Below are 115,343 nucleotides of genomic sequence, written 5' to 3'. Positions count from 1 at the left end.
TAAGCCATGCCGACAAAATGATCAGAACCATTTTTGAATTATGAGCAGCTTTATAGAAAATAAAAACCGTTAGCATTGTTGTTAACACGAAAACGATGCTAACGTATAATGGTAGATTTTCCATAGCCTTTACACCAAACTAATACAACCAATCTACTGAATATCAGTAAATAATAATTTAAAAAATACAAAAAAACTGTATTTCTTCTACAACTGCATCATTCCCATCAATTCGTTCGGAAAAACACCTAAGAATAATGTAAGCAGAGCCATCACGATGATAATCACCAAAAACAATAGATTTCCTTTATCAAGTACAATTTCGGTTTTTGCTTTGCGCAGATATAGATGCTGTGGAATTTTAAAATAGTAGAACAAGGAAACTACCGTATTAATAACCGCCGCAACCAGCATAATGAGCAACATGATATTTCCACCTAATACATATGACTCGGCGGTGGCGGAAAAAATAAAGAATTTACTTAAGAATCCTGCTGTTGGCGGAATACCTACCAGACTCACCAAAAACACAACCATACAGGCTGAAGCTACGGGATATTTCATACCCATACCTTTGTAATCATCAATTTCTTCTGAGTGGAACGTATTAGAAAAATAGCCAATCACCAGGAATACGCCCAAATTAGCAATTGCATAGGCAAATAGGTAGAACAGAATAGATGCTTGTCCGGTAAGTGAATAAGCCGCAATACCCATCAATAAAAAACCCGACTGGCCAATGGCTGAATAAGCCATCAATCGTTTAATATTGGTTTGCCAAAGAGCCGCAAAATTCCCCAAAGTCATGGTGATGATTGCAAGCACGGCAATACCATTTTCTAAAGAGAGAACAGAAAACTCTGTTGAAAGTGAGGCTATAAAGCGCAATAGCAAAGCAAAACCAGCGGCTTTTGGAGCTACCGAAAGAAAAGCGGTAACAGGAGTCGGAGCTCCTTCATACACATCAGGAACCCATGCGTGCATAGGGAACATGGACACTTTAAAAGCCAAACCTGCCAGTGTCATTAAAACAGCAACAGTTGCGCTTAATATTCCAGCCGATGCTAAGCCCACAAAAAATGTGTCATTAAACACATCCAGTGTTCCTGTGAAACCATATAGCAAAGACATTCCATATAACATCACCGCAGAAGCTACAGCTCCAAATAAGGCATACTTCATCCCCGATTCTTCCGATCGCTGGCTACCTGTAAGAAATGCAGCCATGATGTATGAACACACTGAAACAAACTCCACTGAAAGATAAATCATTAACAAATTACCTGACATGGCCATAAAATGCATCCCTAAGTTGATGGCAATGAGTAAAGCATAATATTCACCCCATCCCTTTTCGTTGTTCCGTAACTGAAAGTCTCGAAACGAAAACAATACGATAATTACCGAACTGAAATTAAACAGGAGTTTGAACCAAGCAGATAAGCGGTCGAGTTTAATCATACCTGAGAATAGGTCTTTGGGAGATTCGCTGATTAATACGAATTGATCTAAGACAAAAACCAACGTAAATGCCAAAACAATTAATGCAAGAATTGGTGCTATGTTTTTATATCTTTTTCCCCAGAAAACATCTGCAATAATCATTAATACAAACCCGGCAGCAAGGATAAATTCAGGGAGTATATACCATAAACTGTTCAGCGAATTAGCAACACTTGCTCTTATCAAATCAAAAAACTGCTCCATTGCTAAAACAATAAGTTGGTAAGAGTTTGTAATTGACTGCTACCGGTTTTCAAGGTATGACTCACCACATCTGTAAGCGTTGCATTGCTTAAATTGAAAAACAAAGAAGGAAGAATACCCAATAACAGTGCAAATGCCGCCATGGGAACCAATGCCAGAATTTCGCGAGCGTTAAGATCGGTAAGTTGTTTTACCCAATCAGCTCCTCCCCTAAAATGCTTTGCACCGAAGAACATGCGCTGGAGCGTCCAAAGAAAATAGCAGGCGCCGAGCAATACACCAACAGCTCCAACAACAGCCATCCAGTGCGGAAGCAATTGATTTGAAGAAGCCGAACTAAACGCTCCAATCAACGAAAAAGCTTCTGCTATAAATGCGGAGAAACCAGGAAGACCCAGTGAGGCAAAAAAGGCAATGAAAACAAATACCGAAAAAACAGGCATTTGCAGTAAAAGCCCTCTGAAGTTTGCAATTTCTCTATCATGAACGCGGATGTAAATTACACCGACCAAGAAAAATAGCATGCTTGATAACACGCCATGGCTAATCATTTGGAACATGGCACCGCTTGCACCTTCTACCGTGGTAGATGCAATTCCGAGCAATACAAAGCCCATGTGAGAAACCGAAGAATAAGCAATTAAGCGTTTAAGATCGGATGCTGCCAATGCATTCATGGCACCGTATATAATCGACACCACCCCGATTAATCCCAGCCACCAGCTGAAATATATTGCTCCTTCGGGAAAAATACCAAGGCAAACACGAAAGATACCATAGCCTCCTACTTTCAACAAAACACCTGCAAGAATAATTGAAATGGGTGTTGGTGCTTCTACGTGTGCATCAGGCAACCAGGTGTGCAATGGTACTATCGGCACCTTAATAGCAAAAGCAATGAACAGCACGCCAAAGGCCAATAAACGAGCAGGAATACCGAATAACAGGGCCGTACCTGATGAAATATCGAAGATGGAACCTTTTACATAATTTGCGGTATCCATCATGTATAACATATTAAAACTATGTGCACCGGTTAGAGGATCTTTTACTGAAAAATAAAGACCAATGATAACCAGCAACATGAACACAGAGCCAAATAAGGTATATAAGAAAAACTTGATGGCCGCATATTCTCGGCGAGCACCGCCCCAAATTCCGATTAGGAAATAAAGAGGAAGCAACATCAATTCGTAGAAAATATAAAACAAGAAAAAGTCGAGAGCACAGAAAACGCCCATTATCGCCGTATTCAACAAAAGGAATAATACATAATAACCTTTTTCATTGGTCTTGATTTCCCATGAAGCGAGTGAAGCAATGAGCATTACAAAGGCCGAAAGCATTAATAAGCCTATGCTAATACCATCGATTCCCAGAAAATAATCAATCTGGAGTTTCCCTAAAGAACCTAATTGCAAGCCTATCCATGAATGTTTTTCGATGAACTGAAAACCGGCTTCTTTGGTAGAAGCCGAAAGCGAACGATCAAAATTTTGATACAAAATAAAACTTATGCCCAATTGCATCGCCGACACAAACAGGTTAATGTATTTAAACCATGACGTTTGTGATTTCGGGAGCACCGCGATCACCATTAAAAAGAATATCGGTAGAAAGATCAGTACAGTTAATATCATTAATGCAATATGTAAGTTAAAACGAAAATCAAAATCAATCCTAAAACGCCTAAGGCCATATACTGTTGTAAACGCCCTGTTTGCGTACGACGAAACAGGCTACCCAACCAAGTGGAAAAACTCCCCGTAAAATTCACGAATCCATCCACAATTCTTTTATCAATCCAAGCAACAAAAGCGGCAAAACTAATGGTAAGGTTGCCCCACAGGTTTACAAAGCCGTCCACAATTCGTTTATCAAACCATCCAGTAAGTTTTGACAACAAAACCGTTGGCTCCACGATGATACGATCGTATATGGCGTCGAAATACCACGCTCTTTGAGAAAACTGAAACAGCAAATTATCTTCTGACAGAAAACGAAGCTTTTGGTCAGCATAGGCTTTTTTTGCTGAGAATATAGCGGCAATGGAAAGAAGCAACGTTATCGCTGGAACTGCTGATTCCACAAATCCCGAAATCACAGTTTCTTTATTAAAATTAGACAAAGGAGCCTGCAGCCCTTCCAAAATCCAGCCATGAGCTGCATGTATAGGATTGAACGAATAGAAAATAAAAATTGTAAAAGCCGCCAAAAGCATCATCGGCACTTTCATAAAGTTATTCGATTCATGAACGATCAAGTTATGTGCAGGATGGATTTTCTGCAAACGAAAATCTCCCCAGAAAACTTTAAAAATTAACCTGAAAATATAGAAAGGTGTAAATACAGCTGCTAAACTTAAGGCGAGCGCAATTAAAAATGTCACTCCTGATCCTTCAGTTTGAGTTCTCATCCAGGCTGACATTAAAATCATGTCTTTAGATAAAAAACCTGAAAAGAAAACAATTCCAGAAAGCGCGCATGCGGCCAATAGCAAAACGATATAAGTTACCGGCATCTTTTTTCGCAATCCTCCCATAATACGCAAATCCTGATGATCAAAATCCAAGTGATGCTCATGCTTTAGGTGATGTAACTGATGTATAACCGAACCTGCTCCCAGGAATAATAAACACTTGAAAAAAGCATGAGTTACCAGATGAAACAAAGCCGCCGACCAAGCGCCCAAGCCGATTGCCGTGATCATAAAACCAAGTTGAGATATGGTAGAATAAGCCAAAACCCTTTTTATATCATTTTGAGTAATTGCTATGCTTGCCGCCATAAAAGCAGTAAAAGCGCCAACAACCGAAATTATGCTTAAAGCTTCTGAATCAAATAGTGGAAAAACTCTCGCCACTAAATAAACTCCCGCAGCAACCATGGTAGCTGCATGAATCAGCGAGGAAACCGATGTTGGCCCTTCCATCGCATCGGGAAGCCAGGTATGCAAAGGAAACTGAGCTGATTTAGCAGCTGCACCTGCAAAAATGCACAAGCCTGCAATGGTTAAATAAGTTTTGTTTAGGGCATGTATACTGCCGGCACTATTGATAACCATCCAGTGATCACCTAAAACTTTTGATTGTTGTACCAACCCTTGAATATTGCCAGAACCAAATAAGGTTGTTAAATCCAAGGTTCCGAATTGGGTAAGTAATATTAAAATGCCAATAAAGAAAGCGATATCTCCAATACGATTTACAATAAATGCCTTTTTACTAGCACGAGCAGCTGAATCGCGATTGTACCAAAAACCAATTAATAGGTAGGATGAGAACCCCACCAGTTCCCAGAAAATATAGATCAGCAATAATGAATCGGCCAATACCAGCCCAAGCATTGAGAAAAGGAACAAACTTAAATGAGCGAAGTAACGCGGATAGTTAGTTTCGCCTTTCATGTATTCCATTGAGTAAACCATTACAAGCGAAGTAATAAAAGTGACCAATATGATCATCAAAGCCGAAAGATTATCTAAACGCAATCCGATGGCCAGTTTGATTATGCCTGTGTTAAGCCATGGCAGTTGAAAGTACTGTGGAGCTTGCTGCCAAATTTGTGAAAAACAAAATGCAGAAAAAAGAAATGCAATAAAAGTGAAAGAAACAGCGACCCAATCGCCTTGTCGCTTAAGTCTTCTACCGAATAACCCGATAATCAAGAATGCTAAGAGAGGCAGCAATAAAGCAATTATTGCTGCTAACAATGGAGTACTAATATGTTGTGTTTCGATCAAATCTTAAATTGGTTATATGTTATTGGTTAATGGTAATTATAACTGATGAAATGCCTTAACCCTAAATCCTCCTACCTCTAACCGGCCTTTACCCTTTCATTTCATCAATTGCACTTGGATCAATTGTTTTAAAATGTTTATAAACATTTAAGATAATCGCCAGTGCAACAGCAACACCTGCAGCTGCCAGTACAATACCGAAAATAGCAAACATTTGTCCGCCGTTCTTTATCTTATCAAATGCACCAAAAGATACGAAGTTTAAAATAGCGGCGTTGATCATTAATTCAATACCGATCAAAACCATCACAGCATTGCGTCTTGTCAATACGGCAAACAAACCGCAACAAAACAGAGCGGTACTGATATATAAAAAATGTTCTAATGGAATGCCGTTTAACATATATTTATGCAATTAAATCTACCCAATTTTCTTTTTCCTTGCTAAGTAAGCCGCACCAATCAGTACGGCGAGCAAATAAACCGATGCTGCTTCAAAAGGAAGCAAGTAATTAGTCATAGTTTGTACTCCAATTATTTGTGGAGAATTTTCAAACCCTGTGTAATACTGCTGACTTGAGACAGCATCTTTTAACCACTTCAAGTTGGCAACGTTTGCCATTGTGATCATCCGGATCAAGCCTATAAAAACAGTTGCCGAGAGTAAAAAAGCGCCTGTTTTGTTAAGGCTAAAAAATCTGGTTTCATTTTTCTCATCAACCAAAAAATTTAAAAGTTGACGATTCGATAACATGATCCCAAAAAGCATTAATACTACAATTCCTCCTACATATACCATGATTTGAGTAATTGCAACAAAGTCGGCAAATGCGAATACGTAAATTCCTGCCAGGCAAAATAAAGTAGCAAAAAACACGAATACGGCTCGCGCCAAATTTTTACATACCACAACATACATTGCAGATAGTACAGTAATAACGGCTAGTATATAAAAGGCTGTTTTTAGCAATTTTCAGTAATTTTATTATTCTTTCTTTAAAAGGGCAGCCTTGGCCGCCAATTTTTCAGCGTTAAATTTTTCTAAGGCTATACGTTTTTCTTCGGCTTCTATCTCATTCATCACTGAAAACTTCAGATTCATTTCATTTAAATCGATTACACTACGATCATACTCATTTGTCATGGTGATACATTCTGTTGGACAAACGGTAGTACACAAACCGCAATACATACACTTAGCATGGTCAATAAAGAACTTAGCCGCGTGCAAACGTTTAGTTGTTCCATCGGAAGTTTTGCCTATATCTTCTACGGCCTTAATTGATTCTATCTCAATGCAGTCAACGGGGCAAATCTTAGCGCAAAGGTCGCAAACAATACAATCGTCAATTTCAACTTCTAATTGGTACCGACCAACTTCAGGCACCGGAATTTCCTGATGTGGATATTGAATAGTTACGATACCTTCTTGCTGTGCAAAATAATTACTCTTATTCACCCCAACAGGCTTACGCAGGTTACGCGCGGCAAAAAGATGCTTCAGCGTAAGCCTCATTCCGTTTAAAATACCTGAGACAGATTTAACTATATTTTGATTTTTTTTTGACAAACCGATTTCAAATTATGATTTATGATCATGAATAACTCCTAATGCATAATTCAATATTTATATTATTGTTTTAATCACATTACCAAAAGTCGCCAAATACCTGAAATAAATAAACAGGCGAAAGCTAGTGGCGTCAATACTTTCCAACAAAAGCCCATCAACTGATCAACCCGAAAACGGGGTAAAGTCCAGCGAATCCACATTTGAATTAAAACCAGAAAAAGCGATTTACTTATTATCCAGAAAACACCCCAAAAGGTACCGGTTGTCCATATAGCCAACTGTAAGGATCCGATGTTAGGAAGAAGGGTATTCCATCCTCCCAAAAACAATACAACAGCAACCATTGAAACGAGCAACATCATTCCATATTCAGCTAAAAACACCAAGGCAAAGCGAATTCCGGTATATTCAATATGAAAACCTGCAATAAGTTCTGATTCGGCTTCAGGTACATCAAAAGGCGCACGATTACTTTCGGCCAATGCGGCAATAAAATAAACTGCAAAAGCGATTAATAAATGTGGTGCCTGAAAAATATTCCAAGCCAGAAAACCGCCAATATGGGTAATATCCCAAATACCAAAAAATTTGATCGTTTCATTAGATAAAATCCCCTGATTAACGGAAATTTCATTCATATTCAAACTTTGGCTAAGCATTACTGCAGAAATGATGGCTATACCTGCAGGAATCTCATACGAAACAATCTGAGCTACCGAACGTGTAGCTCCATACAGTGCATATTTGTTATTAGAGCCCCAGCCTACCATTAAAAATCCTACCACTTCGATTGAAATAATAGCCAGAATATAGAAAACACCCATATTACTTGATGTTCCAATCAAACTTGGAGCAATAGGTATAGCGGCAAAACCCATGTAAACCGAAACGAAAATGATAACAGGAGCAATAAGAAACAACCGTCGATCGGCTGCCGATGGAACGATATTTTCCTTTTGAATCATTTTAAGAATATCGGCAAGCGTTTGGAGCCAACCAAATTTACCAGTCTCCATAGGACCCAATCGGTCTTGAATAAAGGCAGATACCTTACGTTCAGCATAAACGGCAGCAAGCGTGTATAAAACAACAAATAAAAGGATGCTTAAGGCAATTAACATTAGGTATAAAGTTCAAGCTTAGCACAAAGAAAGCAAATAAATTGCTTGGATTTGAATGAAACTGAAAAAACCCTATCATATTGATAGTGTATAGTGAATTAGGGAGCGTTTATAAACAAAAAGGGTGCGTCTGGAAAATTTCCAAACGCACCCTTTTAAAATTTTATCTTAATTATTGGATAGCTAATTTCTTTTTAACCAAAGGTAATATATTATCGCCATCAGGTGATACAATGATTACACCTTTGCTACTGTCGAATACGTAACCAATTTTGTTCTCAGCTGCTACCGCTTTAATAGCATCTTCTGCTTTTTTCAAAATTGGAGCGTACAACTCTTCTTGTTTCTTTTGAATATCTTGTTGAGCTTTTTGTTGAAACTCACCGATACGTTTTTCCAAATCCTGAATCTCTTTCACTTTTGCTTCCTTGATAGGATCAGTCATCGTTTTTTCTTTCGCCTGAAAATCAGCTATTTTAGTTTGATATTCAGTAGTCATTGTTTTCATTTGACCGTCAAGAGTATTAGCAAACTCCTGAATTTTCTTATCCGCATCTTTAATATCAGGCATTGAGCTCACCAATTCCCCTACGTTAATATGCCCAAATTTCACCTGAGCCTCAGCTTTCGCTCCCGCAAACAATAACACTAATGCAACTACTAATACTTTGATTGATCTTTTCATTTTATAATTTTTCGGTTTTTCAAATATATATTTTTTCAATTTCTATTTTGCAAAATTTCCTGGCTTTAATCCAAGCTTATTCAGAACATCATTACTTTTATCGTAACGAGGATTCGAATATAGCATTCCATTTGTTTTGTCAAAAATAATTGCATAAAGTCCATCTTCGGCAACTGTTTCAATTGCTTTATAGATTTTGTCCTGAACAGGTTTAATTAACGATTTCTGTTTTTGAAACAATTCTCCTTCAGGTCCAAATTTTTGTTTTTGAAGCTCTTTAGCCTCTTTTTCCTTTTTTACGATTTCCTCTTCCCGTTTTTTACGCATCACATCGGTCAGCAATACTTGCTCAGCCTGATAAGCTTTGTATAAAGCATCTACTTCATTAAACTTTTGATCGATCTCTTTTTGCCATTGCTCAGATATGGCATTAATTTGTTTTTGGGCCGCTGCATATTCAGGCATATGTTTTAAAATATACTCTGAATCAACGTAACCAATCTTTTGAGCAAATGAAGCAACCGATCCTAATGCTATAATAATAAAGGTTAAAAAGATTTTCTTCATAAAAAAAATTAAAAACCACTACCCAATTGTTGAGCTATTGAAAAATGGAATTGTCCGCGGTTTGCATCAGGATTACCAGGAATTGCATCGAAACCATACCCATAATCAAGCCCTAACATACCAAAAATCGGAAGGAAAATACGAACACCTACCCCTGCTGAACGTTTTAGATTAAAGGGAGAGAAGGTTCGGAAGTTTTCCCAAGTGTTACCGCCCTCAAGAAATGTAAGTGCAAAAATAGTTGCTTGTTGAGCCGTAGAAATCGGATAACGTAACTCCATGGTATATTTACTATAAATCGGACTTCCTGCCTGACTATTGGCTCCTTCAGGAACAATTGATCCGTTTGAATACCCCCTTAGGCCCACTACCTCGACTCCTTGAATGTAATCATAACCCGCAAGTCCGTCACCGCCTACTCTCCAACGATCAAACTGTGTAACCCCAAGTGCTTTGTTATAGGTTCCTAAGAAACCATAATGTGTTTGAAAGTTAAATACAAATTTGCTGCTTGATGAAAGTTTTGCAAACCATGATGCATCAAATTTCCAACGATGAAACTCTGTAAATTTATACTTTGTTTGATTTGAAACAGTAGGGTCATTATAATTAATTGAGCTAAACAAAGAATATGGTGGAGTTAACTGTACACTCAATTTTATATGCGATCCCGTAGTTGGATAAATTGGCACATCAATAGAGTTACGCGACAATGCTTCAGTTATACTAAACGTATAAGAGGTACCTGTAGGAAACTGGAAGCCGGGATAATTAACAAAGTTATAACGATCAAAATTAAGGTTAGTGTTTAATTGAAAATAATCATCAGGCCACTTTAAGCGCTGCCCCAATCCCAGATTAAAACCTGTCAGCTTCAATTGATAATAACTAGGATTATTTGATGCTAAACCATTATTCTGATTGGTATGATTAAACCCAACTGAAAAGTAACGTGGTTTATCACCGCCTAACCAAGGCTCAGAGAAAGAAAAATTATAGGCTTGATAATATTTACCGTTGGTTTGAGCACGTAATTGCAATTTTTGGCCATCTCCCGAAGGCAAAATACCACCCCAATCGTTTGTAAATAATTTTCTTAACGAGAAGTTATTGAATGTTAATCCTAAAGTTCCGATGATACGGCCACCGCCAAAACCACCCGAAAGTTCCAATTGATCCGAAGGTTTTTCTGTCACATTAAATGCCAGATCCACCGTACCATCTTGGGCATTCGGTTTTACATCAGGACTGGTTTTTTGTTCATCAAAATACCCTAATTGATTTAACTCACGAATAGTACGAATCAATAAAGACTTATTGAACTTATCACCTGGTTTGGTACGAATTTCACGAAGAACTACCTTGTCGTTCGTACGATCATTACCATTAACCGATACTTTATTAATGGTAGCCTGTTCTCCTTCAAAAATCTGCATTTCTACATCAATCGTATCATTGTATACTTTGGTTTGAACTGGACTAACGTTAAAGAATAAATATCCGTTATTTAAATAAAGTGAAGAGATATCATCTTCTGAAGGACTGTTATGCAAGCGTTTGTCCATTTTCTCCTCATCAAAAATATCGCCTTTTTTGATTTGCAATAAATGATTCAAATAATCCGGACGGTAAATGGCATTTCCAGCCCAAGAAATATTGCCGAAATAATATTTCTTTCCTTCATTGATTTTTAAATCAACATTAACAGAAGCGTCATCAACACGGTATACGCTATCGCTTACAATAACAGCATCTCTATACCCGCGCTCATGATATTTTTTAATGATGTTCTTTTTATCCTCTTCGTACTTACTGTAAAGGAACTTTTTTGAACCAAAGATTTTGTAAAACTTACGTTCTTTAGTATCCTTCATTGATTTCTTTAATTTATCTTCAGAAAGCGCGTCATCTCCGGTAATATTAATCGCATTAACTTTTGTTTTGCTTTTTTTATCAACAGTAACGATTAAGGCAGTACGACTAGATGCGCTATCAGGACGTTGTTTGGTGCTTACTTCTGTATTATAATAGCCTTTCTCAACAAAGAATTTCTTAACGATATATTCGGTTGATTGAATAAGGTTATCATTTACGACTTTGCCGACAAGATCCTTCAGTTTCTTTTCGTTAAGATCATCTACTTCCGATTTTTTTAAACCACGAAATACGACTGAAGATAAACGAGGACGCTCTTCGAGGTATAGGTCGAGAAAAACAGTATCAGCTTTGATGCTTTTGATGTTAATCTGTACATCATTAAATAAACCTTGAGCCCAAAGATCCTTTACCGAATTAGCTATTTTATCACTAGGAACTTTAATCTGTTCACCAACCTTCAATTTCGAAATGGTAATAAGTACATCTTTATCCAATGATTTAGTTCCACTAACTGTAATCCCGCCAATGATATATTCTTTGGGACTGTTTGGATCAGACTGAGATCTTGCTGGTGTCGGTTTGTACTGGATCTGGGCTTGTGCCAGATTAAAAAACGATATTGTAAAGAAAGCAACTGCTAAAATCTTCTTCATTAAGAGTATTGACAAAATTTATTTTAAATAACTTGTTCACTGGTCATGCCAAAACGGCGTTCGCGTTGTTGATAATCAACAATGGCTTTGTAAAGGTGTTCATCATTGAAATCGGGCCAGAAAACATCCGTGAAATACAATTCTGAATAGGCTATTTGCCAGAGCAGAAAATTGCTAATACGATGTTCTCCACTGGTTCGGATCAACAATTCCGGATCTGGCATGCCAGCCGTACAAAGCAATGAGTTTATGGTTTGCTCATTAATGTCTTCTGGTTTAAGTTCATTATTTTTAACCTTTTCAGCCAAGAGTTGAGCCATGTTTACTAACTCCCAACGGGAGCTATAACTAAGCGCCAGGTTCAGTGTTAAACGTTTATTATGCTTGGTTTTGTCTACGGCTTCAATTAATTCTTTATAACATCTTGAAGGCAAGGATTTTAAATCTCCAAATGCATTCAATTTAATGTCATTTTGCATTAATGTTTTAGTTTCCTTATTGATGGTAGTCACCAATATTTCCATCAGAGCTGTAACTTCAAATGAAGGACGTTTCCAGTTTTCGGTAGAAAATGCATATAATGTAAGGTATTCGACACCTATTTTAGCTGCGGCTTCTAGCGTATTACGTACGGCTTTAACTCCATTTTGATGACCAAATACGCGTAATTTCCCTTTCTCCTTAGCCCATCTTCCATTACCATCCATAATGACAGCAATGTGTTTCGGTACCCTTTCGGTATCTATCTTTTCCCTAAAACTCATTGTCTTAATCCCTTACTAAAATTTCGGACATCGCGAAGATACAAAACTAATTGAAATGCCAACAACGCCAAACATGTACATGTCTTTTTTGTTAAGATCACCACGCTGAGTGCCTGGTTTATTAGCAGGATATCCTGCTTCTAATGAACGATCTGCATAAAATTGGGTCGTAGAATTAGGACTCATACTTAAATTTGCATAATACGAACTTACGTCATCTATATAATCGGTAAATGTGTAACGATAGCCCAATTCACTAAAAATATTAAATTGTCCTTTTAGATTAGCCTTAAAACCAATTCCAAGCGGAACTGCGAATTGAGTTAAGCTATATTTATCCGAATTGTTTGCTAATCCTTGTCCTTCAGTTCCTAATGGTTGCAAACGAACACCATCCTCTGCTTTGGGATCAAAATTAAATACCGATAATCCGGTAAAAAGGTAAGGTGTGAACTTTTGACCATCTTCAAAAGGATTAAATTTAAAAAAGTTAAATTCATATTGAGCAGAAACCTCGTTAATGGAGGATGAAAACTGCAGATTACGTTGAATTTGATCCGAAACACCCGATTTTGCATCCTCTCCTCTTACTTTGCCATGAGTTAGGGAAAGTTTAAGAGAGTTACGAAGATTAAAATTATTGCGAAAAACGAGTCCAAAAGCAGGGTCGGTGAATTTAAAATAGTTAAACTGATTGATATCTCCTTTATATCCCGACACACCGCCCAAAATACCTATTTCATATTTTTGAGCATTAACTTTATAAGCTGTTAGTAATAAAGCTGTAATGAAGACAAAATATAGCTGTTTGCGCATCTACGATATTAATGAGATTAATTACGAGAATCAAGTCCCCACATTAACTTGTTTCTTAACGTTGTTAAATAACTTTCATTGTAGAGACGTATAAGATTTATATGAAAACTCTCCTTCCGAGCAGTCAAAATTGTATTTGAATCCACTTTTTCAGTTCTAGAATCAAGGGAAATAAGAAATTGTTTGGATCTTCCTTCAATCTTAAAACTCAACGCATTACTATCAGAAACTACTATCGGTCGTACACTTAAATTATGTGGACAAATTGGAGTAATTACAAAATTACCTGATTTTGGAAATACAATAGGGCCACCACAGCTTAATGAATAGGCTGTCGAGCCTGTCGGTGTAGCGATGATCAACCCATCAGCCCAGTATGAATTCAAAAATTCACCATTGATATACGTGTGGATAATGATCATAGGTGAACCATCCTTTTTATGAATGGTAATTTCGTTTAGTCCGTAATTTACTTCGCCAAATATATTTGTTTCTGATTCCAACCTAATTAACGAGCGGCTATCAAGGGTATATTCTCCACGAACCAAACTGTCAATAGCAGTTTTAATTTCAGTTTTATTAATACTTGCTAAAAAACCCAAGCGGCCTAAATTTATGCCCAATACGGGCATTCCCGAATCCCGAACTAATGTTACCGTATCTAATAAAGTACCATCCCCGCCCAAACTTAACATGCAGCTAACCTGTCCGGTAAGATCACTGTGTGTGGCAAAAGCTTCGGTACCGCCGGTATTAATTCCTTTAGCTTCAAGAAACTCTTTAAATTCTTTGTAAATAACCATATCAACCGAATGGCTAACTAAGCTATCGAATACTTCTTGAATAAAGGGCAATGAATTATTACTGAACTGGCGTCCGTAAAGGGCAATCTTCATATCAGATGTTTAAATAATGCATGAATGAATCGAAGCGGTCCATTGTATCATCGGCTCGAGGGTTTTGAAAGAAAGTAGCTTTAATGCTGTAATTAAAGCGTTGAAATGAAGCAAGTATAGGCGTTAAATCGGTTTTATTAATTTTAAGTGTTACTTCGATACGGGTTGAATCTGAAAATGTACTTATGTAGGAACTTAAAATCGAGGCATCATTAGATTCAACAATTCGGGCTATCTCGGCTAAAGAAAAATCTCTCATTGTTGATTCTAATACGATAATTCCACCAGGATTATCAACAGCGATTAATTTTGCGAAATTCTCAATCAAGGTAGTAGCTGTAATCACTCCGGTATAGCGATTTCGATTATCAACAACCGGAACAATTGTTAAAGATTGTTCGTTGATTAATCGAATTACATCATATACATGTTGATTTTCATTAATAGATTGAAAGCTAAGCGACAGTTCGGTATTACCAATTGGCTCTTCCAGATCAACAAGTTCTACAATATCATTATCACATACCAAACCCAAAAATTCTGTTTCGTTGACAACTGGCAAGTGACTTACATGAAATTCGGACATGCGCTCAAGTGCTTTCTGAGCTGTGTCAGAAGTTTTGAGTGGTGGAAGAAAATCACTAACCAATTCCGAGGCTAACATGCTTATAATGTTTGAGGTAAAAAACTGACTTACACCCAGATAACTAGTAAAATACGAAATAAATTTTGTTCTTTATAATCCGAGTTAAGTTATCTAAATCAAATCTGTTTATTATACACCCTCTTTAGAAAATTCTCAACGTGGCTATTAAATTCCTCTGGCTGCTCCATCATTGGGGCATGTCCACATTTTTCAATCCATTTAAGCTCCGAATCCGGTAATAAACGATGAAACTCTTTTGCAACCTCGGGAGGAGTAACTCTATCATCAGTACCCCAAATTAGAGAAACAGGAACTGTGATTTTATGCAACTCCTTTTCCATGTTATGGCGCATAGCAGATTTTGCCATTGCAAGAATTTTAATAACATGATTTCGGTTATTAACAGCAGCAAACACTTCGTCGACTAGTTCTTTTGTTGCTGTTTTAGGGTCATAAAAAGTGTATTCCACTTTCTCCTTAATGTATTCATAACTCTCGCGGCGAGGAAATGAAGCCCCCATTGCATTTTCATACAAACCGGAACTCCCGGTAAGTACCATCGATTGAATATGTTCCGGATGCAACAATACGTACACCAAGGCGATGTGTCCACCTAAAGAATTACCCAAAACGGTAAATTTGTCAATGCCCTTATGCTCAACAAACTTATTTACAAATTTGGCCAACGTTTTAACACCGGTGGTGAGCAGCGGCATATCATAGATAGGTAACATCGGAATAATTACCTTGAAATCTTTAGAAAAACGGCTGATAACAGTATCCCAGTTGCTTAATGCTCCCATAAGACCATGTAGCAAAAGCAACACTTCTCCTTCACCTTCTTCTATGTATTTAAACCCGTTTTCTTCGCGTATTTTAAAGTTCATATATTCCAATATTCCACCAAATATATAGTTTAAATTATAATCAGGGCGTTAAAACCAAAAAAAACAACGGCATAGTTTAATTTAATCCAAATAAATGAGCGGTTACGCCAACAATCGTTTTACTACCTCAGAAATTATTTTACCTTCTGCTTTTCCTCCTAATTTTTTAGTAACCAAGCCCATAACTTTCCCCATATCCTTCATCCCTGTTGCTCCAGTTTCGCTAATTATCTGTTTGATTTCTGATTCAACTTCATCCAAACTCATCTGCTTTGGCAAGTAGGCTTCAATCACTGCCAACTCTTCCATTTCAATTTGAGCCAAATCCGCTCGATTTTGACTATTATAAATATCAGCTGATTCCTTGCGCTGTTTGATTTGTTTCTGCAAAACCTTGATTTCAACGTCTTCTGATAAGGTTTCAGAAGCTCCTTTTTCAGTTTTTGCTAATAATAAAGCGGATTTAATGGCCCTTAATCCGCGTAAGCCGGCCTCGTCTTTAGCAAGCATGGCTTTTTTAATATCGTTATCGATTGTTACTAGAAGTGACATATTTTTAGTTGAATGATTATAATTATTTAAATGATAGAATTATTGAATAAATAGAATGGAGACTTATAATAGTTTAAAATTATAAAAAATTTAAGCCTTAATCCTGCAACTTTAGCCCCTCTTATTCCAATAAACTGTATTCGCCTGAGCTGTAGGCATTATCGTTAACTCATTAATATTTACATGAGATGGTAAAGCTGCACAGTAGTAGATTGTGTCGGCAATATCGTTGGCACTTAACGCTTCAAAACCTTTATACACGTTTTTAGCTTTTTCCTCATCACCTTTAAAGCGTACAATGGAAAACTCTGTTTCTACTGCACCCGGATGAATGGCCGTTACTCTAATATTATAAGGCAATAAATCAATCCGCATGGCTTTATTTAAAGCATCAACAGCATGTTTTGATGCGCAATACACATTGCCATTGGCATAGGTTTCTTTCCCCGCAATAGATCCCAGGTTTATGATATGTCCTTGCTTACGCTCTACCATTAACGGACTAACCAATCGGCTTATATACAGCAAACCTTTTACATTCGTATCTATCATTGTGTTCCAATCATCAATACTACCTTTATCAATTGGATCGAGTCCCAACGATAAACCGGCATTATTGATTAGAATATCAATGTTCTTCCATTCTCCCTCTAAACTACCAATTGCGATTTTAACTTCATCGTAATTACGTATATCAAAAACTAAGGGTAAAACCTTAATTCCGTAATTAGTTGTAAGTTGAGCTGAAAGCTTTTGCAGGCGATCTGCTCTCCGGCCGGTAATAATCAGGTTGCAATTGTTTTGAGCAAAAATAGTTGCACAAGCCTCTCCTATTCCAGAGGTTGCACCCGTTATCATAACTAGTTTTGACATTTTTAAATGTTCATTGTTCATGGTTGATCGACCATGGTGAGTTAGAGACAGTTTATATGAATCAATTAAAACGAATGAAGAAAATTAGCCCATTTTAAATCGGCGCAATCGATTCAACAATCGGTATAATCACAAAATCTTATTCGAAATACATTGTAAAATGCAATGCTTCAGCAAACAATCCCGTCAAAGGTTGTGAAAAAACGTTATTATCTTGTTTTAAAACATTCGCCATGCTTCTCGACAATTTCAATTCAGGTGAAAACTTGAAATATTCAAAGTAAATATCTGCTCCTAGACCAGCTTCTACTGCAAAAAAATTATTGTCAATTTTCACCAACTTACGATCATCTCCGGGTTCAAACAAAGCATCATCTCCTTTTTTCTTCTTAGAACGGATATCTGTACAAAACTTAATACCACCTATTACATATAAACGAACATCTTGCTGACGAGCTGATTTCAATTTCAATAATAAAGGTAATTCCAACAAAGTTGACTCCACTTCTTTACCAACCACTCTATTTAGATCAGCCGATTTTTTGTTATACTGAAATTCCATTTGTCTGGAGATAAACGAAAAACGCGGTGTAAAGCGAAAATCAAGAGTATTCGTTAATTTCAGATTCGTCAATAAACCTAAACTAAAACCTGTTGAACCAATTGGTTTTACGGCATAAAGGGTATCACTTGTATATGGATTCGAATCTGGCAATCGAAAATTACTTTGTTTGGTAATAATAAACCCTGAACGATCAATGCCTAACAAAAATCCAAAATTTACTCGATTTTGGTCGATATCACCTCCTGTATTTAAGAACTGAGCTTTAGAGACTAAGCTCATAAACAGAAATGGTAGTAATAGTAAAAGTTTTTTCATACTATTTTTCAGATAGCTATTTTGCTTTTATGGCTTTAATACCATAAATCTAACATACGCAATTATTAAGCCTATGCGGGTTTGATGCCTGTATAGATTGAACTTATTCCTAACGTAAGTTTTTTAATCTTAGTTTCTTTAAAACCTGATCGCTTCATAATATCAGTAAACTTTTCTCCGTCCGGAAATGCATGTACTGATTCAGGTAAATAGGTATAAGCACTGTTATCTTTTGAAAAAACACGACCGAAAAACGGTAATAAATTAAAAAAATACAAGTTATAAAGTTGCTTAAAAGGGAATATAGTTGGTTTAGAAAACTCCAAAACAACGGCCTTACCTCCTGGTTTAAGTACACGTTGAATATTTTGAAGGCCTTTCTCCAAATTTTCAAAGTTACGTACACCAAAACTCACAATCACCGCATCAAACGTATGATCAGCAAAAGGCAAGTTTTCCGAATCACCCACTTGTACAGAAAACACATTTTCCAACGCTCGCTCCTTGATTTTTTTATCAGCCAGATTTAGCATTCCTTCTGAAATGTCAATACCGATTACTTGTTTCGGCTTTAATGTTTCAATCGCTTCAAAAGCAAGATCGCCCGTACCGGTTGCCACGTCCAATATGTGTTTAGGCTGATCCTTTTTCAATTCTGAGATGGCCTTTTTTCTCCACCAAATATCAATACCTAATGAAAGAAAATGGTTCAGGAAATCGTATTTGCCTGCAATTTTATTAAACATCTCGGCCACTTGCTCTTTCTTAGTCGAGTCGAGTTCTTTGTATGGTTTTACTGTTTCTGACATGTTGGGCCAAAGATAAGTTTCATTGTCCATAGTTCATAGAATTTAGTCCATGGTCGATAGTTAACGATTAACCGTTAACTGATAACCATTAACTAACAACCAACCTTAATTTGTACTTTTGCCTCATGATCATAAAATCAGCAGAATTTTTATGCAGTAACACCCAAGTAAGCAAACTGCCTACTCCTGTGTTACCTGAATATGCATTTATCGGACGTTCAAATGTGGGCAAATCGTCCCTCATCAATATGTTAGTTGATAAAAAAGGACTTGCAAAAACATCGCAAACTCCCGGCAAAACACAATTAATTAATCATTTTAAAGTCAATGACAAATGGTTTATTGTTGACTTACCCGGTTACGGTTTCGCTCGCGTGTCAAAATCATCGAAAGAAAAATGGGAGAAGTTCATCCGGGCATATCTTACCAAACGGGAAAACTTACAATGCGTTATGGTCTTAATCGATTCCCGTTTAACTCCTCAAAAAGTCGATTTAGATTTCATCAACTGGTTAGGAGATCAAGGACTTCCGTTTGTGTTGATATTTACCAAAGCTGACAAACAATCAAAAGGAAAAACGGCTCAAAACGTTGAATTGTTTAAAAATGAAATGTTAAAGCAGTGGGAAGAAGTACCACAACTATTTATTACCTCTTCTGAAGATGGCTCAGGCCGAGATGAAGTCCTTCAGTTTGTTGATGAAATAAATAGCGGTTTTGAAATCCCCGACTTCAATCAGGATTTCTATAAATAAGAATTGAAATTAAACGCATGAAAAATTACCTGTCACTTATTAAATTCAGTCATACCATTTTTGCAATGCCTTTTGCCATAATTGGTTTTTTTCTGGCTCAATCAACTAGTGGAGCATCTTTTGATCTTAAAAAATTCATTTTGATGTTAGCCTGTATGGTGTTTGCCAGAAGTGCCGCCATGGCATTTAACCGTTATTTAGATAGAGATATTGATGCTAAAAATCCACGTACAAAAATGCGCGAAATTCCTGCAGGCATCGTTTCGGCAAAATCAGCTTTAACCTTTACTATTCTTAATTCGGTATTTTTTATTGCTGCCACCTGGTTTATTAATCCTATCTGCTTTTTTCTTTCTCCATTAGCTTTACTAGTGGTATTGGGGTATAGTTATACAAAACGATTTACTGCTTTGTGCCACCTGGTTTTGGGTTTAGGCTTATCGCTCGCTCCAATTGGCGCCTACTTAGTGGTAACAGGAGAATTTGCTTTATTACCTGTATTGTTTTCATTAGCTGTTTTGACTTGGGTAAGCGGTTTTGACATTATCTATGCCTTGCAAGATGAAGATTTTGATCGTTCCGAACATTTACATTCTATACCTCAATGGTTAGGTAAAAAAAATGCATTGAGCTTCTCTTCTTTTCTTCATTTATTTTCTGCCGCTTTTATTATTGGGGCAGGTATCCATGGGAGCTTTAGCTGGTTTTATTGGTTAGGCGCAACGGGCTATTGTGCCATGCTTGTCTATCAGCATTCATTGGTAAAGCCAAATGATTTAAGTAAAGTTAATATCGCTTTTATGACTGCAAACGGAATTGCCAGCGTAGTTTTTGCCGCATTTTTTCTCGCTGATACATTTTTCAGGATTTAGGATATACTTGTCATTCCGAGAACCGAGGAATCCCGAGGTCAAGAAACTCTTCTTAAACGGATGGTTCGTTACTCAGCATGAAATGGCTTTTTAGGACTAAAACCTTTAACCTTAAACCTATTTTAAAACCTTAACGATAAAACATGACAACAAATAAACGCTCTTTTCTTCCAGAACACTTTGAGATAAAATTTGAAACCATTGAGCCTTTTTACAAAGAGTTGCTCGATCGTGAAATTGATTCAGTAGAAACATTGATTCATTGGATGCGTGACCGCAGTGAGTTGGAAGCGGCTTTGGAAGAAGATTTTGCATGGCGCTACATTAAAATGACCTGCGATACTACAGATGAAAAACTACTCGCTGATTTCCAATATTTTGCAACTGAAATTGAGCCTAAAATTGCTCCTCATACCAACGAACTCAATAAAAAATTCATTGCATCTCCTTTTGTTGAGCAACTCGACCAGCAAAAGTATTTCATTTACATCCGCAGTTTAAAAAAACAATTAGAACTGTTCCGTGAGAAAAACATTCAGTTGTTAAGTGACTTACAAGTAGAACAACAAAAATTTGCTGCCATTTCGGGAGCGATGAGTGTGGAAATCAATGGCAAAGAATACACACTGGAACAAGCGGCTAACTTTTTAAAAGATACCGATCGTACGGTGCGTAAAGAAGCTTATGATAAAATTACTGCTCGTCGCGCTCAAGACAAAGACAAACTGGATGACTTATATACTTCACTCATTAAACTTCGTCATCAGGTAGCTAAAAACGCCGATTTTGAAAATTACCGTGATTATGCTTTCGCTGCGTTAGGACGTTTTGATTATACCAAGGAAGATTGTTTTGCTTTCCATGAAGCCATTGAAAAAGTGGTTGTACCAATTCTAGCTGAACAAGCTGAAGTGCGTCGCGAAACCTTAAAGCTGGATAAATTAAAACCGTGGGATACCGATGTGGATGTGACAGGAAAACCTGCTTTAAAGCCTTTCAACAACGGACAAGAATTACTCGATAAATCAATTTTATGTTTTGAGAAATTACATCCTTACATGGGTTCATGCTTGAAAACCATGAAAGAAAAACACTTGGTTGATTTAGAAAGCAGAAAAGGAAAAGCTCCAGGCGGATACAACTATCCATTGGCTGAAACCGGAATGCCTTTCATTTTCATGAATTCAGCTAATTCTTTTCGTGATTTAACAACTATGGTTCATGAAGGCGGACATGCGGTGCATACCTTCATTTCTTCAGACCTAGAACTAAACGATTTCAAACACCTCACTTCCGAAGTAGCTGAACTGGCTTCTATGTCGATGGAATTGATTTCGATGGATCATTGGGATGAATTCTTTACGAATGATGAAGACCTATTACGCGCTAAACGTGATCAATTAAAGGATGTATTGAAAACGCTTCCTTGGGTAGCGATTATCGATTGTTTCCAACACTGGGTTTATACGCATCCTGAACATACAACAGCAGAACGTACACAAGCCTGGACAGGTATCTACAAACGTTTCGGAGCAGGCTTTGTTGAATGGACCGATTACGAAAGTGTAATGCAGAGTATTTGGCAAAAACAATTGCATTTGTTTGAAGTACCATTCTATTACATCGAATACGCGATTGCTCAATTAGGAGCCATTGCAGTTTGGAAAAACTTTAAACAACACCCTGAAAAAGCAGTGGAAGATTACCTTGCCGCGCTTAAACTCGGTTACACTAAAACGATTGGTGATATTTACAAAACAGCAGGAATTGAGTTTAATTTCTCAAAAAAATACATCAGTGATTTGATGGATTTTGTGAAAGCTGAACTCAAAAAGCTGAATTAATACGTTTAGTTACATACAAGTTAAATTATTACAGAAGCCTCGATTTTTTCGAGGCTTTTTGTTTACACTCCTTTCAAAGGGTAACCTGCTTAGCTCGAAAGGCTAAACTGCTTAGGTCAAGAGGGTAACCTGCTTAGCTCGAAGGCTAACCTGATTAGGTCAAGTGGCTAACCTGCTTAGGTCAAATGGATAACCTGCTTACGTCGAATGAATAACCTGCTTAGGTCAAATGGGTAACCTGCTTAGGTCAAGAGAGTAACCTGCTTAGCTCGAAAGGCTAACCTGCTTAGGTCAAGAGGGTAACCTGCTTAGGTCAAATGGGTAACCTGCTTACGTCGAATGAAATAATCTGCTTAGGTCAAAATAGTATTCTCGAGGCATTTTGAAATAAATTCATTACTTCATAATTAATTCATAATCTTTTTATAAATTTCTATGATTATCAGGATTATAATTACATACCTAAACAATTGAATATGAAAACAAATTGCATTCTTTTAGCCTTAGGGTTAGCTTTAGTATCGTGCAACACGAACAAAAAACCAAAAGAAGAAGCCTCTGATACCATTCAACAAAAATCTGCTGAGCACGCTGAAATGCCCGCTGCGGTTGACACTACCATCATAAAAGCAGGCCAAGAAGTATACTTTGTCAATTTAAAGGATGGTGAAACTGTTAAAAACCCGGTAAAAGTAGAAATGGGAGTAAAGGGAATGACCGTTGAACCGTTAGGTGCCAAGAATCCCGACAAAGGCCACCATCATATTATTATTGATGGCTCATTTATCCCGGCAGGACAAGTCGTTCCGGCTGATTCAACCCATATACATTTTGGAAAGGGCCAAACAGAGACCGAATTGACACTAACTCCGGGTAAACATTCTCTAACCCTCCAATTTGCCGATGGAATGCATACTTCTTATGGGGTTAGAATGAGTAAAACCATTACTGTTGATGTTTCTTCGGAAATGGTTAAAAAATAATCAGACAGATGGGATAACTTGATTAGATCAAAAGGGGTAACCCGAACGCAGCGAATAACGGTGGCACGACTTGAAGTCGTGCCACTATTGGAATTGGAAGGATAACCCTCTTTAAGTCTAAAGTTTATATAGCCTTGGCATTTTTCACATATTCATCAAGTGTTATGTCTTTATTGTATAGATCCATGGCCACTTGCACACCAACATAACGAAAATGCCATGGTTCGTAGTTATAACCGGTTATGCTTTCCTTACCTTTTTGATACCGAAGGATAAATCCGTAATGATGGGCATTTGTCTTGAGCCATTCCCCTTCCGGTGTATTGGCAAAGTTTTCATCAAGACGGTACCCATTACTTTTTGAAGAGATGTCAAGTGCTAATCCTGTTTGGTGCTCACTCATACCAGGAACAGCAATTAACTTAGCTGCTTCTGCATGCCCTTTTGTTTGCACTCCATGATTAAAAACCTCTTTCTGCCGTTTATATGATCGGTATGCAGAAACTGCAGCCAGAGTGATCTTATCTAGTTTTGCAGCTTGAAACATCTTTACCAATGCATCAGCAGCCGGTTTTCTCAAATAGGCTTTTTCAATATCCTGTTTTCCAAAAGAAAAAGTAACATTTGGAATGATCAGATCATTAGGTATATAATTTTCAGGTAAGCTATAAAGTTTATTAACAACCACGATTTCATTTGAAGGATTTTGCACTTCCTGTTTACCATCTACTGTTTTGATTACGTTAAAGTACTCGCTAGGAAGAAGGATTTGGCTAGTGTCTGATGACTTGGAATTGCTTTTCCTGTTTTCATTACCAGATGGTAGACTATTTAAGATTTCCCCTTCACTACTTGATGCTAGAAGATCTGATGTATTGTCATTGTTGCTTTTTTCATCTTGTTGAACACCGAGTTCTTTATTAAAATTCATTAGTGTTGTTCCAAAAGACTTTGTTTCATTAGAACAACCTACAAGCACACTCCCGATAATAGCTAGTAAAATTTTATTTTTCATTCTTATCTTGTTTTAAAAATTGCAGTAAAACAGATGCTTATGCATCTCCAATCATATCATTTTAAAAGTTATCGTCTCTCCACCACTGAATTAAAGAGCATAGAAAAACATGGTTCAAAGAGATTTATCAAGTTTATCCTGCAAAAAGAACAGCACACCGTAGTTATCATCACTCCTATTATCATTCCGACATATATCCGTATAAAATGCTGCAACATATCCAATCGCGCACAAGCCGCAATATTGCCGGAACTAAAAGCCAGGTAAAACGCTTATGCTTTGAGGTCAAAACCCAAAAAGTGACAATGACAAAAACAGCCGATGTATGTCCTGAAGGAAAACTTTCTGTACGAAGCATCTCCACTCCTTCCACTAAACGCAATTGACGGTATCCTTCAAAATAGGCCACTGGCCGTGGTTCTCCATAAAACACAATGTTCAAAAATTTGGGTTACCAGCATTACCGACAAAAAACTAAGGTCGCTAAAATACCTTTTCGAGGAGCCTTAAACAAGAGTAATAAAGTTAAACCTACGTTAAACGTAATAGAGCCAAATGCATTAAAGGCAACAAAAAATCATCGAAGAAAGTATTGAAACAACTGTTTATAAGCAATTTAACTTTGTGCTTTGAATGAATTAAAAGTATTACAGAAATTAGAATAGCCAACAGGAAAAGAGATAGATAAAGGCAATGTTTTCTTTAAATAGTTTTCTCATTCATCAAATTACAATAGTTAAAATTAATATACATTTATTGCAGATAAAGGTATCCTTGAAAATTCACACGAAACTTATTTAATTCGGAATTGTGTTTCTAATCAGAATCATGTAGGTTAGGGGTCAAAAAATGAAGGTATATAACCAATCAACTTATGTTTAATAATCTTTTCCGAAAGAAATCAGTTCAAAACATTTTAGCAGAAGCGGCCAAGGGAGAAAGCGACGGGCATGGTGGCGACGCATCGTTAACCCGTACACTTACGGTTCGTGATTTAACCGCTTTTGGCATTGCAGCGATTATTGGTGCAGGAATTTTCAGCACCATCGGCAAAGCAGCATCCGATGGAGGTCCAGGGGTAATATTCCTGTTCATCTTTACTGCGATTGCCTGTAGTTTTGCGGCTTTTGCCTATGCTGAATTCGCATCCTTAGTTCCTGTTTCAGGAAGTGCTTATACCTACTCCTATGTGGCATTTGGCGAACTTACGGCCTGGATTATAGGCTGGGCATTGATTATGGAATATGCTATTGGTAATATAACTGTAGCCATTTCATGGTCTGATTATTTTACCGGTTTACTATCGAGCATTAACATTCCTTCTCTCGGAATTACCGGCATACACGTACCCGATTGGATGTGTACCGATTATCTGACGATTTCAAAAGGTTACAAAGATGCAGTTGCATTGATGAATAGTGGCAAATCGTTTACAAACCTTGATCCGGCCTTACAAATGGCTTATAAAGCTTGGAATGATGCTCCACAATTACTAGGACTGCACCTCATTGCTGATATTCCAGCCTTGGTTATCATCATCCTCATTACATGGTTAGTTTATCGCGGCATGAAAGAATCGCGGAACGCCAGCAATGCCATGGTGGTAATTAAGCTAGCTATCATCTTGCTGGTTATATCTGTTGGCATTTTTTATGTTGATACCAATAAATGGAATCCTTTTGCTCCTAATGGTGTTTCAGGAATTTTAAAAGGAGTTTCAGCTGTGTTCTTTGCTTACATTGGATTTGATGCCATATCTACTACGGCAGAAGAATGTAAAGATCCTCAACGCGACCTTCCAAGAGGCATGATGTGGGCCATTATTATCTGTACGATACTCTATGTAGTCATAGCATTGGTTTTAACCGGCATGGTAAGCTATAAAGAATTGGCAGTAGGCGATCCGTTGGCCTTTGTTTTCCAAAAGCTGAATCTTAAATGGCTTTCAGGAATCATTGGAATTAGTGCTATTGTTGCTATGGCGAGTGTTTTGTTGGTATTTCAAATGGGCCAGCCCCGTATTTGGATGAGCATGAGTCGAGATGGATTGTTACCTAAGCAATTCTCAAAAATCCACCCTAAGTTTAAAACGCCAAGCTTTGCCACTATTATTACAGGTTTTGTTGTAGCAATTCCATCATTGTTCATGAACCTTACCATCGTAACCGATTTATGTAGCATTGGTACTCTTTTTGCATTTACCTTGGTTTGTGCGGGCGTACTTCGACTTTCAATACTTCCCAACGCACCAAAAGGAAAATTCAAAACACCGTATATAAATTCAAAATACATCATTCCATTTTTGGCCGTATTCTTTATTGTTACATCATTCGTTTACAATAAAGAAAACACGATGAGTTTTCTTAAAAATGAGCCCAAAATGTATGATGCTACCACATTTGTTACTTCATTGAATCAATCGGAATTAATTACCGTTAAACAGCTGGCTGCCGAACACAAAAATCGCGGGGAAGACATGGAACATTATCTTACCAACCTGGACAGTAGTGAATACAAAGCATTTATTGACGCAGCTCAAATTGACCCTACTAAAAAGTACGAAAGCGGTTGGAGTTTATTCAAGCATAAAATCCCATTATGGATTTTCTTCCTTATTTCGTTAGTAACACTCTACTATTGTATAAAATATAGCCTTTCATTAATACCTGTACTGGGCTTTTTAAGTTGCTTATACATGATGAGTGAACTGGGCGTTAGCAACTGGATTGGCTTTACTATTTGGCTATTGATAGGATTGATGATCTATTTCTCCTACGGATACGCAAACAGTAAATTGGCTAAAAAGGTATCAGAGGATTTAGGATAAATAATTAAGAATTTTAAATATTATCCAACAAAAAAGAGCAATCATTAGATGTTTGCTCTTTTTTTGTTGGATTCGACTAACATGAAATCATTCTATACAGCCCTTATGTCTCATAAAGTTAGGTTCCTAATTTTAATAGCTATTGTTACACTTCTGGGCTATTTACTCTTTCAATATTATCAACCTTTATGTGAGCCCTGCTTGCTTAATACTTATTGTCCTCCTTGTCGTTCTAAAGAACAACATGCAGTAAAGTACATTACATGGACAATAGATGTTCTGATTTCATTTAGATATTTTCATTTAATGATACCTAAGTGGATAAAAGCAGGTCAGTGAAACGCTCGCCGAATATTTAAAACTTAATATAATGCACAAAGCCACTCGAAAGTGGCTTTTGACATGTAGAAGGATAATATTAAAGTTATTAATTAACCCTTGATATTTCTACGTTTTCAGTATTCTCCAGTACCAATGGCACTTTTTCCACGGCAATTGAGCTGAGATCAAGACCAAAACCTTTTTCTTCTGAAAGGCTTAATTTCTTCAGTATAAAGTAATAATACATGGTTATGCGTTCGCTGAAAGGTAATGCTCTTGGATTCGACAATATCTTTTCAAGCATTACAAAACGGAAATCACCAACCAGGTTATGTTTTTTAAGTGACTCGTATCTGCTGGTAATGGTTACCTCTTTATTTCGAACCAATTCCTCCACTACTTTACGGAAAAGCACACTAATGCGCTGTTCTTCTCTGAATCCTAATCGGAAATCAATACGGTAAAGAACTCCCGGCACCATTTCCATCACTTTATAATCGCGTTTATAAGGCTCATCAAGTACATCAACATGAACCAACCAATACACATCGGCACGTTTAGGCTGTTTTTGTAAAATGGAATACACAATTTTAGACTCTATTTCAGAATCGAAATTTGCACTGGTCAGGTATACCAATTGAGATGAATACTTAGGCACAGTGCTATCTTTACTCAAATCTTCAATGATCTCGTAATAATCTTCTACCTCAACAAATTTCACGTAGCGATTTTTAATCTTACGCGCTCTATACCAAGCCCACATTACAGAGAAAATAATCATACCCAACATGAGTGTGAAATAACCGCCATGCATGAATTTAGATAGGTTACCCAATAAGAAAGCTGACTCAACGGCAATATACAATCCAATGAAAATACCAACGATAGCATATGAAAACTTGCGCGTTACCAGAAATACAGCCATAAGTACAGTTGTCATTAACATGGCAATTGTAATTGACAAGCCGTAAGCAGCTTCCATTGCACCGGATTCTTCGAAATGCAGTACAACAAAACAACAGCCTGCCCACATTAACCAGTTAATACTAGGAACATATAATTGCCCTTTAGTTTCAGTCGGGTAAGAAATGCGAACCTTTGGCCAAAGATTCATACGAACGGCTTCACTGATTAGTGTATAAGAACCACTTATCAACGCCTGACTGGCTACCACAGCAGCTGCAGTGGCCAAGGCTATTCCAAATAGTTGGAACTGCGCAGGCATCATTCCATAAAATGGGTTTAAATCCGTAACATTTCCTGAATGCACAGTTAATAACCAAGCTCCTTGTCCTAGATAATTCAGAATAAGACAAGTTTTAACAAAAGCCCAACTCACCCGGATATTATGCTTACCGCAATGACCTAAATCAGAATAAAGCGCCTCAGCACCAGTGGTACATAAGAATACTGCACCAAGTATCAGAAAACCATGAGGATTATTAAACAGAATGTTATAAGCATAATATGGATTTAAGGCTTTCAAAACCATAGGATATTGGAGCACTTGCCAAATACCCAAAACACCCAACATGCTAAACCATAATAACATAATTGGCCCGAATGATTTACCCACGATACTGGTACCAAATTGCTGAATAAAGAACAGCAAGGAAAGTATTACCAGTACAATTGGAATTACAGGAATTTCGGGATTTATCAACCGTAATCCTTCAATGGCCGAAGTTACGGTAATAGGGGGCGTAATGATACCATCTGCCAAAAGGGCACACCCTCCTATCATAGCCGGAACAACCAGCCATTTTGACTTCTTTCGCACTAATGAAAAAAGTGAAAAGATCCCACCCTCACCTTTATTATCAGCTTCGAGCGTAATAATAACATACTTAAGAGTAGTTTGTAACGTTAATGTCCAAAAAACACAAGAAATACCACCTAATACAAGGTATTCTGAAATTTTCTGACCGGAAATAATTGCTTTAAAAACATAAAGAGGTGATGTTCCAATGTCACCGTAAATAATGCCAAGACTGATTAATAATCCGGCAGCGCTTACCCTAGTTAATTTGTGGCTTTGAGTACTCAATGTAGTATAAAATATTGCGCAAAAATAGCTTATAACTGCAATAAGTAAAATTATTTATACTTATTAATTTAAATAAGTAATAGAAATTTATTCATTTGAATAGTATGTAATCAACCATGTAATTTTATCGTTTCTCAAATGCATAATAATTGCTGGCTAAAAAGCATCCCCAAAAAATTGGTTAAATATTTGCATTAGAAATTTAGAAACACCCATTAAACTTTTTATGTTTTTTAGAGTTTAATTAGTAAATTTATAGCAACAGGGTGTTGAGTTAATTTTTTATTGTACTATATTTGTAGCAACTGAGATGATGAAATTATACGCCAGAAAAATTACACTTTCACTCCTTTGTGCAACTCTTACTTTAGCTGCTATGGCTGACGGAATTGGTGCATCGGGGTTTCACTTTGCTACGTTCCAAAAAGGTCTTACCGATACACTAAGTACATTTAGCAAAAATGTGCTTTCTGATAGAAAACCTAAAACAGGTCTTAAAACCACTCCTTTAACCTTTTCTATTTCGAAATTCTTATACAATACAAAAACGGTTACTCCTCCAACTTCAGGCAACAGCAGGTCTATAATGTTTGCCGATAATGATGATCAAAGATCAGTTTTTGATGTAAAAGTTTTTCAAGGTCCGATCAATGATGGCTTAACTATTAGCTATAATTTGAAGAAAGAAAATACCGTTACAATTAAATTGATGGATTTATTGGGTAATGAAGTCCTCACGTTAATGCCTCAACAACATATTGGAGCTGGACTTAAAGAAACCACTTACAACTTGAGCAATTCTCTTTCAAAAGGTTACTATTTTATTAGAGTTATTGTGGGAGGTGAATCAATAACTAAGCGAATTTCAATTCTATAATATTCCTTTTAGTTTCTTCCCAATTTAAAACCGAGCTTTCTTCAAGTTTTATCTTATCACTATTTTCTTTTATTATTCTTATTCTCTTTCATGAAGATCATCGCCTTAGGCAGAAATTATGCGGCACACGCAAAAGAACTTAATAATGCAGTTCCTACGTCCCCTGTTATTTTCATGAAGCCTGATACGGCTATCTTGAAAAACAATCAAACCTTTTATCACCCCGATTTCTCAAACGACATTCATCATGAAATTGAAATCGTACTTAAAATAAGTAAAGAAGGTAAGCATATAGACCCAAAATTTGCAGGAAACTATTTTGAGGACATTGGCTTAGGAATTGATTTTACCGCTCGTGATCTTCAACAAAAACTGAAAGACAAAAGCTTGCCTTGGGAATTAGCCAAGGGTTTTGATAATTCAGCACCAATAAGTGAGTTTTTGCCTAAAAGTCAGTTTTCCGATCTTTCAAACATAAATTTCAACTTAAAAATTAACGGCAATAACGTTCAAACGGGTAATACATCAAATATGATCTTTCCTTTTGAAGAAATCATCAGTTATATTTCAAAGTTTATCACCCTAAAAAAAGGTGATTTAATTTTCACAGGTACACCTGCAGGAGTAGGAAAAATAAACATTGGCGATCGTTTGGAAGGCTATATTGAGGATAAAAAATTACTCGATTTTGAAATTAAATAATTTAGGCAATGAGAATAGTGAGGATTGGAATAGTGGCTATTTTGGCTATTGCTACCACATTAGCATTTGTAGCTACCCATGCAGAAAAAAAACTAATTCAAACTACAGAAAGAATCTTTCCTAGGGATTTCAGATTACCAATGGATATTCCAGTAGCGATATCTGGAACCTTTGGCGAGCTACGTCCTAATCATTTCCACACCGGACTCGACTTTAAAACCAATCAGAGGGAAGGTTATCCCGTTCATGCCGTAGCTGATGGCTATGTTTCTCGTTTACGAGTACAAATCGGAGGTTTTGGCAACGCTATTTATATCAATCATCCAAACGGCTATACTACTGTTTATGCCCACTTACAACGTTACAGCCCTCGCATAGCACACTTCGTAAAAACTGCTCAATATAGTCGTGAATCATTTGAGGTAGATTTTAATCCATTACCAATAGAAATTCCTGTCAAAAAAGGTGAAATAATTGGTTATTCAGGAAATTCAGGAAGTTCACAAGGCGCTCATTTACATTTTGAAACCAGAGATTCAAAAACAGAAGAAGCCTTTAACCCACAACTATTCGGATTTCCAATTGCAGACACCAAAGCCCCTTTCATAAAAGGCTTATATGTTTACCCGATGAATGATAGTAGTTCGGTAAATGGTTCAAATATTCGCACATCATTTGCTTTAGCTCCAATAGGCTCTGGAAAGTACAGTGTGAGTAAAGCTGTAAAAGTGAATGTGAATGGAGATATAGCCTTTGGTATTGCCGCCGATGACATGCTGAATGGCGCTGGAAATAGAAATGGCATTTATTCAATTGAGCTAAAAAAAGATGGACAAACGGTTATTAAAACAGTATTTGAATCGCTCAATTTTAACCTTCAGCGTGATGTAAATTCGTACATTGATTTTAATGCTTATCAAACTGGAAGAACCTACATTCAAAAAAGCTTCATTGATCCTGGAAACCGATTAGAAATTTACAAAACCAATGTCAATAGAGGCATTATAACTTTTGAGGACAATGCGCCTCATCAAATGGAATACATAGTTAAAGATGCAGCCGGCAACACCTCTACCTTAACTTTTACAGTAAATTCAACTCCTACCAAAAAAGTATATTCTCATTATGTGAATCCATCGGCAATACCATTTTATTGGAATAAGGTCAATCGCTTCAGTAATCAATCAATAATTGCAACTTTTCCGACTGGTTGCTTCTACAACAATTTCAATTTCGAATATTCATCATCCCGAAAAGTGTTCGGAGCATATTCCGACATTCATACATTACATAATAAATATACTCCGATAGCAGAACCTTTTATACTTCAAATAAAACCAGATGCAGACCTTACTCAGTTCGACAAGGCAGTAATCGTAAATGATAAAAGAACTTATCAAGGAGGAACTTATGAAAACGGTTTTGTAAAAGCTGAACTAAAAAGCTTTGGTAGCTTTTACATTACTATTGATACAACTGCGCCGCGAATAGTACCACTTAATATTATGAATGGTAAAAACATGTCAGGAACTGCAAGTGTTTCATTCCGTATTAGTGACAACTTGTCTGGAATAAAAGAATTTAGAGGATTGATTGATGACCATTGGGTTCTTTTTGAAATGGATGGCAAATCAGGTGTATTAAAGCATACTTTTGATGAAAGAACAGGCCCTGGTAATCACACTTTACAGTTAACTGTTACTGACATAAAAAATAACAGTTCAGTTTACAATGCTGAATTTAGCAGATGACCTAATCTCAAACTTAATATCAAGTAAATCATGAGCAAATTAAAAGCTGGAGATAAAGCTCCGGAGTTTACGGGAACTGATCAAAATGGCAATGTTGTTTCATTGAGCGATTTTAACGGAAAAACAGTGATACTTTACTTTTATCCAAAAGATGATACTCCTGGCTGTACCGCTGAGGCGTGTAATTTTCGAGATAATTACGACGGATTAATTTCTAAAGGCTTTCAAGTAATTGGTGTAAGCGCCGATAGCGAAAAGTCACATGCAAAGTTTGCAACCAAATACAATCTTCCTTTTTCTCTTATTTCTGATGAGGATAAAAAAATCCTTGAGGATTATGGAGTTTGGGCAGAAAAAAGCATGTATGGTAAAACTTATATGGGCATTTTGCGTTATACATTTATTATAAACGGACAAGGTATTATCATGCACATAATAGAAAAAGTGAATACGAAGAACTCGTCTCAACAGGTACTTGACCTAGTGGGATAATTTTTAATCTTTCATTTTTTGGGTAAGAGCAGGCACAATTGTCTGCTCTTGTTGTTTCATCTTTATTCAATATCTTGTATTTCCAATCCTAATACAAACCAATATACAACGATAAATTATTTCTTAACTATTCCCATAAAATGGAAAAAACTATAGAACCTACTGTAAATAATGTTAATTATGAAGAAGAACAACTGAGCAACATCTTCAATCATCAGCGCCAATTCTTCGACAGTAAAGCAACCTTCCCTTATGAATTCAGAATTAAACAACTCAAAAAATTAAAAGCGGCAATCCGATCATACGAGAAACAAATATTTGCAGCGCTGAAAGCTGATCTAAATAAACATGAATTTGAATCGTACGGAACAGAAGTTGGCATCGTTTACGAGGAGATTAACTATACAATCAAAAACCTTAAAAAATGGATGAAGCCTCAGTGGAAATATTCACCAATAGCTATGTTTCCATCTTCAAGTTATATCTATAAAGATCCACTAGGTTGTGTATTCATCGTAGCCCCATGGAACTACCCATTCCAATTATTGATTGCTCCTTTGGTTGGGGCAATTGCTGGCGGAAACTGTGCAATTTTAAAGCCTTCTGAATTTACTCCTGAAATTACTTATGTAATGAGAACGATCATTAAAGAAACTTTCGACGAAAATTACGTGGCTATTGTAGAAGGTGAAGGACAGACAACAGTTCCTTATCTTCTGAAAAAACATCGTTTTGATTTAGTTTTCTTTACTGGAAGTATACCTGTAGGTAAGAACATTGCAGAACTAGCTGCGCCCAAGTTAACTCCCGTTATTTTGGAGCTTGGAGGAAAAAGCCCTTGTATAGTAGATAAAGATGTGGATATGCATCACGCTGCTAAACGCATTGTTTGGGGTAAATTTACTAACGCCGGCCAAACCTGCGTCGCACCTGATTACCTTTTGGTTCACAATTCTCGGAAAGATGAATTCATTAGTCTTCTAAAAAAATACATTCTGGAGTTTTATGGAGAGGATGCTAAAAACAGTGATTTTGGTAGAATTATAAATGAAAAACGTTTTAATACGCTTGAATCCTATCTTTCAGATGGAAAAATAATTGCAGGTGGGCAAACTGATGCTGCTTCGAAATTTATTGCTCCTACCCTCTTAGACAGTCCTTCTTTGGATTCAGCAGTGATGAAAGATGAAATTTTTGGGCCTATATTACCTGTTTATGGGTACAACGAATATGAAGAAACTATCGAATTTATAAAACGCCATCCTTATCCTTTAGCGCTTTACCTGTTCACCAACAGCGATACTGTCAGAGAACGTTATTTGAAAGAAGTAACATTTGGAGGTGGTTGTATTAATAATACGCTTATGCATTTATGCAATCCCAAAATTCCCTTTGGAGGAGTCGGATACAGCGGCATGGGTAATTACCATGGCAAATACAGTTTTGATACCTTTACACATTCAAAAGCGGTAGTCAAATCAGGTACATGGTTTGATCCGGGATTACTGTATGCTCCTTTCAAGGAAAAAATTAAAATAGCCAGAATGTTTCTAAAGTATTAAATATTATGTGGGACGTCTTAAAATCAGACTTACCACTTCATTTTCTATCTTTGCGGACAAATTCACCTTATGCATCCATTAACACAAGAACTGGATATTCCTACTCGCTTAGCTCAACAAGTTAGCTTCATACTCGAAGTAGACAAACTCAAGCAAGTGATCCGGAGAAATTTCATTGCAGATGGCTCTCGTCGTGAAAACACCGCCGAACACAGTTGGCACATTATACTAATCTGTCTTACTTTTTCTGAATATGCCAATGATAAAAACATTGATTTATTAAAAGTGATTAAAATGCTCACATTGCATGATTTAGTAGAAATTTATGCCGGTGATGTATTCATTTTTGACGAAATAGCCAACATTGGAAAATTCGAAACTGAAACAAATTCGGCTGAACAATTATTTAGCATCCTTCCAAAGGATCAAAAGCAAAAGTTTCTTTCGCTATGGCTTGAGTTTGAAGAAGCAGCTACTCAGGATGCTATTTTTGCAAATACCATAGATCGAATGGCTCCTTTCTTGCTAAACTCTGTTAACAATGGCCAAAGTTGGACCGAAGCCGGAGTTAAAGTTGAGCAAGTGTTTAAAAAATTAAGTGTGATTGAAAAAGGCTCAGATGAATTATGGAAACTTTTTAATCAATTAGTAGTCCTCGCAAAAGAAAAGCAATTACTTCAATAGAAAACAAATATGGCAGTAAAGGCGCTTCAATACTACGATCCGAAACATGAATTCATGAATCGATTAACCCACGGCATCGGTATACCATTATCTATTGCGGGAGGAAGTTATTTAGTTTCTCTAGCCATTCAAAATCCAAGAACCAATTTATCGGCACTTATTGTCTACATGGTTTCTTTGTTGGCAATGTTTACTTCATCTACTTTGTATCACTCGGTTAGTAACCCTGATATAAAACATAAGATGCGCATCTTTGATCACATCAGCATCTTTGCACTCATTGGAGGAACCTATACTGCTATTATTACCTATTATCTTAAAAACAATATCGGCAATAACTTTTTGCTTACTATGTGGACTTTCATAGGCTTAGGTGCCTTACTAAAAATATTTTTTACTGGACGTTTTACGTTACTTTCAACGCTAATATATATTGCTGTTGGTGGTCTAGGTTTTTTTATTGCCAAACCATTATATCAAGTTCTGAATAAAGAGGTATTATTATGGGTAGGTATCGGAGCATTCTTATATGCATCAGGCGTAGTCTTTTACCGCACTAAAACCATCCCTTATCACCATAGCATTTGGCACTTATTTGTTTTGGGCGGAGCACTCTCCCACTTCATTGCAATAGCACTCATGCTTCAGTCTTAACATACTTCGTAACCTTCCCTTAATATTTGACAAAAACATTATAAAACGCAACTAAATTATTTAATTTTGCGCCTTTAAATAAAGTCTTCTAAATCTTCATTTTAACAATAAAAACACAAGAAATGCCTACTACAGAAAAGTTAAAGAAAATTGCTACTCAGGTACGAAGAGACATTGTACGTATGGTGCATGCCGTAAATTCAGGCCACCCAGGTGGTTCATTGGGCTGTACAGATTATCTTGTTGCTTTGTATTTTGAAGTAATGAAACACAATCCTGATTTTAGCATGGATGGTAAAAACGAAGATTTGTTCTTTTTATCGAACGGACATATCTCTCCGGTTTTTTATAGTGTTCTTGCCCGTTCAGGTTACTTTCCTGTAAAGGAACTTGCAACCTTCCGTAAACTAAACAGTCGTCTGCAAGGACACCCTACCACACATGAAGGACTTCCAGGTGTTCGTATGGCTTCCGGTTCTTTAGGTCAAGGGTTATCTGTTGCACTTGGCGCTGCTTTAACCAAAAAATTAAATGGTGACGATTCGCTTGTTTATAGCTTGCATGGTGACGGAGAGCTGCAAGAAGGTCAAATCTGGGAAGCTGCAATGTATGCTGCTCACAATAAAGTAGATAATATAATTTCTACAATTGATGTTAACGGACAGCAAATTGATGGTTCAACAGACCAAGTACTTTCCTTAGGAAACCTAAGAGCTAAATGGGAAGCATTTGGCTGGGAAGTATTAGATGCCTATGGAAATAATATAGATGAGATTGTAAAAACGTTACAATATGCTAAAACCCAAACCGGTAAAGGGAAACCTGTAGTGATTCTGATGAAAACCGAAATGGGTGCTGGCGTTGATTTCATGATGGGTTCACATAAATGGCACGGAGTTGCTCCTAATGATGAGCAATTAGCTACAGCATTAGCTCAATTAGAAGAAACTTCAGGTTACAATTATTTAGGAGATTACTAATAGCCTTTATTTGTAATCCTGTTTTTAAATCATTAATGAGAAAGAAATAATGAAAAAATACACATATACAGAGAAAAAAGATACGCGTTCAGGATTTGGTGCAGGTTTATTAGAAGCCGGACAGAAAAATCCTAATGTGGTTGCTTTATGTGCCGACCTAATCGGTTCATTGAAAATGGATGCGTTCAAAAAAGAATTCCCTGAACGTTTCTTCCAAGTAGGAATTGCAGAGGCTAACATGATTGGTCTTGCAGCAGGAATGACTATTGGAGGTAAAATCCCTTTCACTGGTACTTTTGCGAACTTCTCTACAGGTCGCGTTTACGATCAAATTCGTCAATCAGTAGCTTATTCTGACAAAAATGTGAAAATCTGCGCTTCACATGCCGGTTTAACGTTGGGTGAAGATGGTGCTACCCACCAAATTCTTGAAGATATCGGAATGATGAAAATGTTACCAGGAATGACGGTAATTAATCCTTGCGATTTTAATCAAACGAAAGCAGCAACCCTGGCCATTGCAGATCATCACGGACCAGTTTATTTGCGTTTTGGACGCCCTACAGTTCCAAACTTTACCCCGGCCGATCAAAAATTTGAAATCGGAAAAGCCGTAATGCTAAATGAAGGTAAAGATGTTACAATCATTGCTACAGGTCATTTAGTATGGCCGGCTATTGAAGCAGGTGAAATGCTTGCGGAAATGGGTATTGACGCTGAAATCATAAACATCCATACCATTAAACCTTTAGATGCTGAAGCTGTCTTAACATCTGTTGCTAAAACACGTTGTGTAGTTACTTGTGAAGAACACAACCGTTTAGGCGGTTTGGGTGACAGCGTGGCTCAATTATTGTCGCAACAAATGCCTACCGCACAAGAATTCGTAGCAGTAAATGATTCATTTGGAGAAAGTGGCACTCCAGATCAGCTTATGGCTAAATATGGTCTGAACAAAGAAAGTATTGTTACTGCAGTACAAAAAGTACTTGCAAGAAAATAATTAGTTGTGCAGATTTGGGAATCAAGAAGTGTTATTAAATCAATACATTTCGAAACTACAAACCCAATTAATGCGTGAAAGAAGCACTAACAAATGATAAAGAATTATTAGCCAGGTTTCGGGATGAATCATCTCGAAATCTGGCTTTTAATGAAATAATACAAAAATACCAGAAACGGATCTATTGGCACATTCGACGTATAGTAATTGACCATGATGATGCAGATGATATCGTTCAGGAGGTTTTCATTAAAGTTTGGAAAAATCTGATTAATTTTCGTGAAGACGCCCAACTGTACACCTGGATCTACCGAATCGCAACAAATGAATGCATTACCTTTTTAAATCGAAAAAAAATAAAAGCTACTGATTCATTTGATGATCATGCGGAATACCTTTCTGATAAATTAACAGAAAATATTTATGTAGATGGAAATGAGATTCAGATAAAATTACAAAAAGCAATACTTACTCTGCCTGAAAAACAGCGTATTGTTTTTAATATGAAATATTTCGACGAGTTGAAATATGAAGAGATGTCAGAAATACTCGAAACAAGTGTAGGCGGTTTAAAAGCGTCTTATCATCTGGCTGTTAAAAAAATCGAGAAGTATTTCTATGAAAATGCAGGTTAAATCTCTAAATATTAATCCGCATTAAACCTTTACATAAAAAAATACTCTAATCTTAATAATGAATAACGATAAAGGACATATTGATCTAAATGACCAGGCATTCAAAGCTGAAGCAGGATCTCCTTTTACTGTTCCAACCGGGTATTTTAATTCGCTTTATTCACGCATCATTTTAAGACTTGATCCGGAACAACCATCTGATGATTCTGAATTGAATAGTTTGGAATTCTTTAATGAAAAAACATTTACTGCTCCTACTGATTATTTTGACTCGCTAGCTGACCGCATTCAGGCCCGTATTAATATCGAAGAAAAAGAAACCACTCTTAATATTCCAGGACTAGTTAAAGAAAATCCGTTTAAAGTACCTGATGGTTATTTTAAATCGTTTGAAGAACGTGTTCAAAACAAGCTATTAGGTAATGATGAAGAACGGGAACTGGCCATCACAGGTCTTTCCAAAGATCTTCCATTTACTGTTCCTGGGGAATATTTCGATCAGCTTGGCTATCGGATCGAGGAAAAATTAGGACCTGAATTAGCTAAATCTGAATTTAAAATAGCGACTAAATTATTCATACGTCGTTTTTACAAAGTAGCTGCAGCGGCGATTGTTGTAGGCTTTATTTCATGGCTGAGTATTCAGGAATACAATGGTCAACAATTTGAAAATACAAAAACCAAATCAAATACGGTTGTACAAATTGGCAATAAAAATTTCGACGTGAGTTATTTCGAAGAAGAAATGCTGGTAGATGAATTATTGAAAAAAACTGTTTCTATCAACGGAGCCCAAGATAAATTGAAAGCAAATTCACTCGAAAATTATATTATAAACAATGTTGATGAGGACCTGCTTTTACAAGAACTTTAAAGCAGCCAATTATAGAAATACAATGAAACAACTTTCCAGATTACTTCTTTTATTATTACTGACTGTACCATCATACGCTTTTTCACAGAACCTTGCACAACGCAAAGCGGATATTGACGCCTTAAAAATATCGATAATCACCACCAAAGCTGAATTAACACCGGATGAAGGAAAGGCATTCTGGCCGGTTTATAATGAATACGAAGCAGAAAAAAACAGTATTAAACGCGAACGCAGACAGAAAGCACAGGAGGCCAGGGCAAATATTGATAATTTATCGGATAAGGACATAGACGACTTATTGCAAAATGATTTCATGCTCCGTCAACGTGAACTGGATATCGATAAGAAATACTTTGAAAAATTCAAGAAAGTGTTGCCATTGAAAAAAGTGGCAAAAGTATATGCAGCCGAAGATCAATTTAAACGTGAACTGTTAAAGCGTTTACGCGACCAAGGGGATTAAAGCCATTTCCTCCTTTTAAACCAAAGGAATACAACAATCGTAACAATAACCATTACTAACCAGGTTAGGTAATAGCCATTTTTAACCTCTAACTCCGGCATGTACTTAAAGTTCATGCCATATACCCCGACAATAAAAGTTAGCGGCATAAAAAAAACCGAGAAAATGGTGAGGACTCGCATCACTTCATTGGTTTTCTGTGAAGCTACTGAAAGATAAATAGCGGTAAGGTTATTAATCGAATCCATGATCTCGTCATAAACTATGTCCATTTGTACATAGCTATCCTTTAAATCTTGCATATAAGGACCTTTTACGTGCTCTGATAGTTTGTAAATAATCTCGCGCGTTAAGGTGATCATTTTTTTACTAACGGAAGCCTTGCGCTTTAACATGTAAAGTGTCTTTAAAAGATCAGGCAATCGTGTTTTTAAAAAAATCTTCTCCTCATAAAAATCCACTAAATCTTCAATTTTATCGGCAGGTGGCTGATAGGTATGTAATGAATAATCAATTACCTTAGTTAGTAACTGTAAGCTATTAATTGGTTTTTTATAAAAACTTACTTTTTTGTGTATTTCATCAAGAAAAGGTTGATGCGTGCGGTGAATCGTTACAAAAAAGTCATTAGAACAAAAAATAGCAATTTTTCTTGTTAAGCCCTGAATATTATCGGCATTCGGCTTTGCATTTTCATCATAAACACGCAAAATCACAAACACTACATTATCTATTTCCTCATATTTCGGCAGATGTTCAGGCTCCAAACAATCTTCAACAGATTTAGTGTGCAACGAGTACTTTTCAGCAATCTCAAGTAATTCTTGTGTTGTTGGATTGACCACATCTATCCATTCGAATGAATGAATTTGCTTATCTTGAAGTTTTGCTATCATCTTACCAAGATAACAAATGTGTGAAAGAGCACAAATGCATCGTTGCAGAAACATGTACAAACATGTACGTACTGAGCTAAAAAAAGCGAAATTTGCCCAATGATCCCATTACGTCAACTATTTTTACAGCATAACGCGCAAACTACTGATTTCCCCTTGATGCTTGAATTCGTTCGCGCCTCAGGTATTTACTTATATGATAAAAACAACAAAGCACATATCGATCTTATTTCAGGCATTGGAGTAAGCAATATAGGGCATTGTCATCCCAAAGTAGTACAGGCCATAAAAGACCAAGCCGAAACCTATATGCATCAAATGGTATATGGTGAATACTTACAGGCACCACAAATTAAATTTGCCCAACGTTTAACCGAATTTCTTCCCGAAAATTTACAATCCGTCTATTTTGTAAACTCCGGAGCGGAAGCTACAGAAGGAGCCTTAAAACTAGCCAAACGTTATACTGGAAGAACAGAAATCATTGCCTGTCGTAATTCTTATCATGGTAGTACACAAGGGGCATTGAGTGTAATGGGAAATGAAGAATACAAGTTTGCTTTTCGCCCCCTGCTACCCGATGTAAAATTTATTCATTTTAACAATGAAAAAGATCTTGAACAAATTACAGAACGGACCGCATGTGTAATAATTGAAACCATACAAGGAGAAGCAGGCGTCAGAATACCGTATGAGCAATATTTAAAGGCCTTACGAAAACGCTGCTCTGAAACCGGAACCTTGCTCATACTTGATGAGATACAAACAGGTTTGGGGCGTACCGGAAAATTATTTGCTTTCGAACATTTCAACATTGTGCCTGATATTTTGCTTCTTGCTAAAGCGTTGGGAGCAGGTATGCCTATCGGTGCATTCATTTCGTCAAATGAAATTATGGCTGTATTGAAAAGTGAGCCAATACTTGGTCATATCACAACTTTTGGCGGACACCCGGTAAGTTGCGCCGCCGGATTGGCCGGATTTGAAGTTCTTTTAGAAGAAAACTTAATCAATCAGGTTGAACAAAAGCACAACCTATTTAAAAAACTATTGGTACATCCGGCTATAAAGGAATTTAGAGGTAAAGGATTCATGTTTACAATTGAGTTCGACAGTTTTGAAACCAATAAAAAAATTATTGACAGGTGTATTGAAAAAGGAATAATCAGCGACTGGTTCTTACATTGCACTAATTCAATGCGACTAGCTCCTCCCCTTATTATTACTGCTGAACAAATTGAATACGCATGTAAAATAATACAGGAAAGCATTGAAGAAATATCTGCTTAAAATCTAATTATAGAATCTATGAATGTTTTAATTATAGAAGACAAATACAGCCTTTCTGATGAGCTTGCAACATTTCTAAAACAACAAAGTTTCCTATGTGATTTGGCTTATAATAGTAAAGAGGCTACAGAGAAAATATTTGTCAATAATTATGATTTTATTCTGTTGGATCTTGGATTACCTGATGGTGATGGCTTGGATATATTGAAAGCATTTAAAAGTATTCCTAATCGTGACGATTCTGTAATTGTTTTGACCGCTCGTGGTTCAACGGAAGATAAAATTACTGGATTGGATCTGGGTGCTGATGATTACCTGGCTAAACCTTTTTCATTGGCAGAGTTAATGTCAAGAATGCATGCCATCCTGCGCCGAAAACATCGTTTACCAAGTAACGAGATCAATCTTCATGGATTTATTATTGATATACAAAATCGATTGGTTCACTTTAACAATCAAGAAATTAAGCTTACCAAAAAAGAGTTCGACATTCTTAATTATTTGGTATTGAATAAAAACCGTGTAATTTCAAGAATGCAACTGACCGAACATATTTGGGGTGATGTTTTGGAAATTAATAGTGATTCAAACTTTGTGGATGTACACGTAAAAAATTTACGAAAAAAATTACAAGCGCACAGTCAGATCGATTGGTTTGAAACCGTAAGAAGTATTGGCTATAAAATAATTCAATAAGGTTAAAGATTTGAGGATTTATGGTCGCTGTTAATAGTCCGGAGTCGCCAGTATAGTTGAAGTATCTTTTATTGTATTAAACCCAAAACACAGATTACAACAATATCAGGCTTCGATTGGTCTTGAATCTTGTATCTTAATTCTTTCGTCCTAGTATAAAGTAATACCCAATGCGTCTTCAAAGCAAATTCGCCTACTACAATATTTTCACAAAGATAGCAGTAATTCTTTCGATTGCTTTGTTCTTTGAGCTATCAGTTGAACGTGTTATTTATAATCATCTTGATACCCGTATCACTCAAAAGAAAGATAAGTTTATTAAAGATTTATCCAGAGATGAAATAAAAGAATACCTTCATGAGCAGGATACAGATTTTGCCAGCTACGATGTACTCAAAGAAGAATACATAATACTTAAACCCATTTCACCGGAATTAAGTAAACAAATGGGGCAAAATTTCACCAATGAAACAAGGTTGATTGAAGATGAAAAGGCGACGTTCCGAATTTTAACCTATCCATTTGTTTTTGACAAGCAACATTATCAATTAGAAATAGGTGAAAGTTTATCAAGTATTAAGCAATTAAAAACATCACTGCGAAACTTCACTGCTCTTATTCTCCTCATTACGATTCTTCTTACTTTTTTATCCGACATTTTATTTACGGGTTGGTTACTGCAACCATTGAAAAAAATTATTAATGCCCGTTTAAAGGATGTGAACGATCCGATACATTTCAACTTTACTGATATACCAAGCACAACAACTGACTTTATTCAGTTAGATCAAAGTTTGGTTCAGATGCAGTATCGTATAAAACATACATTTTTAGCACAAAAAGAGTTCAATGCCAATGTATCGCATGAGTTACTTACTCCTATTTCCATTTTAAGTAATCGCTTTGAAAATATTCTTAATGAACCTGGAATAAGTGATGAATTGCAAAATAAAATCTATGCATCTATAAAAACCCTTAATGGCTTAAAAAAAATAATTAACAGCTTATTGCTGATTTCGAAAGTTGAGAACGATCAGTTTGTAACTGATGAAACAGTGAATTTGCATGATTTAATTAAAGAAGTTATTGAAGAAGTGGAATATCGTTTAGAGGAAAAATCAATTTCGGTAAACGTTCAAATTGAACAGGAGATCCGATATAAATGCAATCACACCTTATTACACACCTTATTTTTCAATATTATTAATAATGCCATTAAGTATAATAAACGCAAAGGTTTTATACACATTACAGATCAGTTGCAAAATGGATTTTATCAGCTTACTATTGAAGACACGGGTCAGGGAATTGACAAAGAAAAACTGGCTTTAATTTTCAATCGATTTGAAAAGCTGGATTCTGTTCATGAAGAAAGCTTTGGTTTGGGACTTGCCATTGTACGCAGTATCGCGCAATTTCATAACATCAAACTTAATATTCAATCAGAAGTAGGTAAAGGCACCCGGTTTTTGGTTTTAATCCCTCTTTCTTAAAGTATTTCTCTTTCTTCATCTTTTCTTCATATAAAGATTGGAAGTTTAGTATTTGAAACATTTCCAATTTATTAATCCTAAAAATTAAAGAAATCATGAAAAAAGTATTCTCAGTTGCTGCTTTAGTAGCATTTTCAGTAAGTGTATTTGCTCAAAGCGCTCCAAAAAAAGAAGTAAAAGCTACGGAAACAAAAACTACCGCTGCACCTGTTCCTGATAAAAAAGAAGCGGCTAAAGCTAGTACTGCTATGACGGCAAAACCTGCCGGTAAAACTGAAGTTAAAACAACTACAGCTAAAGCTGACACTAAAACCACTACTGCTAAAGCTGACCCTAAAAAAGCTGAAACAAAACCAGCAACTCCAAGCAAAAAAGCCAACTAAGTCACTAAAAAGAGAAGAGATAAACCAAAAAAGAAACCTCTATACGGTTTCTTTTTTGGTTTATCCCATTTTATTACGCTTCACTAAATACGCTTTTAATATCGGATAAAAACCTGCATTGATATCAGCATCAATAAAATCAATATTATACTGACCGCATTTTAAGATGAGATCGTGCATGAAAGTGGCCATCGATTGCAAATACGTTTCTCTCACCTCATTCGGATGTACTTTTACTTCCTCTCCTGATTCAATATCCACAAATAAATAAGGACGATTATTAAAACGGAACTCTTGCTCGTGACGTTTGTCGGTAACATTGAACAAAATCACCTCATGCTTATTGTGTTTTAAATGCTGTAATGCCGAAAACACTTCTTCATAGTTCTGCGAGCTTTCCAGCATATCACTAAAAATCACCACCATAGAACGTTTATGAATATTTTCAGCGATTTCGTGTAAAGAGTCGGCAATTGAACTTGTTTTCTGTTTGGGTTTATTAAGTAACAGCCGATCCAATTCAAAATACAAAAAGCGCTGGTGTGCTGTAGTTGATTTAGCTTGTGTATTCAGCTCAACTTTATCTGAAAATGCACTGACTCCAAAAGCATCGCGCTGCCGTTTAAGCAGGTTAATTAAGGACGCTGCTGCATACACTGAAAACCGCAACTTATTATTCTTTTCATCCGGATAGTACATGGATGAAGAAGTATCTATCACTAATTGACATCGAAGATTTGTTTCTTCTTCATAACGCTTGGTAAACAATTTATCAGTACGCCCATACAATTTCCAATCGATATTTTTTACCGATTCACCTGTATTGTATAATCGGTGTTCGGCAAACTCCACCGAAAAACCATGAAACGGGCTTTTATGTAAACCGGTGATAAATCCTTCCACCACCTGATTGGCCAATAAATCCAGGGAGAGTTGATGGAGTTCTTCGTTATTTTCTAGCATTTAAAATCTAAGATTAGCGGCGTTTAACAAATTTAAACGATCAGGATTTTAATTTATAAACAAAAAGGTTAAAAACCCGAAGATTTTTAACCTTTTCAAAATCCGGACTAACCGGAAATATTTAATAACCGCTTAGGCCATTTGAGCTTCTAGCTTATTTGCTAAAACTGATTTTGGAGCTGCACCAATTTGCTTGTCCACAATTTCACCATTTTTGAAGAATAACAAAGCAGGAATGTTACGAATACCAAATTTCATTGATACTTCAGGATTGCTGTCAACATCAACTTTGCCAATAACAGCTTTGCCATCATATTCTCTTGCTAGTTCTTCAACAACAGGACCTACCATACGGCAAGGACCACACCATTCAGCCCAAAAATCAACTAAAACAGGTTTATCTGATTTCAATACAACTTCTTCGAAGTTTGCGTCAGTAATTACTAAAGCCATAATATTTTTTTTACGTGCAAATATAACAGAGTTTGTCAATAATTGTTCCAAGCCTTTTTAAATGTCAAGAAGGCAGAAAACGAGTTATCGAATGAGAGAATAAGACAGGAAACTCTCTCCTTCTTTAACTTTAATTCAAACTAAAATTCACATTCTTAAACTGATCTATTGAATTTAAAAACTCATTATTGGGATCAATTTTAACAGATTTTGATGGAAGCTCAACGATGATACGTTCAATTGTATCAATCACATTAAGCTTTAGCTTACAGTTTCCCGGATGTTTTTTACAAAGACCTTCCAGGTTATCGATAAATTCCAACGTGAGTTCAGTTAAAGGGAATGACAATGTGACATTCTTCGCCATTTTCTCACGTATTTCTGAAAGCAACTGAATACTCTCCACTTTAAACTCGAGGTTATCAGCCTGTCCAAAGCGAGGTTTAAATGATCCCCGAACAAACACCAGTAAGCCCGTTTGAAAGAAATGCTTGTTCTTCAAGTAATCTTCCGAGAACATTAACATACGATGGCTGCCCGAATAATCTTCGAAGGTAAATCCACCAAAAGGTTTTCCATTTTTGGTTAAACGTTCTTCTGCTGCAGTGATAATACCAGCCACTACCAAAGTACCCGGTTTTGGGGTTGCCAATTCAGTAATTTGAGCATTGCAGAAATTATTGATTTCCAATTTGTAGTCATCAAGCGGGTGACCGGAAATGTACATTCCTACCACATCTTTCTCAAAACTTAACTTCTGCAGCAATGTCCACTCTTCCGAATCAGGCATGGGCGGCTCAGCAATGTGGGCGTCAACGGTACCGCCAAACAATGAATTTTGAGCACTATTACTATTAGCAGAAAAATCGTTACCGTATTTAACCAAACGCTCAATACCGTTTAAACGGTCACTTATATTCAATCCGAAATATTGCGCACGATGATATTCTTCAAAACAATCAAAGGCACCTGAATACACCAAATTTTCCCATGATTTTTTGTTTACCGCACGCAGATTTACGCGTTTGGCAAAATCATAAATTGTGGTATACGGACCATTCTCTTTTCGTTCAGTAACCAAACTTTCAATTGCAGCTTCTCCCAACCCCTTCACACCCGAAAGTCCGAAACGGATTTGGCCTTTTTTATTTGCCGTAAAGTGCAAGCTGCTTTCATTCACATCAGGACCAAGCACCGGCACTCCGATACGTTTACACTCTTCCATAAAGAACGTAATTTTATCGATTTGCCCTTTAGTGTGCGTTAATACCGAAGCCATGTATTCAGCCGGATAATGCGACTTGAGGTAAGCCGTTTGGTAAGCTACAAAGGCATAACAGGTAGAATGCGATTTATTAAAAGCGTAAGAGGCGAATGCTTCCCAGTCGGTCCATACTTTTTCCAGTACTTTGGCATCGTGACCTTTCAGTTTCGCATTTTCAATAAATTGAGGCTTAAGTTTATCCAGTGTTTTCCTATCCTTTTTACCCATGGCCTTACGCAAAACGTCGGCATCACCTTTGGTAAATCCTGCCAGTTTTTGTGACAAAAGCATTACCTGCTCCTGGTACACGGTAATACCATAGGTATCATTCAGGTATTCTTCCATGTCGGCAAGGTCATACTCTACCTCCTTACGGCCATGTTTACGATCGATAAACTCAGGGATATACTCAATAGGCCCCGGACGATACAGGGCGTTCATGGCGATCAAATCTTCGAATTTATCAGGCACCAGATCTTTCAAGTACTTCTGCATGCCCGGACTCTCAAACTGGAACGTACCGTTTGTTTCACCTTTTTGATACAGTTCAAATGCCTTTTGATCATCTAATGGAATATAATCGATATCGATTTCGACCCCATGATTTTCCTTGATCATTTTCAGCGCATCGCGAATGATGGTTAGGGTCTTTAAACCCAAAAAATCCATCTTAATTACGCCTGCATCTTCAATTACTTTTCCTTCATATTGGGTTACCAACAGATCAGAATCTTTGGCTACCGCAACCGGAACAATATTGGTTAAATCTTCAGGGGCGATAATAATACCAGCCGCATGAATACCTGTTCCACGAATTGAACCTTCAAGAATAAGGGCTTCTTTTAAAACAGCGGCGCGTAAATCTTTACCCTCCCGTATTACCCGAAGTTGTCGTACATTCTCAATATCCTCAGGACCAAGTCCTTCTTTATCTTTCAATGACTTATCGCCATCAATCGGGGCATTCATCACCCGATCGAGCGAGATACCCGGTTTATCAGGTACCAGTTTAGCCATGGCGTTTGAATCCGGCAATGGCAAATCCAGCGCCCGAGCCACGTCCTTGATACTCATTTTGGCAGCCATCGAACCATAGGTAATGATTTGCGCTACCTGATTTTTACCGTATTTATCTACTACGTAATCAATTACTCGTTGACGGCCTTCATCGTCGAAGTCCGTATCAATATCGGGCATTGACTTACGATCTGGATTCAGGAAACGCTCAAAAAGGAGGTTGTACTTAATCGGGTCGATATTGGTAATACCGGTACAATAAGCTACTGCCGAACCTGCCGCCGAACCACGACCCGGACCAATGAATACACCCATATCGCGCCCGGCCTTTATAAAATCGGAAACGATAAGGAAGTAACCCGCAAAACCCATTGTGCGGATGGTGTGCAATTCAAAATTGATCCTCTCTTTCTTATCGTCATCCAGCGTATCGCCATAGCGTTCTTTTGCTCCTTCCCAAGTGATGTGTTCCAGGTATTGCATTTGGTCAAGGAAACCCGGTGGAATCGGGAAGTTCGGAAGTAAGATATCTTGCTTTAACTTCAAGTGATCTATCTTATCAACAATATCATTGGTATTATCGATTGCTTCAGGAAGATCACGGAACAGGTGGTTCATTTCCGCCTGTGTTTTGAAATAGAACTGATCATTCGGAAAGCCGAAACGATAGCCCTTACCGCCTTCTTCATCGGTAGCAATTGGAGTAGCCTGAATATCACCCGTATTGATACAAAGTAAAATATCGTGTGCATTCGAATCTTCCTGATCAACGTAATGTGAATCATTCGAAGCGATAACTTTTACGTTGTATTTTTTAGCAAAGCGAAGCAATACTTCATTCACTTTCTCCTGTTCAGGCAGATTATGTCGTTGTAATTCGATGTAATAATCTTCCCCAAAAACATCCAGCCACCATTTGAATTCTTTCTCTGCTTCTTCTTCGCCAAGATTCAAAATAGCTTGCGGAACCGAAGCTCCTATACAGCAGGTGGTCGCAATTAAGTCTTCGTGATATTTTAAGATCAGCTCCTTATCGATACGCGGCCATTTACTGTACAAGCCCTCCATAAAACCATACGAACATAGTTTTACAAGATTTTTGTAGCCGTTTGCATTTTTTGCCAGAAAAAGCTGATGATAACGCTTGTCTTTTTTCTCCTTGGTAAACTTTTTTTCATGGCGATCGTTCACCACATAAAACTCACAGCCCACAATTGGCTTAACGTTATGCTTTGCAGCTTCGGCCACGAACTTGAACACACCAAACATGTTACCATGGTCGGTAATCGCAAGGGCTTTCATGCCATCGGCTGAGGCTTTTTTAAACAGCTTGGAAATATCAGCCGCACCGTCAAGCAGTGAAAATTGGGTATGTACGTGTAAGTGACTAAAATCGGGCATTTCTTTTCAATGAATGAGTAAGCGAGTGATTGAATGTTAGAAGGTTAACTCCAGTCTTTTACAATCACACTAAGCCTTCAAAGTTAAAGAAAAGAGGGAGTTATTAGAGAAGTGTTGAAAAGTGAATCAAGATGATACTTAGAGAAGGTGTTGACTATTCAAATTATTTACTTTTTGATTTTATATACAACAGTTTGAGGATTTTGAAGAACAACCTGCTTAAAGCAAAAATCTTACTTGACTATTCGAAAAATCTTTCCATAATTTTTCCGTAAATTAATACGATACAAGTATTTACAAAAATACACAACCATCATCTTAAGAACTAATCTCACTTTTTACACCTATGAAAAAAAGGGTAACGATTATTCTTCTTTGCTTTTTGAAAGTTTTTTATTCCAGTGCATTTCCACTTCAAAAAGAGGATAGTGTATTGCACAATGCTACTTTAAAGGCCTGCATCGAATACGCTCTTAAACATGAGCCAAGCGTTAATCAAGCCCAGATAGATGAAGAAATAGCCGAAACGACCATTAAGAGCAAACTGGCCGACTGGTTCCCTCAAATAAACGTGAACTATACTCAACAACGTTACTTATTGCAACCTACAGCTATCTTCCCTGATTTCAACAATCCTGCTTTGGGTAAAATTGAAGTAAAAACAGGAACCCAAAATCTTGGAACCTTGCACTTATCACTCGACCAAACCATTTTTAACAGGGATGTATTACTAGCTGCCCGAACAGCAAAAGATGTAAGATCTCTGGTTCAAAAATCAACTACTAATAGTAAAATAAATGTGGCGGCGTACGTCAGTAAGGCTTACTATGATGTATTGCTCACAGAACAGCAAATCAAAGTGTTTAGTGAGATTATCACACGACTGGAAAAAAGTTTAAAAGATGCTTTTTACCAATATAAAAGTGGAATCACCGATAATATAGACTACAAACGCGCCACAATTGCCCTTAATAATTCCAAAGCAGATAAAAAAAACAGCATTGAACTGCTCGATGCAAAATATACCTATTTGAAACAACTGATGGGCTATTCTGCCAACGCGCCACTTAACTTGTCGTACGATACTACACAAATGGAAAATGAGGCCTATATTGATACACTGCTAAAAGTTAATTACGAGAAGCGGATTGAATACCAACAGCTTCAAGATCAAAATCGCTTACTCAATGCAGAGCTCAAATACAACAAATGGGCTTACCTTCCCTCTTTATCATTCTTTGCCGACTACAATCTTGTTTACCAAAACGATAGTTTCCAAGATCTGTATAGTCGTTACTTTCCAAATACATTGATTGGTTTAAGTTTTGATTTACCCATTTTCCAAGGGGGTAAAAGAGCTCAGGAAATCAAACAAGCCAAATGGCAGATTAAGCGTAATGAATGGGATATAATCAACCTGAAAAACAGCATTAACAGTCAGTATTCACAAGCACTGGCTGCTTACAAAGGCAATCTTAATTACTTTCTGGCTCTGAAACAAAATCTTGAATTAGCACAGGATGTTTACAATACCGTTCAACTGCAATACCGTGCTGGCGTAAAAACCTATTTAGAAGTAATCGTTTCTGAAACCGACCTTCGAACAGCCAAGATCAATTATTATAATTCTTTATATCAATTACTTGCAAGTAAAACAGATGTAGAAAAAGCATTAGGAATTCTGGAGTATTAATGACTTGGATATGAAAAAATCATCCCATTTGATATTATTTTCTGAAATATGTTGCCTGCTGTATTCCTGCGGAAATAAACAAAACAACAATCAACAAGCTGCTCCTCCACCAGTGCCAGTATCGGTTTATCAAGTGGAGACAAGCAATGCTAAATATCATGATGAATATCCGGCTACGGTGGTTGCAATAAACCAGGTAGAACTTAGACCACAAGTAAATGGATATGTAACAGGCATATTTTTTAAAGAAGGGAGTAAGATTATCAAAGGACAAAAACTGTATACCATTGACCAACAACAGTACCAAGCCAATTACCAAGCTGCTGTAGCCAATCTGGGAGTACAAGAAACCAATTTAATAAAAGCCCAAAAGGATGCAGAACGTTATCGTGAACTGGACAAACATAATGCTATTGCAAAGCAACAAGTTGATTATGCCAATGCGGCATTAGAGGCGGCTCAAAAGCAAGTGGAAGCAGCAAAGGCAAACGTGAGAAGTGTCCAAACCGGGGTACGGTATGCTACTATTTATGCTCCTTTCAATGGCACCATTGGCATTTCGCAGGTTAAACTGGGAACAGCCGTTAATGCAGGACAAACATTATTGAACACGGTCTCATCTGATGATCCTATAGCAGTAGATATTACTGTAGATCAAAGCAATATTCATCAATTTACTTCCCTTCTGAAAAATATAACCAGCAGCTCTGACTCAACTTTCACCATCTCTTTTTCTGATAAAGACATTTACCCCTACCCGGGAAAGATGGATTTCATTGATCGAGCTGTGAATGCTCAAACGGGTACCATCAAACTTCGCTTGCTCTTCCCCAATAAAGAGCATCAACTCATACCAGGGATGAGCTGTACTGCCCGAATACTAAACGATGCTCAAAATCAAATCATCATACCCTTTAAAGCCATAACCGAACAGCTTGGAGAGTATTTTATATTTCTTGTAGAAGGAGGAAACAAGGTAACGCAACGAAAAATTAAACTGGGCCCCCGAATAGGTTTAAATGCAATTGTAATGGAAGGGCTTAAGCAAGGCGATGTAATTGTTACCGAGGGAGTACAGAAATTGAGAGAAGGAAGTGCTGTTAATACCATAAAACCTGAAAAAAACGAGGAGAAAAGCAATAAGCAATACTGATTACAATCATAAAAAACATGATCGCAGATACCTTTATAAAACGACCGGTAACCGCCATAGTAATATCCATCGTAATTGTATTGGTAGGGTTGTTGGCGCTCCTAAATTTGCCCGTGAGTCAATATCCTGATATTACTCCTCCTACGGTTAACGTCTCCGGGAATTTTACCGGGGCGGATGCACAAACGGTAGAACAGACCACTACTACTGCTATTGAAACGCAAATAAATGGCTCCCCTGGCATGTCGTATATATCAAGCAATAGTACAAGTGACGGCCGTTCTAACATCAGCGTAACCTTTAATGTTGGGACCAACATCGATATTGCCACCCTTGACGTACAAAACAGGGTAAGTGTAGCTACTCCTACCTTGCCTGAAGCCGTTCGACGTTTAGGATTATTGATTCGTAAGCGCAATCCGAGTATTTTAATGGTAATCTCCCTGTATTCACCCAACGGAACTCATGACGCCACCTTCCTGGGTAATTATGCCAATATCTTCTTAAAAGATGCCCTGTTACGGGTTGATGGAGTAGGTGATATTGCTTCATTTGGCGATGATTTTAGCATGCGGATTTGGTTACAACCTGATAAACTCGCCTCCTTAGGCATAACTACCAACGAGGCATTGAATGCCTTGCAAGAACAGAATCTTCAAGTGGCGGCCGGAAGTGTGGGCGGCTTACCTCAGAAAGCGAATCAACCTTTTGAATACACGGTTTATAGTAACAGTCGCTTAGCAAGCGAAGAAGAGTTCAGAAATATTATTATAAGAACTCAACCACAAAATGGCTCCATAGTATATCTGAAAGATGTGGCCAGAATTGAGTTAGGAAAGTTTTTTTATGGGAATAGGGCTTTTGTAAATGGGAAAAGCGCTGCTTTTTTGTTGGTTTATCAAACTCCGGGAAGCAACGCACTTAACACCGCAGAAGGTGTTATTACCGCCCTTGAACAAATAAAAAAAACGTTTCCTAAAGATGTTGAATACCTTATTCCATTTGAGACGGTTAGTGTAGTAAAAGTTTCCATTTCAGAAGTGGTGCATACCTTGGTAATTGCACTTATTCTGGTAATATTAGTGGTATTCTTGTTCCTGCAAAACTGGAGAGCTACATTGATTCCGATTCTGGCAATCCCGGTGTCCATAATCGGGACCTTTGCCTTTTTTATTCCCCTGGGTTTTACGGTTAATACACTTACTTTATTTGCGTTTGTACTGGCCATCGGTATTGTTGTTGACGATGCCATCGTGGTAGTGGAGGCCGTTCAGCATAACATGGATAAAGAAAAAATGTCGGCAAGAAATGCTACTATCAAAGCCATGAAAGATATTTCCGGCCCTGTTGTAGCCATAGCTTTAATATTGGCTGCTGTTTTTGTTCCGGTCGGCTTTATTCCGGGTATTGTCGGAAAACTCTATCAGCAGTTTGCCATAACAATTGCAGTATCCGTTTTAATCTCAGCCTTTGTAGCTTTATCGCTTACTCCTGCATTGTGCTTATTACTTTTAAAACCTACTGATCCGAAGAAACATTCGGGCATACGGTTTATGGACAGCTTCTTCAACGCTTTTAACAGATTTTTTAATCGGACAGCTTTAAAGTATACCATTGGGGTTCGAAAATGGATTAAAGGAGCTCCTTACGTAATAATTCTATTAGCTTGTATTTGTATAGCCTTATTCTTTCTATTTAAAACCAAGCCTACCGGCTTTATTCCTACAGAAGATGAAGGCCGTTTATACCTTACCTATGAACTTCCGGAAGCTACTTCTACCAGTCAAAATTTAAAAGTACTGCATACCATCATGAATACAGTAGCCAACATTAAAGCTGTAAAAGGTTTTGGTGCCGTGGCAGGTCTCAACGTAGTGAGTTTCTCAACCAAATCGAACAGTGGCACGCTGTTTATATCACTTAAACATTGGGATGAACGAAAAGATAAATCAGAGCAGATATATGGAGTAATCACTGAAATTCAACAAAAACTATCCTCTTTATTATCGGCAAATATTATTGCAATTCCCCCGCCCGCTATTCCAGGTTTGGGTGCAACGGCAGGTTTTACACTTGAGCTCCAGCAAAAAGAAAGTACTGATGACATTCAAACCTTTGAACGTATTGCCAGAAATTTTCTGGAAGAAGCCAATAAACGACCTGAAATAGGCAGGGCTTTCTCCTTTTTCACAAGCCATACGCCTGGTTATGAAATTAATATCGACAGAGAAAAAGCGAAAAAACTCGGCATCGCTTTAACAGATGTTTATGGTACATTATCTACTTTTTTAGGGAGCAGTTATGTAAATGATTTTAATATTTATGGTCGTAATTTTAGAGTAATGGCGCAAGCGGATAGTAATTACAGGGGAGATATTAAAAACCTTGCAAACTATTACGTACGGAACAGTGCCGGAGAAATGCTTCCTTTAAGCACAGTCATTTCTACAAAAGTGGTGGAGAACCCGGTATTGATTTCACACTTTAACCTTTTCAGAACAATCGAAATAAATGGGGAGCCTAAACAGGGATTCAGTAGCGGACAGGCTCTGCAGGCACTGCAAGAAGTTGCCGACAAAACACTTCCGGCAGGTTACGGATATGAATTTTCTGGCTTGAGCCGACAAGAGTTAGCAGCAGGTTCAACCACCATTTACATTTTCGCCCTATCAATTGTGTTTGTATTTTTATTCCTTGCAGCCTTGTATGAAAGCTGGTCGGTCCCCTTCTCGGTATTATTTGCCGTTCCGGTAGGTGCTTTTGGGGCTATTCTTATGCTTAGTTTTTTCCCAGGCATAACCAACAATATTTATGCTCAAATAGGATTGATAACCTTGATTGGCCTGGCTGCCAAAAACGCTATCCTGATTGTGGAATTTGCCAAAGTTCGTGTCGACAGCGGAACGGAGCTTATCCCTGCAACCTTAGATGCCGTAAGAATACGTCTGCGTCCAATTATCATGACTTCTCTTGCATTCATCTTTGGAGTTTTGCCCCTTGCCGTTGCTTCTGGTGCCGGTGCTGTTGCCCGTCAAACCATCGGTCGTACCGTAATTGGGGGAATGTTGACGGCTACCTCATTAGCTATTTTCATTGTTCCGGTATTGTTTGTAATCATCACTCGCTTTGCTTACGGGAAAAAACAATTAGAAGAACTAAAACATAAAGGAGGTAACGACAAGAGTCATTCATAGTGGTTATCTTTAATTAATAAACTGATCATCTCATTTGTTCACATGAACTATAAAGATTATTATAAAATACTGGGTGTTGAGAAAAATGCAGATGAAAGCACCATTAAGAAAGCATACCGGAAACTGGCGATTAAATACCATCCCGATAAAAATCCGAATGATAAATCTGCAGAAGAAAAATTTAAAGAAATAAGTGAAGCCTATGCAGTATTGAGTGATAAGACAAAAAGGCAGAAATACGATCAGTTTGGTGAGAATTGGAAAAGTTACGAACAACAGCATCAAGGCAAAACCGATGAATTCGATTGGTCGAAATGGAGAAACTCAGGAGGCGGAGGCCAAACCCGGTATAGTTTTGAAACTGATTATGGTGATATGTTCGGTGGAGCTCCCGGAGGAACAAGTTTTTCTGACTTTTTTGAAACACTATTCGGCGGCCGTGGTGGAGGAGCTGGTTATCGGCCTCAACGAAATATTAAAGGTCAGGACCTTACTGCTGAAATGCAAATCACACTTGAAGAGGCCTTTCATGGCAGCACGCGCCAAGTTCATGTTAATGGCTCCGTATTAAATATTAAACTTAAGCCGGGCTTAATCGACGGGCAAGTAATTCGTTTAAAGGGCAAAGGCATGCAAAGTCCTTATGGAGGAGAATATGGCAACCTATTAATTACCATACACGTTGCCAAACACCTCCGGTTTGAATTAAAAGAAAAAGATTTACATTGTGAAGTTCCGGTTGATTTATTTACTGCCGTTCTTGGCGGCAAACTAACTGTTGACACCCTCGGAACATCGGTGAACATCACCATTCCTGAAGGAACCAATAGTGGCAAAACTTTTCGTTTAAAAGGATTAGGGTTTCCGGATTATGACCATCCCACCAACCGTGGCAATCTGTATGTTAAAACGGTTATTCACGTACCTCAAAAATTATCGCAGAAAGAAAAAGAGTTGTTTAATGAATTAGCCCTGCTACACAAAAACAATCAGAGTAAATAGATATCTTAAATCATCAAACAGTATCTCTTTTAGGCTGTTAATAACCATATTATTCCTCCTATTTAAAATCATTTATGAAAACAAAAGCATTGGGAAGTCAGGGAGTCATGACCTCAGAATTGGGGCTGGGATGCATGGGCATGAGTGATTTCTATGGCAGCCATGACAATGAAAGCTCACTCAAAACCCTGAAACGCGCTTATGAATTGGGCGTTACGTTTTGGGATACATCTGATATGTACGGACCTTACCTTAATGAAGAATTATTAGCCAAAGCATTGAAAGGAATCCGGGAGCATATTACAGTTGCTACAAAATTTGGCATTATTCGCTATCCCGATGAGCCAATGAAACGTGGAACAAACGGAAAACCTGAGTACGTGCAATCCGCCTGCGAAGCAAGTTTGAAAAGATTACAGATTGATACAATTGATCTATACTACCTCCATCGCAAGGATCCTGCAACTCCCATTGAAGTAACGGTGGAAGCTATGGGTAAATTGGTACAACAAGGAAAAGTTCGTGGTTTAGGGCTTTCAGAAGTTTCAGTAACAACATTACGAAAGGCGCATGCAGTGCATCCAATTACAGCCGTTCAAAGTGAATACTCATTATGGAGCCGTGAACCTGAAGACGGATTATTGCAAACCTGCAAAGAGTTAGGTATTGCTGTTGTGCCTTATAGCCCTTTGGGCAGAGGTTTTTTAACCGGACAAATAAAGCGTTTTGAAGATTTTGAGGAGAATGATTCCCGGCGCTTAATGCCGCGCTTTCAAGGAGAAAACTTTAATAAGAACTTCGAATTGGTTTATAAAGTAGAAGCATTGGCAAAAGAAAAAGGATGCAAACCCTCACAGTTAGCGTTGGCTTGGGTACTTGCTCAGGGAGAGTACATTTTCCCTATTCCAGGCACTAAACACATCAAATACCTCGAAGAAAATGTTGCTGCCTTGGATGTAAAACTTACTGCTGAGGATTTGGAAGCCATCAATGCTATAGCCCCTAAAGGAGTGGCATCCGGCGAACGCTACGCCGAGGCGGCCATGAAGCTTGTAAATCAGTAGCGGTTTTTATCATCTAGTACCATCCCGCACAATTAATTTTTTTGATCTTTTTAAATTCTTTAGCGTTTTCATCTCCTTTTCATCTTCGCGGTTTAGAATTGTCTAAACAAAAAAATCTTTAGATATGAAAAAGCTCTTTTTATTATTTGTATTTGCTTGTGGAATGATGGTTCAAGCGAATGCGCAGGTTTCAGTAAATGTAAGTTTTGGCACCCCTCCTATGCGTAGACCGGTTGCTCATACCCAGGTACGCTATTATTACCTACCCGATATTTACTCCTATTATGATGCTTTTAATGGCGAGTTTATTTATAACGACGGACGTGCCTGGGTTAGAATGTCATCGTTGCCACGTTGTTACCGCGATTACAACCTGAATTCTGCCTATAAAGTAGTCCTCGAATATAATGGTGACAGACCATATGCTTATTATTCAAGTCATAGTAGAAGTTATCCTTGTCGCTATCAAGGCCCTCGTCAGGTATCAGTTCGGGAGTACAGTTACAATCATTGCGATGATGAATGCAAATATTATAAGAAACATAAACATCACAAGGACAACGATGAACGTGAATATTATGGATATAATGATTAATAAGGATTTTTGAAGAAGTTAAAAAAAACAATAAAAGAGGCGCGATAAATTATCGCGCCTCTTTTTATTCCCTGTAAAGAGACTTCGTGACACTTTCTCATGGTAATTTTATCTAAGCCGCTACTAGGAAATGCCTCAATCGTGCAATCGCCTATCAAAAGGTGGTTTCCGAATCTGTTTGTTTTTTCTTATTCATAAATTTCTCAAGTAGCTCAGGTAGTTTTTCAAATGCAGCTCCCAAACCTGTACTCGAATGTGTGGGAATAAAAGAAATCTGATCTGCACGTGCAACCAAAAAACCAATAGGCGCTACACCCATACCGCCACCGCCACCCGAACCTCCGCCCTCCCCTTTTCCTTTGTTGGGTGCATCTCCATGACCTTCACCTCCGCCATAGCCAAGCCCTATTCCAAATTTAATGACTGGCACACAGCTAAATTCGCCCAATTGAAACGGTTGTCCAACAACGGTTTCTGTTTTAGCTTCTGTTTTCAAAAAATCAATAAGCTGTTTTACGGTTTCTTCAAGATTAATTGCCATGATTTTTAGAATTAATAGACCATTTTACTTTATCCATGCATATAGTATTCGCCAAGCTGAGTTTCTGACTATAACCACCAGGTAATTTCCATCCATGAAATTGATATAAAGATGACGTCTTGTATACGGGGCATAATTTAAAGGATAGAGCCATGCATTTTTAATATAGTCCCCTGAGTCAATCGCTAGCTGCCATTTTGCTATCCGGAAACTTTTAAACAGGCGTAAAAGAAAAGATAAATCATTCTTTGTCCTCTTCTTTTTTCTAATTCTAACAGTACGCTTTTTTGGCTTTCTTTCTGCAAAAATCAATTTTTCCAATGCCCAGTTATGATGAAAAAAAACAATACGAAGATCTAATTGCCATTCTTCTTTTTCATAAATCATCATGACCTTACCTATACCTATCCATCGCATTGCAATTACCGGAACTCGGCTATCAATTTCTAATTCAAGAGGTAAGAATAAGAGCCCGCATAGTATCAAAATAACAAGGGCAACAATTATAATCCATATCATCTTTAAAATTGTCATTTTCTATAGGGAAAAAAGATGACCATTGTCAGTAAGGCTAATGAGATTAATTATGCGCAGGCATTACATACCTTTCCTCTTCCTTCCCCTATCGTTTTTTCTGCATAGTCAAATTCAGTTGATCCAATTTCTTGCAATTCATTTTCAGTCAATTCTTCTTCTGGATTTAACATGTAATCATCCTCTTCCGTTGAGTCAGCAACAAGTTCTTTACTTGTTCCGATTTTCCAATATCCTGTTGAAGGATTTGTTGCAAGACCTTTTGAAGCTTTCGTAATGCCTTTTTTATTGGGCCGATGTAATTAACTCCATTGGGTTTCAAGCCTCCATTAGAAAGATGAAAATCTAAAACATTTTCTACAATTGTTTTTCGTTCAACAATTTTCCCCTCGAATAACCTCAGAATGATATTCTCTGCTATTAGGGCAGTAATTGGAATCCCCTTAAACTTATATTCTTCGGACTCTTGCATAGCTTTAAATTATTAAAATCATATTTAAATTATCTGCCTACCACTAGTACGTTTAATACACCCCCTTACCCAAATACTTACGGAGTTTAGGAGATATAGTGCGAAGTACTAATGCATTTTTTAAGATCCATTTTTTCTCATCATCTACTTCAACCAAATAATGAATTTCTTTGGCTTCCAAATAAGCAACCGGAATTCCATCCTGGTAAAGAATGCGGTTTCCGGTAAAAGCAGAAATTCGTTTACCTGGGGTTAAAATACCCGTTAAATTCAATGGATCGGCGGCACTGATGGAAATCAACTGATCGTGTTTGCTATCTGCATTTTCTGCTCTCGCTTTTCGGCTATTCCGCAATTCAACGATGGCTTCGGGCAAAGCAAACTGTTCTCCCCAAACGCCTTCCACAAATCGTCCTCCCCTTATTTGTCCGCGAGCTTCCAAAGTTCGAAATACCCGAACCAAGTCCCGCCACGGTGGCGCCAGGTTTTCACGTTCGGCCAATTTCCTGAATACGCAGCCATATCTTCTCAATAAAGCCCAGACTATCATTTCAATATTTTCCTGAGAAGTGCTTTGACTATTTCCAGAAGGATACAAAAGCGACCAGCGACCCGCATAATTCATGGAAAACACTCCGGAGTTGCGTTTACTACCCCCCTGAGTCTTGTATTTATCGGGCACTAGTAAAGCACGCATTCCGGTAAACGAATCGGAAGTAACGAGGCAGGAACTTATCAATTCCCCAATAGCGTCTTCGGCTTGTGAAGGAAAAAGTTTGGTTTTTTGAACGAGATCATCAAAAAACGATGCACCTTGCAGTTGCAGTACATTCAACACGTTTGATGCATTTGGTGTAAGATTAACCAACGGTGTTTCAGAAATGAATTCTACATTTTTCCATGCATTCAGGTTATTTCTGCGCACAAAAGTGATTGGCGTAGTTTTAATTGGACTAATGGATTTCTTTTCTTTTTCTATAGAAGCCGACAAGGATGGACGAAAGCGCCCCCAGACTATTTTACCCGAAATACAAAGTACATCCAACCACAAATAATCATAATCGGCAACACGAGCCGGAAGAATATCGCCTTCCCAGGCAGCAGCAGGAGCTTCGAAACCTTCCAGTTTTTGAAGAATTTGTTCCAATGCCTCCGGACCCTGAGCCTGGTTATCCGGTTCCATTTGGTGCCAGGTAAACAGAAACCGCATGAAATCCGCAGCCGAAACAGGTTTAATTTCACTCCTAAGTTTTTGAATGTTATAACGATGAATGCGTGCCAGCAATCTGCGTTCGCACCATTCTTCAACCCTATCATCGGTATTGCTAAAATCACCTCTAAACACAAATCCCTCATTCTCTAACCTATATAAAGAAGCATTGATGTCACTAACAGGAAGTCCCATCAAATTGGCCAATACTTCTGCCATAACCGGCCCCATGATTTCCAAGCGACCGCGAACGAGCTCTGTTAAAGGATCTTTATCTGGATCAATATTTTGCAGCAAGCGTTCTGGAATATTGACCTGATGCTGCAAATTATTCTTTGGATAAATCTTCTGAATAAAAGGTAAACGCTCTGTGGCAATCCACAGGCTACGTTGCTTATCAATAACTAATGCCGTTGCCCGGTGCGTTTCAATCAGTTCTTCAAAATATGAATTCCAGTTATTTTCTCTTCCCTCCTTACCGGTAATGAAGCCCGAAAGCAGCAATGCATCGTGTAGTTCATCAGCATTAGTTGCTTCGGGCCAGGCTTCTTTTTTTACAGCTTCAATAGCCATTACATCCAACTTTCCAATATCAATTAATTCGGCAGGAGAAAGCCAGCGTCTGTTTTTAACGGCCTGTGTTCTGCGTTCTTCAAGTGGAGCATCATCCAAAAATGCATACGGCCGAGCATTCAATATTTCATGAGCAAGTGGCGATGGTTCTTTCAGATCTCTTGCCACCAACATAATTTCATTGTTTTTTATTTTTTCGAGAAGCGTTTCCAAACCCTCGATATCCATGGCTTCATATAGGCAATCGTGAATGGTTTGATTTACCAACGGATGATCGGGCACTTCCCTATCTCCTGCAATATTTTCCAAACAAGCCAACTGATCGGGAAACACATGAGCAACCAGATCTTCGGATTGCATGCGCTGAAGTTGAGCAGGCACTTTACGATCGGCTCTTCTTCTCACCACCGCCAAAGCGCGTGAGGCATTCCAACGCCATCGAATACCAAACATTGGAGCATCCAGCATGGCCTGAATTAAAATCTCCCGGACAGTTTTTGAATTGAGATAATTAAAAACCTCTTCTAACGGAAAACTATGCGTTGAGCCTAATGAAAGGATAATTGCATCGTCATTGGCCGCTGCCTGTAATTCAAAATTAAAATTACGACAGAAACGTTTCCGTAAGGCCAACCCCCAGGCCTTGTTCAACCGGTTTCCAAATGGTGCATGAATCACCAAATGCATATCTCCAGCTTCATCAAAAAAACGTTCCATCACAATGGTATTTTGCGAGGGCATTACTTTCAATGCCGCCTTAGAGGCAGCCAGATAAGTAACCAATTGATCGGCAGCTTCTAGAGCAACGCCTTTTTCGTTCACTAACCAATCAACCGCTTTCTTTTTCCATTCTCCATCCTGACTATTCTCGTCAAAGTCATATTCCAAGGCATCCAGATTTCCCAGCCTTTCCGAAATATCTTCACGCAAACGCGACACGGCCAAGGAAAGTTCGGCCGTTCTACCCGGCGCTTCACCGAGCCAAAAAGGAATATTAGGAGGTTGTCCCGCAGCGTCAGCCACACGAACCTTACCATTTTCTACCCTCAGAATTTTCCAGGAATTATTCCCCAGTTGAAAGATATCTCCCGGTATGCTTTCAATAGCAAAGTCTTCATTCAATGTTCCCAAAAAGATATTCTCCGGTTCCAGCATTACATCGTATTCGAAATTATCGGGTATAGCTCCTCCCGACATGATCGCGGTTAAACGTGCCCCTTTCCGCGCTTTGATCTGTTCGTTTATAATATCATGATAAATATAAGCTGATGTTCTTCCGCGCCTGCTTGTAAAACCTTCTGAAAGCATTGTAATTACGTCCTCAAATTCCTTACGGGTAAGATCACGATATGGGTATGCTTTTTTTACCAAGGCAAACAACGCTTCTTCTGTATAATCCTTGCAAGCTGCTTCGGCTATGATTTGCTGCGCCAGAATGTCGAGCGGTTTTTCAGGCATTATGATCCTGTCCAGTTCGCCACGATGAATCGCATCCATAATTGCCACGCATTCCACCAATTCATCACAAGTAAGCGGAAAGAGTTTACCTTTTGGAGTTTTATCAACGCTATGTCCCGACCGGCCAACCCGCTGTAGAAAAGCTGCAATAGAGCGTGAAGATCCGATCTGGCAAACCAAATCTATGGAGCCCACATCAATTCCCAACTCCATTGAGGCAGTAGCCACCAAGGCCTTTAAATTTCCTGATTTTAGTTTTTGCTCAGCTTCAAACCGTTGATCTTTCGACATGCTTCCGTGATGAGCCAGCACATAACCCGGACCAAGACGTTCATTCAGATTGTGCGATAAACGTTCGGCAAGCCTTCGGGTATTTACAAAAATCAGTGTAGTTTGATGACTTTGGATCAGTTCGATGAGCTTATCGTAAATCTCGGTCCAAACTTCATTAGCCATTACGGCGGTAAGTGGTGAGCGGGGAATTTCTATTGAGAGATCACGTTTACGTGAATGACCTGTATCAATGATTTTGCAATTCATCGAACCATCAGCCGAATTTCCAGCCAGAAAACGAGCCACTTGTTCCACCGGTTTTTGCGTTGCAGAAAGACCAATTCGATGGAGATTAACTTCCCTGCGTCCCTCTCCTGCCTCTCCTTCGGAAGTGGGGTATTTGATCAATGCTTCCAGGCGTTCGACGGAAAGGGATAAATGTGATCCGCGTTTATCACCTACTAATGCATGAATTTCGTCTATAATTAACGTGTGAACCGTACTTAGCATTTTGCGGCCATTCACGCTGGTAAGCAACAGATATAATGATTCGGGAGTGGTTACCAATATATGCGGCGGATGTTTGAGCATGTGCGCTCTATCGGTCATCGGAGTATCACCGGTTCGCACCATTACTTCTATATCGACATCCGGTAATCCTAAGAATTTCAATTCTTCTTTGATTCCGCTCAGTGGAGCTTGTAAGTTGCGTTCAATATCATTGCTTAAGGCTTTCAACGGAGAAACATATACCACCTGCGTACCCGGCACTAATTTACCTTCAATCCCTTGACACACCAGTTCGTCAATTGCTGAAAGAAATGCAGCCAGTGTTTTACCGGAACCGGTTGGAGCAGCAATCAGCGTGTTCTCGGAAGACTTGATTGCTTCCCAAGCCTGTAATTGAACATCTGTTGGAGCCTGAAAACTTTTTTCAAACCAAGTGCTTACTACCTTATGGAATAAACTCATTGACATGTATCAAATAAATGATAAGAAACTCAAGATCAAAGAATAAAACTACAAATAAAGCATTTGGTTTTGTCAGCCAGCCTGCGAAATAAGTGCCTTTCCTACAATTCAATGCATTGATGATCTTTCTCTATACTTCGATGCAACGTTTCCATCATTTTCTTTATCTTATATCAAAAAATCAACGTGTTATGAAAATCAAAAAAGTTTTTTATTCAATTATTGGCCTGGCTATAATAAGCATAGCCTTATTTTCGTTTATACCTACTGCAAAACAAGATGCAGGTAATAAACGTAGCGTTTCGGGATTCAATGGTATCTCGCTTGGCGGCCCCTTTAAAGTGTTTGTTAAGGTTGGCCATACCGAATCATTGCGCATTGAAGCAGATGATGATGCCTTAAAAGAGATCTCGACAGAAGTTAAAAACAGTACGCTGCATATAAAGCAAAAAGAGAATTTAAAATTTTGGGGTCAGAACAAAAAGGCCAATATTTACGTAACTGTAAAAAAACTCGACAATATTTCCGTAAGTGGGTCGGGCTCATTAAAAGTTGAAGACCCCATAAAAACGGATAAAATGGAACTCTTAGTGAGTGGTTCTGGCACTATATCTTTGCCCATAACAGCAAAAGAAGTAGGAAGTGCAATCAGCGGGTCAGGAACGATTCACGTGTCAGGTTCGGCGGCTAACTCCAACATTAAAATAAGCGGATCAGGCACATTTAAAGGCTTGGATCTAAAAACGAACAAAACAACGGTTACGTTAAGCGGATCGGGTGGTGCGGATGTGTATGCAGATGAAGAGTTATCTGCAACCATCAGTGGATCTGGCAATGTAAATTATAAAGGCAACGCAAAAACAACAAATACGACAACCAGTGGTTCAGGTAAAATAAAAAAAATTGAATAATTTTATAGATAAGAAAACCTTCTTCAGTGGGCGAAGAAGGTTTTTTAAACATCATTAACAACACCAACAACTCTTTAATTATTTAATAATTAAAGAGTTACATAAGTAGATCTTCCTGCAACAATATCATCAATTGCCTTTTGCTCGGTTGCCGTTAAGGTTGTAGGAGTTGTTTTCCCTTGATACGGTAAATTAAAATCAAGATAGTAGCCATACTGCGGCACTCCTGTAATATTTAGCAATTCTCCTGGCCATTCATCATATTCTAGCTGACGTATAGAGGTTATTTTTTCATTTGGAGTTAAATCACAGGATCCCATTCTAAATAATTTCATATAGGTACTATTTTGTACCAAATCCCATCCTGTACCGCCATTTTGACGCCAAACATTGTTGGGCTGGTGGATTGTATCATAAAAACCTATTTTCGAAACTACACTTGGAATGTCAGGCATGATACTTTTCATATAAATAACCGCATTAAAAGACCCAGGGGACCCCCCATTGTAACTATAAACAAAAATATAGACAGGACCGGTTTTACCCAAATGAGCAGAAACTGAGTATGTTGAACTACTAACAGCGAGTTTATATTCACCTACGTACCAACCTATGCCGTCAGCTGGCTCATAAGTTGCTGATATTTTTTTTCGATTCGTAACCTTAATTTCAGGATAGTTATAAACTATATCAAACGTAAATGCTTTCTTATCTTTAATAACATCGCTTTGAGCCGTAATTTTTAAAACATCTCCTATAGCAGCTGTTTTCAATTTAATATTAGGATCAGAAATATTTTCAATCGTAATCAGATTGGCCGGGCTGTTTCGAACTTCTTCTACGGAGGTGGTCGGTATACCATTATCCACTGGAATCATTTTAGGGTCACTAGAAAACCATGACTTTATGGAATTAACGATATTAACCACTGTGTTATAAGCAGATGTCGCACGATTCGTGACTAAAACAATATTTTTAAAAAACTCATTTGAGCTCGTTTGATCAGCAATTGAAACTCCTTGGTAAGCGGAACTTACTTTAAATGAACGTTGTTGGTTAGTTTTGAAAACAATCTCGCTATTTTGAACAGCTAAGGCTTCAACAGTTTTTGTACTATTAACAGATCCAACATAAAGAGTTATAAGATCCAGCACCTTCTTATTTTGTCCACTATACGTCAGCAATATGCGTTTATAAGCTACTGCTTTTTTAAAAATATAAAAAGAAGCGCCTAAACCCGCCACCCCCAAAACCTGGGTAACCCCAGTAGGAGAAGCACAAAAATTAGCTGAAACAATTAAAACTGAATATGATTTTATTGCCATTGCAACATAAGCAATAACACCCGCTCTATATTCCTGATCAGAATTAATGGCCGTTGGAATATCAAAAACACCTTGTGTACTTAAATTATTTCCATTTTTACCTAGATATGCCTTATCACCAAGTGCGGATAGATCAAATTTTATTTTTTCAAGAGAAAATGCTAATTCCTGCTTCTCAGCGGTTGTCAAAGCTGCATATTTTTGCATGAAAGTTTCTTTAAACACGTTCAGTGTATAGGCATCTTCTGCATTAGAAACATCTTTGATGGCTTCATCAAGTTTTGTTAAGTAATCATCCTTAACCTGGTCAGGATTTGCAATTGGTGCATAAGGAGTAATAGTAAGTGTTGGTTTTTCATCAATACCTAATATTTTAAAATCCAAACTAATTTCTCCTGCTGGGATATAAGGCACAACGAATACTGCGGTTTTATCATCCACTTTCGATAGTAAAACCTTCTTGTCACCGATCATAATATCCCAAGAGGGTTTATCAAGTGTTACCGCTGTGGTAACCGTTACAAGATCACCGGGAGTAACTGAAGTTTTATCAAGAAGGATAACATACCCAGGATCATCAGGATCTATATTTTCTCCTTTTTTACATGATACTGGTAATACAAATATTAACAACGTAATTAATGTGCTTAATTTTAGTGTGAGTATAATTTTTTGCATACTTTTAAATTTGAATAATATTAAATTGTTATTGAAAATAAAATTGGACTTTTTATCCTTCATCTTCTTTTATAATTGACCATCGATATAAAAACTGAAAAAAAATAAAAATAAATAATAATTTTCAGGTTAAAAACTATGATTATTAAATAATTACATAATACCTACACGAATTTTCAGAACTCAAAAAATTAATTCTTTCATATTTTTTTGCTATTCCAACTAATACCTCAGTTTTATAACTTAGGTGCAAAATCAAATCGAATTTAATCTTACCCAAAAAGCTCAATTATGCTCAAAAAAGTACTAATAACCATTACCATCGTTTTGGTGGTATTGTTGGCTGCGGCCGTAAGTGTTCCTTTTCTTTTCAAGGATAAAATTATGACGAAAGTTAAATCGTCTATCAACGAAAAGGTAAATGCTAAAGTTGACTTTAAAGAACTTGATATTACCTTAATCAGCTCATTTCCTGATTTAGGAGTAAAATTAAATAACCTTAACGTTATTGGCATTGATAGCTTTGCAACCGATACGCTGGCAAATATTGAGCAGTTACAACTGAACATAAACCTGATGACAGTCATAAAAGGCGAAACTTATGAAATTAAATCGATTGAGTTAGAGAAGCCTGTTATCAATGTTCATGTATTAAAAAGCGGAAAAGCGAACTGGAACATTGCTAAAGTAGATACATCATCAAAGCCTGCCGAAAGCGCAAGCGTATTTAAAGCTGCTTTGAAAAAATATAGCGTTAACGAAGGAAAAGTAATTTACAACGATGAATCATTAGGCTTCTATATGGATATTGAGAACCTGAATCATACCGGCAAAGGTGATTTTACTCAGGATTTATTTGTATTAGATACTAAATCGGATATTGAGAAATTAACCGTAAAATATGGAGGCATTCCGTATCTGAACCAGGCAAAGGTTTATGCTGACCTTCCTATTGAAATGGATATGAAGCAGATGAAATTTACCTTGAAAGAAAATGAAATTAAGTTGAATGAATTACTGCTTTCATTTGTAGGAAGTTTGGGTATGCCTAATGCTAGCGATATGGCATTCGATTTTAAACTCGATGCAAAGAAATCTGACCTTAAAAACTTCCTTTCTTTAATTCCTGCTATTTACGCTCAAAACTTTAAAGACCTTCAGGCGTCGGGTAAGTTTGAAATGAACGGCTGGACCAAAGGTATTTACAACGCCAAATCACTTCCTGCTTTCAATGTAAATCTGGTTGTTGAAAACGGTAAAATAAAATATCCGTCATTGCCTTCAGCAATCAATAATATTCAGGTAAAAACGAATATCAGTAATCCTGACGGAATAATTGATCATACGGTTATTAACATTCCTGCATTTCATTTAGCTTTCGGTCAGGAACCGATTGATGGTAAATTAATGATTAAAAATCCGGTTTCGGATCCATTTGTCGATATGGCTATTAAGGGTAAAATCGATTTAAAACAGATGACCACCATTATGCCATTAAAAGACATGCAATTAAGCGGTGCTCTTAATGCGGATCTTCAAGCAAACGGTCGCAAATCATCCATCGATAAAGAAAAGTATGAAGAATTTAAGGCTGCCGGACAGATATTGGTTTCTAATTTCAATTATTCGGGAGCGAATGTTCCAAAACCGGTAAGCATTCCACAAGCAACTTTAACTTTTAATCCTAAAAACATTACCTTGGGCAATCTGGTGGCGAAAGTTGGCAAAAGTGATTTTCAGGCCAACGGCTCCATCAATAATTACCTTGGTTTCGTTTTCAAAAAGAATGAAGCCTTAAAAGGTGATTTTACTGTTTCTTCTTCATTAGTCGACGTAAATGAATTAATGGGTCCAGCCACAGCTGAAACTAAAAATGATACCACAAAATTATCGGTTATTGAAGTTCCAGGTAATATTGATTTTACCATGAACGCAAAAGCGGGCCGTGTTTTATATGATAACATGGATATTCAAAATGCCCACGGCGCCTTAGTTATTAAAGACAAAACGGTGTTTTTCAAAAACATGGGTATAAACATGTTGGATGCAGCGGTTACCATGAACGGTTCATACGCAACCACTGATCCTAAAAAACCAAAAGTTGATATTGATTTCGGTATTGAGAAAATGAATATTCAGAAAGCCTTCGCTACTTTCAATACCATTAAAATGCTTGCTCCTATTGCTCAGTATACATCCGGTACGTTTTCAACCAAACTTAAATTCAATTCTGATCTCGGACAAGATATGATGCCCGTACTTTCATCGATTAATGCTGAAGGTTTAACCGATATTATTCAGGCGGTTGTACAAGGGTTTGAGCCTTTAAATAAACTTTCACTAGTATTAAACACCGATAAACTTAAAAAACTGGAAATCAGTAATTTGCTAACCAAATTTAAAATTAGCGAAGGCCGATTACAGGTGGCTCCTTTTGATATTAAAAAAGGTGATTTCGCGATGAATGTACAAGGCTCCAACGGTTTTGACAAAAGCATGGATTATCTATTAGCCATGAATGTACCTCGCAGCCTTATGGGCGGGCAAGCAAACGCATTGGTAAATTCCCTAGTATCACAATTCAATACCAAAGCAAAAACAAACGTGTCAGTGGGTGATGTTGTGAAAGTAAATGCATTACTTGGCGGTACTATCATGAAGCCTACCATTAAACTTCAATTGGGAGGCAGCTCTTCTTCACCAGCAACAAGCGGACAAACTTTACTGAGCCAGGCTATTGATGATAAAAAAGCTGAATTAGAATCAAAAGCCAAAGATGAACTGGCCAAAGCCGAAGAAAAAGCTAAACAAGAAATTCAGGCACAACAACAAAAAATGCAGGAAATGGCCAAACAAAAAGCCGATTCTATAAAGAAACAAACGGAAGAAAAAGTAAAGAACAAACTAAAAGGTCTATTCGGCCAATAATTATTATTCATGGATCGCAAAGAGGCTGTTTCTGGTTTGAAACAGCCTCTTTTGTTTTAAAAATTGATACGCTTTATTTTAGCTCGCTTCGCTCTTACCTTACTTAAACCAAAGGGTAATAAAAATTTATTTCTCATCAGATACAACCATTACCGTTTTATATCGTCTTATTTAAAGAAACCCGGTTACAAACCGCTAAAAAAAGAGAGGGCTTTATGAACATTATTAAAACGTTTTTAGCTAGTCTATTTGTTGCAGCAGGACTTACATCGTGTGTCACAACCTCAAGTGTTGCTACAACTCACCCACAGAATTTTCAAAATTACAATGACGTTAATTATCAGGTTTTTTATGATGAATTGAGTCCGTACGGCCGTTGGATTATGGACGACCAATATGGTTATGTTTGGGCTCCTAATGAAGGTCCTGAGTTTATGCCTTACCGTTCAAATGGTCATTGGGTATACACTGACATCGGTTGGACCTGGGCATCGGATTATAAATGGGGATGGGCGGCATTTCACTATGGGCGCTGGAAATTAGATAACTATTATGGTTGGGTTTGGATTCCAGGTAATGAATGGGCTCCTGCTTGGGTAGCCTGGAGCTCATCACCAGATTATTATGGTTGGGCACCATTAGAACCGGAATGGAATGTCAACGTGTCTATCAATATTGGCCGTATTCCTAGTAATTACTGGGTATTTGTACCTCCTCAATACATTACCAATGTAGGCTGGAATCGTTATTCAGTTCCTACATACCGGAATGTTACCATCGTCAGAAATGTTACGATAATCAATAACACAAATGTGTACCATAACACTCGCTTTGTTTGCGGCCCTCGACCTGATGAATTGGGAAGACATACTGGTTATGCAATTCGTCCGATGGTTATCAGAGAAAGTTCTCGTCCAATTCCTGTATCAGTGCAGGAAGGAGCATTATGTATCTATCGTCCTAATGTAGATGCAAAACCAGGAAATGCGAGACCAAACACAACGATTAATCGCCCTAGACCAGGCTCAGAATCAGGCAATTCTCGTCCTTATTACCCAGGTAATCAAAATGGGGATCCTCGTCAGCGCCCTGAATATGCAAATGGCAATCAAAACAGAGAGGTTCGTCAGCGTTGGGAATATCCACAGGATAGAAATATGAATCCAAATGAACAACATGGAAACGACCGGACAGAAACAGATAACAAGCAAAAACCGCAACATAATCCAAATAGCAACAATGATGCACCCAATGTAGATCGTACACGTCCATCAGAGCGTCCCGACTACAATCGAGAACCAAGGCCGAATTACACAACCAAAGATAGTCCATTGAATGAAAGGCCAAAAAACGAACGTCAATCGGAACCTAGAATAGAAAAAGTTAGCACTGAACGTTCAGCTCCAACTTATGAACGCTGGGAACGTATGCGGCCTACCAACAATGGTTCTTCTAATGAATCACACGGAAGACCTAGAAACAGAAGCTAAGTTTTTCAAAAGAAAAAAGAATAGCTCCTTGCCTAAAACTGGGAGCTATTTCTTTTATGCTAGTTCTTATAAATTAGGACTTAAAAGTTCAAATGAATGATTTTTAGAAATTCATTTAATTAATTCGTCGAGCTTTGTTAATAAATCATCTCCATGCAAATCCTTTGCTATAATTTTTCCATTGGGATCAATAAGATAATTAAAGGGTATCGAAGGGATATAGTATTGACGACATACCGTGTTGTCCCAGCCCTTTAGGTCGGATAAATGTGTCCAGCCTAAACCATCCTGATGTATCGCTTTGAGCCAATCATTCATTTTGTCATCCTGAGAAATACTTATAATAGCAAAATTCCTGTTTTTAAACTTTTCCATCGCCTTAGTTAAATTAGGGTTTTCATTTCTGCAAGGGATACACCAGGATGCCCAGAAATCAAGTAAAACGTATTTGCCGCTAAAACTTGCTAGGCTAATTCTATTATCTGCAGTATCAGTTTGGGAAAACTCAGGTGCTGTGGCGCCAACAAAAAGGCTGTCTATTCTATAAGCTATCACCTTAGCCCAACTATTGGTTTTGATAGCAGCGGGCATAGCCAGGTATATTTTTTTAAAATCTTCTTCAGGCATATAGGATATTTGATCGTATAGAATCTTAGTATTGATAAGAGAATTTGGATGGTCTTTTATCCAATTTAAACAATGGGTTAACTCCCGCTTATCAATAAGCTGCTTTAATTCTTCCAGCCTTTTTAAGTTATTCCTTGCTGCAACTATATCTATTTTGCGATTGCCTATCTGACGGTATTTGATATCCTCCTTGGCTTTAGAATAGGCTTCAAACAGACTATCTTTACTAAATTCAGCATAATAATTATTATATTCAACTGAAGCTAAGTTGCCAGCAACTGTTACTTTATTTAAAACCGAATCAATTATAGTGATTATTGCTTTTCCAGGTTCTAAAAAAACACTTTTACCATGCCCGTTTACCGATAAATAATATCGCTCCGCTCCGTTAGGGTTTAAGGAAAATGTAAAATTATGATTGCTAATTTTGGTGCTGTACAATTTCTTTAAAATCTGGGACTTAAATGGAGGTTCTTGCTCCAGTAAAACTTCGGTACCATCCATGAACATGGGGGCAGTTCCTTTTATAGTTAATCCGCTTTGTGAAAAGGCCCAGCATGGCATCAGGAATAATAGAGTATGGAGTAGTTTCATAGGTTTTAATTTGATTGTTCAATAAATAGATTGGGCTGTCTCAAAAGCAAAATTTATATATTTTTTGTTATGAAATTTATAATTAAAGATTAAATAAATAATTTTTTATTATTTTATTTAACTTAAAATGCCAAGCATTTTGAAATTTTAATAAAACAAAAGAGGCTGTCTCGACTTTTGAGACAGCCTCAAAAAAGTCCCTACAAATGCTTTACCATAGTGTTGGAAGGTAAGCCTGTGGGCCCCGTTTAATTACCATACAAACCACAGGTGTTGGATGGTAAGCCTGTTGTTATACAGGTCGCCTTATAACAATAGGGCCATTTAGGATCTTTGCAATCATTATCGCTATCACACTCACTGTCAGGACATCCACCACTACCTTCTCCTCCCAATACAAATTTCAATTGTTCTCTGGTAAGCACTTCAGTGCTCGCTAAATCAAGTTTTGTTAATGATAACTTTTTCATTTGTTTTTGTAGGTGCACATCTTGTAACTGCTCAATTTAGCGCTAAAATCCTTAAGGTCAATTCACCCAAATATTGTTACAGAATTCTGATCCAAAGTTGAGTCCATTAATAAATAACGTTGGCGTGAACTTCTCCTTTTCTATGTAATTCTTCATTTATTGTATATTTCGAGGAAAAAGAAGCCAAATCTTTATTCGGAGTGTAGTATCGTCTAGTTTTTTTGCATTAATGCCTTCTCTCAGGATTCTTCAAATGCTTCCTAAGTAAAACAATCCCTTTACCTGATAAAACTTTACTCTTTTTAAATGATCTTATAACTCGAAGATATTTCTTTCAGTCCGTTATTTTCGGACTGAACAAAAAAAGAATAAAAATTTTATCATGTTTCGCATTCCATCCTGTTCTTTTAGCATTCAACAACTACTTTAACTTCTTATCTTTAAATATGACCTTCACTCATCTTATCCATAAATTAGAAACTCGTCTTCAACAACCTTTGCCTGGCAAAAATGCCCATCTGCAAATGATTCCACAGTTGCGACTTCCTGATTATGACAAAGGCTATGATTTAAGCGATGCAAGAAAAAGCGGTGTGCTTATCTTGCTCTACCCTCATTTAAACGAAATCTATATCCCATTTATCCAAAGACCCGTTTATTCGGGAATTCACAGTGGACAAATTGGTTTACCCGGTGGAAAAATGGAACCTGAAGATCGTTCATTAATTCAAACAGCTCTGAGAGAAGCTAAGGAAGAAATCGGAATTGATCCTTCGAGAACGACTATCTTAGGAGAATTATCGGATGTTTATATCCCTCCCAGTAAGTTTTTAGTTAAAGTAGTTTTAGCATATGTAAACCACCGTCCAAGTTTTACACTGTACGTGAAAGAAGTAAATGAGCTGCTGGAAATAAAATTAACTGAATTGCTTGATGATACGATTATCTCAGAAAGATCAATAATTAACTCACAGGAACTTCAGTTCAATGCTCCATGTTATATTTTAAACGATAAAGTAATTTGGGGAGCAACTGCTATGATGTTAAGTGAACTACGATGGATTTTAAGAGAAATCGCCACCATCTAACTATTAGAAGAACTTTCAAATACTTTGCCCAATCCCTTCAAAACTTATTTCAGAAACTGCTATCTTCGTGGCACATATTGTATAACTCAAAACATTTAACAAATATGAAAATAACCGTAGTTGGTGCGGGAGCCGTTGGAGCTACCTGTGCAGACAACATCGCTCGCAAAGAGTTGGCTTCTGAAGTAGTTTTGCTGGATATTAAAGAAGGTTTTGCCGAAGGTAAAGCTATGGATATGATGCAAACTGCTACTCTTTTAGGCTTTGATACCAAGATAACTGGTTCTACCAACGATTACACCAAAACTGCCGGTTCTGATGTAGTAGTAATCACTTCAGGTTTGCCTCGTAAACCGGGAATGACTCGCGAAGAATTGATCGGAATCAATGCAGGAATCGTAAAAGGTGTTGCTGAAAATATCCTTAAACATTCACCAAACGCGATCTTCCTTATCATCTCTAATCCAATGGATACGATGACTTATCTAGCTTTCAAAGCTTTGGGTCTTCCTAAAAATCGCATTATTGGTATGGGTGGAGCCTTGGACTCATCACGCTTCAAATATTACTTGAGCCAGGCGATGAACTGTTCTCCTAACGAAATTCACGGTACTGTAGTTGGTGGTCACGGTGATACAACGATGATTCCTTTAACTCGTTTAGCTACTTATAATGGCACTCCGGTTTCTAACTACATCGATGCTGACACCTTGAAAAAAGTAGCAGCTGATACAATGGTTGGCGGTGCAACGCTTACAGGCTTATTGGGTACTTCAGCATGGTACGCTCCTGGAGCTGCAGGTGCAGCAATGGTTGAGGCAATTGTTCGCGATGAAAAACGTGTTTTTGCTTCAAGTGTTTATTTGGAAGGCGAATACGGTCAAAACGATATCTGCATGGGTGTCCCTGTAGTTGTTGGTAAAAATGGTTGGGAGAAAATCATTGACTTCAAACTAAACGAAGAAGAACAAGCGGCATTTGCTAAGAGTGCTGATGCAGTTCGTAACATGAACAACGTTTTAGTTGATATGAAACTGGTTTAATCTGAATTAAGCTGATAAATTTTATAAAAGGCGAACTTTCAAGTTCGCCTTTATCTTTTTACATACTTTTTTCACACAACTCTTGTTACAAAACAAGCATCTGACGGAAGAAGAGGAAGCGAAGTTCCTCTGTAGATAATCTTATAGAAGGCATCTTTTGTTTTGTTGTTGAGCTATATTGACACTTACACTTGTAAACGATGTTAAGACAAAAACTACAAGTAACACTTTTTGATCATGATTGTTAAACGAAAGCAAAAGTTAACAATTTTCTTTTGTTTCTTTGCTTAATTAGTTTCAACAATCCATGATCTTCAACCTTGCAACGTTAATTTCAAAAACCAAGTCATATAAACTCCCGCTGGATATTTTCAGTTTGGATGGAGATGGTTATCATCCCAAAATTGAAATTGAAGTAAATGGGGTGAAAATTAAAGCTATTCTTGACACAGGCGCTTCAAAAACAGCGTTCGATCATTCGATGCTGCAGGAAATCATCGACCCAGAAGTATTTCATGAAGAAGAAAAACTATCAACCGGCCTGGGCACCAACTCCATGCAATGTTTCCGCGCTACCATTAACCTGCAATTAGGCGATTTGCAAGTAGAAAACTTCGACGCCGCAGTACTTGATCTTTCACATATTAATACTGCTTATGAAAAGCTAGGATATGAAAAGGTAATCGGTGTAATAGGAAGCGACATTTTAGTAAAATACCGCGCGGTTATTGATTATGCTAATTCGACATTAACCCTAACGCAAACGGCCTAATTTAATCAGGACGTCAAACTTGTTCAAGATATCGTTAAAAAACAATAGGCGTTTTTTTTATAATCAATAGACTTTCAGTATATTAAGCAGAACTTCTCATAATGAAAAAGTTTTACTTAATACTTACTGCTTTATTCTTACCCATTTTTCTTTTCGCTCAGAACCTTAGTGGAACCTGGTCGGGTATCCTGAATCAAAAGCCGGGTGGCTATTCAGAAAAATATACTTATGAGCTAATTATCAAACAAAATGGAAATCAAATCACAGGTATTTCACGCACTTATATTGCGACTGAAGTGATTGCTCGTTTAATGGTATCAGGTAATTTTGACCATCATGTCATGAATTTATCAGAATCAGCAATATTAGAAGAAGTAAAACCCCTTGGGTGGGTGATATGTATCAAAACCATGGGCTTACTTTACATGAAAAAAGATGGCAAAGAATATTTACAAGGCAGCTGGGCAGGAATTGGAACAGACGGAGGGAAATGTTCCCCGGGTGCAATTTTTCTTACAAAAATCAACCAGGATACCACAGAGTTTCAAAAACCAACAGCCCCACCCTCCCCTACTCAACCAATTACCGCCAAAGTTGATCAACCTTCAACCACAAGAAGCATTGAGCCTGTGAAAACTCTGTTGCTTAAGAATAGAAACATTACGGTTACGATTACTGATTATGGAGAAATTGATGACGATACGATTACTGTTTTCTTAAATAAAAAAGAAATCCTAACAAAAGAGCGAATTTCAAAACAACCTATTCGCCTGCATTTGCAATTAACGCAAGCTCATAATGAACTGTTGCTTTATGCTGAAAATCTTGGACGTATTCCACCCAATACCTCCATCTTAAAAGTAACAGATGGATTAAAAACGTATCGAATTATTATGCAATCCAGCTTTCAGAAGAGTGGTGCTATTAATCTGAATTTGAAACCTATAAAAGAATAATGTCAATAAAAATGGCCACCAAAATTTGGCAGCCATCATCTTTATATGAATCGGAAATCAATGCAATCCTGATTAAACGTCAATTTTTGCATACTTTGCGTTCTTCTCAATAAACTCGCGACGAGGAGCAACCTCATCCCCCATTAACATAGAGAAAATATGGTCACATTCTGCAGCATTCTCAATCGTTACCTGACGCAAGGTACGGGTTTCAGGGTTCATGGTAGTACTCCATAATTGTTCGGAATTCATCTCTCCCAAACCTTTGTAACGCTGAATATGAACGCTATCTTCTTTACCTCCGCCCTTTAACCGATCAACGGCTGCAATTCGTTGCTCTTCGGTCCAGCAATATTCAGAATCCTTCCCCTTTTTAACAAGATATAACGGAGGGTAAGCAATGTAAATATATCCGAACTCGATCAGTTCTTTCATGTAACGGAAGAAGAACGTAAGAATAAGCGTTGTAATGTGCGACCCGTCGATATCAGCATCCGTCATGATAATGATCTTATGGTAGCGCAATTTCTCTATGTTCAATGCTTTTCCGTCTTCAAGAGTACCAATACTAACCCCCATGGCGGTAAACATATTCTTGATCTCATCGTTTTCATAGATCTTATACTCCATGGCCTTTTCCACGTTAAGGATTTTACCTTTCAATGGAAGAATAGCCTGATAAGCACGATTACGACCTTGCTTTGCAGTACCTCCCGCCGAATCACCCTCGACCAAATACAATTCGCAAACTGCAGGATCGTTTTCAGAACAATCGGAAAGTTTACCTGGTAAGCTGGTACTTGATAAAACATTCTTACGCTGTACCATTTCGCGGGCCTTACGCGCCGCAGAGCGAGCAGTAGCAGCAAGAATAACCTTCTGAACAATCATCCGGGCTTCTTTCGGATTCTCTTCCAGGTAATTGCTCAACATTTCACCTACCGCTTGGTCAACAGCACCGGTTACCTCATTGTTACCCAGTTTGGTTTTAGTTTGACCTTCAAATTGAGGTTCCTGTACCTTAACTGAAATTACTGCGGTTAAACCTTCGCGGAAGTCATCACCTGTAATTTCAACCTTCATATTCTTTAGCAAACCGTTTTTATCGGCATAAGCTTTAAGCGTACGCGTTAAACCACGGCGAAAACCGGCTACATGGGTACCACCTTCAATGGTATTAATATTATTTACGTAAGAATGAACATTTTCCGAGTAAGTGCTATTGTATTGAAGAGCTAGCTCAACCGGAATCCCTGATTTCATGCCCTCAATATAAATAGGCTCCGGAATCAAAGGTTCACGTGTGCCATCAAGGTAAGTGACAAACTCTTTTAATCCTCCTTCTGAATAGAAACTTTCAGTAAGAATAGTGCCATCTTCGCCCTCTTCACGTTCATCATAAAGCGTTAAACGAATACCTTTGTTCAGATAAGCTAATTCCCGCAAACGCGCAGAAAGCGTATCAAACTTATATTCAGTCGTTATTGTAAATATTTCTGGATCTGGATGAAAAGTAACTGTAGTACCCGAACTAACGGTATCACCAACAATTTTCACATCGAATTGCGGTTTACCCTGATGATATTCCTGCACCCAAATTTTTCCATCACGGTGAACTTCTGCCCTTAGCAAAGTTGAAAGCGCATTCACACAGGAAACCCCAACACCGTGTAACCCGCCGGATACCTTGTAAGTATCTTTATCGAATTTACCACCAGCATGGAGAACGGTCATTACTACTTCTAGTGCTGATCGCTTTTCTTTGGTATGCATTCCGGTTGGAATACCCCGGCCATTATCTTTAACTGTTATTGAATTATCTTTGTGGATAGTTACATGGATATCGTTACAATACCCGGCGAGTGCCTCATCTATCGAATTGTCAACGACCTCATAAACCAGGTGATGTAAACCTTTAAAACCTGTATCGCCGATGTACATCGCAGGTCGTTTCCTAACCGCCTCTAAACCTTCGAGTACCTGAATATTATCCGCTGAATAATTTGATTTGTCTTCTACTATTGCGCTCATTTTGGGATATTCATTTACAAAAAACCAAATTTACTTTTTTTGAGCCATAAGATGAAATTCATATGAACGAAATCCAAACTTTATTAAATCTAGGCAACCTTTCTGTTTTATTTCACGTAGTTTTTTTAACAACATACATATTTTTATTTCTACTTATTTTGTTTAAGCATGGAATTGTTCAACTAACAACCCTTTACCAACCATGAAAAGAAACGAATTTTTATCTAAACTAGGCATCGGTGCGGCAGTTGTTTGCACGGGAGGCCTCGTTGCTGCTTGTAGCAGTGGAAGTAATGCACCTACACCTGATCCAAAACCAGGCCCTGGAGCTGCAGGAGGCGACATTCCATTTTCTATCGACATCTCATCCTTAGCCAATGTTGGCAGCAACACCACCAAAAACGGTGTGCTTATTGGCCGTATTAATGCAGCAAATGCTGCTTCATCATTCATTGCCTTACAGGCTTCCTGTACGCATGAAGGCACTACCTTAACATTTGACGCTGCGAATCAGCGACTTCATTGCAATAACCATCAGAGCAACTTTGGTTTCAATGGCTCGGTAATTAACGGCCCTAATACCGGAGGCAATGTATCTGCACTCAAAAAATATGCTGTAACTCTAAGCGGAACTACCTTAACTATTTCAAATACCTAGTTTTTTTGAAAAAAATTCCTAAAACCGATTGATTATTTATATTTGCCGCAACGCAAATTAAACTCATGAATAAAAACTTTTCAACCCTAATCAAATCATTTTTTGGAATTGCGATTGTTGCTGTTATTGTATCAGCTTGTGATTCAAACAAAACTTCCAATACCGCTAAAACAGAATCTTCTCCTAAAAAAGATGAAGAGAAAAAGAGTGAACTCATTGTTTATGTAAACTCTGATTCTTTGCAAAAACATTACAATTACTTTACTGATGTAAAGAAGAAGTTAGACGATAAAAATATTGTTCGCCAACAACAGTTTGAAAGTAAAGGTCGTGCATTTCAACAGGATGTAGCACGTTACCAACAAAATGCCGGAAGTCTTACTGCTGAACAACGTCAGCAAACCGAGCAAATGCTAGGTAAGCGTCAGCAAGAAATTGGTGTATTGCAACAAAATCTTAGAGAGCAGGCGGCTAAAGAAGAACAGCAGGAAATCGAAATGCTTTATAATAAGATTACAGAATATCTTAAAAAATACTCAAAAGATCATGGTTATAAAATGGTTATTTCTTATTCAAAAGGCAATAGTTCAATTTTGTACGCTGATGAGAGCCTAGATGTAACTGCTGATGTATTAAAAGGTTTAAATGAAGAGTACAAAGGTGGTAAATAATTACTGACTACTTAAAAAAAGAGGCCGTCTAAAATAGACAGCCTCTTTTTTTGGCTTAAAGCGCCAACAATATTTTCCAGGCTTCGTGAACTTCGCCTTTATCTAACAATTCTTTAGCTTTTTTATGAAGATGAATTTCAAGAGAGTGCTTATCACCAATAAAGGCATCGAAAATCTCTTTGATCTCACCGTTCATTTTTAATGAATCAATTTCTTCATCACTCGGCAGTTTTTCTACGTTACCTAGTTGACCTAAATTATTTCCGGTCAGCACATTGCTATTACGAATTGCTGAAGGAATATTATCAACGCCGATACCCAGAGTCGTTAATGGTTTAGCTACATGAAATAACGATTCCGGGGTAACGCGAGCATACCAATCACCGCCTAACCGGGCAACTAAATCTAGTTTAGTTTGATCAATACCGGTTCCATCATCTTTCAAAATAGATTCGCTGATGTGCATTTTAATAATTTCGGCAAGAACTAAATTCCCCGCTCCTCCCTCGTTTCCTAATGAAATAATATCACGAACAATGCATTCCATTTGCACCGGCGATTCAGCAACCCGCATTGGTTTTACTAAATCAGATTTCAACATCGTAAAACCTGATTTCTCAAACTCATTTACTCCTTTGGCATATTCTGTACTGGCCAATGAGGTTTGTTGAACCATATCGTAAGTAACCATGTTAATCACCACCTCTTTTACGGCCTGCACATTTTGAAGTGTGTGTTTTGTGGTATTATCTCGTACTCTTCGCGCAGGAGAAAAGATACAAATAGGCGGATTAGAGCTAAAAAGATTAAAGAAACTAAAAGGACTTAAGTTATGATTACCTTCAGCATCGATAGTTGAAGCGAAGCAAATTGGACGAGGAGCAATAGCATGTTGTAAATAGTTTTGCGCTTCAGAGGGCTTAAGATCTTTGAGAATAAATGAACGCATTGTAAGAAAGTTATAAACCACAAAGCACACCAAGCAAGAATAAAGAAATTATCTTAGTGTACTTTGTGGTTAAATTTTAAAATTATGCCTGCACAGATGCAGTTTTTTTCATGTTAATGATCGAAAAATCGGTTTCTACTGCGGTAATGGTATTACTCAAACGACCAAGTCCGGTGATTTCCATTTCTACAATATCACCATTTTGTAACCACTGCTCTTTGTAATCAGGATTTTCAAGTTTACCTGTTCCATTCAACTCAAGGAAACAACCTGTACCCACCGTTCCTGAACCGATCACATCACCTGGAAGAATATCGGCTCCATAAGCACAACGTTCTACAATTTCAGCAAAGGTCCAATCCATATCAGCTACATTACCTTCAGAAACTTGAATTCCATTTACCCAACATTTCATATTCAAATTGTATTGCGCGCCAACATGACCTTCTTTTGTTGGAACACGATACGGTTCTAATTCATCAGGTGTCACCAACCATGGGCCGATAACGGTAGAGAAATCTTTCCCTTTAGCAGGACCAAGATTTAACAACATTTCTTCCATTTGCAACACACGCGCACTCATATCATTCATAATCATGTAACCTGCAATGTATTGGTCAGCTTCTGATGCTTTAATATTCCTACCTTTTTTACCAATTACAATTGCAGCCTCTAATTCAAAATCGAGCTTACGAAAATGATCCGGCATGCACTCAATTGCTCCCGGGCCTTGAATGGCGTTATGATTTGTAAAATAGAAGATTGGGTATTGATCAAACTCAGGAATCATTGGAACACCTCTGTTACGGCGGGCAGTAAATACGTGCTGACGGAAGGCATACCCATCTCGACAAGAAGTGGGGCGCGGAACAGGTGCCAATAATTCGAAGAACAACTCTTTACGAGCCTGCAATTTACCTGATTTAATATCAGCCTCAATTTGGCGGGCACGATCCATTACATCGTCACCACCTTCCAGAAACGCGATCATATTATCTGGAATTGCGTGATTGCAGTCATTCAGGTTATAAATATGGCCGTTAACAAAAATGCCTAAATGTTCACGGTCTTCAGTTTTATAGGTAACTAACTTCATATGTATGTTTAATTTTGGGAATTCAAAGCTATAAATTTTGCGCGAAGGCTGTATATTCATTGTTAATATAAAAAATCTTTATCTTAGATTTGCAGTTGTTTATATGAATATACTTGTAGCCATACTCATCACTTTAATGACCTACCAATGGGTAGTATCTCGCTATAGGTTTTTAATTCTATCGAAAATCGTTTTCGCTCAATATTCTCTTTAAGCCTTACTTCTTTGTAAATTTACTGTAAATCAATTATTTGCAGCCACCCTATACATTTAACTTTTTATAATAGTTTAATTTAACCAATTAATAAACTATGCCTATTTATCATACATTAGGATCAATTCCTGCAAAGCGTCATACTGTATTTCGCAAACCCGACGGCAAACTTTATGCAGAAGAACTGGTATCTACAGAAGGTTTTTCAAACCTTTATTCACTGGTTTATCACTGTCACCCGCCAACAATTGTAAAAGCGATGGGTGAACCGTATTCTGTTGAACCAAAAATTGCGCACAAAAAGCACTTAAAACATACCAGCTTAAAAGGATTTAAAATTCAACCTGAAGATGATTTCCTAAAAAGCAGAAAACCGGTTTTGGTAAATGACGACCTTCACATTTCGCTGGCAGCTCCTCGTAAATCAATGACTGATTATTTTTATAAGAATAGCCAGGCAGATGAACTGATCTTCGTTCATGTTGGTTCAGGAGTTCTAAAAACCGGCTTCGGGCAGATTAAATTTGAATACGGTGATTATTTGGTAATTCCTCGCGGAACCATTTACCAACTTCACTTTAACGATGAAGACAACCGTTTATTCATCACTGAGTCATTCAGCCCCATCCGTACACCAAAGCGTTATCGTAATGAATTCGGCCAATTGCTTGAACATTCTCCTTTCTGCGAACGCGACATTAAACGCCCTGAAAACTTAGAAACCTTTGACGAATACGGAGAATTTAAGGTATTGATTAAAAAACAAGGATTGATCTACCCTTATGTTTATGGTACTCATCCTTTTGATTTCATTGGATGGGATGGCTTCCATTACCCTTGGGCATTTTCAATTCATAACTTCGAACCAATTACAGGTCGTTTGCATCAACCGCCTCCAGTTCATCAAACTTTTGAAGCACACAATTTCGTGGTTTGCTCATTCTGTCCGCGTAAGTACGATTATCATCCGGAATCAATTCCTGCTCCTTACAATCATAGCAATGTAGATTCTGATGAGGTTTTATATTACGTAGACGGCGACTTTATGAGCCGTAAGAGTGTTGAAAAGGGGCAAATTACCTTACACCCTGGAGGTATTCCTCATGGACCACACCCAGGAACGGTTGAGAAAAGCATTGGTAAAGAATCAACAGAAGAGCTTGCGGTAATGATTGATCCATTCCGCCCATTAATGATCACTGAAGATGCTATAGCGATTGAAGATCCCGATTACTTTAAATCGTGGCAGGAAAACGTAGAATAATAACCAATTAATAAAAATGAGAAGATTAGCTTTTATGAGTGGTCATTTAGCCATGTGGTAGTTCTTTATTGAGAAGCAAGAAAAAGATTCAAAAAACAAAGACTAACAAAACAGCAATAATTCATTAACAACGCTTTCTAAAAAAATAATATTATGGCAACTGAAAAAGAAACCACCAATTTATTGGATCAACTTCATAAAGGACACAACCCAGCACAAGATTTTTTACCTCTCTTAGGTACTGACCACGTTGAATTTTATGTAGGTAACGCTAAACAATCAGCTTACTTCTACCAAGCAGCATTTGGGTATAAATTAATTGCCTACGCTGGCCCTGAAACCGGTGTTCGTGGAAAAGCCTCTTATGTACTGGAGCAAGGCAAAATTCGCTTAGTACTTACTACTTCATTCGATCCGGATGATGCTATTTCAGAACATGTTCGTTTACACGGTGATGGCGTAAAAGTATTAGCCTTATGGGTTGATGATGCTGAAAAAGCATTTGCTGAAACTACAAAACGCGGTGCTCAACCTGCATTCAAAACCAAAACTGTTTCTGATGAATTTGGTGAAGTAAAAATGTCGGCTATCCATACGTATGGTGAAACTATCCACACCTTTGTGGAGCGTAAAAACTACACTGGTGTATTTATGCCTGGTTATATGCCGGTTGATAAACCTATGTTAGCTCAACCTGTAGGTTTAAAATTCATTGATCACTGCGTTGGTAACGTAGGTTGGGGTGAAATGAATAAGTGGGTTAGTTTTTACGAAGACGTAATGGGCTTTAAATTGCTTATCACATTTGATGATCATGACATTTCAACCGAATACACTTCATTAATGTCGAAAGTGGTATCAAACGGAAGCGGTTACGTAAAATTCCCAATTAATGAACCGGCCGAAGGCAAAAAGAAGTCACAAATCGAAGAATATATTGACTATTATGGAGGGGCAGGCGTTCAACACCTTGCTTTAGCTACTGATAATATCATCGAAACCGTGTCAGAACTTCGTCGCCGTGGAGTGGAATTCTTAGTAGTTCCTGATACATACTACGATAATTTATTTGAGCGCGTAGGTAAGATCGATGAAGACATCCAGGCTATCAAAGATCTTAACATTCTTGTTGACCGCGACGAAGAAGGTTATTTATTACAAATTTTCACCAAACCGGTAGAAGATCGTCCTACTGTATTTTACGAAATCATTCAACGTAAAGGAGCGACCTCATTTGGTAAAGGAAACTTTAAGGCTTTGTTCGAAGCTATTGAATTAGAACAAGGTAAAAGAGGAAATTTATAAGCTTAATAATCCTAACAAAACGAAAGGCCTCACAATTGAGGCCTTTCGTTTTGTTTATACGTTCTGATGATTTATTATTTGGGCGCATTTTGCGATTCCACTGCGATTTTCTTTCTCTCATTTTAGCTTTAGCTGAGATGTAAACACCTTTTACTTTAAAGACCATCCCATCCTTTTCACCCCCAATTGCCCATTCAACATTTATAAACAGTAATGCAATAAGCAAAAAACAATTATAATTATACTTGGCCTTATAGTTTATTATTCTTAATCTTATTACATTCTGTTAATGATTTCATTGTAAGCCACAGTTATCTAATATCTAAACCACATGGATAAGAAGATTCAAGTCAGCACCCTATCTGAACAAATTGTTGAGAAACTAAAACTAGAAATAATTTCAGGCAAATTAAAAGAAGGAGAGCGTATACTTGAACAACAACTGGCCACAGAGTTTGGCGTAAGTCGAATTCCTGTACGTGAAGCATTGAAGACACTTGCCAGTGAAAACTTTATCACAATTCAGCCTTTTAAAGGAGCAATTGTAAAAGACGTTCAAATGCCGGATGTGGAGGAAACATTAAACATTCATCTTGCCCTCTTAGATTTAATTCGTGATAAAGTAAAAAACAAACTTACAATTGCTGATTTTGAAAAGGCTGATAAAATATTAGATGCGGTTGAAGCAAACACTGATTTTAGAAACTTTAAACGCTTAACCTGGGATTTTGCAGAAGTGATGTATGCTCCTTCGGGGCTTTCTCATACCATCGATATCCTAAAAGAAATTTATCAAATGTTTTCCAGGGCTACGGTTTTGTTAAAAAAATTCACATCCGAAGCCGCTTATCCACATACCACGAATCGTGAATTTTTAAACTTATGTAAAGAAGGCCATTATGACGAGGCTTTTGCGGTACGGAAACAGCATATTATAAAAGTAAGAGAAGAATATATGACGATTGTTAATAAATTACATTCTGAAAATGTAAGAATTACTGCTTAATTTAAAACAGTTGAACTACACTTAAGGTTACCCCTTACCATTTATTGAGAGATGAGCAAAAAACTTCAAATTAATACATTATCAGAGCAAATTGTTGAAAAAATAAAATTTGATATACTTTTAGGTGAACTAAAAGAAGGCGAACGTATCCTTGAGCATCGCTTAGCGGAAGATTTTGGAGTAAGCCGTATTCCTGTACGAGAAGCTTTAAAAGCATTAGCAAGTGAAAACTACATTACAATTTTACCATTTAAGGGTGCTATTGTAAAAGCCGTCGAACTCCCTGAAATTGAAGAAATTTTAAACATTCATATAGCTCTCTTGGATTTAATTTATGAAAAGGTAAAGAATAATTATACTAAAGAAGATTTTGACAAAGCTGAAAAAATGTTGGCGTTGAATGAAAAAACTACTGATTTCAGATCTTTTATGAGTTATACATGGTACTTCGCAGCGGCAATGTACGCACCTTCAAAACTGCATCATGCCATCGAGATCATTAAGGAAATCTATCAATTGATTGCTCGTGCTACAGGATTGCTCCAAAAATTTCTCGACCAAGGCAATTATTCTCATGCATCTAACCGTGATTTTTTAAATCTGTGTAAAGAAGGAAGATACGAAGAAGCTTTTCAGTCCAGAAAAAATCACCTTATTGAAGTGCGCAATAATTTAATGATTGCATTGAAAAAATTGCATTCAGAAAAAAAAGCAGCAATTGCTTAACTAACTGTATCAAAAATCCCCCGACTACTCAAACAGTCATTTTTTATTTTCATCCTATAAAAAAAGCAGACGAAGTGTACTTTTGAACCTAAAGTCATTTGCATGAAAGCAATTTTAACATTTCATATAAAATGGCAACCAAGAGAATACTGTATCTTGTAAGCATTAGCGGTTTAATTTATGGAAGAAGTAACCATCCAAGGCCAGTATCATTTACCTATTTGGTTTGACTTATTTGCCACCTTTCTATTTGCTTTTGTGGGTTCTGTAAAGGCCGTAGAAAAGGGTTATGATTTTATTGGAGTATATGTATTGGCTTTTGTAACCAGTGTTGGTGGTGGCTTGATAAGAGATGTACTACTTCAACACGGTCCTCCGGTAGTATTACAAGATTATAGATACCTCTTAACAGTACTTATTTCAGGCACTGTTGGAATATTTTTTTATACGCAAGTACATCGCTTGCAGCGAACTATTACACTTGTTGATTCATTATCATTAGGAATTTATGCGGTTTATGGAACACAAAAAACTATCTATTTGGGATTAAGCCCAGTTACTGCTCTTATAATTGGGTTTATCAATGCAGTTGGAGGAGGATTAATAAGAGATGTTTTAACCAAAGATGAAATCAAACTTTTTAAACCCGGACGATTCTATTCGGTAGCATCCTTACTTGCCATTGTTACATTCCTTATAATAGGAGGCTTTTTGCATTTCCACGCTAAAACAGCAGCCATAATTTCAATTACATGCTCTTTCGCGCTAAGATTTCTTGCAGTAAAATACAACTGGCGAACAATTGCCATTAAACGGGCTTTCAAAAACAATTGGTTTCGAAAAGAGTCTTAACTTAACCGTTTATTTGAGATATGAGGCTATTTTTTATTAAAACTTCCACTTTTTGTAGTTTTTTAGGGATAGTCCTTTTGATTTTTTGTCACACCACTACTTTTGCTCAAGGCAAATACAACCCCAATCACCCATTAACCAGTGTTTTCTCAAAAGAAGACACTTTGCCGGCTAAAAATGGGTGGATAGATTCAATTACTAGCAAAAGATTTATACGACAACAACTTTTAAAGTTTGCCGGCCGATCTGATACCGGAGATGCAGCACTCAAAGAAAGTAGCGTTAAACCCTTTTTACCGTTTAATGAAAAAATAATTAGAACAATTGTTTTCCTACAAGTGAGTGTATTCGGTATTGAGATAGATACTGTTAAAAATTTCTCCGAACGTGTAAAGAATTTCCTTGAACCATTACATTCTTCTACAAAAAGATCCATACTGCAACAGTCGTTATTTTTTAAAAAATTCGACAGGCTAGACCCTGTTAAAATGTCTGATAATGAACGGTACATTCGTGATTTACCGTTTATCCACGATGCACGTATTTTTGTTGATCTTACCGAATCATGCACTGACTCGGTGGATGTTCTGGTTACAACCCGGGATGTGTTTGGATTGGGTGTTTCTCTTGGTTACAGTAATTCCCAAAATATAAAACTCAGTGTTTTTAATGCTAATTTAGGCGGACGAGGACAGCGTCTACAATTTGCTGTTCAATGGAATACTGTCCGAAATCCTACCTGGGGTACAGCTGCTTTCTATTCCAAAAGCAATATTTCAGGTTCATTTGTCGATGCAACAATTGGCTATTCCCATTTAAATGATCAAGGACAAATTGACACGGGTGTTTACGAAAATACCTATTACATCCGGCTGAACCGGCCTCTATATTCTTCCAAAGCTCATTTTACGGGTGGTTTCAATTATAATTATAATAATTCAATGAATATAAACTCATTACCAATTGATCAATTCAGGAATTACAATTATAGATCTTTTGATATTTGGGGAGGATGGGCATTTAAATTCGGCAGTCATAATCAACGTGACTCCTTAAATCTAAAGAGAAAAGCTATTACTGCTAAATATTATCAACGTAATTTTGGAGAAATGCCAAGGCAACCGCAATTTGCCTTGGATCCAAACTACAATAATTGGAGATACAATTTATATCAGTTTATTCTATTCAAACAAGATTACTACAAAGGTCGATTCATTTACGGATTTGGGAGGACTGAAGACGTTCCCTATGGATACACACTGACCTTTACAGGAGGAATAGAAGAACGGTTAAACAGGAAACGAATTTACGAAGCAGCGGAGTTTGAAAATTTAAAAGTGTTTAGAAAAGGGAATTTTCTTTACAACTATATTGGCGTAGGTGGCTTTTTCTATAAAGGCTGGGAAGACGGAGTGATTTCGGCCAGAACGGAATACTATTCAACATTAATGAAATTGGGTAAATTCAGACTCCGACAAATTAGTAGCCTGAGTTACATTGATTGTGTTGATCCCGCTATTTACAAACCGGTAAATATTAATCAGGAAAATGGAATCATGGGCCTCTATTCTACACGAATAAATAATTATCAACGTTTGAACATTCGCACTGAATCGTCAATATTTACGCCCTATAGCCTACTTGATTTTAAGATTAACTTTTTTGGACTATTCCAACTGTCACAAATTGGGAGAAATGATGAACTTGTTTTAGCGCAAAAATTTTATTCTGTAATTGGTGCAGGTATTCGAATCCGGAATGAAAACTTAGTATTACGCACATTAAAAATCGGGGTTTACTTCTATCCTTTTGCTCCCAATGAAGTCAATAATGTTGTATTTGATCTTAATACTGAAATACCATTTCATTTCCGTACTACAGCTATTCGGGAGCCCTCATTTATTCCATTCAATTAAAAATTGCCAACCTATTATGATTTAGCAAAAAATGATAAATAGAACTCTAAATAAATTAATTCGGTACTGGTCGCGTGATGAAAGTCTATCTATACTTTTGGCATTGTTAATTGTACTCATCTTTATTATTTCACCTTTTTCTTATTTAGGATTCGTAAGTTCTGTTGCACTTACCGTCTTATTTACATTGATTCTAATAACTGGCGTTTTTTCTGTATCCAACAATAGAAACTTTCGTTGGCCAGCAGTGATTTTTGCATTATTATGTTTTGTGGTAAGATGTAATAGCCTGCTTTTCTTTAATGTTTATCTCACCCGACTTGACTACTTTTTGTCCATCCTCTTTTTTATATTATTATCATTAATTATAATAAAACGCATTTTTTTTGAAGGAGATATTACCATTCATCGTATTCAGGGTTCAATAGCTGTCTATTTATTAATTGGTTTAATATTTACCTATTGTTACTTGTTGACCTTTTCTTTAGTACCTGATTCATTTAATTTACCTCCTATTAAAACCAATCGCGAAAGCATGTTGGGAGCCTTTGTATATTTCAGTTTTGTAACTCTTACCACAACAGGATTTGGTGACATTACCCCTAATCATCAGATTTCACAATCGTTAGTACTGATGGAAGCATTAACTGGTCAATTATTCCCTGCCATTCTTATAGCAAGACTTGTTTCGATGGAAATAAGTACCCGCTATAATAAGGATAATCAAAAGTAATAAGTACACCCTTTTACTCACGAAAATAGAAATGGTTTAGTTATGAACTGCTTTTTTTGTATTATTACCTCGACTTAACCCTACTTAATAACCAAAATTTAAATTGTGAAGAGAATTGCCATTTTTGCATCTGGCTCAGGATCGAACGCTCAAAAGATTATCGAACACTTCAAAAAGAATCCTGAAGTTGAAGTATCCATCGTATTAGCAAATCGGCCTGATGCTTATGTATTACAACGAGCCGATAATTTTGAAATCCCTACTCATGTATTTGATCGCGAAGAATTTACTACCAGTGATTCGGTAGTTAATCTTTTAACAAATCTCAATATAGATCTTGTTGTATTAGCAGGTTTCTTATGGCTTATTCCAACAAATATGATAGAGGCATTTCCCAATCGGATTGTTAACATTCATCCGGCGCTTTTACCTAAGTTTGGGGGTAAAGGTATGTACGGAATGAAAGTTCATAAAGCAGTTTTAAACGCAGGTGAAAATGAATCGGGCATAACAATTCATTATGTAAATGCCGAATTTGATGAGGGTGAAATTATCTATCAGGCAAAATATAAAATTGAAAAGGGAGATGACGTTGATATGATTGCTTACAAGGGCCAACAACTGGAGCATCAATACTACCCAAAAGTCATCGAAAATCTATTGAAAAAATTATCGAAATAATTAATAAACAGCTAGTTTATCGCGAATAATTTTTCTAATTTTGCGCCTTGAAATTTTAAAATGAACCAGTCTGTTAGAATCAAAAACGCTTTAATTTCAGTTTATTACAAAGACAATTTAGAGCCCATCATCCACGAATTAAGTCGATTAGGTATTACCATTTTCTCTACGGGAGGAACTGAAAGTTTCATTCGGGAACTTGGTGTTGATGTTACACCAGTTGAAAACATGACCTCATACCCTTCTATTTTAGGTGGCAGAGTAAAAACCCTTCATCCAAAAATCTTCGGAGGCATATTATCTCGTCGTGAAAACGAATCTGATAAAGGACAATTAGCCGAGTACCAAATCCCTGAAATCGATTTAGTAATTGTAGATCTTTATCCATTTGAAGAAACGGTAGCCTCAGGAGCTTCTGAACAAGACATTATTGAGAAAATTGACATTGGTGGCATTTCTCTTATCAGAGCTGCCGCTAAAAATCATAAAGACGTAATCATTGTTGCTTCAAAAAATGACTATGGTTTCGTTGAAAATATTTTAAAAACCCAGGATGGTGTTTCAAGCATTGAACAACGTAAAGAATTGGCTAAACGCGCATTCAATGTTTCTTCGCACTATGATTCAGCTATCTTTAACTACTTCAATCAGCAAGAACCTTTGAATGTATTTAAACAAAGCGTTCAATCATCTTCAGTACTACGTTACGGTGAAAATCCTCATCAGCAAGGTGTTTTTTATGGTGATTTGGATGCTATGTTCGATAAACTGAACGGCAAAGAGCTTTCATATAACAATTTAGTAGATGTGGATGCAGCGGTTCAATTGATTGCTGAATTTACTGAACCTACATTTGCGATTCTTAAACATAACAACGCTTGTGGAGTAGCAACTCGCCCTACCTTAATTGATGCCTGGAAAACAGCTTTGGCTTGTGATCCGGTTTCTGCTTTTGGCGGCGTACTTATTACCAACCAAACAGTTGACGCTGAAACTGCTACAGAAATCAATAAATTATTCTTTGAAGTGTTAATTGCTCCAGCATATACCGAAGATGCAATTAAAGTTATCACAGAGAAGAAAAATCGTATTATTTTACGTCAAAAACCAGTTGAATTATCAACTAAGCAATTTAAAACATTGCTTAATGGTGTAATCGAGCAAGATAAAGACCTTTCAATGGAAGGACCAGAGCAAATGCGAACAGTTACCACTACCGCACCGACTTCTCAAGCCTTAAAAGATCTTTTCTTTGCAAATAAATTAGTAAAACATACTAAATCGAACACAATTGTGTTAGTTAAAGACGATGTTTTATTAGCCAGCGGTGTTGGACAAACTTCGCGTGTTGATGCATTGAAGCAAGCAATCTTAAAAGCTGAAACTTTTGGATTTGATTTGAAAGGTGCTGTAATGGCATCTGACGCTTTCTTCCCATTTGCTGATTGTGTAGAAATTGCTCATCAGGCGGGAATTATTGCAGTGGTACAACCAGGCGGATCGATTAAAGACAATGACTCTATTGAATACTGTAATGCAAATAATCTTGCTATGGTATTTACCGGAATACGCCACTTTAAACATTAAAATAGAATCCTTTACAAAAGGATTCTATTTTAATAATATAAATTAACAATTGGTTAGTTTTTTTATTAGACTACTTTTTGTTTTTTAACTATTTTGTATAAGATTTTTGTAATCATTTGAAGAAATAAAATTTAATGGGACTTTTTAATTTTTTTACCCAAGAAATTGCTATCGATTTGGGTACCGCCAATACCCTTATCATTCACAACGATAAAGTCGTTGTTGATGAACCATCAATTGTTGCTATTGACCGTAAAAGCGGCAAAATGATTGCAATTGGTCGCCAAGCCATGCAAATGGATGGTAAAACTCACGAAAACATTAAAACAGTTCGTCCTTTAAAAGACGGTGTAATTGCCGACTTTGATGCCGCCGAACACATGATCCGTGGGTTTATTAAAATGATCAATGGGGGTAAAGGATGGCTGTTCCCATCTCTTCGTATGGTTATTTGTATTCCTTCTGGTATTACCGAAGTTGAGAAACGTGCTGTACGTGACTCAGCGGAAATTGCCGGAGCAAAAGAAGTTTATTTAATTCATGAGCCTATGGCTGCTGCTATCGGTATCGGTATTGATGTTGAAGAGCCTATGGGTAATATGATTATTGATATTGGCGGTGGTACTACTGAAATTGCTGTTATTGCTCTTGGAGGTATTGTATGTGATCAATCCATCCGTGTAGCGGGTGATAACTTTGACGCAGATATTGTAAACTACATGCGCCGTCAACATAATATTCTTATCGGTGATCGTACAGCTGAAAAAATCAAAATTGAAGTAGGTTCTGCCTTATCGGAACTACAAGATATACCTGCTGATTTCGCTGTTCAGGGTCGTGATTTAATGACTGGTGTACCTAAACAAATCATGGTTTCATATACTGAAATTGCTCATTGTTTAGATAAATCCATTTCTAAAATCGAAGAAGCCATTTTGAAAGCATTGGAGATTACGCCTCCTGAGCTTTCTGCAGATATTTTCCAAACCGGTATTTATTTAACCGGAGGAGGCGCTTTGTTGCGTGGTTTAGATAAACGTGTTGCAGCTAAAACAAAATTACCTGTTCACGTTGCTGAAGATCCGTTACGTGCGGTTGTACGCGGTACAGGTATCGCACTTAAAAACATTGAAAACTTCAGATTCTTAATGCCTTAACAAATAATAAAGGAATGAGAGAAGGATAGAAATTAGCGTATGACTGAATGATAGTATGACATATAATAAGCAAAGAATTGTCCTTCTATCATTCAAACATTTTATCATTCTCTCATTCTTTTATTCAATCATAAACACATTATACCAACCCGATGCGTAACCTTTGGCTCTTTATTGTTCGATTTCACGCATTTTTTCTCTTCATTATATTCGAGGCTATAGCTTTAATTTTATTGGTTAAAAACAATAATTACCAGAAAGCCACGGTAGTAAATTCGTCAAACCAATACATCGGCAATATTTATCAAACAGCAAATAACATTTCTAGTTATTTACAATTAGGCCGTGTTAACGACAGCCTATCAGTTGAAAACACCACCCTTCGTAATCAATTGCGTTCTGTTTACTACAATGATTCATTAAGTAAGAAAACTGTTCGTGATACCATAAAAGCTGACTCCAACCTCATTCGCCAATATACCTACATTAATGCTAAGGTAATTAACAACACTATCAGCTATCAAAGTAATTATATCACTTTAAATCGCGGTAGCCGTCATGGGGTAAAAGCAGGCATGGGTGTTATTTGTCCAGATGGAATTGTAGGGATTGTAAAAGATGTTTCGGACCATTTTTGTACGGTAGTGTCCTTACTTCATAAAGACATGAAGATAAGTGCGAAACTATTAACAACCAATGAAATTGGTTCAATTGTTTGGGATGGTAAAAATCCTAGAATAGCAATTTTAAAAGAAATTCCTAATCACGTTGTTATCAAAGTAGGTGAAAAAGTAGTTACTACCGGTTATTCCCTTTTTCCTGAAGATGTAATGATTGGTAAAGTTATCAGTCAACCGCTAAAAGCAGGCGAAAGCCTATTAAATGTACAAGTATTATTATCAACTGATTTTCAACGCTTACAATATGTATATATCGTTGAAGATAAATTAAGTGCAGAAAAACAAAAACTCGAAGAACCCTTGACCCATGATTAAGCCGCTACTAGTAAATATTTTTCGGTTCGTGTTTTTGGTAGTATTGCAGGTATTTTTCCTGCCTAATTTATCAGTTTACAATTTAGCCATACCTTTTTTGTATGTCTTGTTTATTCTACTTTTACCAATAGACATTTCCATTTTCTTGCTCTATATTTTAAGCTTTTTAATGGGCTTTACTATTGATGCATTTTCTAATACCATAGGATTACATACTGCATCGTGTATATTTTTGGCTTTTTGTAGGATAAATGTGCTTAAAGTAATGGTGCCGAAAGGAAATGAGTTTTTCCCTGAACCCTCTATAAAAAATTTTGGTTTCCGTTGGTTCATTACTTACTGTTCAATTTTGGTTTTACTACACCATTTGTTTCTTTTCAACGTTGAATATTTCAGAATATCAGAGTTTTTCTCCGTTTCTTTAAAAGCAATAATTAGTGGAATTTATACCTTATTTTTGATTGTACTCAGCCAATATTTATTTGGCAGTAGAAAAATGCGCTAATGAACAGTTTTTTTCAACGTAAATACATTATACAAGGAATTTTTCTTTCAGTAGTTTTCATACTCATTGCCCGGTTATTTTACATACAAATAATCGATGATCGGTATCTTGATTTTGCAAACAACAATGTACTTCGCCGTATTATAGTTTATCCTCCCAGAGGTATCATTTATGATCGAAAAGATAATATTCTGGTGCAAAATGAGCCGGTATATGATCTTATGATCGTTCCTAAAAGTGTAAAACCTTTCGATACACTTGAATTATGTAGCCTTATCGACATTACGAAAGAAAACTTTATTGAGAAGTTCACCAAGGCAAAGAATTTTTCTCCTGTAAAAGCCTCCCTGTTTGAGAAACAGCTATCAGCTGAAACTTACGCTCGATTACAGGAACGATTATTTCAATTTCCAGGTTTTTTCGTACAAAACCGAACCTTAAGGAAGTATCCCGATCCAATCGCGGCTCATGTGCTTGGATATATTGGAGAGGTAAACGAAAAAGTGATTGAAGCATCAAAGGGTGATTATCGCCAAGGTGATTACATTGGAATTAGTGGCATTGAGCGCTCGTACGAAACATTATTACGTGGCCAGCGAGGTATTAAACGCATTATGGTTGATGTATTCAACCGGGAACAAGGACCTTTCAATGAAGGAAAATATGATACGGCGGCTGTTGCCGGAGATCGTATGGTCACTTCTTTAGATGCTAAACTTCAACAGTATGGTGAAAAATTGATGCAGAATAAGCTGGGATCAATTGTTGCCATTGAACCAGCGTCAGGAGAAGTTCTATCCTTTATCAGCAGTCCTACTTATGATCCGAACTTATTGGTTGGCCGTATTCGTGGAAACAATTATATAAAACTCCTGCGTAATCCCTTAAAGCCACTGTTTATTCGTCCTATACAAGCTTTGTATCCACCAGGATCCATCTTTAAAACCGTAATGGCATTAGTGGGTCAACAAGAAGGATTACTTAATCCGAATACCACCTTTACCTGTAATGGTGCAGCTTATGTAGGAAGAAAAAGATTAGGATGTACACACCATCATGGCACCTTAAATTTAATGGGATCAATACAAATGTCATGTAATGCCTATTATGGTTATGCCTATCAAAGAATGATTGATCAAAGCCCTTATGGTTCTCCGGAAAATGCCTATCAGGTATGGCGTGATCATGTGGCTAAGTTTGGAATTGGCAGTAAACTAGGTATTGACCTTCCTCATGAATTAAAAGGATTATTACCATCAACAACAATGTACGATAAATGGTATGGCAAAAACCATTGGAGTGCTTCAACTGTCCTTTCATTAGCTATTGGCCAGGGAGAATTGGGCGTTACACCCTTACAGATGGCTAATATTACGGCGATTCTTGCCAATCGTGGATTTTATTATAAACCCCATTTGGTAAAAGCAATTGGAGAAAAAAAGGTTATTAGGCCTGAGTTTACACAAAAAAACTATGTTGGAATCGATCCTCAATACTTTCCGGTAGTAATTGATGGTATGCAACGGGTAGTGGATGCGGGAACCGGAACAATTGCCAAAATACCTGATATTGTTATTTGCGGAAAAACGGGTACGGTAGAAAACCCACACGGGAAAGATCACTCTGTCTTTTTTGCGTTTGCGCCTCGCGAAAATCCCAAAATTGCCATTGCCGTTATTGTTGAAAATGCCGGATTTGGAGCAACCTGGGCAGCGCCAATTGCCAGTTTAATGATCGAAAAATATTTGCGCGATTCAATTACCCGTCCTAAATCTTATGAAGATCGCATTATAAATGCTAGCTTATTGCCGGGTGATGTGTTTAATGCTTCTGGAAATGTTAAGAAAGAAGAAAAAGCAAAAGATAGTAAAACAGTAACGAAATCATCTATCATCACTCAACCCAAAACTGAACAAAAACTAAGCAAACCGAGTGTAAAATCCGAAAAAGCACCTATAAATTAAATGAATAATAACCGCCAACAAACAAGTCCGTTCTATAATGTTGATTGGACAACAATTGCCATTTACATTGCTTTGGTATTGATTGGCTGGCTCAATATATATGCTGCAGTTTTTGATGTGGAACATAGCAGCATATTTGATATTACAAGAAATTACGGAAAACAGCTTATTTGGATAGGAACTTCCGGAATAATCATTACTGCTATTCTTCTAATTGATTCTAAGTTTTTTAATTTCTCAGCGTATGGATTTTACGGAATTACAATCATATTATTGGTTGCTGTATTATTTGTAGGGAAATTGGTTGGGGGTAACCGTGCATGGTTTGAATTCGGTAGCTTTAGATTACAGCCTGCAGAATTTGCAAAAGTAGCAGCTTGCCTTTCTTTAGCGCGCTTTTTGGGTTCTAACAATATCAAACTAACCGATTTCAAAGATCAACTAAAATCATTCAGTATTATCTTTTTCCCTGTTGCCCTTATTCTTCTTCAACCAGATATGGGTTCAGCATTAGTATTCTTCTCATTCTTTCTGGTTTTATATAGAGAAGGGTTACCATCATTTTATTTAATTTTTGGTTTCTGTACTGCAGTATTATTTGTTCTTGCATTGCTAATGCCTATAGCCTACATTCTTTCGGCTTTGGCTTTGGTTGCCGCTTACTTCTTATGGAATAACCGCAGAACTAAAAAGTATTATTTTCTGATTATTGCCAGTTTTATACTTTCCATCATAGTTGTAACAGGTGTGAATTACGTATTCAACAACGTTTTAATGCCTCACCAACGAGATCGTATCGATTTGCTTTTAGGCAGAAAAGTAGATCCTAAAGGTATAGGTTACAATGTCAACCAATCAAAGATCGCCATTGGTTCCGGTCAGTTCCTTGGCAAAGGATTTTTAAAAGGAACCCAAACCAAGTATGATTTCGTGCCGGAACAAAGTACTGACTTTATCTTCTGTACCGTTGGTGAGGAATGGGGATTTGTTGGGGCAACTGTAGTTTTAGGTTTATATACTGCACTGTTAATGCGAATCATTCAACTGGCAGAACGCCAGCGCTCTACATTTTCACGCGTATATGGCTATGGAGTAGCATCTATCATCTTCTTCCATATTTTTATTAATGTGGGGATGACAATAGGCATTATACCTGTTATTGGCATCCCTTTACCATTTATCAGCTATGGAGGTTCCTCGTTGTGGAGTTTTACTATTCTGTTGTTTGTATTGATAAAGCTGGATACAAATCGAAATGGGATTATCCGGTAAATCGTTTATTCAAAATGGTTAAAAACTTTTCAGCGATTTCTTGTTTATTATTCCATTCGTAAGCCGTCATTAATTCATTTTTAATGAAAGTACGAGCTTCATTAATGGTTGATAGTGTATTAATTTGATCGAGGGATTGATCATAGGCTTTTTGATCATTATTGAACAGCGTTTTTATAAAAGTGAACTTTTCGTTCAACCCAATTCCTGCTCTAATATCTTTCACTTGTTTCTGAACAGATTCATTTACATGCTGTTTCCCTATTTTTAGCTGTGCTAAACTGTCGTTTACACTGTTTTTTTCATCCTGATAACGAGAATTGATTTCTGCTCTAACAGTTTCTATGTTAATTATTTGAGGAGTAGATAAAACTTTACTTTCTAAATTGACTTTTGAATTGTCTATTTCCGAAGTTTGAGTTGCAACAAAACTTTCAGGTTCAATCTTATTTTGTACTGTGTCAACCAATGAACTAGTGGTATCCTTTAATGCTAATTCTTCCGCCTCTTTGACTTTTTCAATTACTATTGTTTCTTGATTTATTAATTTTTTCAGAATATCGACATGCTGATTAAGGTAAACAGCATTAGCCGCAAATAACTCAAGGTCAATTTCACTTACTTTATCTTGTAGTTGGTTTATAGTTACATACTCATTTCGCAACTCCATTAAAACGGAACCGATCTTTTCTATAATATTTTCTTTAGTCATGACGCCTATTTATACTTGAACGAATTTCTTTCAACAATCATGTCAAAAATAATAATTAATGTAGATATTAGTTTGGCTCATTATTCGAATTAATTGATGTATAACGACCATTTTGAACGTACGCCCAATTTATTGAGAGGCAGTATAGAAGTAATTTGCGGGCCTATGTTTTCAGGAAAAACGGAAGAACTAATTCGACGGTTGCGTCGTGCCCAAATAGCAAAATTGAAGGTTGAAATATTTAAACCAGCCACCGATACCCGATATGATGCCACTGCAATTGTTTCACATGATTTAAATTCTATACCATCCAGTCCTATTGAAAATGCCTCTTCTATCCTACTTTTGGGTAGCAATGTGCAGGTAGTAGGCATCGACGAAGCTCAATTCTTTGATGATGAACTACCTCATGTATGTGAACAGCTAGCCAATAAAGGCATTCGGGTTATTGCCGCCGGTTTAGATATGGATTTCCAGGCTAAACCCTTTGGACCGATGCCTCAATTGATGGCCAAAGCTGAGTTTATTACTAAAATAACGGCCATATGTGTGCGATGCGGGGTCTCCGCTACACACTCCTTTCGATTAATTCCTAGTAAAGAGCAGTTTTTACTAGGAGAAAAAGAAAGTTACGAACCACGATGCAGAACCTGTTATAATTTGGATAGATAATAGCCAGCCTTCTCCTGTATGATCTCATTTAAGGCATCCTCCTGCTCTTCCATTTTTAGCAATAACTGAAGCTGAGCACGAGCACGCTGAAGATTATGCTTTTCAAATGCTATTTTATAATAGGTATCTCCATCAATATAATCCGTTAAAAACCGAACAGCCTGCATATAAGGGAATAGCAAAACTCCCATTATTAAAGATTCAATTTCAGCAGAGGTTAGCATAGTACCAGCCTCCTCAAAATACCCTTTGGTGTAAGCTTCAAATAATTTGATATTAAGTTGAATCTTGTTTAAATCTTTTTCATCCTCTGAAGCGGTATTAATAATTGTACGAATTGCATCTCCAAAATCATAAGCTACATACCCCGGCATTACAGTATCTAAATCAATTACGCATTGTGCCTTATCATTACTATCAAGCAGCACGTTATTAAATTTGGTATCGTTATGCGTAATGCGAAGTGGCAACACACCTCTTTTTCCTAAATTCAACAGCTTTTTCATGCCTTCTTCCCTTTCAACAATGTAAGCTATTTCATTACCAACTTCACTTTTTCTTCCCACAGCATCCTCTGTTAACGACTGATGAAAACACTCTAAACGCATTTCAATATTGTGGAAATTCGGAATGGTTTCTTGAAGTAATGATGCATCCATGTCAGCCAGGAGTGCTTGAAATCTGCCAAAGGCTTTCCCGCCCTCGTAAGCTTGATGTTCATTTTCAAGCAAATCATAGCTTTTGGTATTTGGAAGATAATGATACATCCGCCAAAAATTCCCTTGTTCATCTTCATGATATAACATTCCACTTTTTAAGGGAACGATGGTCATTACTTCCTTGTCGTTAATCAATTTTGAGCGAAGATGATCGATAACCCGTTGAACATTTTGCATTAAAGCAGGCACATCTTTAAAGATATGATGATTGATGCGCTGCAAAAGATAATCCGGATAATCAGAATTTTGATTTTTAAGGAAATAAGTATCATTGATATGACCTGAACCATAAGGTTTAATTAATGATATACTTCCTTGGATAGAAAATTCAAAAATGATCTTTTCAATATTAAATACCTCTATACTACTCTGAATCATAAAAGTAAAATGATTTAATTGCTAATAATGTGTGCATTACAATTCCCCACTTCTTCGAAAAAAATAGGGAGCCTTATAAATACAATATTTCATATTTCGCGTAAAAGCACGTAAATCTTCCCACGAACTTGAGGCTAATATGCAACTTTGATTTAAACCTGCAAGCGTACAAACACAACACAAACGTTTGCGTAATTTTTATTTTTTTAAACAAACGTTTGCGTATTTTTTTTTTAGCACATTTTAATATGTTTGCTTTTAAGCGTATTCGCTAAGACTTAAACTCAAAACAAAAAACTATATGTTACGTAGAGATTTTATAAAGAACACTGCCCTTGTTGCTGCAGGAGTCACCATCCTGCCCTCAGGGATCTTATTTGCAAAAAATGGCGATAAAGTAAGGTTGGGATACATTGGTGTTGGAGCTAGGGGACAAAACCATATTCAAGAAGGTTTACTTCGTGATGATGTAGAAATTGTTGCGGTGTGCGATACGCAAGAATGGGCATTAAAAGGCTGCCGTGCTCTATTCAATGCAGCAGGCAAAAAACTTCCTCAGGAATATACTGGTGGAGTAGATGCCTATAAAAAATTAATAGATCGAAAGGATATAGATGCTGTAATTATTGCAACTCCTTGGCAATTTCATAAGGATCAAGCTATCCATGCGATGAAAGCCGGTAAGTATGTAGGTTGTGAGGTAATAGCCGGACTTACAGTTCAAGATCACTGGGATATTGTAAACACTTCTGAAAAAACGGGTATGCCATATATGACCCTTGAAAATGTTTGCTATCGTAGAGATGTATTGGCTGCATTGAATATGGTGCGCCAAGGTGTTTTTGGAGAAATCCTTCATTTGGAAGGAGGCTACCAACATGACCTTCGACACGTTTTATTCAACGATGGGAAAAATTATTATGGGAAGGGTGTAAAATATGGCCCTGATGCAATTAGTGAAGCTCAGTGGCGTACCAAATTCAACATTGAACGCAATGGCGACATCTACCCGACGCATGGAGCAGGTCCTGTAATGCAGTATGCAAATATCAATCGTGGAAATCGTTTTACCAATTTGGTATCATTTGCATCAAAAGCTAAAGGTTTAGGTAATTATGTTGAAGAGCTCGAACCGGGTAATCCTGCAGCAAAACTCAATTATAAAAATGGTGATGTTATTACTACGATGATTAATTGCGCCAATGGCGAAACTGTAATGCTAAGTCACGACACCCACTTACCTCGCCCCTATTCATTAGGTTTTAGAGTCCAGGGAACAAAAGGAATCTGGATGGATGTGAGTAAATCGGTTTACATCGAACATCAATCTAAAAATCATGATCAATGGGATTCATCTAAAGAGTGGTTCGAAAAATACGATCACCCACTTTGGAAAAAATATGAGGAAAAGGCTGAAGGTGCCGGCCATGGGGGCATGGATTGGTTCGTGTTCAATGCATTTGTAGAAGCTGTAAAACAGAAAAAACAAACACCAATTGACGTATACGATTCAGTAACCATGAGCGTAATAACACCTCTTTCGGAGAAATCACTTGCTGAAGGTAATAAACCGCAAGAGTTCCCAGACTTTACGCGCGGTAAATGGCAAAACAGAGAAAACATATTCGCACTCGACGATAGCGGTTTTTAATCAACATTTAAATAAGGTATTCAAAAATGAATACCTTATTTTTTATTTCTCACTTTCAAAAATTCAACTTCATTTATGACAATTAATAGAAAAATATTCTTTTCTGCATTACTTTGCTTAGCAATTTGCCTAACAAAAGCCCACCCTACTTTCGCTGAAAATAAGCAAATTATTGTCCCATTAGGTGGAAATTCGTGGATTCAAAATGGGAAGGAAATCAAAGCATTGATGAATATGCATGGTGTTACAAATTGGAAATCGCCAAATGACATAATTCATACCTATATCTATTTCAAAAAACCTTGTAATGTTGCGCTTTCCTTCAAACTAAAAGTGAATCAAGGTAAAAGCAAAATAAAGGTTTCAGCTTTGAACTCGGCATTCATGATTGTGGCCGATAACAAAGAGTTTCAAACCCTAAATACCGGAAATATTGAGATTAAAGAAGCCGGATATAAGCAAATTGACCTGCAAGGCATTTCAAAAACGGGTGATACTTTTGCTGAGGTTTCGGATATTATACTTGAAGGGCTTACGAGCGACGACGAAACTGCTTATGTAAAAAACAACAATGACAATTATTTCTATTGGGGACACCGCGGCCCATCAGTCCATTTAAGCTATATGCTCCCTGAGGAGGTTAAAAACAATATTGAATGGTTTTATAACGAAATTACAGTTCCGAAAGGCAAAGATCCCATTGGCTCATATTATATGGCTAATGGCTTTAAAGAAGGTTATTTTGGCATTCAGGTAAACTCTGAAAAAGAAAGAAGAATTTTGTTTTCGGTTTGGAGTCCTTTTAAAACCGATGATCCAAAAAGCATCCCGGATAGTCTGAAAATTAAACTATTAAACAAGGGGGGTAATGTTAGATCAGGGGAGTTTGGAGCTGAAGGATCCGGAGGGCAAAGCTATTTGGTTTATAATTGGCAAGCAGGAACTACTTATAAATTTTTAACCCAAGCGAAACCTGTTGATCAAAATAACACCGTTTATACTTCGTATTTTTTTGATCCGAATCAAGCAAAATGGACGTTGATCGCCAGTTTTAAACGCCCGAGCACACATACTTATTTAAAAGGATTGCATTCTTTTCTTGAAAACTTTGATCCTAATAATGGTACCATTACACGTGAAGCTAACTATGGCAATCAATGGGTGTGCGATACCACTGGAAAATGGCATCAGATAACCCAAGCTCGCTTTACTGGAGACGCAACTGCCAGAAAAGAATACCGCAAGGATTATGCAGGAGGTTTAAGTAATAGCAATTCTACGTTTTACTTAAAAAACTGCGGTTTTTTCAGCAATTATATTCCATTGGATCAATACTTTACCTGCAATCAAAAAGATGGAAAACAACCCGAAATTGATTTTAACAGCTTACCTACAAATTAATACACTACCCATGTGTAACTAATTCTGAATCAAAAATTACTTGCTGATATTCGGAAAGCTCTATTGACTCTTCATTAGAGCTTTCTTTCAATATTGAAAACAAAATCTCTGCTGCTTTTTCTCCCTGCTTGAATGGAAATTGTTCAATAGAGGCCAATGGCCTACTATCCATATAAGCCCAAATTGGCAAATTAGCAAAGCTTACAAAACTGATATCCTCATTAATAACTAACTGATTTTCTTTCGCTACAGCCATAGCGTCTAATGCCAGGTAATCATTAAAAGTGATAACAGCTGTTGGCCTTGACTTTAATGCAAGCAATTTTTTCATTGCTTTTTGATTCCCCTCCTTTGAAAGATCAGATGATACGATAAATCGTTTATCTACTTCAATATTATTTTCATCGAGTCCTTTTTTATACGCTTCTAACCGCTGGTTACTGGCCAATAATTTTTCAGGCCCATTTATTAAGGCAATTTTTGTGTGCCCGCGTTTAACCAGCATGACCATTGCATTAATCAGACCTAATTCCAGATTGCAAGCGGTATAATGGATATCATTTTTTTCAGGAATTCGATCAAAGAAAACAATAGGAATATTAACTTTTTTAAGCTGATCAAAATGATCGTAATTATCCGTGTTCTTGCTTATAGATACGATCATACCATCTACCCGATGTGTCTTCATCGTTTCTAGCACTCTTTTCTCACGCTCCGGATCATCCAACGATTGCCCCATTAATACATTATATTTCTGTTGTTCGGCAAACTCTTCGATTCCACTAATTGCGGTAGAGAAAAAAGCTTCAGAAAGATTTGGCAATAAAACACCAATGGTATATGTTTTTCTCTGCTTAAAAGAAATAGCTGTTTGATTGGGTTGATAATTTAACTCCTCAGCCATTTTATGAACCCTAAGAGTGGTTATATATCCAATACTTGGGTGATTATGCAATGCCCTGGAAACAGTGGAAGTTGAAATCTTAAGTTTTTTAGCTATTTCCTTAATGGTAGGTGGTTTCTCTCGTTTCATATTCTTCACTCTCCGAAATTGAGTAGCTAAACATAGCGATTTTATAATTGTAAAACCTTCATTAATTCTTTTGCAACAAGTTCATTCCCCGTATTATTCAGATGTACGCGATCTTTTGTTAGAATACCCCATTCAGCATTAGATGTGTTGTTCACTTTATTATACTCCAGAAACAGAGATCTAAAATCACAAATTTCACAATTATTTTTATGCGCTAGTTCTCTGATAAGCTTGGCATATTGATTTAAATCGCCATCCTGCGGATTTGAAAAATCTGTTTTTTCTCCAATTACGGCCGGAGTACATAACACCACTTCTGCTCCTTTATCCTTTATTTTATCGATGAGAACCTGGTAAAAAACCTGAAATTTTCCGGGATCGGTTCCTGTTCCAAACATTTGCTTGTGCCACACATCGTTAACACCTACCCAAATAATCACTACATCAGGTTGTTTAGCTAAAACATCATTTTCTAATCGTAAATACAAATCATAAACCTTATTTCCGCTTATACCTGAGCCTATTAATTCGTACTTCTTACTTAACCCTTGAGTCAATAATGCTTCTTGTATTTTCGAAATAAATCCGCCTGGTTGTACTCCTAACTCTGTAATAGAATCTCCAAAAAACAAAATTCGCTTGGTTTTAAAACTATTCATTGAGCATAGCACTATAAAAAGTGTAGATAGTATTACAAGTCTTTTCATAAACTCAAGGTAATGCTTTGGAGGGGAAAATAAAAAAGCCAGTTCAATAGAACTGGCTTTGATTTTATGTGGTGATAGCCGGGTTCGAACCAGCGACACATGGATTTTCAGTCCATTGCTCTACCAGCTGAGCTATATCACCTCCTTTAAGCTTATTTATTTTGAGTTGCTAAACTTAAACAACTTTGTGGTGATAGCCGGGTTCGAACCAGCGACACATGGATTTTCAGTCCATTGCTCTACCAGCTGAGCTATATCACCCCTCCGATTTGGGATTGCAAATATAGAAACACTTTACACAAAACAAAAAAGTTTTTACAACTAATATGATTTTAAACTGACAGCTAGGCTATTAAACTTTTAACCAACTTAAAAACTTGTTTTTTTTCAAATTATTAACTGATGAATCTAACTGTAAATTCTCAATAAAATTTTATTAATTTCATTGAGAATAATTTAAAGATTGGAGAGCAAGTTTAATAATATGCTTATTTAAATTAATTCCAATATAGAAAGTATACCAAATCAAAAATTGGTATATCTATTTTATTTCTATTTTAGCGCTCAACTAATCAAAAACCTATATTTATTTATGATCGGACAGATCCTTTTTGTACTAATTGCCGGAGCAGCGATTGGGTTGTTTTCCAAAAATGTAAAGAAGATCAGGCGAAATATTAGGCTGGGCAAACCACTCGACAGAAGTGACAACCCTGCTGAACGCTGGAAAACAATGGCAATGGTGGCACTTGGCCAATCGAAAATGACGGCCAGGCCTGTAGCCGGATTCTTACATATTCTTATTTACCTGGGGTTTGTAATTATTAATCTTGAGGTAATGGAAATTGTTATCGATGGCGTTTTTGGTACTCATCGAATATTTTCATTTTTGGGTGGTTTCTATAACGTTCTTATTGGTTCGTTTGAGTTCCTTGCATTGGGTGTATTATTAGCATGTATTATTTTCCTCATTCGCCGAAATGTGTTAAAGCTAAAACGTTTCTCAGGGATAGAAATGACTGAATGGCCGCGCAGTGATGCAAACTATATTCTAATCGCTGAAATCCTTCTGATGATAGCGTTTCTTACCATGAGTGCTGCTGATTATAAATTACAGGGTATGGGCATAGGCCATTACATAAAAGCGGGGGCATTTCCGGTTAGTTCCTTTATTGCTGACACACTACCGCATAATGAAGCTGCATTGGTATATACTGAGCGTTTCTGCTGGTGGTTTCACATTGTGGGTATTTTTATTTTCCTTAACTATATACCCTATTCAAAGCACTTCCATATTTTATTGGCATTTCCTAACACCTGGTATTCTAACCTAAAAAACAAAGGTGAATTCAATAACATGTCTTCGGTTACAAATGAGGTAAAAGCAATGCTTGATCCTTCATTTACGCCGCCCGCTGATGCTCCTGCTGGCAAATTTGGAGCTAAAGATGTTACCGATCTGAACTGGGTAAATCTGATGAATGCCTACACTTGTACCGAATGTGGGCGTTGCACATCCAGCTGCCCGGCAAACATAACAGGTAAACTGCTTTCTCCACGTAAAATAATGATGGACACACGCGATCGTTTGGAAGAAGTTGGACGTAACATTGACACCCATGGACCTGATTACAGCGACGGAAAAGCATTATTAGGAGATTATATTACCAATGAAGAATTATGGGCCTGTACCACTTGTAACGCATGCACACAGGCTTGCCCGGTCAACATTGACCCATTAGCTATTATTGTGGAGCTAAGGCGTTATTTGGTTATGGAAGAATCAAATGCACCAGCAAGTGTAAATAACATGTTCTCAAATGTAGAAAACAACCAGGCTCCTTGGAAATATGCTCCTGCTGATCGCTTTAATTGGGCGAAAAATGATTGAGAGAATGAATGAAAGAACACAACTGCTAAGTAAACAAGAATCGAAAAAAAATGGAATTAAATATAAAAACTATGGCCGAAATGGCTGCTGAAGGTCAAGAGCCGGAGGTGTTATTTTGGGTGGGATGTGCCGGCAGCTTTGATGAACGTGCACAAAAAATTACGCGTGCGGTATGTAGTATATTACAGCATGTAGGGATAAGTTATGCCGTATTAGGAACCGAAGAAAGCTGCACAGGAGATCCTGCTAAACGTGCCGGCAATGAGTTTTTGTTTCAGATGATGGCAATAACTAACATTGAGGTACTAAATGCTTATAATATTAAAAAAATAGTTACAGCTTGTCCTCATTGTTTCAATACGCTTAAAAACGAATATCCAAACCTTGGCGGCAATTACGATGTCATCCATCACTCACAACTCCTTCAACAATTAATTGATGAGGGTAAGCTTAAAGTGACCGGTGGTGAAAGTTTTAAAGGTAAGAAGATAACCTTCCATGATCCTTGCTATTTAGGAAGAGCAAACGGTGTGTACGAAGCTCCACGTTCGGTGTTTGAAATATTGGATGCCGAATTGGTTGAAATGAAACGTTGCAAAACCAATGGCTTATGCTGCGGCGCAGGGGGAGCTCAAATGTTTAAAGAACCTGAAAAAGGCAATAAAGACATTAATATTGAACGAGTAGAAGAAGCATTAGAATTAAAACCTAGTGTAATTGCAGCAGCGTGTCCGTTCTGTATGACCATGCTACGCGATGGAGTAAAACACTTTGAAAAAGAAGCAGAGGTTGAAGTACTTGATATTGCTGAACTTGCTGCAAGAGCAAATGATTTATAGAACTTTAATAATTTCGTAAAAGAGCCACACCTATTGTGGCTCTTTTCGTTTTAATAATAAATACAAATTAAAACATCATAATTTCTATTTTTGAATCATGGATAATTTCGATAACAACTCAAGAGTATGGATTTATCAGTCAAATCGTGAATTAACAAGCGATGAGATGAATTGGCTAAATATCCAATTATTGGCATTCACCTCCGACTGGACAGCTCATAGTAACTCACTCAAGGCCAAGTTTGAGGTTCGATATAATCGATTTATTATTTTAATAGTTGACGAACGCGCACATAACGCCAGTGGTTGTTCAATTGATAAATCTGTAAATTTTATGAAGCAGATGGAGCAATCATTAAAAATCAATCTTTTCGACAGATTTCATATAGCTTTCAAAGAAGGAGAAACGGTAAAATCAGTGGAAAGAGATGATTTTGAACAATTAATTATTGAAGGAACAATAACAGCTGATACTATTGTATTTAACAACCTTGTTTCAACTAAAGCAGAACTTGAAAAAAATTGGGAAACACCTTTCAAAAACAGTTGGCACCAGCAAGTTTTTGGCAATCTTGTTGTAAATAATTAAGATTCAGCTTGTATGAGAATTTAATATTCTTTACTGATAAGAACTGTATATGCTTCTTCATCCCATTTTGAATAGGTGAACATATTTCGTTGAGCCCTGAATTCGGCTTCGTCAAAGGTTTTGGCACTTGCCCCCAATCCGTAACAATTCATTGCTTTACCATTCTCAGAAATAAAGCTTGATTTTATCAGCACATAAAAACCTGTTTTAAGACCATGACCATATTCGGCTCCCGTTGCCCCAAATACTTTATCATATCCTTTTAAACGTAATTCAACCATTGCTTGCATTTTTGCCTTTGATGATGTATTATAGCCAAACACTAACCCATAGGTAAGTTGTGAACCATTAGCATCGGTTGCTACAGCAAAGCCTAATTGAGCTTTAGCTGAGTTTGTTAAAAATAAACTTAGGGATAAGAATAAGTTGAGGGCGATTATTTTCATGAATGTAAATTTCAGTTCGATGTTAATTATTAGACAGAGCCTATAACAATATCAGAACCTAAAATTTATATTTTTTAAAAATAAATCAGCCAAATCATTTAAAAACAATCAATTACAAACTAAGATTGCATTTAACTCCTTAATTATTAAAAAAAACAATTTGTATAATTAAATATACAACTGTGTAAACTTTTTTATTCAATTGAATGATGTTTAATTAACATTTTAAATAAGTTATTTAAACAACTTTATAGCTTATAGTTTTAATTATCAAATTCAATTGGATCTAAAATGCGCATAAAACGCATAATGCGTTTTATTTTTTTACGTACCAGAGCATTGGGTTTGGTAGCCGACCAATGTAATGGACTTGGCAGAATTGCAGCTATTGAGGCTGCTTCTTTTTTGTTCAGATCTGCAGCAGGCTTTTTATAATAAGCTTGCGCTGCCGCCTCAGTCCCATAGATTCCATCACCCATCTCAATAACATTCAAGTAAACCTCCATAATTCTTTTTTTGCTCCAAAAAATCTCAATTAAAAAAGTAAAATATGCTTCCATTCCCTTTCTTATATATGATCTTCCTGACCATAAAAATACATTTTTAGCTACCTGCTGACTGATTGTACTACCACCCTTTATCTTTTTACCCTTTTTCTTAGCATTATATACATAGGCCTTCTTCATCGCATCCCAATCAAACCCCATGTGCTCCATAAACAGCTGGTCTTCTGATGCAATAACCGCTCGGGGTAAATTCTCAGATATTTTATCAAAGGCAACCCAGTCTTTATCCAATTTCATTTCTTTACCGGCCATTTTTTGCTCAAAACATCTTTCCATTTGCAATAAAGTAATGGGAACAGGTATGAATCGATAAATGATTACCCAAAGAATACTAATTGTGAAAAACCAAAGAAATGATTTGCCTAAAAATCCGGCTATTTTTGAAAACATGGTGCAAAAATAAAAAACCTCTTGAGTAAAACTGACAAATCAGATAAAAGTGAAATCAAATGCAAAGATTTAATGCGAATTCAGACCTGAGCTGTAATCGAACAAATCACCTGATAAATAACACATAGCAATTATTTCAGCGGCAATACGATCAATTATGGAACGGATTAACATGGCGTTAATTAATTGCTCCTCTAAAAGCATCCTTTGGTTTTCAACACATTTATTACTTTGTTCCCTAAGGCTTAAAATATGCTCTTCTATTTTTTTTAAGTATAAATCTAGATTGGGCTTTATGCTTACACGAGCATCTGTTTCAATAGCAATGGCCATTTCTTCCAATATTATCGATGATTCGATCATAAAAGCCTCCGCTTCCGGAAAATCGAAATTATTGATTACTCTAGGAAGTACGGCAGTGAAAGCGTTGAGTTCTTTGGTAAGCTTTGAATTATGAAAAGCTAGTAAATTTGCTATTGCTATATTAATCTCCTTTTTACCAGGTTCTTTTTCTATACGTTTAATGGCATCCAGCGCATTAATCGTTTCAACTTCAGCCTTTCTTCTGTCACCAATTACCCGCATGTGTAAACCTTGCTTTTCCTTCAGTTCATGCTCTATTTGTAATAGATAACGCTTGTTGGCCCTTAAAACCTTCACAATTCGAGCTCTAAATCTAATATGCTCCCAACTTGGCCATAATAAATAAGCGGCGGAAATTGACAAAATAGTTCCTATTAATGTGGCAATTAATCGATGTGCTGCCACATGCCAATCAATGCTATGTTCCGACATTTCAAGTGTTGCAACTAATTGGATGGTTACAAAAACAACTGAAATTCCATAATTCCTTGATTGATAGAAACTGAATAAGAATACACTTATCGCAATTATAATATCAAGCATGCCAAAATTGAATGGCAAGGCTAGCATTAAAGTTCCAAAAATGGCACCAATCAATGTACCTGAAACCCTTTGCCAAGAGCGTACACGAGTTGTCCCAAAATCAGGCTGCAACACTATAATTACTGTTAATACAATCCAATAACCTCGCGGAATTTCAAAACCTTTATAAAGAGCAATCCCTATAACGGCAACAAGCAATAATCGCAATCCGTGGCGCAACAATTGGGAAGCAAAATGAAGCTCTTTTCGGGTATTATGCCATTGACGCTTTAAAGCATAAATTGGATTAATCAGCCCCGTCCCCGTATCTTTAATTATTTTACGCTTATCTTCTAAACGCACCATAAGTTTAAGAGCATCATAATGATAGTTAATTGACGATTTCATCAAATTTATGATACCTTGTAATTCTATGCGCTCTGAAGTCTTTAAATCACTTTGACTAATGCGTTTAGTGATAAAATTCATTAAGGTTTCTGCTCCTTTAATTCGCAAGTGAGTTATATTCTCATCCTCCTTGCTACCGGACAGTATTCTATCTGAAATAGATCCGGCTGCAATGCTTAGGGCTCTTGCAGCATTTTGAATTGAAGGAATTAAGAAATCATATTTAGGATTTCTCATTAACTTTTCCAGGTCATTGTGAATAGCACGAGCCGTGACACCAAATCTAGACGCTGATCGCGCTATCTTTAAAATTTCTCTCCTAATTGAAACAGGATTTTTATCACTTTTACCCAAAAATGGCAATACTTTATTAATTGCATCTCTAAGATTAGCTTCAATTTGAGTTACTTCAGACTCAATCTTATCTCGATTAAAATGATCGACATCTGCCATTTTAGCAACAAAATCACTACCTAACTCCCAGGGTTTCGCTAAAGCTATAAGGTAAGGTAAATCAGGCCTGAATGGCCACAAGATTAAATGCAACATAGATGCCCATGCTCCACCAATAAATACAGCCTGAACCCTTTCCAGTCCCAATTCAGTAGTATTTGGGCCATGCAATGAAAATAGAAACAATAAAGCGGCACATATTCCTAAACTTTGACCATGTTCTCCTAATCCTCTGGAAATCCCACCCAAACCAGCTATTATTCCCATAAACAAAACAGCTGTGATAAGATTACCCCCCGCAATTGTTCCTAAAAAAGCAGCTGCTGCAATTAAGGTTACCCCCATTATTAATATAAAGGCACGTTGGGGATAAGTACCACGAATTTTAGAAGATGATACAAGTTGTCCGGTTAGAGAGCCAAAAACTGCTAATTCAATTCGACCTGCCAATTGAAAATAAATCACTGGAACTATAACCCCCAACATGACCATCAAAGCCCTGCTAATATCCGGGCTCAAAAACTCCTTTCTAATAAATTCTCGAAACGGCGAAGGATTGGATATTTTTGTCATTAAAGAATTTTGTCAACTATAACATAAGGTTGTTAAGCTGAACTCTAAAATAATAAAATAGGCAAAGGTTTTCTAAAATGTATAAAATGAAAAATGCCTTCGATTACTCGAAGGCATTTTTCATTAAATCTATAATTCGAAATTATTCAGCAACAACTTCGAAAGGCACTTGAACTTTAACCTCTTTGTGTAAATTCACATTTGCAACGTAAGAACCGATGAATTTAACATCTGTTTCAAAAGTGATTTTACGACGGTCAACTTCGTGTCCGATTTTTTTAATCGCTTCAGCAATTTGCAATGGATTAACTGCACCGAAAATTTTACCTGACTCACCAGCCTTAGCACCGATTGATAAAGTAACACCTTCTAAAGCAGCTGCAATTACTTCAGCATCTTTTTTCAATTTATCTTGTTTGAACTGAACCTGACGTAAGTTTTCAGCAAGAATCTTACGGTTAGAGTCGTTCGCTATTACCGCAAAACCTTGAGGAATCAAGTAGTTACGGGCAAAACCAGGCTTAACGTTTAAAATATCGTCTTTCTCACCTAATTTCTTAACATCTTGTTTTAAAATAATTTCCATCTTTTATGTCTCCTTATTTTAAACCATCAGTTACGTAAGGCAAAACAGCAATATGACGGGCACGTTTAATAGCCTGTGCTACTTTGCGTTGAAATTTCAATGAAGTACCAGTTAAACGACGAGGTAAAACCTTACCTTGCTCATTTACGAACTTCAAAAGGAAGTTAGCATCTTTGTAATCGATGTAACGGATACCATTTTTCTTAAAACGGCAATACTTTTTACGGTTATCCTCAACCTTTGGAGGGGTAACGTATGAAATGTTATCTTTAGCCATTATGCTGCGTCCTCCTGTTTTTTAGATTTAGCTGCTTTAGGAGCCAAAGTACCAGTGCGTTTACGTTCATTGTAAGCAGCTGCGTGCTTGTCAAGAGCGATTGTTAAGAAACGCATTACACGCTCATCACGTTTGTACTCAACTTCTAATTTGTTAATTAATTCGCCTGAAGCCTTAAACTCAGTTACTTGGTAGTAACCTGTAGTTTTTTTCTGGATTGGATAAGCCAGCTTTCTCAAACCCCAATTATCCTCATGGACAATCTCGGCTCCGTTATCAGTCAAGATCTTCTTGAATTTCGCAAGAACTTCTTTCGAAGCTTCTTCTGATAACAACGGGGTCAGAACGATTACTGTTTCGTAATTCTTCATGAATGTTGTTTTAATTAAATTTTATCCCTTTAAAGGGTTGCAAATATATGAATTAGTTTTCTTAAATAGAAGTCGTATTTCAGAATTAATACGGCAGAATATTAAAAATATAAGTATGAAAACAGTAATTTACACCATTTTCCTTACTTCCGTCCCGCTATTCGTTCCAAGTCCTCAGCCGAAAAGGCTTGCGTGCTTTCCACTGCTATCGGGTTTAGCTGGGCCTTAAACAAAAGAACCCCTTGAACAAGGTTCAAGGGGTTCGAATAAAGATCGGCACCGACCTACTCTCCCACGTTTTACCGCAGTACCATCGGCGCTGTTGGGCTTAACTGCTCTGTTCGGAATG

103 protein-coding genes, 2 tRNA genes and 1 rRNA gene (1 of these 106 running past the window's edge) are annotated in these 115,343 nt (G+C 37.2%); 55 read left to right on the top strand and 51 right to left on the bottom strand.

Going from position 1 to position 115,343, the window contains the following annotated elements; translation table 11 throughout:
* From FN756_RS09415 to ubiE, 20 genes are all read right to left on the bottom strand, one after another.
* On the bottom strand, positions 1-124 hold the 5' end (the start) of the coding sequence (locus FN756_RS09415; RefSeq protein ID WP_142603650.1) for a hypothetical protein. 545 nt of this gene lie to the left of the window's left edge; only the first 124 of its 669 coding nucleotides appear in the window; the start codon lies at positions 122-124; the stop codon falls past the left edge of the window.
* A gap of 83 nt (positions 125-207) precedes the next feature.
* The gene (locus FN756_RS09410) at positions 208-1,707 is read right to left on the bottom strand and encodes an NADH-quinone oxidoreductase subunit N (RefSeq protein WP_142603648.1); all 1,500 of its coding nucleotides are present in this window, start codon (positions 1,705-1,707) and stop codon (positions 208-210) included.
* Between the two features lie 2 nt (positions 1,708-1,709).
* Positions 1,710-3,347 carry a complex I subunit 4 family protein gene (locus FN756_RS09405; protein ID WP_142603646.1) on the bottom strand — a complete coding sequence of 546 codons (1,638 nt, stop codon included), beginning with the start codon at positions 3,345-3,347 and terminating at the stop codon, positions 1,710-1,712.
* The gene (nuoL, locus tag FN756_RS09400) at positions 3,347-5,449 is read right to left on the bottom strand and encodes an NADH-quinone oxidoreductase subunit L (RefSeq protein WP_246085458.1); all 2,103 of its coding nucleotides are present in this window, start codon (positions 5,447-5,449) and stop codon (positions 3,347-3,349) included. The genes FN756_RS09405 and nuoL overlap by 1 nt, the downstream gene beginning before the upstream one ends.
* Positions 5,450-5,537: 88 nt before the next feature.
* Entirely contained in the window at positions 5,538-5,852 is a 315-nt protein-coding gene (gene nuoK / locus FN756_RS09395; RefSeq protein ID WP_142603644.1) for an NADH-quinone oxidoreductase subunit NuoK, read from the bottom strand.
* Positions 5,853-5,870: 18 nt separating this feature from the next.
* Positions 5,871-6,419, bottom strand: coding sequence for an NADH-quinone oxidoreductase subunit J family protein (locus FN756_RS09390; protein WP_142603642.1), 549 nt, complete (start codon positions 6,417-6,419; stop codon positions 5,871-5,873).
* Between the two features lie 15 nt (positions 6,420-6,434).
* On the bottom strand, positions 6,435-6,965 hold the full coding sequence (locus FN756_RS09385; protein ID WP_142603640.1) for a 4Fe-4S binding protein: 531 nt from the start codon (positions 6,963-6,965) through the stop codon (positions 6,435-6,437).
* A gap of 128 nt (positions 6,966-7,093) precedes the next feature.
* Positions 7,094-8,143: a complex I subunit 1/NuoH family protein gene (locus FN756_RS09380; RefSeq protein WP_142603638.1), complete on the bottom strand. Its 1,050-nt coding sequence runs from the start codon at positions 8,141-8,143 to the stop codon at positions 7,094-7,096.
* 172 nt (positions 8,144-8,315) lie between these two features.
* Complete coding sequence (locus FN756_RS09375) at positions 8,316-8,828, bottom strand: OmpH family outer membrane protein (protein WP_142603636.1); 513 nt, start codon at positions 8,826-8,828, stop codon at positions 8,316-8,318.
* A 42-nt stretch (positions 8,829-8,870) separates the two neighbouring features.
* Positions 8,871-9,395, bottom strand: coding sequence for an OmpH family outer membrane protein (locus FN756_RS09370; protein ID WP_142603634.1), 525 nt, complete (start codon positions 9,393-9,395; stop codon positions 8,871-8,873).
* Between the two features lie 8 nt (positions 9,396-9,403).
* Complete coding sequence (bamA, locus tag FN756_RS09365) at positions 9,404-11,926, bottom strand: outer membrane protein assembly factor BamA (RefSeq protein WP_142603633.1); 2,523 nt, start codon at positions 11,924-11,926, stop codon at positions 9,404-9,406.
* Between the two features lie 23 nt (positions 11,927-11,949).
* Positions 11,950-12,690: an isoprenyl transferase gene (locus FN756_RS09360; RefSeq protein ID WP_142603631.1), complete on the bottom strand. Its 741-nt coding sequence runs from the start codon at positions 12,688-12,690 to the stop codon at positions 11,950-11,952.
* 15 nt (positions 12,691-12,705) lie between these two features.
* Positions 12,706-13,506, bottom strand: coding sequence for a type IX secretion system protein PorG (gene porG, locus FN756_RS09355; RefSeq protein ID WP_142603629.1), 801 nt, complete (start codon positions 13,504-13,506; stop codon positions 12,706-12,708).
* Positions 13,507-13,523: 17 nt separating this feature from the next.
* Positions 13,524-14,402, bottom strand: coding sequence for an NAD kinase (locus tag FN756_RS09350; RefSeq protein ID WP_142603627.1), 879 nt, complete (start codon positions 14,400-14,402; stop codon positions 13,524-13,526).
* A gap of 1 nt (position 14,403) precedes the next feature.
* A complete protein-coding gene (locus FN756_RS09345; RefSeq protein ID WP_142603625.1) occupies positions 14,404-15,066 on the bottom strand; it encodes a CBS domain-containing protein in 663 nt (220 codons plus the stop codon).
* Between the two features lie 98 nt (positions 15,067-15,164).
* Complete coding sequence (locus FN756_RS09340) at positions 15,165-15,935, bottom strand: alpha/beta fold hydrolase (protein WP_142603623.1); 771 nt, start codon at positions 15,933-15,935, stop codon at positions 15,165-15,167.
* A 102-nt stretch (positions 15,936-16,037) separates the two neighbouring features.
* The gene (locus FN756_RS09335) at positions 16,038-16,487 is read right to left on the bottom strand and encodes a GatB/YqeY domain-containing protein (protein ID WP_142603621.1); all 450 of its coding nucleotides are present in this window, start codon (positions 16,485-16,487) and stop codon (positions 16,038-16,040) included.
* A gap of 111 nt (positions 16,488-16,598) precedes the next feature.
* Positions 16,599-17,360, bottom strand: a complete 762-nt coding sequence (locus tag FN756_RS09330; RefSeq protein WP_142603619.1) for an SDR family oxidoreductase — start codon at positions 17,358-17,360, stop codon at positions 16,599-16,601.
* Between the two features lie 139 nt (positions 17,361-17,499).
* The gene (porT, locus tag FN756_RS09325; RefSeq protein ID WP_142603617.1) at positions 17,500-18,240 is read right to left on the bottom strand and encodes a type IX secretion/gliding motility protein PorT/SprT; all 741 of its coding nucleotides are present in this window, start codon (positions 18,238-18,240) and stop codon (positions 17,500-17,502) included.
* A 71-nt stretch (positions 18,241-18,311) separates the two neighbouring features.
* On the bottom strand, positions 18,312-19,049 hold the full coding sequence (gene ubiE, locus FN756_RS09320) for a bifunctional demethylmenaquinone methyltransferase/2-methoxy-6-polyprenyl-1,4-benzoquinol methylase UbiE (protein ID WP_142603615.1): 738 nt from the start codon (positions 19,047-19,049) through the stop codon (positions 18,312-18,314).
* Positions 19,050-19,174: 125 nt separating this feature from the next.
* Here ubiE and yihA point away from each other — a divergent pair, with 125 nt between their 5' ends.
* The 4 genes from yihA to FN756_RS09300 all read left to right on the top strand — a co-directional run bounded on the left by yihA (position 19,175) and on the right by FN756_RS09300 (position 23,503).
* Positions 19,175-19,804: a ribosome biogenesis GTP-binding protein YihA/YsxC gene (gene yihA, locus FN756_RS09315; protein ID WP_142603613.1), complete on the top strand. Its 630-nt coding sequence runs from the start codon at positions 19,175-19,177 to the stop codon at positions 19,802-19,804.
* 17 nt (positions 19,805-19,821) lie between these two features.
* Complete coding sequence (locus FN756_RS09310) at positions 19,822-20,676, top strand: UbiA-like polyprenyltransferase (protein WP_142603611.1); 855 nt, start codon at positions 19,822-19,824, stop codon at positions 20,674-20,676.
* A 143-nt stretch (positions 20,677-20,819) separates the two neighbouring features.
* Positions 20,820-22,520 (top strand): M3 family oligoendopeptidase, encoded by a 1,701-nt coding sequence (locus tag FN756_RS09305; protein WP_142603609.1) that lies wholly within the window; start codon positions 20,820-20,822, stop codon positions 22,518-22,520.
* 476 nt (positions 22,521-22,996) lie between these two features.
* Positions 22,997-23,503, top strand: coding sequence for a DUF4399 domain-containing protein (locus tag FN756_RS09300; RefSeq protein ID WP_221929046.1), 507 nt, complete (start codon positions 22,997-22,999; stop codon positions 23,501-23,503).
* A 124-nt stretch (positions 23,504-23,627) separates the two neighbouring features.
* On the opposite strand, the gene FN756_RS09295 is transcribed toward FN756_RS09300, so the two are convergent.
* Positions 23,628-24,518: a M15 family metallopeptidase gene (locus tag FN756_RS09295; protein ID WP_142603608.1), complete on the bottom strand. Its 891-nt coding sequence runs from the start codon at positions 24,516-24,518 to the stop codon at positions 23,628-23,630.
* Between the two features lie 181 nt (positions 24,519-24,699).
* Positions 24,700-24,891 (bottom strand): phosphatase PAP2 family protein, encoded by a 192-nt coding sequence (locus tag FN756_RS14775; RefSeq protein ID WP_394344416.1) that lies wholly within the window; start codon positions 24,889-24,891, stop codon positions 24,700-24,702.
* A 501-nt stretch (positions 24,892-25,392) separates the two neighbouring features.
* On the opposite strand from FN756_RS14775, the gene FN756_RS09285 reads away from it, so the two are divergent.
* Positions 25,393-27,345, top strand: coding sequence for an amino acid permease (locus FN756_RS09285; RefSeq protein WP_142603604.1), 1,953 nt, complete (start codon positions 25,393-25,395; stop codon positions 27,343-27,345).
* A gap of 427 nt (positions 27,346-27,772) precedes the next feature.
* Here FN756_RS09285 and FN756_RS09280 read toward each other — a convergent pair whose 3' ends face one another.
* Positions 27,773-29,713 (bottom strand): KUP/HAK/KT family potassium transporter, encoded by a 1,941-nt coding sequence (locus FN756_RS09280; RefSeq protein WP_142603602.1) that lies wholly within the window; start codon positions 29,711-29,713, stop codon positions 27,773-27,775.
* A gap of 310 nt (positions 29,714-30,023) precedes the next feature.
* Between FN756_RS09280 and FN756_RS09275 the strand changes: the two genes are divergently transcribed.
* The 12 genes from FN756_RS09275 (at position 30,024) to FN756_RS09220 (ending at position 40,393) form a co-directional block, all read left to right on the top strand.
* A complete protein-coding gene (locus tag FN756_RS09275) occupies positions 30,024-30,590 on the top strand; it encodes a T9SS type A sorting domain-containing protein (RefSeq protein WP_142603600.1) in 567 nt (188 codons plus the stop codon).
* Between the two features lie 90 nt (positions 30,591-30,680).
* Positions 30,681-31,292: a fumarylacetoacetate hydrolase family protein gene (locus FN756_RS09270; protein ID WP_142603599.1), complete on the top strand. Its 612-nt coding sequence runs from the start codon at positions 30,681-30,683 to the stop codon at positions 31,290-31,292.
* A gap of 8 nt (positions 31,293-31,300) precedes the next feature.
* A complete protein-coding gene (locus FN756_RS09265) occupies positions 31,301-33,043 on the top strand; it encodes a M23 family metallopeptidase (protein ID WP_142603597.1) in 1,743 nt (580 codons plus the stop codon).
* A gap of 30 nt (positions 33,044-33,073) precedes the next feature.
* Positions 33,074-33,535, top strand: coding sequence for a thioredoxin-dependent thiol peroxidase (gene bcp, locus FN756_RS09260; RefSeq protein WP_142603595.1), 462 nt, complete (start codon positions 33,074-33,076; stop codon positions 33,533-33,535).
* 140 nt (positions 33,536-33,675) lie between these two features.
* Positions 33,676-35,097 (top strand): aldehyde dehydrogenase, encoded by a 1,422-nt coding sequence (locus FN756_RS09255; RefSeq protein WP_142603593.1) that lies wholly within the window; start codon positions 33,676-33,678, stop codon positions 35,095-35,097.
* A 69-nt stretch (positions 35,098-35,166) separates the two neighbouring features.
* Positions 35,167-35,781 (top strand): HD domain-containing protein, encoded by a 615-nt coding sequence (locus FN756_RS09250; protein WP_142603591.1) that lies wholly within the window; start codon positions 35,167-35,169, stop codon positions 35,779-35,781.
* A gap of 9 nt (positions 35,782-35,790) precedes the next feature.
* On the top strand, positions 35,791-36,435 hold the full coding sequence (trhA, locus tag FN756_RS09245; protein WP_142603589.1) for a PAQR family membrane homeostasis protein TrhA: 645 nt from the start codon (positions 35,791-35,793) through the stop codon (positions 36,433-36,435).
* Positions 36,436-36,557: 122 nt separating this feature from the next.
* Entirely contained in the window at positions 36,558-37,415 is an 858-nt protein-coding gene (locus FN756_RS09240) for a transketolase (RefSeq protein ID WP_142603587.1), read from the top strand.
* Between the two features lie 49 nt (positions 37,416-37,464).
* The gene (locus FN756_RS09235; RefSeq protein ID WP_142603586.1) at positions 37,465-38,418 is read left to right on the top strand and encodes a transketolase family protein; all 954 of its coding nucleotides are present in this window, start codon (positions 37,465-37,467) and stop codon (positions 38,416-38,418) included.
* Between the two features lie 74 nt (positions 38,419-38,492).
* Complete coding sequence (locus tag FN756_RS09230) at positions 38,493-39,053, top strand: RNA polymerase sigma factor (RefSeq protein ID WP_142603584.1); 561 nt, start codon at positions 38,493-38,495, stop codon at positions 39,051-39,053.
* Positions 39,054-39,111: 58 nt separating this feature from the next.
* A complete protein-coding gene (locus tag FN756_RS09225) occupies positions 39,112-39,927 on the top strand; it encodes a hypothetical protein (protein WP_142603582.1) in 816 nt (271 codons plus the stop codon).
* 22 nt (positions 39,928-39,949) lie between these two features.
* Entirely contained in the window at positions 39,950-40,393 is a 444-nt protein-coding gene (locus FN756_RS09220) for a hypothetical protein (RefSeq protein ID WP_142603580.1), read from the top strand.
* On the opposite strand, the gene FN756_RS09215 is transcribed toward FN756_RS09220, so the two are convergent.
* Entirely contained in the window at positions 40,390-41,289 is a 900-nt protein-coding gene (locus FN756_RS09215) for a magnesium transporter CorA family protein (RefSeq protein WP_185955239.1), read from the bottom strand. The genes FN756_RS09220 and FN756_RS09215 overlap by 4 nt on opposite strands.
* Before the next feature lie 99 nt (positions 41,290-41,388).
* Here FN756_RS09215 and FN756_RS09210 point away from each other — a divergent pair, with 99 nt between their 5' ends.
* From FN756_RS09210 to FN756_RS09195, 4 genes are all read left to right on the top strand, one after another.
* Positions 41,389-42,579 (top strand): aspartate aminotransferase family protein, encoded by a 1,191-nt coding sequence (locus FN756_RS09210; RefSeq protein ID WP_142603576.1) that lies wholly within the window; start codon positions 41,389-41,391, stop codon positions 42,577-42,579.
* Positions 42,580-42,597: 18 nt separating this feature from the next.
* Positions 42,598-43,275 carry a response regulator transcription factor gene (locus FN756_RS09205; protein WP_142603574.1) on the top strand — a complete coding sequence of 226 codons (678 nt, stop codon included), beginning with the start codon at positions 42,598-42,600 and terminating at the stop codon, positions 43,273-43,275.
* 170 nt (positions 43,276-43,445) lie between these two features.
* Positions 43,446-44,768: a sensor histidine kinase gene (locus FN756_RS09200; protein ID WP_142603571.1), complete on the top strand. Its 1,323-nt coding sequence runs from the start codon at positions 43,446-43,448 to the stop codon at positions 44,766-44,768.
* Between the two features lie 95 nt (positions 44,769-44,863).
* Positions 44,864-45,151 carry a hypothetical protein gene (locus FN756_RS09195; protein WP_142603570.1) on the top strand — a complete coding sequence of 96 codons (288 nt, stop codon included), beginning with the start codon at positions 44,864-44,866 and terminating at the stop codon, positions 45,149-45,151.
* Positions 45,152-45,211: 60 nt separating this feature from the next.
* Here the strand turns inward: FN756_RS09195 and FN756_RS09190 are convergent, their stop codons facing one another.
* The 3 genes from FN756_RS09190 to dnaE form a co-directional block, all read right to left on the bottom strand.
* Complete coding sequence (locus FN756_RS09190) at positions 45,212-46,114, bottom strand: DUF58 domain-containing protein (RefSeq protein ID WP_142603568.1); 903 nt, start codon at positions 46,112-46,114, stop codon at positions 45,212-45,214.
* A 132-nt stretch (positions 46,115-46,246) separates the two neighbouring features.
* A complete protein-coding gene (gene trxA / locus FN756_RS09185; RefSeq protein ID WP_142603566.1) occupies positions 46,247-46,567 on the bottom strand; it encodes a thioredoxin in 321 nt (106 codons plus the stop codon).
* Positions 46,568-46,697: 130 nt separating this feature from the next.
* Positions 46,698-50,249 carry a DNA polymerase III subunit alpha gene (gene dnaE / locus FN756_RS09180; RefSeq protein ID WP_142603564.1) on the bottom strand — a complete coding sequence of 1,184 codons (3,552 nt, stop codon included), beginning with the start codon at positions 50,247-50,249 and terminating at the stop codon, positions 46,698-46,700.
* A gap of 346 nt (positions 50,250-50,595) precedes the next feature.
* Between dnaE and FN756_RS09175 the strand changes: the two genes are divergently transcribed.
* The 6 genes from FN756_RS09175 to FN756_RS09150 all read left to right on the top strand — a co-directional run bounded on the left by FN756_RS09175 (position 50,596) and on the right by FN756_RS09150 (position 58,950).
* Positions 50,596-51,942, top strand: a complete 1,347-nt coding sequence (locus FN756_RS09175) for a TolC family protein (protein WP_142603562.1) — start codon at positions 50,596-50,598, stop codon at positions 51,940-51,942.
* A 10-nt stretch (positions 51,943-51,952) separates the two neighbouring features.
* Positions 51,953-53,095 carry an efflux RND transporter periplasmic adaptor subunit gene (locus FN756_RS09170; protein WP_142603560.1) on the top strand — a complete coding sequence of 381 codons (1,143 nt, stop codon included), beginning with the start codon at positions 51,953-51,955 and terminating at the stop codon, positions 53,093-53,095.
* A gap of 17 nt (positions 53,096-53,112) precedes the next feature.
* A complete protein-coding gene (locus FN756_RS09165) occupies positions 53,113-56,289 on the top strand; it encodes an efflux RND transporter permease subunit (protein ID WP_142603558.1) in 3,177 nt (1,058 codons plus the stop codon).
* Between the two features lie 42 nt (positions 56,290-56,331).
* A complete protein-coding gene (locus FN756_RS09160; RefSeq protein WP_142603556.1) occupies positions 56,332-57,291 on the top strand; it encodes a DnaJ C-terminal domain-containing protein in 960 nt (319 codons plus the stop codon).
* Positions 57,292-57,365: 74 nt separating this feature from the next.
* Positions 57,366-58,355: an aldo/keto reductase gene (locus FN756_RS09155; RefSeq protein ID WP_142603554.1), complete on the top strand. Its 990-nt coding sequence runs from the start codon at positions 57,366-57,368 to the stop codon at positions 58,353-58,355.
* Between the two features lie 124 nt (positions 58,356-58,479).
* On the top strand, positions 58,480-58,950 hold the full coding sequence (locus FN756_RS09150) for a hypothetical protein (protein ID WP_142603551.1): 471 nt from the start codon (positions 58,480-58,482) through the stop codon (positions 58,948-58,950).
* A gap of 154 nt (positions 58,951-59,104) precedes the next feature.
* Here the strand turns inward: FN756_RS09150 and FN756_RS09145 are convergent, their stop codons facing one another.
* From FN756_RS09145 to FN756_RS09130, 5 genes are all read right to left on the bottom strand, one after another.
* Positions 59,105-59,491: a GerW family sporulation protein gene (locus tag FN756_RS09145; protein WP_142603549.1), complete on the bottom strand. Its 387-nt coding sequence runs from the start codon at positions 59,489-59,491 to the stop codon at positions 59,105-59,107.
* A 24-nt stretch (positions 59,492-59,515) separates the two neighbouring features.
* Entirely contained in the window at positions 59,516-60,010 is a 495-nt protein-coding gene (locus FN756_RS09140) for a hypothetical protein (RefSeq protein WP_142603547.1), read from the bottom strand.
* A 65-nt stretch (positions 60,011-60,075) separates the two neighbouring features.
* Positions 60,076-60,198 (bottom strand): hypothetical protein, encoded by a 123-nt coding sequence (locus FN756_RS14690; protein WP_262709401.1) that lies wholly within the window; start codon positions 60,196-60,198, stop codon positions 60,076-60,078.
* On the bottom strand, positions 60,192-60,497 hold the full coding sequence (locus FN756_RS09135) for a hypothetical protein (RefSeq protein WP_142603545.1): 306 nt from the start codon (positions 60,495-60,497) through the stop codon (positions 60,192-60,194). The genes FN756_RS14690 and FN756_RS09135 overlap by 7 nt, the downstream gene beginning before the upstream one ends.
* A 52-nt stretch (positions 60,498-60,549) precedes the next feature.
* Complete coding sequence (locus FN756_RS09130; RefSeq protein ID WP_142603543.1) at positions 60,550-64,989, bottom strand: DEAD/DEAH box helicase; 4,440 nt, start codon at positions 64,987-64,989, stop codon at positions 60,550-60,552.
* A 185-nt stretch (positions 64,990-65,174) separates the two neighbouring features.
* Here FN756_RS09130 and FN756_RS09125 point away from each other — a divergent pair, with 185 nt between their 5' ends.
* Positions 65,175-65,894, top strand: a complete 720-nt coding sequence (locus FN756_RS09125; protein ID WP_185955238.1) for a head GIN domain-containing protein — start codon at positions 65,175-65,177, stop codon at positions 65,892-65,894.
* Positions 65,895-65,983: 89 nt separating this feature from the next.
* Here the strand turns inward: FN756_RS09125 and FN756_RS09120 are convergent, their stop codons facing one another.
* A complete protein-coding gene (locus FN756_RS09120; protein WP_142603540.1) occupies positions 65,984-67,897 on the bottom strand; it encodes a hypothetical protein in 1,914 nt (637 codons plus the stop codon).
* Between the two features lie 291 nt (positions 67,898-68,188).
* On the opposite strand from FN756_RS09120, the gene FN756_RS09115 reads away from it, so the two are divergent.
* Positions 68,189-70,825, top strand: a complete 2,637-nt coding sequence (locus FN756_RS09115; RefSeq protein WP_142603528.1) for an AsmA family protein — start codon at positions 68,189-68,191, stop codon at positions 70,823-70,825.
* A gap of 215 nt (positions 70,826-71,040) precedes the next feature.
* Positions 71,041-72,315, top strand: a complete 1,275-nt coding sequence (locus FN756_RS09110; RefSeq protein ID WP_142603526.1) for a DUF6600 domain-containing protein — start codon at positions 71,041-71,043, stop codon at positions 72,313-72,315.
* Positions 72,316-72,426: 111 nt separating this feature from the next.
* On the opposite strand, the gene FN756_RS09105 is transcribed toward FN756_RS09110, so the two are convergent.
* Positions 72,427-73,536: a TlpA disulfide reductase family protein gene (locus tag FN756_RS09105; protein ID WP_142603524.1), complete on the bottom strand. Its 1,110-nt coding sequence runs from the start codon at positions 73,534-73,536 to the stop codon at positions 72,427-72,429.
* Between the two features lie 248 nt (positions 73,537-73,784).
* Complete coding sequence (locus FN756_RS09100) at positions 73,785-74,006, bottom strand: hypothetical protein (RefSeq protein WP_142603522.1); 222 nt, start codon at positions 74,004-74,006, stop codon at positions 73,785-73,787.
* A gap of 446 nt (positions 74,007-74,452) precedes the next feature.
* Between FN756_RS09100 and FN756_RS09095 the strand changes: the two genes are divergently transcribed.
* From FN756_RS09095 to FN756_RS09080, 4 genes are all read left to right on the top strand, one after another.
* On the top strand, positions 74,453-75,094 hold the full coding sequence (locus FN756_RS09095; protein WP_142603520.1) for an NUDIX hydrolase: 642 nt from the start codon (positions 74,453-74,455) through the stop codon (positions 75,092-75,094).
* A 104-nt stretch (positions 75,095-75,198) separates the two neighbouring features.
* Entirely contained in the window at positions 75,199-76,137 is a 939-nt protein-coding gene (gene mdh, locus FN756_RS09090) for a malate dehydrogenase (protein ID WP_142603518.1), read from the top strand.
* Between the two features lie 307 nt (positions 76,138-76,444).
* Positions 76,445-76,909, top strand: a complete 465-nt coding sequence (locus tag FN756_RS09085; RefSeq protein ID WP_142603516.1) for a retropepsin-like aspartic protease — start codon at positions 76,445-76,447, stop codon at positions 76,907-76,909.
* 101 nt (positions 76,910-77,010) lie between these two features.
* Positions 77,011-77,865 carry a hypothetical protein gene (locus tag FN756_RS09080; RefSeq protein ID WP_142603514.1) on the top strand — a complete coding sequence of 285 codons (855 nt, stop codon included), beginning with the start codon at positions 77,011-77,013 and terminating at the stop codon, positions 77,863-77,865.
* A gap of 72 nt (positions 77,866-77,937) precedes the next feature.
* Here the strand turns inward: FN756_RS09080 and gyrB are convergent, their stop codons facing one another.
* Positions 77,938-79,896, bottom strand: a complete 1,959-nt coding sequence (gyrB, locus tag FN756_RS09075) for a DNA topoisomerase (ATP-hydrolyzing) subunit B (protein ID WP_142603512.1) — start codon at positions 79,894-79,896, stop codon at positions 77,938-77,940.
* Between the two features lie 202 nt (positions 79,897-80,098).
* Between gyrB and FN756_RS09070 the strand changes: the two genes are divergently transcribed.
* Positions 80,099-80,554 carry a QcrA and Rieske domain-containing protein gene (locus tag FN756_RS09070; protein ID WP_142603510.1) on the top strand — a complete coding sequence of 152 codons (456 nt, stop codon included), beginning with the start codon at positions 80,099-80,101 and terminating at the stop codon, positions 80,552-80,554.
* 65 nt (positions 80,555-80,619) lie between these two features.
* Positions 80,620-81,225 (top strand): OmpH family outer membrane protein, encoded by a 606-nt coding sequence (locus FN756_RS09065; protein ID WP_142603508.1) that lies wholly within the window; start codon positions 80,620-80,622, stop codon positions 81,223-81,225.
* 55 nt (positions 81,226-81,280) lie between these two features.
* Here FN756_RS09065 and FN756_RS09060 read toward each other — a convergent pair whose 3' ends face one another.
* Both FN756_RS09060 and FN756_RS09055 read right to left on the bottom strand, forming a co-directional pair.
* Positions 81,281-82,174 (bottom strand): flavin reductase family protein, encoded by an 894-nt coding sequence (locus tag FN756_RS09060; protein WP_142603506.1) that lies wholly within the window; start codon positions 82,172-82,174, stop codon positions 81,281-81,283.
* Between the two features lie 82 nt (positions 82,175-82,256).
* Positions 82,257-83,270 carry a fumarylacetoacetate hydrolase family protein gene (locus FN756_RS09055; RefSeq protein ID WP_142603504.1) on the bottom strand — a complete coding sequence of 338 codons (1,014 nt, stop codon included), beginning with the start codon at positions 83,268-83,270 and terminating at the stop codon, positions 82,257-82,259.
* Positions 83,271-83,581: 311 nt separating this feature from the next.
* Here FN756_RS09055 and FN756_RS09050 point away from each other — a divergent pair, with 311 nt between their 5' ends.
* From FN756_RS09050 to rodA, 13 genes are all read left to right on the top strand, one after another.
* On the top strand, positions 83,582-84,748 hold the full coding sequence (locus tag FN756_RS09050; RefSeq protein WP_142603503.1) for a homogentisate 1,2-dioxygenase: 1,167 nt from the start codon (positions 83,582-83,584) through the stop codon (positions 84,746-84,748).
* Positions 84,749-84,901: 153 nt separating this feature from the next.
* The gene (hppD, locus tag FN756_RS09045; RefSeq protein WP_142603501.1) at positions 84,902-86,053 is read left to right on the top strand and encodes a 4-hydroxyphenylpyruvate dioxygenase; all 1,152 of its coding nucleotides are present in this window, start codon (positions 84,902-84,904) and stop codon (positions 86,051-86,053) included.
* Between the two features lie 331 nt (positions 86,054-86,384).
* Positions 86,385-87,059, top strand: a complete 675-nt coding sequence (locus FN756_RS09040) for a GntR family transcriptional regulator (RefSeq protein ID WP_142603500.1) — start codon at positions 86,385-86,387, stop codon at positions 87,057-87,059.
* 51 nt (positions 87,060-87,110) lie between these two features.
* Entirely contained in the window at positions 87,111-87,785 is a 675-nt protein-coding gene (locus tag FN756_RS09035; RefSeq protein ID WP_142603498.1) for a GntR family transcriptional regulator, read from the top strand.
* Positions 87,786-87,965: 180 nt separating this feature from the next.
* Positions 87,966-88,637 carry a trimeric intracellular cation channel family protein gene (locus FN756_RS09030; protein ID WP_142603495.1) on the top strand — a complete coding sequence of 224 codons (672 nt, stop codon included), beginning with the start codon at positions 87,966-87,968 and terminating at the stop codon, positions 88,635-88,637.
* Positions 88,638-88,657: 20 nt separating this feature from the next.
* Positions 88,658-90,553, top strand: a complete 1,896-nt coding sequence (locus FN756_RS09025; protein ID WP_142603493.1) for a BamA/TamA family outer membrane protein — start codon at positions 88,658-88,660, stop codon at positions 90,551-90,553.
* A gap of 31 nt (positions 90,554-90,584) precedes the next feature.
* On the top strand, positions 90,585-91,286 hold the full coding sequence (locus tag FN756_RS09020; RefSeq protein ID WP_142603491.1) for a potassium channel family protein: 702 nt from the start codon (positions 90,585-90,587) through the stop codon (positions 91,284-91,286).
* Between the two features lie 102 nt (positions 91,287-91,388).
* The gene (gene purN / locus FN756_RS09015) at positions 91,389-91,967 is read left to right on the top strand and encodes a phosphoribosylglycinamide formyltransferase (protein WP_142603489.1); all 579 of its coding nucleotides are present in this window, start codon (positions 91,389-91,391) and stop codon (positions 91,965-91,967) included.
* 60 nt (positions 91,968-92,027) lie between these two features.
* Entirely contained in the window at positions 92,028-93,554 is a 1,527-nt protein-coding gene (gene purH, locus FN756_RS09010; RefSeq protein WP_142603487.1) for a bifunctional phosphoribosylaminoimidazolecarboxamide formyltransferase/IMP cyclohydrolase, read from the top strand.
* Between the two features lie 134 nt (positions 93,555-93,688).
* A complete protein-coding gene (locus FN756_RS09005) occupies positions 93,689-94,711 on the top strand; it encodes a rod shape-determining protein (RefSeq protein ID WP_142603485.1) in 1,023 nt (340 codons plus the stop codon).
* Between the two features lie 152 nt (positions 94,712-94,863).
* Positions 94,864-95,706: a rod shape-determining protein MreC gene (mreC, locus tag FN756_RS09000; protein ID WP_142603483.1), complete on the top strand. Its 843-nt coding sequence runs from the start codon at positions 94,864-94,866 to the stop codon at positions 95,704-95,706.
* A 504-nt stretch (positions 95,707-96,210) separates the two neighbouring features.
* Positions 96,211-98,175: a penicillin-binding protein 2 gene (mrdA, locus tag FN756_RS08990; protein ID WP_142603480.1), complete on the top strand. Its 1,965-nt coding sequence runs from the start codon at positions 96,211-96,213 to the stop codon at positions 98,173-98,175.
* Complete coding sequence (gene rodA / locus FN756_RS08985; protein WP_142603478.1) at positions 98,176-99,447, top strand: rod shape-determining protein RodA; 1,272 nt, start codon at positions 98,176-98,178, stop codon at positions 99,445-99,447. It abuts the gene before it with no gap.
* Here the strand turns inward: rodA and FN756_RS08980 are convergent.
* Positions 99,437-100,159: a hypothetical protein gene (locus FN756_RS08980; protein WP_142603476.1), complete on the bottom strand. Its 723-nt coding sequence runs from the start codon at positions 100,157-100,159 to the stop codon at positions 99,437-99,439. The two genes, rodA and FN756_RS08980, sit on opposite strands and share 11 nt — an antisense overlap.
* 96 nt (positions 100,160-100,255) lie before the next feature.
* Between FN756_RS08980 and FN756_RS08975 the strand changes: the two genes are divergently transcribed.
* Positions 100,256-100,831 (top strand): thymidine kinase, encoded by a 576-nt coding sequence (locus FN756_RS08975; RefSeq protein WP_142603474.1) that lies wholly within the window; start codon positions 100,256-100,258, stop codon positions 100,829-100,831.
* Here FN756_RS08975 and FN756_RS08970 read toward each other — a convergent pair.
* The gene (locus tag FN756_RS08970; RefSeq protein WP_142603472.1) at positions 100,813-101,928 is read right to left on the bottom strand and encodes a phosphotransferase enzyme family protein; all 1,116 of its coding nucleotides are present in this window, start codon (positions 101,926-101,928) and stop codon (positions 100,813-100,815) included. The two genes, FN756_RS08975 and FN756_RS08970, sit on opposite strands and share 19 nt — an antisense overlap.
* Positions 101,929-102,229: 301 nt before the next feature.
* On the opposite strand from FN756_RS08970, the gene FN756_RS08965 reads away from it, so the two are divergent.
* Positions 102,230-103,579 carry a Gfo/Idh/MocA family protein gene (locus tag FN756_RS08965; RefSeq protein ID WP_142603470.1) on the top strand — a complete coding sequence of 450 codons (1,350 nt, stop codon included), beginning with the start codon at positions 102,230-102,232 and terminating at the stop codon, positions 103,577-103,579.
* A 75-nt stretch (positions 103,580-103,654) separates the two neighbouring features.
* Positions 103,655-104,980, top strand: coding sequence for a DUF3472 domain-containing protein (locus tag FN756_RS08960; RefSeq protein WP_142603468.1), 1,326 nt, complete (start codon positions 103,655-103,657; stop codon positions 104,978-104,980).
* Positions 104,981-104,984: 4 nt separating this feature from the next.
* On the opposite strand, the gene FN756_RS08955 is transcribed toward FN756_RS08960, so the two are convergent.
* From FN756_RS08955 to FN756_RS08940, 4 genes are all read right to left on the bottom strand, one after another.
* Positions 104,985-106,013: a LacI family DNA-binding transcriptional regulator gene (locus tag FN756_RS08955; protein ID WP_142603466.1), complete on the bottom strand. Its 1,029-nt coding sequence runs from the start codon at positions 106,011-106,013 to the stop codon at positions 104,985-104,987.
* Positions 106,014-106,054: 41 nt separating this feature from the next.
* Complete coding sequence (locus FN756_RS08950) at positions 106,055-106,720, bottom strand: SGNH/GDSL hydrolase family protein (RefSeq protein WP_142603465.1); 666 nt, start codon at positions 106,718-106,720, stop codon at positions 106,055-106,057.
* Between the two features lie 69 nt (positions 106,721-106,789).
* Positions 106,790-106,862: transfer RNA gene (locus FN756_RS08945), tRNA-Phe, on the bottom strand.
* Positions 106,863-106,908: 46 nt separating this feature from the next.
* A tRNA-Phe gene (locus tag FN756_RS08940) sits at positions 106,909-106,981 on the bottom strand.
* Between the two features lie 331 nt (positions 106,982-107,312).
* Between FN756_RS08940 and FN756_RS08935 the strand changes: the two genes are divergently transcribed.
* The 3 genes from FN756_RS08935 (at position 107,313) to FN756_RS08925 (ending at position 110,039) form a co-directional block, all read left to right on the top strand.
* Complete coding sequence (locus tag FN756_RS08935) at positions 107,313-108,611, top strand: 4Fe-4S dicluster domain-containing protein (protein ID WP_142603463.1); 1,299 nt, start codon at positions 107,313-107,315, stop codon at positions 108,609-108,611.
* Positions 108,612-108,661: 50 nt separating this feature from the next.
* Positions 108,662-109,450, top strand: coding sequence for a (Fe-S)-binding protein (locus FN756_RS08930; RefSeq protein WP_142603461.1), 789 nt, complete (start codon positions 108,662-108,664; stop codon positions 109,448-109,450).
* 97 nt (positions 109,451-109,547) lie between these two features.
* Positions 109,548-110,039, top strand: a complete 492-nt coding sequence (locus FN756_RS08925) for an ABC transporter ATPase (protein ID WP_142603459.1) — start codon at positions 109,548-109,550, stop codon at positions 110,037-110,039.
* 20 nt (positions 110,040-110,059) lie between these two features.
* On the opposite strand, the gene FN756_RS08920 is transcribed toward FN756_RS08925, so the two are convergent.
* The 7 genes from FN756_RS08920 to rrf form a co-directional block, all read right to left on the bottom strand.
* Entirely contained in the window at positions 110,060-110,485 is a 426-nt protein-coding gene (locus FN756_RS08920; RefSeq protein ID WP_142603457.1) for a hypothetical protein, read from the bottom strand.
* Between the two features lie 263 nt (positions 110,486-110,748).
* Positions 110,749-111,441 carry a monofunctional biosynthetic peptidoglycan transglycosylase gene (gene mtgA / locus FN756_RS08915; protein ID WP_142603455.1) on the bottom strand — a complete coding sequence of 231 codons (693 nt, stop codon included), beginning with the start codon at positions 111,439-111,441 and terminating at the stop codon, positions 110,749-110,751.
* A 69-nt stretch (positions 111,442-111,510) separates the two neighbouring features.
* Positions 111,511-113,760 carry an FUSC family protein gene (locus FN756_RS08910; RefSeq protein ID WP_142603453.1) on the bottom strand — a complete coding sequence of 750 codons (2,250 nt, stop codon included), beginning with the start codon at positions 113,758-113,760 and terminating at the stop codon, positions 111,511-111,513.
* A 142-nt stretch (positions 113,761-113,902) separates the two neighbouring features.
* Positions 113,903-114,346: a 50S ribosomal protein L9 gene (rplI, locus tag FN756_RS08905; RefSeq protein WP_142603451.1), complete on the bottom strand. Its 444-nt coding sequence runs from the start codon at positions 114,344-114,346 to the stop codon at positions 113,903-113,905.
* 13 nt (positions 114,347-114,359) lie between these two features.
* A complete protein-coding gene (gene rpsR, locus FN756_RS08900; RefSeq protein WP_142603449.1) occupies positions 114,360-114,623 on the bottom strand; it encodes a 30S ribosomal protein S18 in 264 nt (87 codons plus the stop codon).
* On the bottom strand, positions 114,623-114,994 hold the full coding sequence (gene rpsF / locus FN756_RS08895) for a 30S ribosomal protein S6 (RefSeq protein ID WP_142603447.1): 372 nt from the start codon (positions 114,992-114,994) through the stop codon (positions 114,623-114,625). The genes rpsR and rpsF overlap by 1 nt, the downstream gene beginning before the upstream one ends.
* 271 nt (positions 114,995-115,265) lie before the next feature.
* Positions 115,266-115,343, bottom strand: a 5S ribosomal RNA gene (gene rrf / locus FN756_RS14805); the annotation flags it as partial.

The organism is Solitalea koreensis (assembly GCF_900182575.1).
GTDB classification, from domain to species: domain Bacteria; phylum Bacteroidota; class Bacteroidia; order Sphingobacteriales; family Sphingobacteriaceae; genus Solitalea; species Solitalea koreensis.
This window is presented reverse-complemented; position numbering and strand designations above follow the sequence as displayed.

Coding starts and splice junctions, on each gene's coding strand:
- FN756_RS09410 (WP_142603648.1), bottom strand. CDS start 1,707: ATGGAGCAGTTTTTTGATTTGATAAGAGCAAGTGTTGCTAATTCGCTG.
- FN756_RS09405 (WP_142603646.1), bottom strand. CDS start 3,347: ATGATATTAACTGTACTGATCTTTCTACCGATATTCTTTTTAATGGTG.
- nuoK (WP_142603644.1), bottom strand. CDS start 5,852: ATGTTAAACGGCATTCCATTAGAACATTTTTTATATATCAGTACCGCT.
- FN756_RS09385 (WP_142603640.1), bottom strand. CDS start 6,965: ATGAGGCTTACGCTGAAGCATCTTTTTGCCGCGCGTAACCTGCGTAAG.
- FN756_RS09380 (WP_142603638.1), bottom strand. CDS start 8,143: ATGTTAATTGCCTTAAGCATCCTTTTATTTGTTGTTTTATACACGCTT.
- FN756_RS09375 (WP_142603636.1), bottom strand. CDS start 8,828: ATGAAAAGATCAATCAAAGTATTAGTAGTTGCATTAGTGTTATTGTTT.
- FN756_RS09370 (WP_142603634.1), bottom strand. CDS start 9,395: ATGAAGAAAATCTTTTTAACCTTTATTATTATAGCATTAGGATCGGTT.
- bamA (WP_142603633.1), bottom strand. CDS start 11,926: ATGAAGAAGATTTTAGCAGTTGCTTTCTTTACAATATCGTTTTTTAAT.
- FN756_RS09360 (WP_142603631.1), bottom strand. CDS start 12,690: ATGAGTTTTAGGGAAAAGATAGATACCGAAAGGGTACCGAAACACATT.
- porG (WP_142603629.1), bottom strand. CDS start 13,506: ATGCGCAAACAGCTATATTTTGTCTTCATTACAGCTTTATTACTAACA.
- FN756_RS09350 (WP_142603627.1), bottom strand. CDS start 14,402: ATGAAGATTGCCCTTTACGGACGCCAGTTCAGTAATAATTCATTGCCC.
- FN756_RS09345 (WP_142603625.1), bottom strand. CDS start 15,066: ATGTTAGCCTCGGAATTGGTTAGTGATTTTCTTCCACCACTCAAAACT.
- FN756_RS09340 (WP_142603623.1), bottom strand. CDS start 15,935: ATGAACTTTAAAATACGCGAAGAAAACGGGTTTAAATACATAGAAGAA.
- FN756_RS09335 (WP_142603621.1), bottom strand. CDS start 16,487: ATGTCACTTCTAGTAACAATCGATAACGATATTAAAAAAGCCATGCTT.
- FN756_RS09330 (WP_142603619.1), bottom strand. CDS start 17,360: ATGTCAAAACTAGTTATGATAACGGGTGCAACCTCTGGAATAGGAGAG.
- porT (WP_142603617.1), bottom strand. CDS start 18,240: ATGAAAAAACTTTTACTATTACTACCATTTCTGTTTATGAGCTTAGTC.
- ubiE (WP_142603615.1), bottom strand. CDS start 19,049: ATGTCAGAAACAGTAAAACCATACAAAGAACTCGACTCGACTAAGAAA.
- yihA (WP_142603613.1), top strand. CDS start 19,175: ATGATCATAAAATCAGCAGAATTTTTATGCAGTAACACCCAAGTAAGC.
- FN756_RS09310 (WP_142603611.1), top strand. CDS start 19,822: ATGAAAAATTACCTGTCACTTATTAAATTCAGTCATACCATTTTTGCA.
- FN756_RS09305 (WP_142603609.1), top strand. CDS start 20,820: ATGACAACAAATAAACGCTCTTTTCTTCCAGAACACTTTGAGATAAAA.
- FN756_RS09300 (WP_221929046.1), top strand. CDS start 22,997: ATGAAAACAAATTGCATTCTTTTAGCCTTAGGGTTAGCTTTAGTATCG.
- FN756_RS09295 (WP_142603608.1), bottom strand. CDS start 24,518: ATGAAAAATAAAATTTTACTAGCTATTATCGGGAGTGTGCTTGTAGGT.
- FN756_RS09285 (WP_142603604.1), top strand. CDS start 25,393: ATGTTTAATAATCTTTTCCGAAAGAAATCAGTTCAAAACATTTTAGCA.
- FN756_RS09275 (WP_142603600.1), top strand. CDS start 30,024: ATGATGAAATTATACGCCAGAAAAATTACACTTTCACTCCTTTGTGCA.
- FN756_RS09270 (WP_142603599.1), top strand. CDS start 30,681: ATGAAGATCATCGCCTTAGGCAGAAATTATGCGGCACACGCAAAAGAA.
- FN756_RS09265 (WP_142603597.1), top strand. CDS start 31,301: ATGAGAATAGTGAGGATTGGAATAGTGGCTATTTTGGCTATTGCTACC.
- bcp (WP_142603595.1), top strand. CDS start 33,074: ATGAGCAAATTAAAAGCTGGAGATAAAGCTCCGGAGTTTACGGGAACT.
- FN756_RS09255 (WP_142603593.1), top strand. CDS start 33,676: ATGGAAAAAACTATAGAACCTACTGTAAATAATGTTAATTATGAAGAA.
- FN756_RS09250 (WP_142603591.1), top strand. CDS start 35,167: ATGCATCCATTAACACAAGAACTGGATATTCCTACTCGCTTAGCTCAA.
- trhA (WP_142603589.1), top strand. CDS start 35,791: ATGGCAGTAAAGGCGCTTCAATACTACGATCCGAAACATGAATTCATG.
- FN756_RS09240 (WP_142603587.1), top strand. CDS start 36,558: ATGCCTACTACAGAAAAGTTAAAGAAAATTGCTACTCAGGTACGAAGA.
- FN756_RS09235 (WP_142603586.1), top strand. CDS start 37,465: ATGAAAAAATACACATATACAGAGAAAAAAGATACGCGTTCAGGATTT.
- FN756_RS09225 (WP_142603582.1), top strand. CDS start 39,112: ATGAATAACGATAAAGGACATATTGATCTAAATGACCAGGCATTCAAA.
- FN756_RS09220 (WP_142603580.1), top strand. CDS start 39,950: ATGAAACAACTTTCCAGATTACTTCTTTTATTATTACTGACTGTACCA.
- FN756_RS09215 (WP_185955239.1), bottom strand. CDS start 41,289: ATGATAGCAAAACTTCAAGATAAGCAAATTCATTCATTCGAATGGATA.
- FN756_RS09210 (WP_142603576.1), top strand. CDS start 41,389: ATGATCCCATTACGTCAACTATTTTTACAGCATAACGCGCAAACTACT.
- FN756_RS09205 (WP_142603574.1), top strand. CDS start 42,598: ATGAATGTTTTAATTATAGAAGACAAATACAGCCTTTCTGATGAGCTT.
- FN756_RS09200 (WP_142603571.1), top strand. CDS start 43,446: ATGCGTCTTCAAAGCAAATTCGCCTACTACAATATTTTCACAAAGATA.
- FN756_RS09195 (WP_142603570.1), top strand. CDS start 44,864: ATGAAAAAAGTATTCTCAGTTGCTGCTTTAGTAGCATTTTCAGTAAGT.
- FN756_RS09190 (WP_142603568.1), bottom strand. CDS start 46,114: ATGCTAGAAAATAACGAAGAACTCCATCAACTCTCCCTGGATTTATTG.
- trxA (WP_142603566.1), bottom strand. CDS start 46,567: ATGGCTTTAGTAATTACTGACGCAAACTTCGAAGAAGTTGTATTGAAA.
- dnaE (WP_142603564.1), bottom strand. CDS start 50,249: ATGCCCGATTTTAGTCACTTACACGTACATACCCAATTTTCACTGCTT.
- FN756_RS09175 (WP_142603562.1), top strand. CDS start 50,596: ATGAAAAAAAGGGTAACGATTATTCTTCTTTGCTTTTTGAAAGTTTTT.
- FN756_RS09170 (WP_142603560.1), top strand. CDS start 51,953: ATGAAAAAATCATCCCATTTGATATTATTTTCTGAAATATGTTGCCTG.
- FN756_RS09165 (WP_142603558.1), top strand. CDS start 53,113: ATGATCGCAGATACCTTTATAAAACGACCGGTAACCGCCATAGTAATA.
- FN756_RS09160 (WP_142603556.1), top strand. CDS start 56,332: ATGAACTATAAAGATTATTATAAAATACTGGGTGTTGAGAAAAATGCA.
- FN756_RS09155 (WP_142603554.1), top strand. CDS start 57,366: ATGAAAACAAAAGCATTGGGAAGTCAGGGAGTCATGACCTCAGAATTG.
- FN756_RS09150 (WP_142603551.1), top strand. CDS start 58,480: ATGAAAAAGCTCTTTTTATTATTTGTATTTGCTTGTGGAATGATGGTT.
- FN756_RS09145 (WP_142603549.1), bottom strand. CDS start 59,491: ATGGCAATTAATCTTGAAGAAACCGTAAAACAGCTTATTGATTTTTTG.
- FN756_RS09140 (WP_142603547.1), bottom strand. CDS start 60,010: ATGATATGGATTATAATTGTTGCCCTTGTTATTTTGATACTATGCGGG.
- FN756_RS14690 (WP_262709401.1), bottom strand. CDS start 60,198: ATGTTAAATCCAGAAGAAGAATTGACTGAAAATGAATTGCAAGAAATT.
- FN756_RS09135 (WP_142603545.1), bottom strand. CDS start 60,497: ATGCAAGAGTCCGAAGAATATAAGTTTAAGGGGATTCCAATTACTGCC.
- FN756_RS09130 (WP_142603543.1), bottom strand. CDS start 64,989: ATGTCAATGAGTTTATTCCATAAGGTAGTAAGCACTTGGTTTGAAAAA.
- FN756_RS09125 (WP_185955238.1), top strand. CDS start 65,175: ATGAAAATCAAAAAAGTTTTTTATTCAATTATTGGCCTGGCTATAATA.
- FN756_RS09120 (WP_142603540.1), bottom strand. CDS start 67,897: ATGCAAAAAATTATACTCACACTAAAATTAAGCACATTAATTACGTTG.
- FN756_RS09115 (WP_142603528.1), top strand. CDS start 68,189: ATGCTCAAAAAAGTACTAATAACCATTACCATCGTTTTGGTGGTATTG.
- FN756_RS09110 (WP_142603526.1), top strand. CDS start 71,041: ATGAACATTATTAAAACGTTTTTAGCTAGTCTATTTGTTGCAGCAGGA.
- FN756_RS09105 (WP_142603524.1), bottom strand. CDS start 73,536: ATGAAACTACTCCATACTCTATTATTCCTGATGCCATGCTGGGCCTTT.
- FN756_RS09100 (WP_142603522.1), bottom strand. CDS start 74,006: ATGAAAAAGTTATCATTAACAAAACTTGATTTAGCGAGCACTGAAGTG.
- FN756_RS09095 (WP_142603520.1), top strand. CDS start 74,453: ATGACCTTCACTCATCTTATCCATAAATTAGAAACTCGTCTTCAACAA.
- mdh (WP_142603518.1), top strand. CDS start 75,199: ATGAAAATAACCGTAGTTGGTGCGGGAGCCGTTGGAGCTACCTGTGCA.
- FN756_RS09085 (WP_142603516.1), top strand. CDS start 76,445: ATGATCTTCAACCTTGCAACGTTAATTTCAAAAACCAAGTCATATAAA.
- FN756_RS09080 (WP_142603514.1), top strand. CDS start 77,011: ATGAAAAAGTTTTACTTAATACTTACTGCTTTATTCTTACCCATTTTT.
- gyrB (WP_142603512.1), bottom strand. CDS start 79,896: ATGAGCGCAATAGTAGAAGACAAATCAAATTATTCAGCGGATAATATT.
- FN756_RS09070 (WP_142603510.1), top strand. CDS start 80,099: ATGAAAAGAAACGAATTTTTATCTAAACTAGGCATCGGTGCGGCAGTT.
- FN756_RS09065 (WP_142603508.1), top strand. CDS start 80,620: ATGAATAAAAACTTTTCAACCCTAATCAAATCATTTTTTGGAATTGCG.
- FN756_RS09060 (WP_142603506.1), bottom strand. CDS start 82,174: ATGCGTTCATTTATTCTCAAAGATCTTAAGCCCTCTGAAGCGCAAAAC.
- FN756_RS09055 (WP_142603504.1), bottom strand. CDS start 83,270: ATGAAGTTAGTTACCTATAAAACTGAAGACCGTGAACATTTAGGCATT.
- FN756_RS09050 (WP_142603503.1), top strand. CDS start 83,582: ATGCCTATTTATCATACATTAGGATCAATTCCTGCAAAGCGTCATACT.
- hppD (WP_142603501.1), top strand. CDS start 84,902: ATGGCAACTGAAAAAGAAACCACCAATTTATTGGATCAACTTCATAAA.
- FN756_RS09040 (WP_142603500.1), top strand. CDS start 86,385: ATGGATAAGAAGATTCAAGTCAGCACCCTATCTGAACAAATTGTTGAG.
- FN756_RS09035 (WP_142603498.1), top strand. CDS start 87,111: ATGAGCAAAAAACTTCAAATTAATACATTATCAGAGCAAATTGTTGAA.
- FN756_RS09030 (WP_142603495.1), top strand. CDS start 87,966: ATGGAAGAAGTAACCATCCAAGGCCAGTATCATTTACCTATTTGGTTT.
- FN756_RS09025 (WP_142603493.1), top strand. CDS start 88,658: ATGAGGCTATTTTTTATTAAAACTTCCACTTTTTGTAGTTTTTTAGGG.
- FN756_RS09020 (WP_142603491.1), top strand. CDS start 90,585: ATGATAAATAGAACTCTAAATAAATTAATTCGGTACTGGTCGCGTGAT.
- purH (WP_142603487.1), top strand. CDS start 92,028: ATGAACCAGTCTGTTAGAATCAAAAACGCTTTAATTTCAGTTTATTAC.
- FN756_RS09005 (WP_142603485.1), top strand. CDS start 93,689: ATGGGACTTTTTAATTTTTTTACCCAAGAAATTGCTATCGATTTGGGT.
- mreC (WP_142603483.1), top strand. CDS start 94,864: ATGCGTAACCTTTGGCTCTTTATTGTTCGATTTCACGCATTTTTTCTC.
- mrdA (WP_142603480.1), top strand. CDS start 96,211: ATGAACAGTTTTTTTCAACGTAAATACATTATACAAGGAATTTTTCTT.
- rodA (WP_142603478.1), top strand. CDS start 98,176: ATGAATAATAACCGCCAACAAACAAGTCCGTTCTATAATGTTGATTGG.
- FN756_RS08980 (WP_142603476.1), bottom strand. CDS start 100,159: ATGACTAAAGAAAATATTATAGAAAAGATCGGTTCCGTTTTAATGGAG.
- FN756_RS08975 (WP_142603474.1), top strand. CDS start 100,256: ATGTATAACGACCATTTTGAACGTACGCCCAATTTATTGAGAGGCAGT.
- FN756_RS08970 (WP_142603472.1), bottom strand. CDS start 101,928: ATGATTCAGAGTAGTATAGAGGTATTTAATATTGAAAAGATCATTTTT.
- FN756_RS08965 (WP_142603470.1), top strand. CDS start 102,230: ATGTTACGTAGAGATTTTATAAAGAACACTGCCCTTGTTGCTGCAGGA.
- FN756_RS08960 (WP_142603468.1), top strand. CDS start 103,655: ATGACAATTAATAGAAAAATATTCTTTTCTGCATTACTTTGCTTAGCA.
- FN756_RS08955 (WP_142603466.1), bottom strand. CDS start 106,013: ATGAAACGAGAGAAACCACCTACCATTAAGGAAATAGCTAAAAAACTT.
- FN756_RS08950 (WP_142603465.1), bottom strand. CDS start 106,720: ATGAAAAGACTTGTAATACTATCTACACTTTTTATAGTGCTATGCTCA.
- FN756_RS08935 (WP_142603463.1), top strand. CDS start 107,313: ATGATCGGACAGATCCTTTTTGTACTAATTGCCGGAGCAGCGATTGGG.
- FN756_RS08930 (WP_142603461.1), top strand. CDS start 108,662: ATGGAATTAAATATAAAAACTATGGCCGAAATGGCTGCTGAAGGTCAA.
- FN756_RS08925 (WP_142603459.1), top strand. CDS start 109,548: ATGGATAATTTCGATAACAACTCAAGAGTATGGATTTATCAGTCAAAT.
- FN756_RS08920 (WP_142603457.1), bottom strand. CDS start 110,485: ATGAAAATAATCGCCCTCAACTTATTCTTATCCCTAAGTTTATTTTTA.
- mtgA (WP_142603455.1), bottom strand. CDS start 111,441: ATGTTTTCAAAAATAGCCGGATTTTTAGGCAAATCATTTCTTTGGTTT.
- FN756_RS08910 (WP_142603453.1), bottom strand. CDS start 113,760: ATGACAAAAATATCCAATCCTTCGCCGTTTCGAGAATTTATTAGAAAG.
- rplI (WP_142603451.1), bottom strand. CDS start 114,346: ATGGAAATTATTTTAAAACAAGATGTTAAGAAATTAGGTGAGAAAGAC.
- rpsR (WP_142603449.1), bottom strand. CDS start 114,623: ATGGCTAAAGATAACATTTCATACGTTACCCCTCCAAAGGTTGAGGAT.
- rpsF (WP_142603447.1), bottom strand. CDS start 114,994: ATGAAGAATTACGAAACAGTAATCGTTCTGACCCCGTTGTTATCAGAA.